Annotated in this window: 112 protein-coding genes, 3 tRNA genes, 3 pseudogenes and 1 other annotated feature (2 of these 119 only partly in view); of the genes and pseudogenes, 53 read left to right on the top strand and 65 right to left on the bottom strand. The window is 57.2% G+C overall.

The genetic code is table 11. From position 1 onward, the window contains the following. The 10 genes from NWP14_RS25230 to NWP14_RS25185 form a co-directional block, all read right to left on the bottom strand. Positions 1 to 20 carry the 5' portion of a 1-propanol dehydrogenase PduQ gene (locus tag NWP14_RS25230; RefSeq protein ID WP_375216159.1) on the bottom strand. Its footprint begins 1,135 nt before the window's first position, so 20 of the gene's 1,155 nt are visible here — the first part of the coding sequence; it begins with the start codon at positions 18 to 20; its stop codon lies off the left edge, out of view. A 15-nt stretch (positions 21 to 35) separates the two neighbouring features. Continuing rightward, positions 36 to 293 carry a EutN/CcmL family microcompartment protein gene (locus tag NWP14_RS25225; protein ID WP_095104067.1) on the bottom strand — a complete coding sequence of 86 codons (258 nt, stop codon included), beginning with the start codon at positions 291 to 293 and terminating at the stop codon, positions 36 to 38. Between the two features lie 26 nt (positions 294 to 319). After that, positions 320 to 1,921 carry an acetaldehyde dehydrogenase (acetylating) gene (locus NWP14_RS25220; RefSeq protein WP_095104065.1) on the bottom strand — a complete coding sequence of 534 codons (1,602 nt, stop codon included), beginning with the start codon at positions 1,919 to 1,921 and terminating at the stop codon, positions 320 to 322. A 52-nt stretch (positions 1,922 to 1,973) separates the two neighbouring features. Continuing rightward, positions 1,974 to 2,252: a BMC domain-containing protein gene (locus NWP14_RS25215; RefSeq protein WP_015585230.1), complete on the bottom strand. Its 279-nt coding sequence runs from the start codon at positions 2,250 to 2,252 to the stop codon at positions 1,974 to 1,976. Between the two features lie 14 nt (positions 2,253 to 2,266). Further along, positions 2,267 to 2,551, bottom strand: a complete 285-nt coding sequence (locus NWP14_RS25210) for a BMC domain-containing protein (protein WP_041143877.1) — start codon at positions 2,549 to 2,551, stop codon at positions 2,267 to 2,269. Positions 2,552 to 2,567: 16 nt separating this feature from the next. Further along, positions 2,568 to 2,846, bottom strand: a complete 279-nt coding sequence (locus NWP14_RS25205) for a BMC domain-containing protein (RefSeq protein ID WP_010634659.1) — start codon at positions 2,844 to 2,846, stop codon at positions 2,568 to 2,570. A gap of 425 nt (positions 2,847 to 3,271) precedes the next feature. Further along, positions 3,272 to 3,790: a FidL-like protein gene (locus NWP14_RS25200; RefSeq protein WP_095104063.1), complete on the bottom strand. Its 519-nt coding sequence runs from the start codon at positions 3,788 to 3,790 to the stop codon at positions 3,272 to 3,274. After that, positions 3,790 to 4,587: a transcriptional regulator gene (locus tag NWP14_RS25195; RefSeq protein ID WP_375216158.1), complete on the bottom strand. Its 798-nt coding sequence runs from the start codon at positions 4,585 to 4,587 to the stop codon at positions 3,790 to 3,792. The genes NWP14_RS25200 and NWP14_RS25195 overlap by 1 nt, the downstream gene beginning before the upstream one ends. A gap of 44 nt (positions 4,588 to 4,631) precedes the next feature. Continuing rightward, complete coding sequence (locus NWP14_RS25190) at positions 4,632 to 5,210, bottom strand: TetR/AcrR family transcriptional regulator (RefSeq protein ID WP_095104059.1); 579 nt, start codon at positions 5,208 to 5,210, stop codon at positions 4,632 to 4,634. Positions 5,211 to 5,356: 146 nt separating this feature from the next. Further along, complete coding sequence (locus NWP14_RS25185) at positions 5,357 to 6,139, bottom strand: NAD(P)H-dependent oxidoreductase (protein WP_375216157.1); 783 nt, start codon at positions 6,137 to 6,139, stop codon at positions 5,357 to 5,359. Positions 6,140 to 6,226: 87 nt separating this feature from the next. Here NWP14_RS25185 and NWP14_RS25180 point away from each other — a divergent pair, with 87 nt between their 5' ends. From NWP14_RS25180 to NWP14_RS25165, 4 genes and pseudogenes are all read left to right on the top strand, one after another. Further along, complete coding sequence (locus tag NWP14_RS25180) at positions 6,227 to 7,126, top strand: LysR family transcriptional regulator (RefSeq protein ID WP_375216156.1); 900 nt, start codon at positions 6,227 to 6,229, stop codon at positions 7,124 to 7,126. A gap of 3 nt (positions 7,127 to 7,129) precedes the next feature. Continuing rightward, positions 7,130 to 7,549 carry a FosA family fosfomycin resistance glutathione transferase gene (locus NWP14_RS25175; protein WP_331834483.1) on the top strand — a complete coding sequence of 140 codons (420 nt, stop codon included), beginning with the start codon at positions 7,130 to 7,132 and terminating at the stop codon, positions 7,547 to 7,549. 116 nt (positions 7,550 to 7,665) lie between these two features. Then, a pseudogene (locus NWP14_RS25170) lies at positions 7,666 to 7,954 on the top strand (BrnT family toxin). Beyond that, positions 7,941 to 8,243: a BrnA antitoxin family protein gene (locus NWP14_RS25165; protein ID WP_375216155.1), complete on the top strand. Its 303-nt coding sequence runs from the start codon at positions 7,941 to 7,943 to the stop codon at positions 8,241 to 8,243. The pseudogene NWP14_RS25170 and the gene NWP14_RS25165 overlap by 14 nt, the downstream one beginning before the upstream one ends. Positions 8,244 to 8,338: 95 nt before the next feature. On the opposite strand, the gene NWP14_RS25160 is transcribed toward NWP14_RS25165, so the two are convergent. From NWP14_RS25160 to NWP14_RS25130, 7 genes are all read right to left on the bottom strand, one after another. Then, complete coding sequence (locus NWP14_RS25160) at positions 8,339 to 9,661, bottom strand: McrC family protein (protein ID WP_375216154.1); 1,323 nt, start codon at positions 9,659 to 9,661, stop codon at positions 8,339 to 8,341. Next, entirely contained in the window at positions 9,661 to 11,733 is a 2,073-nt protein-coding gene (locus NWP14_RS25155) for an McrB family protein (RefSeq protein WP_375216153.1), read from the bottom strand. The genes NWP14_RS25160 and NWP14_RS25155 overlap by 1 nt, the downstream gene beginning before the upstream one ends. A 231-nt stretch (positions 11,734 to 11,964) precedes the next feature. Further along, positions 11,965 to 12,300, bottom strand: a complete 336-nt coding sequence (symE, locus tag NWP14_RS25150) for an endoribonuclease SymE (protein ID WP_375216152.1) — start codon at positions 12,298 to 12,300, stop codon at positions 11,965 to 11,967. 341 nt (positions 12,301 to 12,641) lie between these two features. Next, positions 12,642 to 14,405 (bottom strand): restriction endonuclease subunit S, encoded by a 1,764-nt coding sequence (locus NWP14_RS25145; protein ID WP_375216151.1) that lies wholly within the window; start codon positions 14,403 to 14,405, stop codon positions 12,642 to 12,644. After that, positions 14,405 to 15,874 (bottom strand): N-6 DNA methylase, encoded by a 1,470-nt coding sequence (locus NWP14_RS25140; protein ID WP_375216150.1) that lies wholly within the window; start codon positions 15,872 to 15,874, stop codon positions 14,405 to 14,407. The genes NWP14_RS25145 and NWP14_RS25140 overlap by 1 nt, the downstream gene beginning before the upstream one ends. Positions 15,875 to 15,948: 74 nt before the next feature. Further along, entirely contained in the window at positions 15,949 to 18,378 is a 2,430-nt protein-coding gene (gene hsdR / locus NWP14_RS25135; protein ID WP_375216149.1) for an EcoAI/FtnUII family type I restriction enzme subunit R, read from the bottom strand. 862 nt (positions 18,379 to 19,240) lie between these two features. Then, positions 19,241 to 20,653, bottom strand: coding sequence for a PLP-dependent aminotransferase family protein (locus tag NWP14_RS25130; RefSeq protein WP_095104049.1), 1,413 nt, complete (start codon positions 20,651 to 20,653; stop codon positions 19,241 to 19,243). Between the two features lie 177 nt (positions 20,654 to 20,830). Here NWP14_RS25130 and NWP14_RS25125 point away from each other — a divergent pair, with 177 nt between their 5' ends. The 4 genes from NWP14_RS25125 to NWP14_RS25110 all read left to right on the top strand — a co-directional run bounded on the left by NWP14_RS25125 (position 20,831) and on the right by NWP14_RS25110 (position 24,034). Then, positions 20,831 to 20,995, top strand: a complete 165-nt coding sequence (locus NWP14_RS25125) for a DUF1127 domain-containing protein (protein WP_095104047.1) — start codon at positions 20,831 to 20,833, stop codon at positions 20,993 to 20,995. A gap of 446 nt (positions 20,996 to 21,441) precedes the next feature. After that, entirely contained in the window at positions 21,442 to 21,906 is a 465-nt protein-coding gene (locus tag NWP14_RS25120; protein WP_331834486.1) for a MarR family transcriptional regulator, read from the top strand. 6 nt (positions 21,907 to 21,912) lie between these two features. After that, positions 21,913 to 22,980, top strand: a complete 1,068-nt coding sequence (locus NWP14_RS25115; RefSeq protein ID WP_375216148.1) for an HlyD family secretion protein — start codon at positions 21,913 to 21,915, stop codon at positions 22,978 to 22,980. Then, positions 22,970 to 24,034, top strand: a complete 1,065-nt coding sequence (locus tag NWP14_RS25110) for a DUF2955 domain-containing protein (protein WP_346430455.1) — start codon at positions 22,970 to 22,972, stop codon at positions 24,032 to 24,034. The genes NWP14_RS25115 and NWP14_RS25110 overlap by 11 nt, the downstream gene beginning before the upstream one ends. 2 nt (positions 24,035 to 24,036) lie before the next feature. On the opposite strand, the gene NWP14_RS25105 is transcribed toward NWP14_RS25110, so the two are convergent. The 5 genes from NWP14_RS25105 to NWP14_RS25085 form a co-directional block, all read right to left on the bottom strand. Next, positions 24,037 to 24,285, bottom strand: coding sequence for a DUF3343 domain-containing protein (locus NWP14_RS25105; RefSeq protein WP_375216147.1), 249 nt, complete (start codon positions 24,283 to 24,285; stop codon positions 24,037 to 24,039). Next, positions 24,282 to 25,049, bottom strand: a complete 768-nt coding sequence (yjiL, locus tag NWP14_RS25100) for a putative 2-hydroxyacyl-CoA dehydratase activator YjiL (protein ID WP_331834488.1) — start codon at positions 25,047 to 25,049, stop codon at positions 24,282 to 24,284. Before yjiL ends, NWP14_RS25105 begins: the two co-directional genes overlap by 4 nt. Positions 25,050 to 25,058: 9 nt before the next feature. After that, positions 25,059 to 26,210, bottom strand: coding sequence for a double-cubane-cluster-containing anaerobic reductase (locus tag NWP14_RS25095; protein ID WP_375216146.1), 1,152 nt, complete (start codon positions 26,208 to 26,210; stop codon positions 25,059 to 25,061). Positions 26,211 to 26,319: 109 nt separating this feature from the next. After that, complete coding sequence (locus NWP14_RS25090; protein WP_095104033.1) at positions 26,320 to 26,559, bottom strand: DUF2164 domain-containing protein; 240 nt, start codon at positions 26,557 to 26,559, stop codon at positions 26,320 to 26,322. Between the two features lie 38 nt (positions 26,560 to 26,597). Next, positions 26,598 to 27,524, bottom strand: a complete 927-nt coding sequence (locus NWP14_RS25085; RefSeq protein WP_331834490.1) for a LysR family transcriptional regulator — start codon at positions 27,522 to 27,524, stop codon at positions 26,598 to 26,600. 223 nt (positions 27,525 to 27,747) lie between these two features. On the opposite strand from NWP14_RS25085, the gene NWP14_RS25080 reads away from it, so the two are divergent. Together NWP14_RS25080 and metC are read left to right on the top strand one after the other, a co-directional pair. After that, the gene (locus NWP14_RS25080) at positions 27,748 to 28,980 is read left to right on the top strand and encodes a dicarboxylate/amino acid:cation symporter (RefSeq protein ID WP_331834491.1); all 1,233 of its coding nucleotides are present in this window, start codon (positions 27,748 to 27,750) and stop codon (positions 28,978 to 28,980) included. A 37-nt stretch (positions 28,981 to 29,017) separates the two neighbouring features. Next, positions 29,018 to 30,208 (top strand): cystathionine beta-lyase, encoded by a 1,191-nt coding sequence (gene metC / locus NWP14_RS25075; protein WP_346430452.1) that lies wholly within the window; start codon positions 29,018 to 29,020, stop codon positions 30,206 to 30,208. Between the two features lie 41 nt (positions 30,209 to 30,249). Here the strand turns inward: metC and NWP14_RS25070 are convergent, their stop codons facing one another. The 3 genes from NWP14_RS25070 to NWP14_RS25060 are packed head-to-tail and all read right to left on the bottom strand — an operon-like array spanning position 30,250 to position 33,050. Further along, positions 30,250 to 31,533 carry a DUF445 domain-containing protein gene (locus tag NWP14_RS25070; protein ID WP_095104025.1) on the bottom strand — a complete coding sequence of 428 codons (1,284 nt, stop codon included), beginning with the start codon at positions 31,531 to 31,533 and terminating at the stop codon, positions 30,250 to 30,252. Continuing rightward, positions 31,526 to 32,188 (bottom strand): LysE family translocator, encoded by a 663-nt coding sequence (locus tag NWP14_RS25065; protein WP_095104023.1) that lies wholly within the window; start codon positions 32,186 to 32,188, stop codon positions 31,526 to 31,528. Before NWP14_RS25065 ends, NWP14_RS25070 begins: the two co-directional genes overlap by 8 nt. Positions 32,189 to 32,234: 46 nt before the next feature. Beyond that, the gene (locus tag NWP14_RS25060; RefSeq protein WP_375216145.1) at positions 32,235 to 33,050 is read right to left on the bottom strand and encodes an AraC family transcriptional regulator; all 816 of its coding nucleotides are present in this window, start codon (positions 33,048 to 33,050) and stop codon (positions 32,235 to 32,237) included. A 216-nt stretch (positions 33,051 to 33,266) separates the two neighbouring features. Here NWP14_RS25060 and NWP14_RS25055 point away from each other — a divergent pair, with 216 nt between their 5' ends. Together NWP14_RS25055 and NWP14_RS25050 are read left to right on the top strand one after the other, a co-directional pair. Then, positions 33,267 to 34,196, top strand: coding sequence for an Rpn family recombination-promoting nuclease/putative transposase (locus tag NWP14_RS25055; RefSeq protein ID WP_346430451.1), 930 nt, complete (start codon positions 33,267 to 33,269; stop codon positions 34,194 to 34,196). Between the two features lie 212 nt (positions 34,197 to 34,408). Next, entirely contained in the window at positions 34,409 to 35,779 is a 1,371-nt protein-coding gene (locus NWP14_RS25050; protein WP_095104017.1) for an NAD-dependent succinate-semialdehyde dehydrogenase, read from the top strand. 62 nt (positions 35,780 to 35,841) lie between these two features. Here the strand turns inward: NWP14_RS25050 and NWP14_RS25045 are convergent, their stop codons facing one another. Then, positions 35,842 to 36,387 carry a YfaZ family outer membrane protein gene (locus NWP14_RS25045; protein WP_032689621.1) on the bottom strand — a complete coding sequence of 182 codons (546 nt, stop codon included), beginning with the start codon at positions 36,385 to 36,387 and terminating at the stop codon, positions 35,842 to 35,844. Positions 36,388 to 36,708: 321 nt separating this feature from the next. Here NWP14_RS25045 and NWP14_RS25040 point away from each other — a divergent pair. Then, positions 36,709 to 36,819: pseudogene (locus tag NWP14_RS25040) on the top strand (type VI secretion system tube protein Hcp); the annotation flags it as partial. 48 nt (positions 36,820 to 36,867) lie between these two features. On the opposite strand, the gene yjiA reads toward NWP14_RS25040, so the two are convergent. The 14 genes from yjiA to NWP14_RS24970 all read right to left on the bottom strand — a co-directional run bounded on the left by yjiA (position 36,868) and on the right by NWP14_RS24970 (position 51,089). Next, a complete protein-coding gene (gene yjiA / locus NWP14_RS25035) occupies positions 36,868 to 37,824 on the bottom strand; it encodes a GTPase (RefSeq protein WP_159237574.1) in 957 nt (318 codons plus the stop codon). Between the two features lie 11 nt (positions 37,825 to 37,835). Further along, positions 37,836 to 38,039, bottom strand: coding sequence for a YbdD/YjiX family protein (locus tag NWP14_RS25030; protein WP_095104015.1), 204 nt, complete (start codon positions 38,037 to 38,039; stop codon positions 37,836 to 37,838). Positions 38,040 to 38,143: 104 nt separating this feature from the next. Next, positions 38,144 to 40,294 (bottom strand): carbon starvation CstA family protein, encoded by a 2,151-nt coding sequence (locus NWP14_RS25025; RefSeq protein WP_095104013.1) that lies wholly within the window; start codon positions 40,292 to 40,294, stop codon positions 38,144 to 38,146. Positions 40,295 to 40,557: 263 nt separating this feature from the next. Then, the gene (locus NWP14_RS25020; RefSeq protein WP_331834498.1) at positions 40,558 to 41,070 is read right to left on the bottom strand and encodes a 4-hydroxyphenylacetate 3-monooxygenase reductase subunit; all 513 of its coding nucleotides are present in this window, start codon (positions 41,068 to 41,070) and stop codon (positions 40,558 to 40,560) included. Between the two features lie 19 nt (positions 41,071 to 41,089). Beyond that, positions 41,090 to 42,652: a 4-hydroxyphenylacetate 3-monooxygenase, oxygenase component gene (gene hpaB, locus NWP14_RS25015; RefSeq protein WP_095104121.1), complete on the bottom strand. Its 1,563-nt coding sequence runs from the start codon at positions 42,650 to 42,652 to the stop codon at positions 41,090 to 41,092. 299 nt (positions 42,653 to 42,951) lie between these two features. Next, the gene (gene hpaA / locus NWP14_RS25010) at positions 42,952 to 43,842 is read right to left on the bottom strand and encodes a 4-hydroxyphenylacetate catabolism regulatory protein HpaA (RefSeq protein ID WP_095104009.1); all 891 of its coding nucleotides are present in this window, start codon (positions 43,840 to 43,842) and stop codon (positions 42,952 to 42,954) included. 9 nt (positions 43,843 to 43,851) lie between these two features. Continuing rightward, complete coding sequence (hpaX, locus tag NWP14_RS25005) at positions 43,852 to 45,228, bottom strand: 4-hydroxyphenylacetate permease (protein ID WP_095104007.1); 1,377 nt, start codon at positions 45,226 to 45,228, stop codon at positions 43,852 to 43,854. 47 nt (positions 45,229 to 45,275) lie between these two features. Beyond that, a complete protein-coding gene (gene hpaI, locus NWP14_RS25000) occupies positions 45,276 to 46,064 on the bottom strand; it encodes a 4-hydroxy-2-oxoheptanedioate aldolase (protein ID WP_375216144.1) in 789 nt (262 codons plus the stop codon). Between the two features lie 13 nt (positions 46,065 to 46,077). Next, entirely contained in the window at positions 46,078 to 46,881 is an 804-nt protein-coding gene (gene hpaH / locus NWP14_RS24995; protein ID WP_346430446.1) for a 2-oxo-hept-4-ene-1,7-dioate hydratase, read from the bottom strand. Between the two features lie 92 nt (positions 46,882 to 46,973). Beyond that, complete coding sequence (locus tag NWP14_RS24990; protein ID WP_095104001.1) at positions 46,974 to 47,354, bottom strand: 5-carboxymethyl-2-hydroxymuconate Delta-isomerase; 381 nt, start codon at positions 47,352 to 47,354, stop codon at positions 46,974 to 46,976. A gap of 10 nt (positions 47,355 to 47,364) precedes the next feature. Then, positions 47,365 to 48,222 carry a 3,4-dihydroxyphenylacetate 2,3-dioxygenase gene (hpaD, locus tag NWP14_RS24985; protein WP_095103999.1) on the bottom strand — a complete coding sequence of 286 codons (858 nt, stop codon included), beginning with the start codon at positions 48,220 to 48,222 and terminating at the stop codon, positions 47,365 to 47,367. A 10-nt stretch (positions 48,223 to 48,232) separates the two neighbouring features. Then, on the bottom strand, positions 48,233 to 49,699 hold the full coding sequence (gene hpaE, locus NWP14_RS24980; protein WP_095103997.1) for a 5-carboxymethyl-2-hydroxymuconate semialdehyde dehydrogenase: 1,467 nt from the start codon (positions 49,697 to 49,699) through the stop codon (positions 48,233 to 48,235). Beyond that, a complete protein-coding gene (locus NWP14_RS24975) occupies positions 49,696 to 50,460 on the bottom strand; it encodes a fumarylacetoacetate hydrolase family protein (RefSeq protein ID WP_331834500.1) in 765 nt (254 codons plus the stop codon). The genes hpaE and NWP14_RS24975 overlap by 4 nt, the downstream gene beginning before the upstream one ends. Beyond that, positions 50,457 to 51,089, bottom strand: a complete 633-nt coding sequence (locus NWP14_RS24970; protein ID WP_331834501.1) for a fumarylacetoacetate hydrolase family protein — start codon at positions 51,087 to 51,089, stop codon at positions 50,457 to 50,459. Before NWP14_RS24970 ends, NWP14_RS24975 begins: the two co-directional genes overlap by 4 nt. A gap of 288 nt (positions 51,090 to 51,377) precedes the next feature. Between NWP14_RS24970 and hpaR the strand changes: the two genes are divergently transcribed. Continuing rightward, positions 51,378 to 51,827, top strand: coding sequence for a homoprotocatechuate degradation operon regulator HpaR (hpaR, locus tag NWP14_RS24965; protein WP_331834502.1), 450 nt, complete (start codon positions 51,378 to 51,380; stop codon positions 51,825 to 51,827). A 79-nt stretch (positions 51,828 to 51,906) separates the two neighbouring features. Next, positions 51,907 to 52,917, top strand: a complete 1,011-nt coding sequence (locus NWP14_RS24960) for an Ldh family oxidoreductase (RefSeq protein WP_346430445.1) — start codon at positions 51,907 to 51,909, stop codon at positions 52,915 to 52,917. A gap of 79 nt (positions 52,918 to 52,996) precedes the next feature. On the opposite strand, the gene NWP14_RS24955 is transcribed toward NWP14_RS24960, so the two are convergent. Further along, positions 52,997 to 54,217, bottom strand: coding sequence for an amino acid deaminase (locus tag NWP14_RS24955; RefSeq protein ID WP_375216143.1), 1,221 nt, complete (start codon positions 54,215 to 54,217; stop codon positions 52,997 to 52,999). 79 nt (positions 54,218 to 54,296) lie between these two features. After that, positions 54,297 to 54,450, bottom strand: a pseudogene (locus tag NWP14_RS24950) (hypothetical protein). On the opposite strand from NWP14_RS24950, the gene NWP14_RS24945 reads away from it, so the two are divergent. From NWP14_RS24945 to NWP14_RS24925, 5 genes are all read left to right on the top strand, one after another. After that, positions 54,419 to 55,879, top strand: a complete 1,461-nt coding sequence (locus NWP14_RS24945; RefSeq protein ID WP_346430443.1) for a D-aminoacylase — start codon at positions 54,419 to 54,421, stop codon at positions 55,877 to 55,879. The pseudogene NWP14_RS24950 and the gene NWP14_RS24945 overlap by 32 nt on opposite strands. After that, positions 55,869 to 56,261 (top strand): RidA family protein, encoded by a 393-nt coding sequence (locus NWP14_RS24940; RefSeq protein WP_095103985.1) that lies wholly within the window; start codon positions 55,869 to 55,871, stop codon positions 56,259 to 56,261. The genes NWP14_RS24945 and NWP14_RS24940 overlap by 11 nt, the downstream gene beginning before the upstream one ends. A gap of 173 nt (positions 56,262 to 56,434) precedes the next feature. Continuing rightward, complete coding sequence (locus tag NWP14_RS24935; RefSeq protein ID WP_375216142.1) at positions 56,435 to 57,922, top strand: sodium:solute symporter family protein; 1,488 nt, start codon at positions 56,435 to 56,437, stop codon at positions 57,920 to 57,922. A gap of 10 nt (positions 57,923 to 57,932) precedes the next feature. Then, on the top strand, positions 57,933 to 58,802 hold the full coding sequence (locus tag NWP14_RS24930; RefSeq protein ID WP_346430441.1) for a 2-dehydro-3-deoxygalactonokinase: 870 nt from the start codon (positions 57,933 to 57,935) through the stop codon (positions 58,800 to 58,802). Continuing rightward, on the top strand, positions 58,789 to 59,397 hold the full coding sequence (locus tag NWP14_RS24925) for a 2-dehydro-3-deoxy-6-phosphogalactonate aldolase (RefSeq protein WP_095103979.1): 609 nt from the start codon (positions 58,789 to 58,791) through the stop codon (positions 59,395 to 59,397). The genes NWP14_RS24930 and NWP14_RS24925 overlap by 14 nt, the downstream gene beginning before the upstream one ends. Here NWP14_RS24925 and NWP14_RS24920 read toward each other — a convergent pair. Both NWP14_RS24920 and NWP14_RS24915 read right to left on the bottom strand, forming a co-directional pair. Then, complete coding sequence (locus NWP14_RS24920; RefSeq protein ID WP_045860118.1) at positions 59,386 to 60,249, bottom strand: MurR/RpiR family transcriptional regulator; 864 nt, start codon at positions 60,247 to 60,249, stop codon at positions 59,386 to 59,388. The two genes, NWP14_RS24925 and NWP14_RS24920, sit on opposite strands and share 12 nt — an antisense overlap. 82 nt (positions 60,250 to 60,331) lie before the next feature. Continuing rightward, complete coding sequence (locus tag NWP14_RS24915; RefSeq protein ID WP_095103977.1) at positions 60,332 to 60,865, bottom strand: GNAT family N-acetyltransferase; 534 nt, start codon at positions 60,863 to 60,865, stop codon at positions 60,332 to 60,334. 31 nt (positions 60,866 to 60,896) lie between these two features. On the opposite strand from NWP14_RS24915, the gene NWP14_RS24910 reads away from it, so the two are divergent. Beyond that, positions 60,897 to 61,733, top strand: coding sequence for a GNAT family N-acetyltransferase (locus NWP14_RS24910; RefSeq protein WP_331834509.1), 837 nt, complete (start codon positions 60,897 to 60,899; stop codon positions 61,731 to 61,733). Positions 61,734 to 61,795: 62 nt separating this feature from the next. Here NWP14_RS24910 and opgB read toward each other — a convergent pair whose 3' ends face one another. The 6 genes from opgB to NWP14_RS24880 form a co-directional block, all read right to left on the bottom strand. Continuing rightward, positions 61,796 to 64,087, bottom strand: a complete 2,292-nt coding sequence (opgB, locus tag NWP14_RS24905; RefSeq protein ID WP_346430439.1) for a phosphatidylglycerol--membrane-oligosaccharide glycerophosphotransferase — start codon at positions 64,085 to 64,087, stop codon at positions 61,796 to 61,798. A gap of 257 nt (positions 64,088 to 64,344) precedes the next feature. Further along, a complete protein-coding gene (locus NWP14_RS24900; protein ID WP_346430438.1) occupies positions 64,345 to 64,839 on the bottom strand; it encodes a DUF2501 domain-containing protein in 495 nt (164 codons plus the stop codon). A 65-nt stretch (positions 64,840 to 64,904) separates the two neighbouring features. Further along, a complete protein-coding gene (dnaC, locus tag NWP14_RS24895) occupies positions 64,905 to 65,642 on the bottom strand; it encodes a DNA replication protein DnaC (protein ID WP_095103971.1) in 738 nt (245 codons plus the stop codon). Between the two features lie 2 nt (positions 65,643 to 65,644). Next, positions 65,645 to 66,184 carry a primosomal protein DnaT gene (gene dnaT, locus NWP14_RS24890; RefSeq protein WP_346430437.1) on the bottom strand — a complete coding sequence of 180 codons (540 nt, stop codon included), beginning with the start codon at positions 66,182 to 66,184 and terminating at the stop codon, positions 65,645 to 65,647. Between the two features lie 106 nt (positions 66,185 to 66,290). Next, positions 66,291 to 66,764, bottom strand: coding sequence for a threonine/serine exporter (locus NWP14_RS24885; RefSeq protein ID WP_095103967.1), 474 nt, complete (start codon positions 66,762 to 66,764; stop codon positions 66,291 to 66,293). Further along, entirely contained in the window at positions 66,755 to 67,531 is a 777-nt protein-coding gene (locus tag NWP14_RS24880; RefSeq protein WP_095103965.1) for a threonine/serine exporter ThrE family protein, read from the bottom strand. Before NWP14_RS24880 ends, NWP14_RS24885 begins: the two co-directional genes overlap by 10 nt. A gap of 288 nt (positions 67,532 to 67,819) precedes the next feature. On the opposite strand from NWP14_RS24880, the gene pobA reads away from it, so the two are divergent. The 4 genes from pobA (at position 67,820) to bglJ (ending at position 71,483) form a co-directional block, all read left to right on the top strand. Then, positions 67,820 to 69,004, top strand: coding sequence for a 4-hydroxybenzoate 3-monooxygenase (gene pobA, locus NWP14_RS24875; RefSeq protein WP_346430436.1), 1,185 nt, complete (start codon positions 67,820 to 67,822; stop codon positions 69,002 to 69,004). Between the two features lie 23 nt (positions 69,005 to 69,027). Continuing rightward, positions 69,028 to 69,897 (top strand): helix-turn-helix domain-containing protein, encoded by an 870-nt coding sequence (locus NWP14_RS24870; RefSeq protein WP_095103961.1) that lies wholly within the window; start codon positions 69,028 to 69,030, stop codon positions 69,895 to 69,897. A gap of 225 nt (positions 69,898 to 70,122) precedes the next feature. Next, positions 70,123 to 70,845, top strand: coding sequence for a helix-turn-helix domain-containing protein (locus NWP14_RS24865; RefSeq protein ID WP_375216141.1), 723 nt, complete (start codon positions 70,123 to 70,125; stop codon positions 70,843 to 70,845). After that, on the top strand, positions 70,806 to 71,483 hold the full coding sequence (gene bglJ / locus NWP14_RS24860; RefSeq protein WP_346430435.1) for a DNA-binding transcriptional activator BglJ: 678 nt from the start codon (positions 70,806 to 70,808) through the stop codon (positions 71,481 to 71,483). The genes NWP14_RS24865 and bglJ overlap by 40 nt, the downstream gene beginning before the upstream one ends. 15 nt (positions 71,484 to 71,498) lie before the next feature. Here the strand turns inward: bglJ and NWP14_RS24855 are convergent, their stop codons facing one another. After that, positions 71,499 to 71,957 carry a YbaK/EbsC family protein gene (locus tag NWP14_RS24855; RefSeq protein WP_095103957.1) on the bottom strand — a complete coding sequence of 153 codons (459 nt, stop codon included), beginning with the start codon at positions 71,955 to 71,957 and terminating at the stop codon, positions 71,499 to 71,501. 339 nt (positions 71,958 to 72,296) lie between these two features. Here NWP14_RS24855 and NWP14_RS24850 point away from each other — a divergent pair, with 339 nt between their 5' ends. Next, positions 72,297 to 73,640 (top strand): PTS sugar transporter subunit IIC, encoded by a 1,344-nt coding sequence (locus NWP14_RS24850; RefSeq protein ID WP_045860100.1) that lies wholly within the window; start codon positions 72,297 to 72,299, stop codon positions 73,638 to 73,640. Positions 73,641 to 73,683: 43 nt separating this feature from the next. Here the strand turns inward: NWP14_RS24850 and fhuF are convergent, their stop codons facing one another. After that, positions 73,684 to 74,472, bottom strand: coding sequence for a siderophore-iron reductase FhuF (gene fhuF / locus NWP14_RS24845; RefSeq protein ID WP_095103955.1), 789 nt, complete (start codon positions 74,470 to 74,472; stop codon positions 73,684 to 73,686). A 112-nt stretch (positions 74,473 to 74,584) separates the two neighbouring features. Next, positions 74,585 to 75,631, bottom strand: a complete 1,047-nt coding sequence (locus tag NWP14_RS24840) for a GGDEF domain-containing protein (RefSeq protein ID WP_095103953.1) — start codon at positions 75,629 to 75,631, stop codon at positions 74,585 to 74,587. Between the two features lie 262 nt (positions 75,632 to 75,893). Between NWP14_RS24840 and NWP14_RS24835 the strand changes: the two genes are divergently transcribed. Further along, positions 75,894 to 76,133, top strand: coding sequence for a DUF1435 domain-containing protein (locus tag NWP14_RS24835; protein WP_041147516.1), 240 nt, complete (start codon positions 75,894 to 75,896; stop codon positions 76,131 to 76,133). 22 nt (positions 76,134 to 76,155) lie between these two features. Here the strand turns inward: NWP14_RS24835 and NWP14_RS24830 are convergent. The 4 genes from NWP14_RS24830 to rsmC all read right to left on the bottom strand — a co-directional run bounded on the left by NWP14_RS24830 (position 76,156) and on the right by rsmC (position 77,673). Next, positions 76,156 to 76,242 (bottom strand) — tRNA-Leu (locus tag NWP14_RS24830). A 30-nt stretch (positions 76,243 to 76,272) separates the two neighbouring features. Then, a tRNA-Leu gene (locus tag NWP14_RS24825) sits at positions 76,273 to 76,359 on the bottom strand. 28 nt (positions 76,360 to 76,387) lie between these two features. After that, a tRNA-Leu gene (locus NWP14_RS24820) sits at positions 76,388 to 76,474 on the bottom strand. A 170-nt stretch (positions 76,475 to 76,644) separates the two neighbouring features. After that, a complete protein-coding gene (gene rsmC, locus NWP14_RS24815) occupies positions 76,645 to 77,673 on the bottom strand; it encodes a 16S rRNA (guanine(1207)-N(2))-methyltransferase RsmC (RefSeq protein ID WP_095103951.1) in 1,029 nt (342 codons plus the stop codon). A gap of 175 nt (positions 77,674 to 77,848) precedes the next feature. Between rsmC and NWP14_RS24810 the strand changes: the two genes are divergently transcribed. The 12 genes from NWP14_RS24810 (at position 77,849) to deoD (ending at position 88,905) form a co-directional block, all read left to right on the top strand. Continuing rightward, on the top strand, positions 77,849 to 78,262 hold the full coding sequence (locus NWP14_RS24810) for a DNA polymerase III subunit psi (RefSeq protein WP_095103949.1): 414 nt from the start codon (positions 77,849 to 77,851) through the stop codon (positions 78,260 to 78,262). Next, positions 78,231 to 78,677 (top strand): ribosomal protein S18-alanine N-acetyltransferase, encoded by a 447-nt coding sequence (rimI, locus tag NWP14_RS24805; protein ID WP_095103947.1) that lies wholly within the window; start codon positions 78,231 to 78,233, stop codon positions 78,675 to 78,677. Before NWP14_RS24810 ends, rimI begins: the two co-directional genes overlap by 32 nt. 14 nt (positions 78,678 to 78,691) lie before the next feature. After that, positions 78,692 to 79,369 (top strand): pyrimidine 5'-nucleotidase, encoded by a 678-nt coding sequence (gene yjjG, locus NWP14_RS24800; protein WP_095103945.1) that lies wholly within the window; start codon positions 78,692 to 78,694, stop codon positions 79,367 to 79,369. 91 nt (positions 79,370 to 79,460) lie between these two features. Next, positions 79,461 to 81,050: a peptide chain release factor 3 gene (gene prfC, locus NWP14_RS24795; RefSeq protein WP_095103943.1), complete on the top strand. Its 1,590-nt coding sequence runs from the start codon at positions 79,461 to 79,463 to the stop codon at positions 81,048 to 81,050. 218 nt (positions 81,051 to 81,268) lie between these two features. Next, on the top strand, positions 81,269 to 81,880 hold the full coding sequence (gene osmY, locus NWP14_RS24790; RefSeq protein WP_346430434.1) for a molecular chaperone OsmY: 612 nt from the start codon (positions 81,269 to 81,271) through the stop codon (positions 81,878 to 81,880). 122 nt (positions 81,881 to 82,002) lie between these two features. After that, positions 82,003 to 82,164: a DUF1328 domain-containing protein gene (locus NWP14_RS24785; RefSeq protein WP_004857650.1), complete on the top strand. Its 162-nt coding sequence runs from the start codon at positions 82,003 to 82,005 to the stop codon at positions 82,162 to 82,164. Positions 82,165 to 82,306: 142 nt separating this feature from the next. Next, positions 82,307 to 83,380, top strand: coding sequence for a patatin family protein (locus tag NWP14_RS24780; RefSeq protein ID WP_095103939.1), 1,074 nt, complete (start codon positions 82,307 to 82,309; stop codon positions 83,378 to 83,380). Beyond that, positions 83,377 to 84,156, top strand: a complete 780-nt coding sequence (locus tag NWP14_RS24775) for a TatD family hydrolase (protein ID WP_331834516.1) — start codon at positions 83,377 to 83,379, stop codon at positions 84,154 to 84,156. The genes NWP14_RS24780 and NWP14_RS24775 overlap by 4 nt, the downstream gene beginning before the upstream one ends. A 437-nt stretch (positions 84,157 to 84,593) precedes the next feature. Then, a complete protein-coding gene (gene deoC / locus NWP14_RS24770) occupies positions 84,594 to 85,373 on the top strand; it encodes a deoxyribose-phosphate aldolase (protein ID WP_159237547.1) in 780 nt (259 codons plus the stop codon). 156 nt (positions 85,374 to 85,529) lie between these two features. Further along, on the top strand, positions 85,530 to 86,852 hold the full coding sequence (gene deoA, locus NWP14_RS24765; RefSeq protein WP_095103935.1) for a thymidine phosphorylase: 1,323 nt from the start codon (positions 85,530 to 85,532) through the stop codon (positions 86,850 to 86,852). Positions 86,853 to 86,904: 52 nt separating this feature from the next. After that, on the top strand, positions 86,905 to 88,128 hold the full coding sequence (deoB, locus tag NWP14_RS24760; protein WP_375216140.1) for a phosphopentomutase: 1,224 nt from the start codon (positions 86,905 to 86,907) through the stop codon (positions 88,126 to 88,128). 57 nt (positions 88,129 to 88,185) lie between these two features. Then, positions 88,186 to 88,905 (top strand): purine-nucleoside phosphorylase, encoded by a 720-nt coding sequence (gene deoD / locus NWP14_RS24755; protein WP_041143950.1) that lies wholly within the window; start codon positions 88,186 to 88,188, stop codon positions 88,903 to 88,905. 85 nt (positions 88,906 to 88,990) lie between these two features. Here deoD and lplA read toward each other — a convergent pair whose 3' ends face one another. Together lplA and NWP14_RS24745 are read right to left on the bottom strand one after the other, a co-directional pair. Then, entirely contained in the window at positions 88,991 to 90,007 is a 1,017-nt protein-coding gene (lplA, locus tag NWP14_RS24750) for a lipoate--protein ligase LplA (RefSeq protein WP_331834518.1), read from the bottom strand. Beyond that, complete coding sequence (locus NWP14_RS24745) at positions 90,007 to 90,654, bottom strand: YtjB family periplasmic protein (protein ID WP_095103929.1); 648 nt, start codon at positions 90,652 to 90,654, stop codon at positions 90,007 to 90,009. Before NWP14_RS24745 ends, lplA begins: the two co-directional genes overlap by 1 nt. A 103-nt stretch (positions 90,655 to 90,757) precedes the next feature. Here NWP14_RS24745 and serB point away from each other — a divergent pair, with 103 nt between their 5' ends. The 3 genes from serB to nadR all read left to right on the top strand — a co-directional run bounded on the left by serB (position 90,758) and on the right by nadR (position 94,469). Beyond that, positions 90,758 to 91,729, top strand: coding sequence for a phosphoserine phosphatase (gene serB / locus NWP14_RS24740; RefSeq protein ID WP_095103927.1), 972 nt, complete (start codon positions 90,758 to 90,760; stop codon positions 91,727 to 91,729). Between the two features lie 9 nt (positions 91,730 to 91,738). Continuing rightward, positions 91,739 to 93,121 carry a DNA repair protein RadA gene (gene radA / locus NWP14_RS24735; RefSeq protein WP_159871278.1) on the top strand — a complete coding sequence of 461 codons (1,383 nt, stop codon included), beginning with the start codon at positions 91,739 to 91,741 and terminating at the stop codon, positions 93,119 to 93,121. Between the two features lie 115 nt (positions 93,122 to 93,236). After that, positions 93,237 to 94,469 carry a multifunctional transcriptional regulator/nicotinamide-nucleotide adenylyltransferase/ribosylnicotinamide kinase NadR gene (gene nadR, locus NWP14_RS24730; protein WP_095103923.1) on the top strand — a complete coding sequence of 411 codons (1,233 nt, stop codon included), beginning with the start codon at positions 93,237 to 93,239 and terminating at the stop codon, positions 94,467 to 94,469. A 66-nt stretch (positions 94,470 to 94,535) separates the two neighbouring features. Here the strand turns inward: nadR and ettA are convergent, their stop codons facing one another. Further along, positions 94,536 to 96,203 (bottom strand): energy-dependent translational throttle protein EttA, encoded by a 1,668-nt coding sequence (ettA, locus tag NWP14_RS24725; RefSeq protein ID WP_041143956.1) that lies wholly within the window; start codon positions 96,201 to 96,203, stop codon positions 94,536 to 94,538. Positions 96,204 to 96,472: 269 nt separating this feature from the next. On the opposite strand from ettA, the gene sltY reads away from it, so the two are divergent. Together sltY and trpR are read left to right on the top strand one after the other, a co-directional pair. After that, a complete protein-coding gene (gene sltY, locus NWP14_RS24720; protein ID WP_095103921.1) occupies positions 96,473 to 98,410 on the top strand; it encodes a murein transglycosylase in 1,938 nt (645 codons plus the stop codon). A 145-nt stretch (positions 98,411 to 98,555) separates the two neighbouring features. Next, positions 98,556 to 98,888, top strand: coding sequence for a trp operon repressor (gene trpR / locus NWP14_RS24715; protein WP_095103919.1), 333 nt, complete (start codon positions 98,556 to 98,558; stop codon positions 98,886 to 98,888). Here trpR and yjjX read toward each other — a convergent pair. Further along, entirely contained in the window at positions 98,875 to 99,390 is a 516-nt protein-coding gene (gene yjjX, locus NWP14_RS24710) for an inosine/xanthosine triphosphatase (protein WP_095103917.1), read from the bottom strand. The genes trpR and yjjX overlap by 14 nt on opposite strands. A gap of 113 nt (positions 99,391 to 99,503) precedes the next feature. Between yjjX and gpmB the strand changes: the two genes are divergently transcribed. Further along, positions 99,504 to 100,151, top strand: a complete 648-nt coding sequence (gene gpmB, locus NWP14_RS24705; RefSeq protein ID WP_095103915.1) for a 2,3-diphosphoglycerate-dependent phosphoglycerate mutase GpmB — start codon at positions 99,504 to 99,506, stop codon at positions 100,149 to 100,151. On the opposite strand, the gene robA is transcribed toward gpmB, so the two are convergent. Further along, on the bottom strand, positions 100,148 to 101,017 hold the full coding sequence (robA, locus tag NWP14_RS24700) for an MDR efflux pump AcrAB transcriptional activator RobA (RefSeq protein WP_095103913.1): 870 nt from the start codon (positions 101,015 to 101,017) through the stop codon (positions 100,148 to 100,150). The two genes, gpmB and robA, sit on opposite strands and share 4 nt — an antisense overlap. A 208-nt stretch (positions 101,018 to 101,225) precedes the next feature. Here robA and creA point away from each other — a divergent pair, with 208 nt between their 5' ends. Then, positions 101,226 to 101,699: a protein CreA gene (gene creA, locus NWP14_RS24695; RefSeq protein WP_095103911.1), complete on the top strand. Its 474-nt coding sequence runs from the start codon at positions 101,226 to 101,228 to the stop codon at positions 101,697 to 101,699. 283 nt (positions 101,700 to 101,982) lie between these two features. Here creA and arcA read toward each other — a convergent pair whose 3' ends face one another. Then, positions 101,983 to 102,699: a two-component system response regulator ArcA gene (arcA, locus tag NWP14_RS24690; RefSeq protein WP_002887843.1), complete on the bottom strand. Its 717-nt coding sequence runs from the start codon at positions 102,697 to 102,699 to the stop codon at positions 101,983 to 101,985. 95 nt (positions 102,700 to 102,794) lie between these two features. On the opposite strand from arcA, the gene yjjY reads away from it, so the two are divergent. From yjjY to NWP14_RS24655, 7 genes are all read left to right on the top strand, one after another. Further along, positions 102,795 to 102,935 (top strand): protein YjjY, encoded by a 141-nt coding sequence (gene yjjY / locus NWP14_RS24685; RefSeq protein ID WP_049268126.1) that lies wholly within the window; start codon positions 102,795 to 102,797, stop codon positions 102,933 to 102,935. A 397-nt stretch (positions 102,936 to 103,332) separates the two neighbouring features. Further along, the gene (locus NWP14_RS24680; protein ID WP_095103909.1) at positions 103,333 to 104,019 is read left to right on the top strand and encodes a tRNA/rRNA methyltransferase; all 687 of its coding nucleotides are present in this window, start codon (positions 103,333 to 103,335) and stop codon (positions 104,017 to 104,019) included. Positions 104,020 to 104,231: 212 nt separating this feature from the next. Next, the gene (gene thrL / locus NWP14_RS24675; RefSeq protein WP_071845000.1) at positions 104,232 to 104,300 is read left to right on the top strand and encodes a thr operon leader peptide; all 69 of its coding nucleotides are present in this window, start codon (positions 104,232 to 104,234) and stop codon (positions 104,298 to 104,300) included. Then, positions 104,239 to 104,356, top strand: a sequence feature (Thr leader region). (Overlaps the previous gene by 62 nt.) 25 nt (positions 104,357 to 104,381) lie before the next feature. Further along, complete coding sequence (gene thrA / locus NWP14_RS24670) at positions 104,382 to 106,844, top strand: bifunctional aspartate kinase/homoserine dehydrogenase I (RefSeq protein ID WP_095103907.1); 2,463 nt, start codon at positions 104,382 to 104,384, stop codon at positions 106,842 to 106,844. Position 106,845: 1 nt separating this feature from the next. Beyond that, the gene (gene thrB, locus NWP14_RS24665) at positions 106,846 to 107,775 is read left to right on the top strand and encodes a homoserine kinase (protein WP_041143968.1); all 930 of its coding nucleotides are present in this window, start codon (positions 106,846 to 106,848) and stop codon (positions 107,773 to 107,775) included. A gap of 3 nt (positions 107,776 to 107,778) precedes the next feature. Further along, the gene (thrC, locus tag NWP14_RS24660) at positions 107,779 to 109,065 is read left to right on the top strand and encodes a threonine synthase (protein ID WP_375216139.1); all 1,287 of its coding nucleotides are present in this window, start codon (positions 107,779 to 107,781) and stop codon (positions 109,063 to 109,065) included. Between the two features lie 203 nt (positions 109,066 to 109,268). Next, positions 109,269 to 109,562, top strand: a complete 294-nt coding sequence (locus tag NWP14_RS24655) for a DUF2502 domain-containing protein (RefSeq protein ID WP_095103903.1) — start codon at positions 109,269 to 109,271, stop codon at positions 109,560 to 109,562. 40 nt (positions 109,563 to 109,602) lie between these two features. On the opposite strand, the gene yaaA is transcribed toward NWP14_RS24655, so the two are convergent. Further along, positions 109,603 to 110,376: a peroxide stress protein YaaA gene (gene yaaA / locus NWP14_RS24650; RefSeq protein ID WP_095103901.1), complete on the bottom strand. Its 774-nt coding sequence runs from the start codon at positions 110,374 to 110,376 to the stop codon at positions 109,603 to 109,605. Between the two features lie 77 nt (positions 110,377 to 110,453). Next, on the bottom strand, positions 110,454 to 110,652 hold the 3' end of the coding sequence (locus NWP14_RS24645) for a sodium:alanine symporter family protein (RefSeq protein ID WP_095103899.1). It continues 1,232 nt past the right edge of the window; the window shows 199 of its 1,431 coding nt (coding positions 1,233-1,431); its start codon lies beyond the right edge, outside the window; the stop codon is at positions 110,454 to 110,456.

The following is a 110,652-nucleotide window of genomic DNA, read 5'->3' as shown; positions in this document are numbered from 1 at the left end:
TTCAGCAAAAATTCACTCATTGGACTATTCACTCCTTAAGCGTCCCGAAACACGTTCTCGACAATGGCAACCACCGACATGGCCTTGTAGCGGTCCCGGTTGAGCGCGAAATACTCTTCGGCCAGCACGATGTCGTGCATGCCTGCACCGACGCTATCGACGGCGACCCAGGTCTGGTCCTTCATTGGCCGCTGCTCATCGTCTAATTTGGTGATTAACAGCAGGTTGCTGCCGCGTAGCTCAGCGCATTTCTGCGTGGCGACCACATGTCCGACTACCTTTGCGAGAATCATCGTTTTTATCGCCTTATCTCAATGCATTACTTACCGAGGCGCTCCAGCACCTGGCGAATAATGCGCTCCACGTTTTGCTCGTTGATGTCGCCTTCCGCCTCGACGGCCGCGCGGACCGCAAAACGATCGTCCGCCGTCGCGCTGTGGGTCACAGCAGCAGCGGCAGGCGCGGTGAAGCGCTGGTCGTCAAAAATGCTGCGGTGCGGGTTATCGACCGGGGCGACGATGGTGGGCTGCGGTTCAGGGCGGCTGCCCGGAGCGCGCAGTTCATCAATGGAGCGCACGCCGTAGCCCACTCTGCGGATGTTGAGCAGGTTCATTGGCCCGACGTTATCGGAGCTGGAACCGCCGCCGACGGCGCCGCAGCCAAGGGTTAATGCCGGGGTGATATTGGTGGTCGCCCCGATGCCGCCCAGCGCCGCCGGGGTGTTGATCAGAATGCGGTTAACCGGTTTTTCGAGGCAGAACTGGCGAATGACGTCCTGGTTACGGGTGTGGATCACCAGGGTGTGGCCGAGGCCTTCATTGGTCAGCAGCTCCATCACCCGGTTGCAGGCCGCCTTCCAGTCCTCTTCCACGTACAGGCCGAGTACCGGACACAGCTTTTCGCGAGAATAGGGGTTTTTGTGCGAGACGGTGGTTTGCTCGGCGATCAGCACCCGGGTGCTGGCCGGGACGCTGAAGCCGGCCATCTGGCTCAGATACAGCGCGGTTTTGCCAACCACTTTCGGGTTGATGGTGCCGTTGGCGCGCAGCAGCAGGGCCGCCATTTTCGCCGCTTCGCCCTCGTTCATAAAGTACGCGCCCTGGGCTTCCAGCTCGCGATGTACTTCGTCGTAAATGCAGCGTTCGACGATGATCGACTGCTCGGAGGCGCAGATCACCCCGTTATCGAAGGTTTTGCTGGTGATGATATCTTTCACCGCGTGGTGGATATCGGCGCTGCGTTCGATAAACGCCGGGCCGTTACCCGGGCCGCCGCTGATGGTCGGGGTGCCGGAGGCATACGCCGCGCGCACCATCCCTTCGCCGCCGGTGGCGAGGATCAGCGAGACCTCTTTGCTGTGCATCAGTTCGGAGGTGGCTTCAAGGGTCAGTTGGGTGATAGCGCTGACGCTGCCTGCCGGGGCGCCTGCGGCTTCGGCGGCGCGCTTAACGATCTCTATCGCTTTCCAGCTGCACTCGCGTGCGCCGGGATGCGGCGAAAAGATAATCGCGTTGCCGGCCTTCAGGGCAATCAGCGTTTTATAGATAACGGTCGAGGTCGGGTTGGTTGACGGCACCAGCGCGCAAATCACCCCCAGCGGCACGCCCACGTCCATCACTTTTTTTAGCGGATCGTCATGAATGATGCCGACGGTCTTCATATCTTTGATGGCGTCGTAGACGCGCAGCGAGGCAAAACGGTTCTTCAGCACCTTGTCCTGCCAGTTGCCAAATCCGGTCTCTTCCGAGGCCATTTTCGCCAGCGCTTCGGCGTGGTGCGCCGCTTCCTGGGCCACGTTTTTCACGATGGCGTCGATTTGCTGCTGCGAAAAGGTGGCCAGAATCGCCTGGGCCTTTTTGGCGCTGCGCACCAGTTCCCGCGCGTTCTGGCGGGACTGCAAATCGTTATCCAGTTCAATCATGAGTCTATCCTTCATCAGACTAAAAGAGTGGAGACGGGGCGACCCTGTCAGGTCATGCTTTGTGCTGCGACGCGATTTTCTCGATATCGTTATGCGGTCGCGCAATGACGCGAGAGGTGACGACTTCGCCGATGCGTTTCGCCGCTTCAACGCCGGAGTCCACCGCCGCGTTCACCGCGCCGACGTCGCCTTTCACCATCGCGGTGACCAGCCCGGAGCCGACGTTTTCATAGCCAATCAGCTCGACGTTGGCGGCTTTACACATCGCATCGGCGGCTTCAATACAGGCCACCAGACCTTTGGTTTCGATCAGACCAAGCGCTTCTTTCATCATGTTGTCTCCCGTTATTCCGCGACTTTGTAATGTGCGACGATTTTGTTGATGTCGTTATGCGGACGCGCGATAACCAGCGAGGTCACCACTTCCCCGATGCGCTGCGCCGATTCCACGCCGGAATCCACCGCCGCTTTTACCGCGCCGACGTCGCCTTTCACCATCGCGGTGACCAGCCCGGAGCCGACGTTTTCATAGCCAATCAGCTCGACGTTGGCGGCTTTACACATCGCGTCCGCCGCTTCAATGCAGGCCACCAGACCTTTGGTTTCGATCAGACCTAATGCATCACCCATTTGCGTTCTCCTGGCCTTAAGCCTTGTGTTTAATAACAATTTTGTTGATGTCGTTATGCGGACGAGCGATAACCAACGAGGTCACCACCTCGCCGATGCGCTGCGCTGATTCCACGCCGGAATCCACCGCCGCTTTTACTGCCCCGACGTCGCCTTTCACCATCACGGTGACCAGCCCGGAGCCGATGTTTTCATAGCTAATCAGCTCGACGTTGGCGGATTTGCACATCGCATCCGCTGCTTCAATGCAGGCCACCAGGCCTTTGGTTTCAATAAGCCCCAATGCATCACCCATGGTTTTTCCTCCAGACAGGTTTGTGATTCGGGAAAACCGTCCGCGTAACGGCGTCAACACGCGGTAGCGGCGTTCGAGGTTCACTATAGGGAATGGCGAGTTAAGTGAAATTTAAATCCGCGTGAGTTATGTTTTTAGTTTTTTGCTCTGTGATTTAGCGTTTTAAGGGCCTGTATTTATCTCTTTATGCTGATCGGGGGCGATGGAATTGGCTGTGGATGCGGCGAGTTTTACGCCACCCGGACGGGCGGCAGTGAATGTTAATGAGTTGCTAATTTATTGCTGGGGCAGGGTAATATATCCATCTATTAAGTGTGGTTATGGTCATGTTTTTAGTCGGGAGCTAAACGCAAAAAGTGCGCTTTTAGGGTATGAGGCGGAGCGGGAAAAACGCGGGGTAAGGCTGAAGCCGGTGGGGCCGGCCGTTAGTCAAGCTTGCTGCCGGACTTCAGGGTGCAAACGTAGAGCGGCGAGTTGATCGAGCTGAGCAGAATCGCCTTCTCGTTGAGCTTCTGGGCGTTGAGAAACAGCCCGTCGTGGCTGTCGGACATCTCGCGCATAAAGTAGGCGAAGATGACGTCCGGGGATTCGTCAATCGATGAGGCGCTGGATTCCCACCGGCTGATGCGGTAGTGGCGCTCGGTTGAGGAGATGCGTTTACTGGTGTAGCTGAATTTGACGTAGCGCTGCAGGTAGAGCCAGCCGGCCGCGGAGTCGGTATAGCCTTCGACGACCATCGAGCCTTTGCCGCGGGCGGCGAAATTGAAGTGAATATTGCCGTTGACGTTCTCTTTATCCATGTTTTCAAAGCGCATGATGGCTTTGGTCGAGCAGCTCATCGCCCCGTCGTTTTCAGCCGGCAGCAGCTTCCAGGCGCTGAGCCCGGCCGCGGTGATGAACGCCAGGACGGAGAGGGCGAAAAAAGGCCGGGGTGCGAGTCTCATTACGGTTTCCAGGAGTAGTAGAAATAGTTATCGCAATAGCTGAAAGGATTGTCTTCATGCATCGCGCAGTGGGCGAGGAAGACGCGGCCCAGGCCGTTAGTCTCCAGCCGATCGCCATAGAAGAAGACAAAACGTTCGCCGGGTTTGCACTCCAGCTTCAGCCGCTGGCGCACGGCGTCAAAGTTGTTGCCGTAGGCGGTTCCGGCCACGGAGCGCAGCATCTCGTCGCTGGCCAGCAGTTCGCACTGGCTGTGGGTCATCTGCGTCAGGGTAATGGGGCGTGATTCGCCGCTGCCGAAAAAGCTGAAAAGCACCAGCAGCAGGGCGATGGTCAGCAGGCAGACGCCGGCGATATACCAGCAGGTGCCGCGGGCGTGCCGGGTTGGTTTCGGACTCTGCGCCGCGGCCGGCGGCACGGCGTCCGGTTCTGCGGGCGGCAGCGACGGCGGTTCCGACGGCACGGGAGCGTCCAGCTGATGAACGGTGATTTCGGGGTTCAGCTGCAGCAGTCCGCGCGAGACGGTGACGATAATATTGTCGATCTCATAGTGGCGGAAGGTTTTGCGCAGCATGCTAAGATACTGATTCAGGTTGCTGTTCGAGGAGGTTAAGCCGTTGTCATCCCAGACCTTTTTGAGCACCTCATCGCGGCTGACAATCTCCGGGTTACGCAGAAAAAACCACAGCAGCGCGCTGGCGGTGATCGACAGCTGGCTGTCCGCCTCATCGCTTCCCGGTAGGATTAGTGTGCCGTCCGTTGCATCATAAATGAGACGGCCATTGATGTTGTAGCGCATCGCGGCCTCAATCTAATCGCCTGACCTGTCAGGCTCAACGTGCTTCACGCGGGAAGCGTCATTCTCGTCAGATCGCTGACCAGCGACCGCCGGTGTTCGGCGCTCATGGTGCGCCCCTCGGTTAACTCTGATAGCCAGATGCCGTCCGCCGCGTAGCGTACCAGGGTGCCGGTGTGGCCGTTATCCAGCGCATCGCCCTGCGCGAGGTGATCCAGCATCCAGTCGCGCCAGCATTTTCGCAGCACCGGCTCATCCGGCATCGCCAGCGACAGCACCATCAGCTGCCGACTTTCATGGGTATCGGTCAGGTCGGATAAATAGTGCAGGTAGGCGCGGGTAAAGCGGCCATAAGAGACATTGTCGGCGGCCATCAGCGCCGAAATCGCGTCCTCCATAATCGCCAGCAGGCGGGCGAACAGGGCAAAAATCAGCGCCTGCTTGTTGGGGAAGTGGTGCAAAAGACCCCCTTTGCTCACCCCGGCTTCGCGCGCCACGGCATTCAGCGACAGCGAGGCGATACCGTCTCTGCCGGCGATCATCGCCGCGGATTCCAGCAGCTGCTGATGTAAACGGACGGGGTCTTTTTTTCGGTGTTGGGCTTCCATGTTCATGGCCTGAATCATACCGACCAGACGGTATGATTATTCTTGATCGCTATCAATGTGAGGGGGAGTGTGCGGCGGTGGAATGCCGTTATTGCGCGGAGGCTCACAATTCGTCATAGAAATGATGGCGATATACCCTTTGCCAGAGCTATCGCCACCGCAGATTATGCATCGTGCCGGTGTACCGCAAAGCCACTCTGTCCCGGTGCCAGATCCGGGCGCAGCGTCAGGGAGGGGATCAGATAGTCACCGTGATTTTGCCGGCGGAACGGGATTGGCGCGGTGCTTGCCAGCGTATCCAGCCGCTGCCCCAGCTCGCGGCAGTGCTGCGCAAAGCGCTGCTCGTCCGTTTTCTCCGTGCGGTAGAACACCAGCGGCGGCAGCACCGCAAAGCCGGGATAAAACAGCATTCCGTGCTGGATCGGAAACAGGATATCGTTAATCGGTCCGTTAATTCCGCGCGGGGCGTAATGCTCCTCCCAGCCGCCGGTGGTGACAACCAGCATCGCCCGTTTGCCCGCCAGGGTGCCTTCGCCGTAGCGGTCGCCCCAGTGGCGGTCGCTGTGCTCGCCGACGCCGTAGGCAAAACCATAGGCGTAAACCCGGTCGATCCAGCCCTTCATAATAGCGGGCATGGAGAACCACCACAGCGGAAACTGGAAAATCACCGTATCCGCCCACAGCAGCTTCTCCTGTTCCGCAACGATATCCGCGCCTTGGGTTCCCTGTTCAAAAGCCTGCTTTGAATCGAGCGTTGAGCGCCAGAACTCGCCGACCGGCGGGGCGCTGCTGTCGTCGGCATCAAAACCTGCTTTCCAGCGCATGGCGTAGAGATCGGAAACCTGCACCTCATGGCCGGCGTTTTGCAGATGCCGGACGGCAAAATCTTTTAGCGCGCCGTTCAGGGAGCGCGGTTCCGGATGGGCGTAAATCAGCAGTACTTTCATGGAAATCACCTCTGAGTCATGGAGAGCTGCAGAGTAGGCTGCTGGCCGCTATAGTAGAAATTAATTACTTAAATCCCAGGTATAGCCGTGATTAATTTACATCGTCTGGATCTCAACCTGTTGCGCACCCTCGACGTGTTGCTGAGCGAGAATAACGTCACGCGAGCGGCGCAGCGGCTCAACCTGTCGCAGCCGTCGGTCAGCATCCAGCTGGCGCGCCTGCGGGAAATTTTTGCCGACCCGCTGCTGCTGCCCGGGCCGCGCGGGATGTTGCCCACCGCCCGCGCCGATGCGCTGCGCGGGCCATTGCGTGATGCCCTGCAGGCGCTGGAGCTGGCGGTCGCCCCCGCCGACGACTTCGATCCGCTGACGGCGGCGCAGACCTGGCGCATAGCGGCGACGGACTATATGGCCTCGGCGATCCTGCTGCCGGCGCTGAATATCCTGCGCCGCGCGTCCCCGTCGAGCCGGCTGGCGGTCTTCGAGCTCCAGCCTTCGTGCCTGGTGCAGCAGGCGGAGCGCGACGAGGTCGATCTGTTCTTTCATACCCGCGACGGCGCTCCGCCGGAGCTGCATCAGCGGCTGCTGTTCAGCGAGCGCTACGTGCTGGCGGGCAGAGCGGGGCATCCGGCGCTGCAGACGTCGTTGAGTCTGGCGCAGTTTTGCCAGCTGGATCAGGTTATTGTCTCCCCGGACGGCGGCGGTTTCAGCGCCGCGACCGATACTGCGCTGGCCAACCTTGGGCTTTCGCGGCGGGTTGTCCTCTCAGTGCCACATTTCCTGTTTATGCTGGAAACGCTGCGTAGCAGCGATTTGGTCGCCATGCTGCCGGAGCGACTGCTGCGCGGGATGAGCGGACTGACGGTTATCGAGCCGCCGCTGGCGATTGCCGGGTTTGATATGCTGATGCTGTGGCACGAGCGCTGGCACCGCGACCCGGCGCACCGCTGGCTGCGCCAGCAAATTGTGAGTTCACTGGAGGATTAAGCCATGTTAAGCGGATTGAATCACCTGACCCTGGCGGTCAGCAGCCTGGCGCCGAGCGTGGCGTTTTATCAGCAGCTGCTGGGAATGACGCTGCACGCGCGCTGGGATAACGGCGCCTATCTCTCCTGCGGCGATCTGTGGCTGTGCCTGTCCCTCGATCCGCAGCGGCGCATTACCCCGCCGGAGGAGAGTGACTACACCCACTACGCTTTTAGCGTCGCCGAAGCCGATTTCGCCGGGCTCAGCGCGCGGCTGGAAACGGCCGGCGTGGCGGTGTGGAAGGTGAACCGCAGCGAAGGGGCGTCGTATTATTTCCTCGACCCGGACGGCCACAAGCTGGAGCTGCACGTCGGCAGCCTCGCCCGGCGCCTGGCGGCATGTCGCGAGCAGCCGTATAAGGGGATGGTGTTTTATGACGAGTGAATGGGCATAACCTTTACAAATTAGCCTCTGGAAATGTGAGGTTTTTTCCAACATTGATAGTATACTTGCCTGATAATTGTCTATACTTTTTTGTATATGCAATCGGAATGAATGCTATGCCAATGGAGTTTGAATGGGATGCAAACAAGGCAGCAAGCAATCTAAGAAAACATGGGATTCGGTTCGAGGAGGCGGTACTGGTTTTTTGACGATCCGCAGCACCTTTCCCGCCAGGATCGTCATGAAAATGGTGAGTATCGATGGCAAACCATCGGCCTCGTTCATGGAATTATCGTTATTCTTGTGGCGCATTCGATCCGTTTTGAAAGTGGAACGGAGGTCATTCGTATTATCAGCGCCCGGAAGGCGGACAAAAAAGAGAGGAGTCGTTATGAGCATGGTTAAACATAAACGCGATAACCCGACAGCGCTTACCGCTCAGCGTGAAGACGAACTCAAAGCGCTGGCGAAAAAATCAGATGATGACATTGATTACAGCGATATCCCCTCTTCGGACGATGGGCTGTGGTCAGATGCGGTTCGCGGTAAATTTTATCGGCCATTAAAAACGCAGGCCTCTGTGCGCATCGATGCAGATGTGATGGAGTGGCTTAAACGCCCGGGAAAAGGCTATCAAACGCGGCTGAATGCGATTTTAAGAGAAGCGATGATTCGCGATCTGAGCGAGAAATAAGCTTCTATCTGCCAGGCCTCTGCGTTCCCGAAGGCGGCGACGCGCCTTGCCCGGAAGACCAACCCGCAGCCTCGGTCAGCGCAGAGCCACCGGGGTTAGTTTATGCCCGCAAGTGCAAGATTTTCAGGCATATGCAGCGTTGAGGTATTCAGGCTGGTTCCTGTTTCAAAGGGAACGACCCACAGCCGTAGCGTTTTACTCTCGGAATGGCGGAACTCATACGGATGAATCGGCGGCGCCGTGAAGCCTTCATGGTGCGGATAGATCAGCAACATATCCCCCTCACCTCGTAGATGATTTATTCCGTATGCCAGCATCTGGTACAAATCGCTTTGCGCGAGGTTAAGCTTATCTTGCGTGGCATCCACTATTTTCCATTTCATATCGCAAATGACGGCAGAGCCCTCCGGGCCGTTACGCGGGATAAGCCATACATCTGGCCGGAGCTGAAATCTGGGCGTTTCGCCCTGGTGGACAAGATAATATGACTTTGATTGCGGCTTCACCTGCCAGTGAGCATGGCAACGATAACGCAGCCAGGCAGTGACAAAGGATTCAAACACTGCCTCCATAGGAAAGAGAAGTGAAATGGCTTGAGAGTGCCCCTGCATGCAACGTGGGGAATGACCTTTTAGAATAAGCCTTGCCCACTCCAGCGCCGGAGAATAATGTTGCATGTGGCGATCCAGGTGAACCTGCCGGAAAGCCATATCAATATTGCCGATCCCGGGGATGGGCTCAAATAGCGCTTGTAGACGATTCAATTTCTGCAGTAGCGCGGGGCTACTGGTGTAGCCATACACCTTATCAATCGCGGTTTTCAGCAATCTGTTTTCAAGCCGCTCGACGCGGTATTCATCATATTCGACATAAAAACGATCGCGGCGGACGCTGTTTTTTTTCAACTGCTCGCTGACCAGGAGTTTTCCCTTCAGCCACGGCAAATTGTTCTGCTGACGAAGATAATCGTGTTTGAGACCTTTGCGGACGATAGCTTCAAGACTGGTCACAAATTGCTGAACGAAGATATCCATTAAGGTCATCTTCGACGTCATGATGCTCGCTGCTGTTGTCTCGATATGACGAAAATTTTGTAATGTCGACAGCATCATCAGCAGTCGAGAACGCGCGTGCGATGTGTTTTTCTGTCTCTTATCCGCCTTCGGCAGAACTTCAATCATTCTCTGCTGGGGGAGTGCAATGACGCCAACATAATTCTTCACCTGGATGACTTTGATGCCGTTCAGGGCGCGTAAGGACAGCAAGCGCCGATCCTCACTGTCTTCATCGTTCAGGCAGCGTTGTTCCAACCAATGAAACGCCGATGCGGGTAAAGATACCGAATCGGTTAATTTGCCGCTGTCCTCTTCATTAACCAGGTAGCCGTATTCGAAAACTGAGTACGAGATGCCTGCCATTAGCGTTGCTCCGCATCTTTAGTTTGCGGGTGGTAAATCTGCTGGTAAGCCTGCGGGTTATCCCATACCGGGTCATTATCTTTGCATAGCTGATAGCTCACGCCGGCTTCTTCAAGGTCCTCAATTGCCGTCTGGCCAAACAGCGTTGACACGTCGTTTTGATTAGCGACGGAACGGATGAAGCGCAGCGTCTGGTCCGCTTTTTGATTATCGCCAAGGACCAGACGGATTTTCTGCCAGTCGTTGTAGAAATACTCTTCCAGTAACGGAAGAACCTTATTTTTCATTACGCGTTTTAATCTTTTTAGCGCCTCGACGGGATTATCTTTTGCCTGCACCACCGGAATGAAAAAGGCATGCCCTAGCGTATGTTCACTGTCGTAGAGGGCCTGGATACGTGCGTTCAGGGTAATCAGCAGCGCTTTGAGGTCGATACCATGAATATGAGTATCATTCAGCACCGAGGCATCGGGCATCAGCGCTTCAAATTCAAAGCGTCGACGCAGCGCTGTATCCAAAGCGGTTAGAGAACGGTCTGCGGTATTCATGGTGCCAACAATGAAGAGATTGCCAGGCACAGAAAACGGTTTAGCGGAGTAGGGGAGACTTACGCTCAGCGCTTCGGTTTCTCCCGCTCGTTTTGATGTTTCAATCAGCGTAATGAGTTCGCCGAAAATCTTAGAAATATTCCCGCGGTTTATTTCATCAATAATGAGGACGTAGTTTTGTTTTTTCTTTTCTGTTATTGCCCGCGGCGTGGCGGGAATGTTGAAATGATGAATGAGATAATTAAGAATGCCGCGAACGTAGGAGATGTTGTAAACATTTTCGGTCTCGCCATGATATAAGCGACGAATATTCTCGATAGACGCCGGGTAGCCGCTTTCAAGTCGGTCGTTCTTCGATTGTGAAGGGAAGATACGGAAGGTGCTGTTATTGGCGTAGGTCACTTTGAACATACTGCCATTTGTCGTTTTGAGCGTCACGCCATTTTGCTCGGCGCATTGCTCTTTAAGCTTTTCTACGGCTTCGTCCAGCGCGAGCTGCATTCCAGAGTCACCGAAAGAGGCGTCTTCACAGATCTGCTTAAACACGCCCGGTTTAATATCATAGCGCACGCTGCCATCGTCGCTGGTTTCCGCTCTTAATCCTTCAATAAATTCTTCATAACCAAAGCTTTGATGGAATGTGATAAAGCGAATTCGCTTCTCTTCAACCAGCGCATCGTAGAGTTTTTTGAGCTCTACCCGACGTTCGGTTCTTTCTTTACCATCGAGACGGGAGAATGCCTGAGGTTCGCAGGCACGTACCGCGATCTCAATGGTTTTGTAGGTTTTACCGGTACCCGGAGGGCCGTAAAGAATTAGGTTTTTTGGCGGTAAAATATCGATGGGTTCATCATCTTGCTCTGCCGTCGTCGATTCTGTAATATTTGCTTCGATTGCAACATTGCTCTCTTCGGCAATTTCCAGGTTATACAGATGCCAGAGAGACATATTTAACTCAATATCATCCTGCTCATCATGGAGCTGCTGCTGAAGCTCTTTTTTTAGTAACAGGTTTAACCTGAACCAGGTTGCCGTATCCCAGTTATAGTCTTCCGGGAGTCCGAGACTGAATTTATTGTTGCAGTAATTATAAACCCGGAAGAAAACATCTTCCTTAATGATACTGGTTAGCTGGTCAGGATAAAATGCGGAAAAGGTACGGCAAAGAAGCGCACGATAAAACTTCTTTATGACGCCATTCTCTTTTAACTGTTGTAAAAACTGATAGGCACGATCAAAATTTTCCGCTGTACAGCCCGAGGCAATAATTTTTGTTAATTCGCGAAGCTGGTCCTGTGCTTGAGTAAATTCTTCATAAGACATACCACCCTGTTTTAGGCTGGCCACTCTGTTGTCGCGGGTGTACCACAAATCCTGGATGGTCCGGTGGCTAAAATCTGGATTTTCACGCCGCACCCGGGAGGTCATGTCCCGGTATCCGGCCCCCCATTCGGGGTCAAACTCACTATTTTTCTGAGTCAGTGATTTAAAAAATAGTGCCAAAGTCTGCTGATGTGACTCCATTCCGTTCTCCCCGAGTGATATCCGTTTTACAAATGGTTTTTATCATACGAAGCATACCCTTTAGGAAAAAAAGAAAAAGCGCTCGTTGTGTCAGCGGAGGGATAAACGAGCGTGGGCCTGAGGGAACCTGGCTTCCTCGAGGCGAGGGTTGCGCACCTGTCAGGGATTCCGAACCTGCAGATAGTGGTAAACTTGTAGCCCCGGTAAGCAAAGCGCCACCGGGGATTGAGCTTATGCCAGCTTAGGTTTTTGCCCGGCGATCGCGTCGATTAACACCTGCACCTGTTTCTGCTTGCGCGTCGACAGCTTGCTGACCCGGCGCAGAGAGGCGGTGAGTTCAGGCTCCGACTGCCTGGCGGTAATGACGATACAGCCGTTCATCACCTTAAGATCCACTTCGGTGCCGGTGGCAAAACCCGCCGCCTCCAGCCACTGACCCTTCATGGTCAACGCCGGAATACGCTGGTAATCAGGATGACGCGTCGCATAGCTCACGGTTAAATGACGGTTATTCGTTGGAGAGACTTCTGGATCGCACGGATCTGAAATAGAATGCTCGATAGTCATAATTGCTATTCCTTGTAAATAGTGATTGTGATGAGCAGGATGCCCGTGTTGCTGCACGGGCGTCTTGCGTTATACCTAAAATAATTCGAGTTGTATGAAGGCGGCCAGGGAGTGAATCCCCAGGAGCGTACATGAGTACGTAACTGGGGTGAACGAGCGCAGCCAACGCACAGGCAACTTGAAGTATGACGGGTATAAATACCTGTATATATCATCAGGGAATAGAAGAAAAGTCCAGCTGAAAATGAATGAAAATAATGGCGTGGATGCGAGGATGGATTATTTCTGGTTATGGGAATAAAGCGGCTATTTAGCCGCTTTATTGGTTTCTGGGGGGCGGGTTAATTTATGGCGGCGTCGGTGAGGGCGTCGGCCAGGTGGAGCTGGGTTTGTTTGGCGGATTGGGAACTAATTTTTAAGCTGTCGCATAGCGATATTAAATTATCCACTTTTTTTAATATCCTTTCTTGTTGTTTTTGAGGAGGGAAAGGAATGAGTAAATCGTTTATGTTTTTCAAATTAAGTCCGGGTTTTGCACCATAACTTAAATCAAGCAGATGTTTTCGGCCACCATGTTCACAAGTTAACCAGACATGTAGATAGCGGTTTATTGTTTTATTAATTAATCTAATTAATGCAACATGTTGACTGACATAAGCATCATCCAGATTAATTTCAATAATTGCTACCTTTGCAACATTACCTCCAGTAATGGTCATTAACAAATCGCCGAATTCAACTCGTGTTCGCGTTCCTTCTGCATTTGATGGTAATGAAACGTAAGCTCGATTATCAAACTCTAAACGGTCGAATTTAATATCTTGCGACCTTATAAATATTGAGCCGGCATCGGAATAAAATTGATTCCAACCTCTTGAACCACTTGTAACTAATTCACATAAATCACCCATTCTTACCCATTCCCATCCAGTGGGTAACGTAAACGTTTTTTCTTCATCACTAATCGGTGGCAACGGTTTTTGCTTTTTAATTTTCCCGTCTTTCATCAATTGCGCCTTTTCCTGCGCAATACGTTTGAGCAGTTCAGAGGCCGGTTCATCGTTCGGATCCTGCGGCACCAGTTTGCCCATCACCGCCAGCTGTAGAATGGTCTGTTTTAAAGCATCAATGCTGGCTTCGGTGGTAAACAGGGTGTCGAAATGCTCGCTGATACGCGCCCAGTTTACGGCCAGTTCATCGGCGTTCTGGCTGTCGGTTAGCGTGGTTAGCAGTGTTTCAACCAGCTGTTGATGGGCGTCCAGGCTGGTCAGGGAGTGCTGTTCCAGTTGGTCGCAGAGGATCATTAATTGAGTAAAGTTGTTTACTATTCGTTCTTGTTCTTGTAACGGAGGAAATGGTAGTGGGTAGTTTTCGAAGAAATTTTTAGGCACACGCTTCTGACCGGCAGAGCCAGTCATCTGAGACTCACCGGCTTTAAGAAAACCTGGTGATTTAAAGTTTAAAAGAAGGTATTGCTGATTAACTGTCTGGCTGTATGGGCGAGCAACATGCAATTCTGTTGTTCCAACACCAACATTATTTTTCAATCCAGAAAATATGGCTGCTTTGCTATTTTCAAAGCAGGGTGTAATTTTTGCAATGGCTATATCGCCATTGGAAAAGTGGGTATAACCTTTTTTTACCTCTTTCCATTTTCTGACTTCAAAATTATGAGACCCGTCAAATTTTGTTGATATGAGAGGCATCGGAACAAAAGATACGTCTTGCTCATCATCAGACACATCTATTTTGGGATTTATTTCTGCAAGAGTATTAAGTGTTGTCCACTCCCACCCCACAGGCAGATCAAACGGCTTCTCTTCCTCGCTAATCTCCGGCAGCGGCTTGGGCTTTTTAATTTTCCCCAGCTTCATCAGCTCGGCTTTTTCCGCTGCAATGCGTTTCAGCAACTCTGACGCCGGTTCGTCGTTCGGATCCTGCGGCACCAGCTTGCCGCGCACTGCCAGTTCCAGAATCAGCTCGCGCAGCTTCTTAATCCCATACAGATCGATCTTGCCCGAGCTGCCGCGCCCGGCCGTAGAGCGGGTTTGCAGCGCTGTGGTCCAGGTATCTATATGCTCGACAATCAGTTTTTCCACCGCCATCAGTTGGCCTCCTTGCCGGAGAGTGCCTTGCCGAGAATATTGCGCAGCTGGTGGCGCAGGGTCTGGATCTCTTCCTGCTGCTTCGCATACTGCGCCAGCAGTTCGTCCGGATCGTGGCTGACGGTTTCCGCCTGATGCGGGTTCTTGATATCGAGGTTAAAGTTGCGGGCAATCACCTCGTCGATGCTGACCCTCCACGCCTGCTCGTTTTCGACGCGGCTGGCGAAGCCGTCGGCCTCGTTGCCCCACCAGTCGATCTCGGCCTGGAACTCCTCAAACTTCATCGGCTTGGTTTTGCTGTAGTTCTTCACGCCCGCCGGGTACGGATGTTCGTAGAACCAGATCTCTTTGGTCGGCTGACCTTTGGTAAAGAACAGCAGGTTGGTTTTAATCCCGGTGTACGGGTTAAACACGCCGTTCGGCAGACGCACGATGGTGTGCAGGTTGCACTCCTCGGTGAGTAGCTTTTTGATCTTGGTTTTCACACCTTCGCCAAACAGCGTGCCGTCCGGCAGCACCACCGCCGCGCGGCCGTTTTTCGCCAGCACTTCAATGATCAACTGCAGAAACAGATCCGCCGTTTCACGGGTCTGCATTTCTGCCGGGAAGTTCTTCTCGATGCCGTCTTCTTCGGTGCCGCCGAACGGCGGGTTGGTGACGATGACATCCAGCTGTTCATCCCACGAAGACAGCGGCTTGTTGAGGGTGTTGTCGTGACGAATTTGCACCGGCACTTCAATGCCGTGCAGCAGCATATTGGTGGTCGCCAGCAGGTGCGGGAGCTGTTTTTTCTCCACGCCGTGGATCTGCTGTTGCAGCGTCTGGTGATCGGCCACGCTCTGCACGTAGTTATTTTTTACGTGATCGAACGCGCAGGCGAGGAAGCCGCCGGTGCCGCAGGCCGGATCCATAATCGACTCACCGAGCTTCGGATCGACGCGATCGACCATAAAGCGGGTGACGGCGCGCGGGGTATAAAATTCACCGGCATTGCCTGCCGATTGCAGATCTTTCAGGATCTGTTCGTAAATATCGCCGAACAGGTGGCGCTCGCTGGCGCTGGTAAAGTCGATTTCGTTCAGCTTGTTAATCACCTGACGCAGCAGGGTGCCGTTTTTCATGTAGTTATAGGCATCGCTGAACGCCTGCCTGACCACAAAGCCGCGCGGGTTCTTATCAATCGGCGCGGTGAGGTTTTTCAGCGTCGGGAACAGGTCATCGTTGACGAACTCCAGCAGGGAATCGCCGGTAATGCCCTCGGCATTTGCCGCCCAGGTGCGCCACAGGTAGCGCTGCGGGATCGGATACTGGTAGTTATCTTGTTCCAGCTCCAGCGCCTCTTCCTGGGCGTCAAAGATTTTCAGAAACAGCAGCCAGGAGAGCTGGCCGAGGCGCTGCGCATCGCCGTCCACGCCGGCGTCTTTGCGCATAATGTCCTGTAATGATTTGATAACTGAACTGATCGACATGATGTGTTCCATGTTTCATTAACAATAAGGCCTTCTGCTACGCGGTGGCAGCAGAAGGCACAAAAGGGGAGTGGTTACGCGGAGCGGGGCGGTAAGTGGTAGATTTCGCTCTCCAGCTCGCTGATGGCCTGATTATACCCGTTACGGTCGCCGAAACCGCTTTTAATGATCTCCGGCAGCGTACCCATGCTGTCGAACGGCTTGAGCTTCAGCACCTGAATACTCTCTATTTCCTGCACGCCCGCGTCGGCGTATTTATCCAGCAGCGTATTCAGCACCGCCTGCGCGGCGTCGGAGTATTTGGTGAAGTAGTTGCGCTTACGCACGTTCTCCGCCCGCTCTTTGCGGGTTAACGGTGGCTGACCATACACCACGTGGCACAGCATGTCGAACGGGTCGAGCTCTTTACCGACCTCTTCCGCCAGCACTTCCCAGATAATTCCCTGCTGTTCCAGTTCCTTGATGATGGCCTGTTTGCGCTCGGCGCCCTGCCATTTGCGGGTGAAATCATCCAGCGAGGCGTACTCTTTGAGCAGCGTTTTACGGGTGTAGTCTTTGAAGGATTCGGTGACCAGCTTGCCGTCGGCGTCGTAATACTGCACGCGCTGGGCGATAACGCCGACGGCCACGCCGTTGACGTGGAACTTACGCACCTTGTTCTCGTCCTCTTCCGGCAACGGACCGACATCGTCTGAACCGGTGACGGTATACGGCGCGGGATCTTCATCGGCACCGATAACATCGTCTTCGGCCTCTTCATCATGCTCTTCTAACTGTTCTTCGAAATCAGAATCCGGGTCGGCGATATCCTCCGGCGTGGTCTCCATCACCTTTTCCGGGATGCCGTCAAAGCGCTCATCGGCGAACAGTTCGGTGGCCTTTTTGAAATCGAGGATGGTGAACCACAGCTTGCCATAGCGTTCATCGATTCGGGTGCCACGGCCGATGATCTGCTTGAATTTGGTCATCGACTGAATGTTTTGGTCCAGCACTACCAGTTTGCAGGTTTTGGCATCCACGCCGGTGGTCATCAGCTCGGAGGTGGTGGCGATAACCGGATAGGCCTTTTTAGGGTTAATAAAGTTATCCAACTGGGCTTTGCCGATGTCGTCATCGCCGGTGATTTTCATCACGTACTTGTCGTTCTTTTTCACCTGTTCCGGGTTGAGATTGACCAGCGCACGGCGCATCCGCTCCGCGTGATCGATGTCGTTACAGAAGATGATGGTTTTATCCATCTGGTTGGTTCGCCTGAGGTAATCCGTGATGGTTTTCGCCACCAGTTCGGTGCGCTCATCAATCACCATCGTGCGGTCAAAATCTTTCTGGTTGTAGATACGGTCGTCGATCAGCTCGCCGTTTTTATCCGCCTGGCCTTTGGTCGGACGCCAGCCCTGAAGATCGACGTCGATATCGACGCGCACCACTTTATACGGGGCGAGGAAGCCGTCTTCGATACCTTCTTTAAGCGAATAGATATACACCGGATCACCGAAATAATCGGTGCTGGATACTTCATGAGTCTCTTTCGGCGTGGCGGTTAAACCAACCTGCGTGGCGGCGCTGAAGTAGTCGAGGATTTCGCGCCAGGCGCTGTCTTCCGAGGCGCTGCCGCGATGGCATTCGTCGATCACAATCAGATCAAAGAAATCCGGCGCCACTTGTTTAAAGGCTTTTTGATCTTCTTCCGGGCCGGTGATGGCCTGGTATAGTGCGAGGTGGATTTCAAATGCCGGATCGATAGTGCGCCCGGTGACTTTGGTCATCGCCGCGCCAAACGGCAGGAAGTCGTTATTTTTGGTCTGATCGACCAGAATGTTGCGATCGGCGAGGAACAGGATCCGCTTCTTACTTTTGGCTTTCCATAAGCGCCAGATAATCTGGAAAGCGGTGTAGGTTTTCCCCGTCCCGGTAGCCATCACCAGCAGAACGCGGTTTTGCCCGGCAGAGACGGCTTCAATGGTTTTATTGACGGCCTGTAGCTGGTAATAACGCGGCGATTTACCGCTGCCGTCGTCGTAGTAGTCCTGGGTAATCACCGGGAGTTGGGCTGCGGTGTAGCCTTTCCAGACGCAGAGCTTGTGCCAGAGTTCATCTGGCGACGGAAACTCGTCCAGGGTAATGTGTTTTTCGAGCAGCTCGCCTTCGGCTGCCGTGGCATCGCGGAAAATAAAACCGTCGCCGTTGGTGGCGAAGACGAAAGGAACGTCCAGCAGGCGCGCGTACTCGATGCCCTGCTGCATCCCCTTGCCGATTTCGTGCTTGTTGGCTTTGGCTTCAATGACTGCCAGCGGAATGCCCGGCTTGTGATACAAAACGATATCGGCGGATTTCACCGTTCTACGCGCAGCAACCTTACCGCGCACGATGACTTTGCCGTCCCGGAGTTTGACTTCTTGTCTGATTTGCGTTGTGTCGTTCCAGCCAGCATCGAGGATGGCGGGCATAACGCGTTTGGTGATGATGTCTGCTTCCGTCAGGGTACTCAGGTTCAGGTCGGCCATAGTGCTCTCTTTACGTGAACAGGAACTTTCTGATTTTACATAATTATCAATACCGGGAGAAGGTATTTATACACGCGTTCAAGAATAAGTTTTTGTTGATTTCATTAATGTGTAATGGATTGGTTTTTAAATGATAAGATAATTCGCAAAATTCTTTTTTGTTTACTATTTCATTTCCGTCTACTAATCTTATTTGACTGGATGAATAATAAGAAATGCTTATTGATAAAAGTAGGATGACTGCACTGACTGGTTTTTTGTAGTATATCGATAAGTAATGAAATGATGGGGCTATTAATAATCTGTATGTAAGTATAAGAGCAAGCGCTGCCAGTATAAAGCCTATGGTTAGATCAATATTTCCAGATGGTTTGTTAAAATCTCCGGTAAGGAAAATCCTGTTGATTGCGATGCAAAATAAGAAGAAAACTAATATATTGATAACCGCGTAGGTTTGAACTACTTGAAAGAAATAAACACTATGCCACACTTTTTTTTAATCTGGTTACTGTAGACATACACAGCCAGAAAAAAATACCAAATTTTATTGGTTGAATTAATAAAAGAACATACCAGTAAAGTTGATTAAATATTAATTTAAAGCTAGCTATGGGGGATACTTTTATTGAAAGGAAACTGAATGCTGTTATCAAGGAGCCTACAATTAGTATCGACTTGAAAAGATTAGCGCCAGAGTTTACCAGTGGAGAATATTCATGAGTGCCATCATATATCTCCGGGTGTTTAATGAATATATACATTTCTGAGAGGAAATCATATCCTGGTATAATACTTAATGCATTTATCAGGAATGACTTTAGGTTATTGGGCATATATTTTTCCAATTAGTTGAAATAAAAACTCACTCCATCGCCACCTTCACCGCATCCCCCAGCTTCACCATCACCTCCCGGTGCTTGTCGATCGGCGGCAGGGCGCAGTTGATCCTTAAGCAGTTGCGGTATTTCCCCGAGGCTGAAAACAGCGAGCCCGGCGCGACCTGGATTTTCAGGCGGCACAGCTGCTTCGCGACGCAGACCATATCGACGTGCTCGGGGAGCTCGACCCACAGCATATAGCCGCCCTTCGGCCGGGTAACGCAGATGCCGCAGGGGAAGTATTCCCGCAGCCAGCAGGTGTAAATTTCCATATTGCGCTGGTAGATCTGCCGCATCCGCCGCACGTGGCGGTGGTAGTGGCCTTCGCGAATAAATACCGACGCCGCCAGCTGCGTGGAGGGAACGTTGGTCCCGCTGGCGGCATATTTCATCTGCAGCAGGCGGTCGTAGTAGCGGCCTGGCGCGATCCAGCCGATGCGCAGGCCCGGCGCGATAGTTTTGGTAAACGAGCTGCAGAGCATCACCCGGCCGTCGATATCCCACGAATGAATGGTGCGCGGGCGCGGGTAGTCGGTGGCCAGCTCGCCGTAAATATCATCTTCGAAAATGACGATATCGTGGCGCTGGGCAAGAGTCAGCACCGCGCGTTTGCGGGCGTCAGGCATGATAAAGCCCTGCGGATTGTTGCAGTTCGGCACCAGGATAACGCCCTTGATCGGCCACTGCTCCAGCGCCAGCTCCAGGGCTTCTACGCTGATCCCGCTGTCCGGATCGGTGGGGATCTCGATGGCCTTCAGCCCCAAACCGCGCAGCAGCTGCATGGTGCCATAATAGGACGGGGATTCGACGGCGACGATATCGCCGGGTTGGCACACCGACAGCAGCGCCAGCGATAGAGCGCTGTGGCAGCCGCTGGTGATGATCAGGTCATCGGCGGTGACCACCGAGCCGCCGTCGAGCATCAGGCGGGCGATTTGTTCACGCAGCTCGCGGCGCCCGGCCAGCTCGTCGTAGTTCAGCACCTCGCTGAGATTATGCTGGATCACCCGGCTCAGCTCGCGCCAGATGGGCTTCAGGCTCGGCTGGGTGACGTCAGGCGAGCCGCCGCCGAAGGGGATAATGCTTTTATCATTGCGCGCGTCGAGCATGGTCAGCACCTGATCCCACTGGGTGATTTCCACCGGGCGCTGCACCGGGCGCGACATCGGCGGTACCGGCGGCTGGGCTTTACGCGGGGCGACAAAGTAGCCGGAACGCGGCTGGGGGACGATCATCTGCTGCTGTTCCAGCGTCTGATAGGCCTGCTGCACGGTGCTGATGCTTACTCCGTGCTCCTGACTCAGGCTGCGAACCGAAGGCAGCTTCTCCCCGTGGCGATACAGCCCTTGCTCAATACGCTCCGCCAGCAGGCTGGCCAGATGTTGGTAACGCGTCATGCTGTATCCCTTATTGTCGCCATACAGATGGATAAACCAGTACAGATGGGCGGGGAAAATCCCACGCAGATACTGTTTTAGCCAATCTGTATGTTAAAGAAAAGGGTTTTTTGAATCTGTATTGTTCACCCTCGGATCCGCGAAGATAAAGCCTCTGGCAAGGTGAGGAGGTGGAGTATGGAATTTCATGAGAACCGGGTTAGGCAGCCGTTTATTGGTTTCGTATTGGCAGGCAGAGCGTTCAAAAAATGGTGGCTGCGGAGGCAAACGCGGCGGGTTTTGCAGCGAATGAGCGACGAACAGCTGAAAGATGTCGGGCTGCGGCGGGATCAGATAAATTAAAAAATGCGCTTTTCCCCGGACTGCGGCATAAACGTTCTGTTCGGGCTCCCGGCCTGCACCTCCGCAGGCTGCGAGTCGTGCCCGTTCGGGCCAGCAGTTCGCCAGGCCCGGCGCGACCGGGTAGCTGGCGTCCCTCGGGATTATTACATTCACCGTATTTATCAATTAATGCTTCTTCATCCTTCGTTTCTTGATAGTTATCATGATAAGTATTATTTTCCTCACAGCCAGGCCACCAGGGCTATTTTGCCTGTCATTTTGAACCTGGGCAGCGCTCGACAAAATACGAAAGTCTTTTGAACGCCCTTCAGCGCGGCCCGGAGGGTGAGCGTAGCGAGTCAATCCTCACGTACTATCTGTACGTTCCGGTTTCTCCGCGCTGTCCGCGTTCAAACTGCCCGCGCCGATAACGCCTGGTGGGATAGGTTCTACATGAGGAAAGAAAGATGACCGAAGACGAACTGTTTGCCCGCCGTCCGATGGGGATGCGGATGGCGATGGTGGTACGCCAGTGGCGCGCGACGATCGACGCCGCCATCAACGATACCGGTATGACCCAGTCAAGCTGGACGGTGCTGATGCAGCTGCATCAGCTGGGGGACAACGTCTCGGTTAGCGAACTGGCGGAGGTGCAGGGTATTGAACTGCCGCCGCTGATGCGCACCCTCACTCAGCTGGAAAAGCAGGGCTATCTGCTGCGTTCCACATCGCCATATGACAAACGCATACGCCTGCTGACGCTGACGGCGGAAGGCCTGTCGAAACTGGAGGAGCTGAACCGCGTGATTGAAACTTATCAAACCCGCGTCACCCGGACCATCCCGGAAGCAGAGCTCGCCACCTTCAGCGCCACCTTAAATCAAATCGCCTGCAATTTGCGGACAATCCGCGAAGAAGATAACAAGATCTAAAAAACTATGATGACGCCAGAACAAAAATTTGCCCGCTGGGTAAGGGTGAGTATTGCCGCTTTCCTGGCGATCTTCGCCTGGTTTATCGTTGCCGATATCTGGATCCCGCTCACGCCGGACTCCACGGTGATGCGCGTGGTGACGCCGGTATCGCCGCGCGTTTCCGGCTATGTCGCACAGGTCTATGTGCACAACAACAGCCAGGTGAAGAAAGGGGATCTGCTCTACGAGCTGGACCCGACGCCGTTTACCAATAAAGTGCAGGCGGCGCAAATCGCCTTTGAGCAGGCGAAGCTGAGCAACCAGCAGCTGGACGCGCAGATCGCCGCCGCTCGCGCTAACCTGCGCACGGCGCAGTTCACCGCCCGTAACGACAAAGTCACTCTCGATCGCTATCAGCGCCTGAGCGCGATGCAGAACGTCTCGCAGTCGGATCTGGATAAGGTGCGCACCACCTGGCAGACCAGCGAGCAGTCGGTCAGCGCGCTCAACGCCAGCATCCAGAATCTGCTGATCCAGCGCGGGGAGCGCGATGATGCGCGTAACGTCACGCTGCAAAAATACCGCAACGCCCTGGAAGAGGCGCAGCTGAACCTCGCCTGGAGCCGGATCTATGCCGAAACCGACGGCATGGTCAGCAACCTCCAGCTTAGCCCCGGCCTGTATGCCACCGCCGCCACGCCGCTGCTGGCGCTGGTGAGCAACCATACGGATATCGTTGCCGATTTTCGCGAAAAGAGCCTGCGCCATACCGGCGTGAACACCGACGCCGCGGTGGTCTTTGATGCGCTGCCGGGTAAAGTTTATCCGGCGCACGTCACCAGCAGCGACGCCGGGATTTTGGCCGGCCAGGAGCAGGTAAACGGCCAGCTGTCGCAGCCGGAGCAGTCCACGCGCTGGGTGCGTGACGCCCAGCGGATGCGCATTCACGTCGCGCTTGATGAGCCGCTGGACAGACCGCTGCCGACCGGCGCCCGCGCCACGGTACAGCTGTACAACAGCGACGGTCCGTTTGCCCGCACCTTTGCCGGCGTGCAGATCCATCTGGTGAGCCTGCTGCACTATGTCTATTAATACGCTGGCCCGGGTTTTTACGCCGCACGACAATATTGTCTATACGGCGAATGATTTTCGCCAGACGCTGCGCATCGCCGTCGCCGGGACTATCGCCCTGAGCATTTCGACCTTCTACGACGTGCAGTACGGGGTCTTCTTTGTGGTCTATCCGCTGATGCTGCTGTCGCTGGTGCCGGTGTTTAACCGCCACGTCGCGCGGCAGTTTCTGTTCAGTGCGGCGGTAAACTGCGTTGAAATGGTGCTGATCGTCGGCTATCTGTCGCAGTGGCCGGTGATTATGACGCTGGTGGTCTTCGGCCTCTACGTGATGCGTTTTCGCTTTATGAGTCAGGGGCCGCTGTTTCTGCTGGGCTCGATGGGGGTGGTCTGTCAAAGCACGATGCTCAACTTTATGAGCTATCCCACCAGCAACTGGCATACGCTGATGTTTTCCAATCTCGAAGCCTGCGTGATGGCGGTGGCCCTCAGCGCGCTGCTGAACTATCTGATCCCGGACGTTGAGCCGCGCCGGCCGCCGCCGCGGATTGAGAAGGATGCCGCCCGCATTCGCCATGAATCGCTGCTTTCCGGCACCGTCGCGACAATGATTTTCGTGGTTTTCCAGATCTGCGATCTGAGCGATTCCCTGTCAGCGCTGATGGCCGGGATCCTGATCCTCTTCCCGATGCACTACCGCGGCGCGGTGATCAGCTCCATCTGGCGCGTGGTGGGCGTGGTGCTGGCCTGTCTCTATATTCTGGTGGTGCAGCTGCTTATTTATGATTTCAGCAACCATATGGTGCTGATGATGCCGCTGATTGCGCTCGGCCTGGCCTTTAGCGCGCGCCTCCACGTGATGGAGAAAGTGGGGGCCGGCGTGGGCTTCGCCAGCATCACCACCATCGGCATTATGTTTGGTCAGAACCTGCATCCGGATCAGGATCTGATCTTCAGCGATCTGTACCGTATTAGCTCGGTCACCATCGCGCTTATCGTCACGCTGACGCTGGTGTTTCTCGTCCACCGCATCCTGAACTGCTTTGCGCCGACGCGGTTCGTTATTACAGAATAGGATCAGGCCGGAAAGGTGGCGATACAGCGCCACTCTTCGGCAACGTAGCGATAAATCGCCTCCGTGGCGCCGGGAATAACCCACCGCTGCTCCTCTCCCGGCAGGCAGCTGAGATAGATGCACAGGCCGCAGCCGCCGCGCAGCTGGCGCGGAATATCTTTCACCTGGCAGGCGATCCCCGCCGCCTGCAGGGCCTTGCGGGTACGCACGACGCCCGGCGTCGAGTGAAATAAAAACAGATACTCCGTCATTCGCGGCGCCTCTGGCGCAGGCCAATCAGCGCCGCGCCAACCGCGCCGGCAAACTGGGCATCAGGATGGGTGTGCACCGCGATCCCTGCGTGGCCTTCGAGCATGCGCGCAAAGGCCGTACAGCGGCTGACGCCGCCGGTAAACAGCAGCGGCCCCTGGGCTGAAAGGCGGGCGATAAAGTTGGCGCTGCGGCGGGCCATGGCGTTGATCACGCCGGCCAGAATCGCTTCCGGCGCGACGCCCGCCGAGCGCAGGCTAATCACTTCGGATTCGGCAAATACCGTGCACATACTGGTGATTGCATGCGGTTCGACGCCTTCGGTGATGCTATCCAGCTCCCCGACGCTGGCGCCGAGGGTGCGCGAGATAACCTCCAGAAAGCGCCCGGTTCCCGCCGCGCATTTATCGTTCATCAGGAAGTCGGTGAGATTGCCGTCGTCGTCGAGCTGGATAACCTTGCTATCCTGACCGCCAATATCGATAACCATGCGGGTGGCGGGCGCCAGAAGACGCGCGCCGAGACCGTGGCAGGAGATCTCCGTCACCTGCTTATCGGCAAAATCCACCAGCTGGCGGCCGTAGCCGGTTAAGGTTAAAAATGGCCGCTCGGCAAGGCCGGCGCTGAGGGTTTGCCACGCCTCGTTGATGGCGTCGGCGGGGCGAAAGGGCGTCGGGCAGAGAAAACGTCGCTGGATAACGCCCTCTTTCAGCAGGATGCCTTTCGTGGCGGTGGAGCCGGAATCAATGCCTACCGTAAAAGTCACGCGCGCTCCTTACAGCATTTCAATAAAGGCCGCGACGCGGGTGCTGAGCTGGCCGATGTCCGCCGTCGAATAGTCGGTCTCAATCGCGATATAGGGGAGGTTATGCCGCTGGCGAACATGGCGCTTAATCGCCATTGATTCAACCGCATAGGTATGACAGGCCTGCAGGATGACATCCACCACGCCGTCGGCCTGATACTCGTCAACCATCTGGCTAAGCAGGACTAAGCGCTGGTCGTTTGGCGAGATGCACGAGCAGCCGATGGCGAGATACTTATCGGTCAGCGCATCGTAGACGTCGCCCGTCTCCTCCACGCAGCGCTCGGTCGCCTTGGCGCCGGTGCAGTTTTCAAAGCCCACCACCCAGCCGCCGTTCTCTTCAATGGCGCGCACGACTTTTTCCGCCGCGCCGCCAATCGGGCAGCCGGTGATCAGAATGCGCGGGCGAGCCGCCAGCCGCTGGCCATCCTGCCACTGCTGGCGCACGCGATCGGCCATCGCGTTGAGCTCGTCGCTTAGCGCGGCTTTATCAAAGCGGAAGGTCGCGCCGTACACCACTTTCAGGATATCGCTGCCGCTGAGCGCGGGAGGATTGAGCTGCCCGACGCGATAGAAGTTCGCCAGCGCCCGCCGCTCGCGGTTCTTGAGGCGAACGGCGTCGCGCAGCGCGGCTTCGGTGATTTTGTGGCCAAAGCGGGCTTCGATCACCCGCTGCAGGCGCAGGATCTCGGTTTTCCACAGCGCGCGGGAAGCATCGTCGCTGGCGCTGTTCGGCAGCTGCATCACGTGAACCGGCTTGAATTCGGCCATGTATTCATACATTTTCTTTTTGCCGTCGCAGGTGGTTTCACCCACCACCAGGTCGGAAAAATAGAAGTAGGGGCATTTATCCGTTTTGCCAAACCCGTAGCTGCTTTTAATGAGCGGGCAGAGGTTGCGCGGCAGGTCTTTTTCCGCCTCTTCGATGGTTTCATCGGAGGTTGAACACAGCGAGACGACCACCGCGCCTGCCGCCATCGGGATCTCCTGCGGCATAAAGGTGCAGTAGGTTCCGACCAGGGGGATATTTTGCTCTTTCAGGTCCATCACCGTGAGAAAGCCCTTCTGGCGGGCCTCGGAGAACTGGTCAAAAATGGCGGGTAGATCGGTAATCAGCGACATGGTTTTCCTTCCCCGTACACGGGAGATAATGAAAGAGCCCGCATTATAACCATGTTAATAGTGTGTGTTTATTGATCTCCCGCCGATAGCGACATATTGCGGGGCGCAATCAGAACACTTTCTTCGCATCCATCTCTTCCTGGATCCGCTCGCTGTAGGCCACGTGGGTGCGAATAGCTTCCTCAATCCCGGCGTTATAAAACAGGGGCCCCAGCTGTTCGGCGATAAAATCAACGAAGAACTCGGCATCGAACTGCTCAAGCTCAAGGTCAAAATTTCTTTCGCAGTAGGTACATAGCTTTTCGCGAAGCTGCTCGCGCTCGCCGGGGGTCAGGTTAATTTCAGCCATTTTTACTCCTTAAAAAGTGCTCTGGATTGACGGCAAACTCAGCTGGGGATCCAGCTATCCCAGGCCGGTAACGGGCCTAACTCTGCCACCAGAAAGTCGATAAACGATCGTACCTTAGGATTGCTGTATTTGCTGGGAAAATAGAGCGCATATAGCGCATGCGTTTCACAGGCGATCGTGCCGTCGAGGATCAGCGGCGTGATCTCTTCTTTGCGAATATGATCGCCGATTAAATAGGTGGGCAGATAGGCCACGCCCTGATCCTCTAATACCGATTTCAACAGCACCAGGCTGCTGTTGGCCTGGATGGGCATATGCAGCTTCAGCTGATGCAGACGGTCCTGCTCGTCTGCGACCCTGATCGCCGGCGTCAGACCGGGATAGACCAGGCAGTCGTGATTCACCAGATCGCTGCGCCGCACGGGCATGCCCTTTTTAGCGAGATATCCCGGTGAAGCGCAGTATGCCCAGCGAATCGATACCAGTTTGCGCATCGCGTAGTTTTGCGGCGGCGCGGCGGAAATACGCAGCGCGATATCGAAATCGGTTTCATTCAGGTTAACGAAATTATCGTTTAAATCGATATAAAGATTCACGTCCGGGTACTGATTGCGATATTTATCCACCAGGTTGACCAATCGGGAGTAGCCAAAGGCAATTGAGCAGGTAATGCGTAATTCACCCTGCGGGCTGTGATAATAGCCTGAGGTGGTATTTAGGGTGTCATCAAACTCTTTTAGTAATTTATTGGCGCGATTAAATAGATATTGCCCGGCATCGGTCAGGGTAATACTGCGGGTGGTGCGCTTAATTAAGGTTGTACCCAGCGTATCCTCCATCGCGGCGAGGCTTTTACTGACCGCTGAGGGTGAGACGTTGAGCTGGGCTGCGGCTTCCGATAATCCCCCGCAGTCGACGATTTTGATAAAAAACTCCAGATGTTTTAATGAAACTGGCGCGCTCATTGTTTCCTTTAATTCACAAGTGATTTGCAAAAACGGTACGAATGGGCCGTTACATTCGCATTTGAAACATGCAACTATTGAATCACAGGAAATTACTTGCTGGCAAAATGAAATAATAACAACTTAGTGAGTTGCGTCACAAAATAAAATGAGACGCGGCCAGAAGTCATCGAATTGTGAATTTTATCTCATTTAATATAATTTTAATTAAAAGGTACCCATTATGTGGTCACGACTCGAACCCTACAAATCCTCTCTTGTTTTATTAAGCGCGCTGGCGATTGGCGGCCTGGCCGGTATTTATGCCCCGGGCTTCGCCAGTACGCTGCAGCCAATCGGACAGATATTTCTCAACCTGTTATTTATGATTATCGTTCCGCTGGTGGGAATCAGCGTGATGTCGTCTATCGCCAGAATGACTGACCTGAAAAGGCTGGGGCGTATTATGGCGATTATCTTTATTGTTTCGATCGCTATGGCCTTTATTCCGGCCGCCGGCATCGTCGCCCTCGCATTATGGTTCAATCCGGCGCAGGGCGTGACTATCGATCTCTCGCAGTCGGTGCAGGCGGGCAGCGGCAAGATGGATTTTGTCAGCATGATCACCACCAGCGATTTTATCGGGCTGTTCTCTAAGTCCAATATTCTGGCGCTGATCGTGATGGCCATTATCGCCGGGATCGCCATTGGGCAATCGGAACTGGCGGGCAAACGCATAGCCTCGCTGCTGGAAGATGCCAATACCGTGATCATGAAGATCGTCTCGATCGTGATGAAAGTCGCCCCGCTTGGCCTTGGCTGCTACTTCGCCGCAACGATGGCCAGCCAGGACTCCGCGCTGCTGCTGACTTTTGCCCGCGCCATTGGCCTGTTTATGGTCGCCACGCTGGTCTACTTCATCTTCGGCTCCATTCTCTATTCCTGGATCGGCGGCGGCATGCCGGCGGTGAAGGCCTTCTGGCGCCATGCGGTAGAGCCGTCGGCCACCGCGCTGGGGACCTGCTCCTCGCTCGGGACGCTGCCGGTGACGCTGCGGGCGGGTAAGGCGATGGGGATTAACCCGGAAATCGTCGATGTTTCCATTCCGCTGCTGGTCAACCTGAATAAAGGCGGCGTGGCGATGATTGCCGCGCTGAAGATCGTTTTTATCTATTCGGTGCTGGGTATGGAGTTCACCACCGAGACCTTTTTCCTGACGATGCTGATCGCCGTGCTCTCCGCCATCATCGTTGGCGGCGTACCGGGCGGCGCGTTCCTTGGGGAAATCTTTATCGTCACCACCCTCGGTCTGCCGATGGAGGCGATCCCGATGCTGGTGGTGCTGGGCACCATCACCGACGCCCCGGCCACGCTGATAAACGTGATTCATGACTTGAACGCGGCGCAGATTGTGGAGCGATTCGCCGGAAAAAAGCAGGGGCATGCTGAACTGAAGCCTGGGGCCGCAACCGTATAAATTTTCGCATCGATAAAAGGATGTTACAGGAGAGGTTATGAAAAATTCACTCAAGCTCGAAACGCAGTTAATCATCGCCGGACGTGACAAATGCTACACCCAGGGGGCGGTCAACCCGGTGATCCAGCGCGCTTCGTCGCTGGTGTTTGAGACGGTGAAGGATAAAAAATTCGCCACCGCCAATCGCGCCAACGGCGAGCTGTTCTACGGTCGTCGCGGGACCTACACCCATTTTGCTTTTCAGCAGGCGATGAGCGAACTGGAGGGTGGAGCGGGCTGTGCGCTCTATCCTTGCGGCGCGGCGGCGGTAACCAACGCGATTCTGGCCTTTGTCGAAAGCGGGGACCATATCCTGATGACCGGCGCGGCCTATGAGCCGACGCAGGATTTTTGCAATAAGATCCTCAGCAAATTCAAGGTAGAGACCACGTATTACGATCCGCTGATTGGCGCCGGTATTGTCGGGCTGCTTCGCCCGGAAACCAAAGTGGTATTCCTCGAATCCCCCAGCTCGATCACTATGGAAGTGCAGGACGTTCCCGGGATGGTGAAGGCGATCCGCGCCGTGAATCCGCAGATCGTCATCATGATCGACAACACCTGGGCGGCGGGCGTGCTGTTTAAGGCGCTGGATTACGGGGTGGATATCTCCGTTCAGGCGGGGACTAAATACACCATCGGCCATTCGGACGCCATGCTGGGCACGGCGGTGTCTAACGCCCGCTGCTGGGATCGTCTGCGGGAGAACTCCTATCTGATGGGGCAGACGCTGGATGCCGATACCGCTTATAACGGCAGCCGCGGGCTGCGTACGCTGGCGGTTCGTCTGAAACAGCACGAAGAGAGCAGTATTCACATTGCCCGCTGGCTGTCGGCAAGGCCGGAGGTGGCGCGGGTGAACCATCCGGCCTTAGCGGAATGCCCGGGGCATGAGTATTTTCAGCGCGATTTTTCGGGCAGCTCCGGTCTGTTCTCCTTCGTGCTGAAAAAGCGCCTGACGGATGAGCTGCTGGCGGCATTTCTCGATAACTTCTCGTTGTTCCACATGGCCTACTCGTGGGGCGGGTTTGAGTCGCTGATTCTGGCGAATCAGCCCGAGGAGCTGAACGGCATTCGCCCCGCCGGCAAGGTTGATTTCAGCGGGACGCTGGTCAGGGTGCATATCGGGCTGGAAGATGTCGGCGATTTAATTGCCGATCTGGAGGCCGGCTTTACCCGGATAGGCTAACCGCAGGGCCCCGCCGCAAGCGCGGGGCCGCTGTCTGCGGCCTAATGTAAAAACAGCGACGGGATCTGCGAGAGCAGCCACAGCAGCAGGCCGATAGTGCCCCCGACCAGCGTACCGTTAATACGGATAAACTGCAGATCCTTACCGATATTCAGCTCGATCTGCCGCGACATATCGCGGGAGTCCCAGCTCTTCACCGTATCGCTAATATGACGGGTCAGGAAGTTGGCAAACTCCGGAGCCACCCGGTGCGCCGCCTGCTCCAGATGCTCATTCAGCGACTCGCGAAGGGCTTCATCGTGGACCAGCGTTTCCCCAAACCACTGCCCGGCCTCGGCGATCCGCTGCTTAATCCGAGAATCGTCGCTGTTAACGTCATTTTTAATCCATCCGCGCAGGTCAGCCCACACCTCGCCAAGATAGCGGTTAAACGTCTCGTCGTTTTTCAGATATGCCTTCATGTTGTCCGCTTTTTCCGCCATCAGCGGATCGGTTTTCAGGCTATCGATCAGCTTTTGCGCCGCGCGATCGAAGGCCTGGCGGATCTGATGGGTGCGATCCTGGCTCACCTCGTCAAGAAGCGTATTGACCGCATCGGTGACCATTTCGGCGCTGTGTTCGCCCAGCCATTCGGTGGGGAGAATTTTGGCCTTGAGCGGATGCTCGGTCTCCAGCCAGCGGATGATGCCGCGGGCAATAAAGGCGCGGGAACTGTCGCGCTGCAGCAGGGCGATAAGCTGGCTGATAAGAGAATCCAGCAGCTTTTGGTGTCGGTTATCGCGGGTTAATCCTTCGAGCATCATGGCGCTGGTTTGCGTCAGGTCGACCTTATCGATGGCTTTGTGCACCGCGCGGCGCAGCAGGCGCTGAATGCGCGCATCGTCGGTGAGTTCGAGGAAGCCGCTCATCACCTGCAGCAGATGCTGGCCCACCCGCCGGGCGTTCGCCGGCTGGCTAAACCAGTTGCCGAGCATCAGCGCCGGTTCGTAGCGGCGGATCAGCGCGACCAGCGAGGGGGTATCGAGAAATTTTTCCTGCACGAAATAGCCGAGATTGTCGGCAATTCGATCCTTATTACGCGGGATAATCGCCGTATGCCGGGAGACAAACGGCAGCGGTATGCGGCGAAACAGCGCCACCACCGCAAACCAATCCGCCAGCGCGCCGACCATCGCCGCTTCGGAGATAGCCTTCAGCGCGCTGACCCACGGCGTCGGTGGCAGCAGCAGGGTAGTGACAAAAATCGCGGCCGCCACGAGCAGCAGCGACAGGGCCAGCAGTTTGGCCCGTTTTAGTTCAGCAAGTTTTTCCATAGCCTTAAGCATATAACCTGACGGCTAACTCATGCAAAAACTGCCAGATAATCCAGCCGCCAAAGCCCATCAGTATCGCGCCCGCCGCCCGTTCAACCCGCCAGATGACGGCGCCGAGGCGGCGCTGCACCTGCGGCAGGGCGATCAGCGATACCAGCAGTAAATCCCACAGCAGCACGACGCTGGTCATCCAGACTCCGCAGGTTATCTGCTGGGCGAGGGTCACCTGCGGGCCAAGCAGGGTGGTCATCAGCGCGAGATAAAACAGGGCATTTTTGGGATTAAGCAGCGCCGAAGCCAGCCCCAGCAGCAGCTGTCTGGCAAGCGAAGGCCGCCGGGCCGCAGCCGCCTCCAGGGTGAACGTGCCGGGCCGGCTCCGCCACAGCTGGCTGCCGAGCCACAGCAGCCAGGCCGCTCCCAGCAGCGCGATCGCGCTAAACAGCAGCGGGGCGTGGCGCACCATGCTCCAGCCGACGATGGCGATCGCAATATACAGCCCGTTGCCCAGCGCAATGCCAACGCACAGGCCGGCGCTACCGCGCAGGCGATAGCGAATGGCGTAACCCATCAGGAGAAAGAAATCTGGCCCGGGACTGAGCAGGGCAACGAAGTGGGAGAGCGCCAGCGCGGGAAACGCGGCCGGGAAAAGCGCAGTAAACATGTCCATAGTGACCTCGGAATTAATCTGAGATCACCCTACGTCAGGCCGGGCGCTAATTATTGTCTGATATTGATCGACCAAGGGCGTACTGGCGCGGCGTGGCGGCGGTGTAGCTGACGAAGGTTTTATGGAAGTGGCTCTGATCGGCAAACCCGGCCTGATAGCCGACGTCGGCTATCTCATCCCCGGCGCGCAGGCGGCGCCTGGCGTACTCGATCCGCGCCATGTTGATAAAGCTGGTCGGCGTCAGGCCGGTGTCCTGCTTAAAGGTGCGAATCAGGGTCTCTTTGCGCAGCGCAAATTCGTCGGCCAGCGTATCCAGAGAAAGCGGTACCGGCAGGCTCGCCGTCACTCTGTCGAGCAGCCGTGCGCTGCTGCTATGAAGGATTTCCGGCGGCGTCGGGCATAGCGGCAGCTCCCGCAGCAGCCGCGCGATTGCCGTGGGCAGCTCGGCGATCCGCTGCTGCTGCGTAAGCTGAACAATATGCTGATATTGAAGGAAAAGATCGGCGCTGCGAAGCATCGGCTGCGGCGCGGCAAGCCGCACGGCGCCGGAAAGGGCAGGAAGCTGCGCCAGGCACCAGTCAACGTCGAGATAGAGCATATGATAGCTGCGCGGCCGTCCCGAGAGGGGATTACAGCTGTGCGGCGCGCCGGGCGGGATCGCTATCAGGTCGCCGGGGCGCAGCAGGTACTCCCGTCCGTTGCAGATGCAGCGCGTTTCACCTGCAATAATTGCCCCCAGAGAAAGCTGCGGGTGGCTGTGGCGCTTATACGCCTGGCGGCTGCGCCAGGTGCTGCGCAGCTCCAGCCAGGGGAGCGTTGCGTCGCGCCAGAAGGTTTGTGGGATATCGCGCGTGTGGTTCACGAAAGCTCCTGCGGCGAAGGGATTAAGAATTTATAGCACGCCCGCTGACGCCTGTCTCCGGGGGCGTTCTGCGAGCGGGCAGGCAAAAAATTGTCGTTATTACCGCCGGATAAAAATATCTTCCGTCCCGGCGCGCAAAGAGATAAGCGGCGGCGTGTGCGCTGGGCTACCGGCGGGTAGAGTCGTTTTAGTGTCCCTCCGCGCAGGCCATTTACCATGCATAAAGGCTCAACGTCGACGCCGCATGATGCGGTTTTCAAAAAGTTTCTCCGGCATACGGATACCGCGCGAGATTTTTTGGATATCCATCTGCCGTCCTCGCTACGCCAGCTTTGCGACCTGGAGACGCTACGGCTTGAATCCGCAAGTTTTATTGAGGAGGACCTACGCGCCTGCTACTCCGATGTGCTTTGGTCGCTAAAAACCACCGCCGGCGAGGGCTATATTTACGTCGTTATTGAGCACCAAAGCTCGCCGGATGCCCATATGGCCTTCAGGCTGATGCGCTATGCCATTGCGGCGATGCAGCGTCATCTGGATGCCGGACATAAACGCCTGCCGCTGGTGGTACCCATGCTGTTCTATCACGGTATCGCCACGCCTTACCCTTATTCGTTGTGCTGGCTGGATGGCTTTACCCACCCGGCTCATGCCCGCGGATTATATGCGACCGCTTTTCCGCTGGTGGATATTACGGCGATCCCGGATGATGAGATCGTCCAGCACCGGCGCGTAGCGTTGCTGGAGTTCATGCAAAAGCATATCCGCCAGCGCGATTTGACGGGGCTGGTTGAGCAGCTAATTGTCATTTTGGTTAAGGAATATACTAATGACGGCCAGCTAAAAACGTTGTTTAATTACCTGGTATATTCCGGCGATGCCCCCCGTTTTGGCAGGTTTATTCGTGAGCTTGCCCGGCGGGCGCCGCAGCATCATAAGGAGGGGCTGATGACTATTGCGGAAAGACTCCAGGAAGTTGGGCGTAGAAAAGGTAAGCTTGAAGGGCGCCGCGAAGGCCAGATTGCGGGCCAGCGAGCCGAAGGGCTGCGTATTGCCCGTACGATGCTGGCGGACGGCATCGCTCTGGAGACGGTGCTGCGAATTACCGGTCTGTCAGAAGAGGATATTACCGCCGCTAAGCGTTGATTGTGTCGCCACATGGCCTTATCAGGCGGCCTGGCCGCTATTATTTATTTCCTCGTTAAGCCTGTTCCCCGCCGGATATCGTCTGACGATCTCCGGCCGGAATCCTCCGTAAATACCTAACTTTACCTTCATGTCCAGCCAGCTCTACTAACCTTAATGTCCTGAGCGGTATTTATGACTGCATTAATGACGATACTAAGGAGACATGCGACATGGCCTATCAGACGGTGAATCCTGCAAATAATCGGCTTATTAAAGAGTACGCCCCGCACAGCGATGCCGACGTGGAGGCGGCGCTGCAGCAGGCGGATGCGCTTTACCACTCCGCATGGTCGAAGGGCGATATTGCCCGGCGCCTGCCGATCCTGCACAAGCTGGCGGATCTTATCGATAGCCGGACTGAGGAGCTGGCGAAAATTGCCAGCCAGGAGATGGGTAAGCTTATTGCGCAAAGCCGCGGTGAGGTGAAGCTCTGCGCGCAGATCGCCCGCTATTACGCCGATAACGCCGAGCGGTTCCTGGCTCCGGTGAAGTATCCGTCCGAGCTCGGCGAGGCGTGGGTTGAACACCATCCGATCGGCGTGCTGATGGCGGTGGAGCCGTGGAACTTCCCCTATTACCAGCTGATGCGCGTTCTGGCGCCAAACCTGGCGGCGGGGAATCCGGTGCTTGCCAAGCATGCCAGCATCGTTCCGCACTGCGCGGAAACCTTTGCCCATCTGGTGCGTGAGGCCGGCGCGCCGGAGGGGGCGTGGACCAATCTGTTTATCTCCCAGGATCAGGTGGCGAAGATTATTGCCGACGATCGCGTGCGGGGAGTGGCGCTGACCGGCTCGGAAAAAGCGGGGGGCGTCGTCGCAGCGCAGGCGGCGAAGCACATCAAGAAATCGACCCTCGAGCTGGGCGGCAACGATGTCTTTGTGGTGCTGGATGATGCCAGCCTCGACAAGGCGGTGAAGACTGGCGTGCAGGCGCGGCTCAACAACGCCGGTCAGGTTTGTACCGCGGCGAAGCGTTTTATCCTGCATGAGAAAATCGCCGAGCGCTTCCTGAGCCTGTTTACCGAGGCGTTCCGTCAGGTGAAGATCGGCGATCCGCTGGATGAGAGCACCACGCTGGGGCCGCTCTCCTCCAAAGATGCGCTCGGGACGCTGACTAAACAGGTCGATGAGGCGGTGAAGCATGGCGCCAGGCTGCATCTTGGCGGCAAGCCGGCGCAGTGCGAGGGCAACTATTTTGCCCCGACCATTCTGACCGGCATCACCCGCGATAACCCGGCGTACTTTGAAGAGTTCTTCGGCCCGGTGGCGCAAATTTATGTGGTCAAGGACGACGATGAAGCTGTCAGCCTGGCGAACGATTCGCACTATGGGCTCGGCGGGGCGATATTCAGCCAGGATACCGAGCGGGCGAAACGGATGGCATCAAGAATTGAGACCGGGATGGTCTATATTAACTGGCTGACCGATACCGCACCGGAGCTGCCGTTTGGCGGCGTGAAGCGTTCCGGTTTTGGCCGCGAGCTGGCGGATCTGGGGATTAGAGAATTTGTGAACCAGAAGCTGGTGGTGATTCGCCGGTAAGCTCAGAACGCTAAAAGAAAAAACCTGCCGCCCGGCAGGTTTTTTTACTGTTATCGACGTTGTCAGAAGGTGACCCCACCGCCAATATAGGCGCCGTCAATCAGGGTGTGGTTCGGACGACCGTCTTTCCCGTCGACGCTCACGTGACGGTAACCTACTTTCAGCGTCACCGGAGTAATCGGAGTCCAGCTCACGCCGCCGTTGGCTTCAACGTAGTTTTTCACGCTATTGTTCAGGCCTTCGGGCGCGGCATAACCTTCGCCGAATACGTGGATGCTGTCGGTCAGCGCAACGTTAACGCCGCCGCCGATTGGGAACGCCACGCCGTTATCGCCTTTTTTCGGCCCAAGGTAGATGGCTTTCGCGCCGGCATTCAGCATCACCGGGCCAACTTCCAGGTTATAACCCGCGCCAACGCCGCCGGTCTGGGTGCCGTCGTCGGTATTTTTGAGCCAGTTGCTTTCGGCATAAAGACCGGAGGAGGATTTACCCAGTTCCATATTGAGGTTGGTAAAGTTTTTCCCCTGCTCGACGGTAAAGCCCATCGCCATTGCGGAGCCGGAAACCGCGGTCAGCGCAGAAAGGATAAGGATATTGAGCTTTTTCATGTTTTATGCCTCGTCATCAAATTAATCTGAGGACACCCTAACAGGTGATATTTACGACTGCAAATTTGATATGGGTCGAGGTTTTATGCCGGAACTGTTATTAAAACGCTCTTTTGATGTTGTGAATTGGTTACCTTGTCGCAGCGTCAATGATTAACGTTTTGCCGTTTAGGGTAAGTTTAATTTTTTGCCTAAACAGCAATTGAACGGGGCGGGAGATATCGATTGGGGCTGAACTAATTCGCTTTCTAATAATTTCCGAAAATGTTTCTACAGTAACAAGCAAAAACTTAAATTTACATTTTTGTGATTAAAAATGACTCTAATACCTTAAGAGAAACGCTCGAACTGCGCTATGAGGCGATCGTCTGGAAGTACACCGAAGGAAACGTTATCTATCGTGATACATGGAATGAACGATATAGCGCCTGATGCCTTCGCTTTATCCCTCTTCCACGGGAAGAGGGCTCCTGCGAACCGTTACTTCCGCAATCCGGCAAACGCCGCCCGAATCTCCTCTTCCGGCAGGTTAATGCCGATAAACACCAGCGTGCTGTGCGGCTGGTCGTCGCCCCACGGGCGGTCCCAGTCGGCGCTGTACAGGCGCTGGACGCCCTGGAACAGCAGGCGGTTAGGCTCGCCGTCAATCCACAGCATCCCTTTGTAGCGCATCAGCTGCTCGGCGAATGAGAGCAGCAGGTTTTCCATAACCCGCGACACCTCGCTGATATCGACCGGGTAGTCCAGCTCCACCACAATCGACGAAACGTCGTTTTGCTGGTCGGCAATAAAATGGAAGCGCGGCTTAGCACTTACCACCCGCTCCTCCAGCATAAAGCCGCCGGTATTAAACAGCTGGCTCAGGTCGATATCGCCGTGGGTGACGGCGTAAATCGGCGCCCGGGCGTTGATGCGCACCAGCCGTTCGCGCAGCGCCTCGCTGCTGCCCGCGACGTCAGTTTTGGTCAGCAGAATACGGTCGGCGTAACCCACCTGCGACTGGGCGATGGTGAACTGGTTCATCTGCTGGTCGGCGTGGACCGCATCAACCAGCGCAATCACCCCATCCAGCAGGTAGCGTTCGCAGAGGATCTCATGGGAGAAAAAGGTCTGAATAATCGGACCGGGATCGGCCATGCCGGTGCACTCAATCACCAGCCGGTCGAAGGCAATCTCACCGCGATCGCGGCTGTCGAGCAGGTCGAGCAGAGCATCTTCCAGCTCGTTGGAACGGGTGCAGCAGATGCAGCCGTTGGTCAGGGTTTTGATCTGGGTGGCGCGATCGCCAATCAGCTGGTCATCAACGGAGACTTCACCAAATTCGTTTTCGATCACCGCGATTTTAAAGCCGTGCTGCGCATTGAGAATGTGCCGCAGCAGGGTGGTTTTGCCTGCGCCAAGAAAACCGGTCAGCAGGGTAACTGCAATCGGTGTCATGCGTGCCTCCATTAACAGCAGCGTACGCCGCCTTCGCCGCTCCCGCCGTAGCGCGCTTCCTGGCGCTCGCGGAAGAATTCGTTGTAGGTCATATACGGTTTATCCGGATGGTTGGTCTGCATATGTTCGACGTAATTGTCGTAGTCCGGAATGCCAATCAGCATCTTCGCCGCCTGACCCAGGTACTTTTTAGCCTGACCTAAGTTACCAAACATTGCTCGTTCCAGATATGTGTTGAGCCCGTCGAGCGGGCTATTTTAATGCCGGGTTGCGTCATTTACGGAAAAGCCCCGCCGAAGCGGGGCTGAACGGAGCTGGATTAGTGGTGCGAAGAGGTCTTCACGCCGCCTTCCGGCACCGGCACATACGGGGTCTCTTTGTCGGTACGTACCTTATTGTTACGCACGTTGAGCCACGTTTTGATGCCGTAGAAGATGATGCTGTAGACCACCACCAGGAACAGAATGCTTAAACCGGCGTTGGTGTAGTTGTTCACCACGATATGGTTCATGTTGGCAATCTGCTGCGCGCTAAGCTCACCGCCGGCGGCAATCTTCTCTTTGTACTGCTGGGCCATAAAGAAGAAGCCTTCCATCTGCGGGTTGGTGCTGAACAGTTTCAGACCCAGCGCCCAGGTGGTGCACAGCAGCAGCCATGCGGCCGGGATCACGGTGACCCAGATGTATTTGGTACGCTGCATTTTGACCAGCACCACGGTGCCAAGAACCAGCGCCACGGCGGCCAGCATCTGGTTAGAGATGCCGAACAGCGGCCACAGGCTCTTCACGCCGCCCAGCGGGTCGACCACGCCCTGATACAGCAGGTAGCCCCACAGGCCTACGCAGCCCGCGGTCCCCACGATACCGGCAACCAGCGAATCGGTTTTCTTCAGGAACGGCACAAAGTTGCCCAGCAGATCCTGGAGCATAAAGCGGCCTGCGCGGGTACCGGCATCGAGGGCGGTAAGGATAAACAGCGCCTCAAACAGAATACCGAAGTGGTACCAGAAGCCCATATCCGCCATCGGGATGATTTTGTGGAACACGTGCGCGATACCGACGGCCAGGGTCGGCGCGCCGCCCGCTCGGTTCAGCACCGACGGTTCACCGATGTCTTTCGCCGTTTGCAGGATCTGCTCAGGCGAAATTACGAAGCCCCAGGAGCTGACGGTAGCCGCCGCGTGTACGGTGACTTCTTTCAGCTGCGCGGCAATCATCGCGGCGTTTTCGCCGCCCATTTCATGCAGGTTCGGCATCACGATACCGAGGCCGGCCGGCGGGGTGTTCATCGCAAAATAGAGGCCCGGTTCGATGATAGACGCCGCTACCAGCGCCATGACCGCCACGAAGGACTCCATCAGCATTGCGCCATAGCCGATAAAGCGCGCGTCGGTTTCGTTAGCCAGCAGCTTCGGCGTGGTGCCGGAAGCGATCAGCGCATGGAAGCCGGACACCGCGCCGCAGGCGATGGTGATAAACAGGAACGGGAACAGGGCGCCTTTCCACAGCGGGCCGGTACCGTCGATGTACTGGGTGACCGCCGGCATTTTCAGATCCGGATTAAGGATAACGATGCCCAGCGCCAGGCCGACGATAACGCCGATTTTCAGGAACGTCGCCAGGTAGTCGCGCGGCGCCAGAATCAGCCATACCGGCAGCAGCGCGGAGATAAACGCGTAGCCGATCAGGGTGAAGGTGATGGTGGTGTCTTTAAAGGTCAGCGCCGGGCCCCAGTACGGGTCGTGGGCAATCACGCCGCCGAAGTAGATGGAAGCCACCAGCAGCACGATACCGATAACCGAAATTTCGCCCACGCGTCCCGGGCGCAGGAAGCGCATGTAGATCCCCATAAACAGCGCGATCGGTACGGTTGAACAGACGGTAAAGACGCCCCACGGGCTTTCCGCCAGCGCCTTCACGACGATCAGCGCCAGCACCGCAAGGATGATTATCATAATCAGGAAGCAGCCGAACAGGGCGATCGACCCAGGAATCGGGCCCATCTCTTCTTTGATCATTTCACCCAGCGATGAACCGTTACGGCGCGAGGAGATAAACAGCACCATAAAGTCCTGCACCGCCCCCGCCAGAACCACGCCTGCCAGCAGCCACAGCGTACCGGGCAGGTAGCCCATCTGCGCGGCCAGTACCGGGCCGACCAGCGGGCCCGCGCCGGCAATAGCGGCAAAGTGGTGGCCGAACAGCACGTAGCGGTTGGTCGGCACGTAGTTCAGGCCATCGTTGTTAATGACCGCCGGCGTCGCGCGGGTTGGGTCGAGCTTCATCACCTTTTGGGCGATGTACAGGCTGTAGTAGCGGTAGGCCACCAGATAGACCGATACCGATGCGACGACAATCCACAGGGCGCTGACGTGCTCCCCGCGACGCAGGGCGACGACCGAGAGGCAAAATGCCCCGATGATTCCAAGAATCACCCAGGGTATGTGCTTGAATAGTTTTTTAGTATCCATAGTAAAACCTGGCGTTATGAGTTGAATAATTGGCCGAAGCCGTCTGAACGTAATTTTGAGGAGGTATTGAGTCACTATGCTGGGGACGATCTTGCCAGAACTTTGCGCGCGTAAAGTTGGGTAAATCAACGAGTGGTTGTATGGCGGGTTAAGCGGTCACGTGCCGGGCTAAGCGGTTGGGCAGGAAATGAACAGTGGGGTAATATGTGATTGAGATCACAAGAATTTCTCCCCCCTGGCGGCAGGGAGGAGAATGAGCCTGGCTAGACCGCGGCTTCCATCTCCATCATCACCGGATGGAAGCGACGTTTAAAGTAAATCAGCCCGTGGCCTTCCTGGCTGAGGGTGATGTTCTTGATCTCGACCAGATAGACTAGGTGGCTGCCGATGGTCTGCACCTGGCTGATATCGCCTTCGAGGCTGGCCAGCGAATCCTTCAGCACCGGCTGCCCCAGCACGCCTTTTTGCCAGCACGAGAGGCTGAAGCGCTCCTCCATCGTCACCCCGGTCATTCCGGCGAAGTGGCGCGCCATCACCTCCTGCTCATGGTTCAGGACGTTAATGCACAGCCTGCCGTTGCCCTGGAATACCGGGTTCATCGCGCTGTTGGCGTTGATACACACCATCACCGACGGCGGCGTATCGGTTACCGAGCACACCGCGGTGGCGGTGATGCCGCAGCGGCCGGCATCGCCTTCGGTGGTGATAACGTTCACCGCAGCCGACAGGCTGGACATGGCATCGCGAAAGCGCAGGCGTTGTTCATCTAATTGCATTGTGACCTCCCGCTGTGAATTACTTCAGCAGCTTATCCAACATATTGATATCAGAGTTATTGTGCAGATGCGGCACCGTCCAGCCGTGCTGGTCGTACTCAGAAAGGCAGCGATCGACCATCGCCATCATTTTGTCCATGTTGCCGGAGCTCTGCGCCTGGCGCAGACACTGCAGGCGGATTTCATCCTGGCTACCGGAGTAGTTGATTTCATACAGCTCGTGACGGCCGCCGAATTCGCTGCCGATCGCGTCCCACATCAGCTTGAGGATCTTGATGCGTTCGACGTGATCCATCCCGTTCGATCCGCGCACGTATTTCGCCAGATACTGGTCGATCTGCGGATTATTGAGATCGCGCGCGCTGGACGGCAGGTAGATCAGGCCGCTGGTGACGTTACGCTCGATGATGTTTTTGATTTTGGCGTAGGCCATCGGCGCCATCACGCGGTAGGTTTGCAGCGCAGCGTGATCCGGCAGGTACGCGCCGTTAACCCACGGCGTCGCCTCGGAGCACATCGAATCGCTCAGCGCCCAGAACATATTGCGCCAGGCCACCACCTCGCCGAGATCCGCCTGCACGCCGCGGAACTCCAGGGTGCCGGTACACTCCAGCGAGCGCTTGAGCAGGGCGGTGATAAAGTCGAGCTTAACCGCCAGACGCACGCAGGCCTGCAGCGGGTACATGCGGGCGAAGCCGCCTTCCATCGTCCAGCGGCGACAGCGATCGAAATCGCGATAGATCAGCACGTTTTCCCACGGGATCAGCACCTTATCCATCACCAGGATCGCGTCGTTCTCGTCGAAGCGGCTGGAGAGCGGGTAGTCATACGGCGATCCGGTCACTCCGGCGACCATTTCATAGGAGGCGCGGGAGATAAGCTTTACCCCTTCGGCATCCATCGGGGCCACGAACATCAGCGCGAAGTCCGGGTTTTCTCCCATCACCTGCGCGGAGCCGAAGCCAATCATGTTGTAGTGGGTCAGCGCCGAGTTGGTGGCGACGACTTTCGCCCCGCTGACGATGATCCCGGCGTCGGTCTCTTTTTCCAGCTTGATGTAGACGTCTTTCACCTCATCGGCCGGCTTATGGCGGTCGATCGGCGGGTTGACGATGGCGTGGTTAAAGTACAGGCCGGTTTCCTGAATGCGGGTGTACCAGCTGCGGGCGTTCTGTTCGAACTGGCCGTAAAACGCCGGATTGGCGCCCAGCGCGCAGCCGAAGGCGGCTTTGTAGTCCGGGGTGCGGCCCATCCAGCCGTAGCTCAGGCGCGACCACTCGGCGATGGCGTCGCGCTGCTGGCGCAGATCGTCGGCGCTTTTCGCCACGCGGAAGAATTTATGCGTATAGCCGCCGCTGCCGGTATCGGTGTTCCAGCACAGGGCGTCCTGCAGCGCCGGTTTGTGCAGCGCATCGTACAGCTGGCCGACGGAGGCGGCGGCGTTGCGGAACGCCGGGTGGGTGGTGACGTCTTTGACGCGCTCGCCGTAGATATAAATTTCGCGGCCGTCCTGCAGGCTCTTCAGGTACTCTTCCCCGGTTAACGGGCGTTTAGCGTCTGCGCGGAAATCTTCAGGTTTCATCGGGACCTCTTCAGTATTAATTGGCATATCCCGTCATGCTTCGGGCGGCGTCCATCCGGCTGCGGCTCGAATTATTTAGGGTACAAAGGTTAAATTTATGTTTTCTTTTTGTTGTTTAATTGAAGCGGTTCAGGCGGGTTCCGTGAAGAGACTTTTAGGTCAACGGCGGGTACTTTTCAGGCAGGATGGCGTTCTGTGATCCGGGTCGGTTTTTCGTTTTTTGCCGCCGCGCGCCGGGCATCACGGCAGCGGATTTCCCCGGCCGCGCCTGGCGCCCGCGCGCCGCTGCCGGGAAAAACTCAGGATACCGGTACTTTTTGCGTTCTGAAGGCGCTGGGCGAGCAGCCGACCAGGCGATGAAAAAAACGGGCAAAATAGGCCGGGTCCTTAAACCCCAGCTGCCAGGCGATTTCATTGACCGCGCTATCGGAAAACAGCAGCAGCCGCTTGGCCTCGCGCAGCTGCCGGTCGAAAATCAGGCGCTTCGGCGGCCGGTTGGCAAAGCGCCGGCAGATGTCGGTCAGCCTTGATTCGGTAATGTGCAGCTCATTGGCGTAATCCGGCACCGTCCAGTGCTGGTGGTAGTGGCCGTCGATAGTCTGGTTAAAGCGCTGGAACAGCTTGAGCTCGCCGCGGATGCCGCTGGCGGCGTGGTCGTCGAGCCTGGCGTTGCGCAACAGCAGGGTGAACACCGCCTGCGCCAGCAGCATCAGCGTATGCTCGCGCCCCGCCAGCTGCGAGGTCGATTCGCGCTCAATCAGCCGCCAGTAGTGGGCCAGCGCCGCGAGCTCGTCCGGCTTATCGGCCAGCGACAGGCACATCCCCGGCAGGCCAAAGGCCTCCCGGGTGCCGGGATAGAGCGCCTCCAGCAGCGGCCAGATCAGATCCTCCCGCACGGTCAGCACGTGGCCATCGCTCTCGGAGCCGGTGATAAACGCGTGCGGCACCGACGGCGGCGTCAGGACGAACAGCGGCGCCTGCACCGAGTAGCGGTGATCGTCGAGCTGCAGCTCAATCTGCCCGGTATCGAGAAAGTGCATCTGAAAATACTGGTCGTGGCGATGGGCCTGCATGTCGCGGCCAAAAAAGGCCGCCATGCGGGCAAACGACTGGTAGTGCACGTCTTCCGTGCCCAGGCTTTCATCGTACTCTTTATTGATATCGATATTGGCGATCGAACGCTGGGGCATAGCCGCTCCTTAAGGCGTGGCGCGCGGGCGCGAGGCTTTCATCGGAATAGCCCAGATAATCACGGCGCCAATCACCAGCAGGCTGGCGACAAACCACAGGCCGCTGTTAAAGCTGCCGGTCAGATCCTTCAGCCAGCCGATCATAAACGGGCTTAGCGCCGATCCAATATTGCCGGTGGCGTTGATCACGGCGATACCGATCGCCCTGGCGCGCAGGCTGATCGACTGATCCGGCGTGGTCCAGAAAATGGCCATTGCGCTGAACGATCCGGTGGAGGCCATGACGATCCCCAGCATCTGGATCAGGCTGTGATCGGTCGCCGAGGCCAGCAGCCAGCCGGCGGCGGCAAACAGATACGGCAGGGCGGTATGGTGCCTGCGCTCCTGGCATTTATCCGAGTGTCGGCTCCAGTAAATCATCCCCAGGATGGTGCAGATCTGCGGGATCGCCGCCAGCAGGCCGATGGTGATATTGCTGCTTCCCTCGTTAAAGCTTTTAAGGATCTGCGGCGTCCAGATGCTGATCGCGCTGAGCGTATTGGTCAGGCAAAAATAGGCCAGGGTGTACATCAGCACGATCGGCGTGAAGACTTCGCGCCACAGGCTGCGCTGCTGCATCGCGCGGTGGCTGACGGCGCCTTCCGGCTGTACCAGCGTCAGCCGGTCGTTATCCATCATCTCCTGCAGACACTTTTTGTCCTCTGCGGTCAGCCATTTGGCTTTTGCCGGGGAGTCATCCAGCCAGTACCACACCATGATGCCCAGCAGCACCGACGGGAACCCTTCGAGCAAAAACAGCCACTGCCAGCCGTGCAGGTTGAAGAGGCCGTCCAGCGACAGAATATAGCCGGAAACAATCGAACCGATGGCGGTGGTCACCGGCATGGCAATCATAAACAGGGCGTTGGCGCGGGCGCGGAAAAATGCCGGAAACCAGTAGGTTAAATAGAGCAGAATGCCGGGCAGAAAGCCGGCCTCGGTGATCCCGACCAGCATACGCAGCACGTACAGGCTTTTGGGGCCGGTGGCGAACATCGTGGCGGTGGAGGCGATCCCCCACAGCACCATGATGGTGGCTATCCAGCGGCGGGCGCCGACGATGCTGAGCATGATATTGCTCGGAATACCGAAGATAACGTAGGTGGCGTAAAACAGCGTGGTGGCAAGGCCGAACATAGTGGCGTTCAGCCCCAGATCCTGTCCCATCGTTAGTCCGGCAAAGCCGATATTGATGCGGTCGAGAAATGAAAAGATAAACAGCACGAACAAAAATACGATCAGGCGGCGAAACAGCTTATTGATAACCGACTGCTGCTGCGCCGTCAGCTGCTTGTGCTGATTGGCGGGATCGCGCGTCTCCGGAATGGCTGATGATGTGTCGCTCATGGTCTTTCCTCTAATGGGAATTTTTGTAGGGTTGCGATGTGGCGTTCTTAATAGACGCCGGGCTGGGCTGTCGTTCCGCCGGCGCCAAAGCGCCCGGCTAAGGCTTCGGCGGCGCGGGCGAGCAGGGTAGTGTCGACGCCGACGGCGACAAACAGCGCGCCGAGCTCAAGGTAGCGTTTTGCCAGCTGCTCATTGGCCATCAGAATGCCCGGCGCTTTGCCCGCCCGCCGGATTTGCACGATGGCGCTTTCGATCGCCGCCTGCACTTCCGAATGCTGCGGATTGCCGCCGAAGCCCATATCGGCGCTGAGATCCGCCGGGCCGATAAACACGCCGTCCACCCCCTCAACCTCGAGGATCTGCGGCAGGTTTTTCAGCGCCTCGCGGGTCTCAATCTGCACCAGCACGCACATGGCATCGTTGGCCTGGTGGAGATAATCCGGGATGCGGTTCCAGCGCGAAGCGCGGGCCAGGGCGCTGCCGACGCCGCGAATGCCGGCCGGCGGATAGCGCGTGGCTTTCACCGCCAGCCGCGCTTCGTCGGCGTTCTGCACCATCGGCACCAGCAGGGTTTGCGCCCCGACGTCCAGCAGCTGTTTAATCTGCACCGGGTCGTTCCACGAAGGGCGCACGACCGGCTGGCTGGCGTAAGGCGCTACCGCCTGCAGCTGGGTCAGCACCGTCTGCACGCTGTTCGGCGCGTGTTCACCGTCAATCAGCAGCCAGTCGAATCCGGCGCCGGCCAGCAGCTCGGCGCTGTAGCTGCTGCAGAGTCCCAGCCACAGGCCGATTTGCGGGCGCCCGGCCTGCAGCGCATCTTTAAAGGCATTATTCATCTTCTTCTTTCCCCTAGACAAAGCGGCAGCTAATCGCGCCCATGTTGCCGTAATCGACGTGGAAGGTATCGCCTTTGCGCGCCGCGACCGGACGGGTAAACGAGCCGCCGAGGATAATTTGCCCGGCCTCCAGCTGCACATCGTGCGCCGCCAGCTTGTTCGCCAGCCAGGCAACGCCGTTGGCCGGGTGATTCAGCACGCCGGCGGCGACGCCGGTCTCTTCGATGACCCCGTTGCGGTATAGCAGGGCGGAGATCCAGCGCAGATCCAGCTCATCAGGCTTAACCGGCCGGCCGCCGAGGATCACCCCGGCGTTGGCGGCGTTATCGGAGATGGTGTCGAACACCTTACGCGGACGCTGGGTTTCAGGATCGACGTTGTGGCAGCGGGCGTCGATCAGCTCCAGCGCCGGGCTCACGTAGTCGGTGGCGTTATAGACGTCGAACAGCGTACAGTTCGGGCCGCGCAGCGGTTTGGCCAGCACGAAGGCCAGCTCGACCTCGATGCGCGGAACGATAAAGCGGTCGGTGGGAATATCGCCGCCGTCGTGAAAAAACATATCGTCGAGCAGCGCGCCGTAGTCCGGTTCGCTAATCTGCGAGCTGGCCTGCATCGCCTTCGAGGTCAGGCCAATCTTATGGCCCTTCAGCACCCGGCCCTCGGCAATTTTCAGCTCGACCCACTCGCGCTGGACGGCGTAGGCGTCCTCGATGGTGATCGAGGGATAATCGAGAGAGATGGCGCGGATCTGTTCACGCTGCTTTTCGGCCTGGTTCAGCCGCCGGGCGATCAGGGTGCGGGTCTGTTTATCGAGCATAGGGATTCCTGTGACATTGCCTGCAATTGGTACCATCGGGTTGCCCGGACGAGAGCGCCGAGGTCGGGGAGCCCGCGTCCGGATAACGTCAATTATTTAAACAGCGCGTGGACGTTGTTCTGTTTGTAATTCAGGGTCGGGTGCAGCTCCGCAATCTCGAACGACAGCGCCAGGTAGCGGCTCTCCATCAGCGCGGCGAAATGCGCTTTGATCAGGGCAAAGAGCATCTCTCCCGTTTGCTGGCGGCTTTCCAGACTGCGCCCGCTGCCGATTTTCAGCGTCATATGCACGAAGGCGTAATCGTGCCTGCCGTCGGCCATCTGCCAGGTATCCAGCCAGATGGCGCGGCTGCGGATGCCGCCGATCGGGAAAATACCGGTGGCGGCCAGCGCCTGATTGACCTCGGCGAACAGGCCGGGCAGATCGGCCTGTTCGCGGATGTTGTTCGTGCACTCGGCGATAAAATGTGGCATCGCAGACCCCTTACGCCTGAGCCGGCAGCGGGAAGACGGCGTTGACCTGGCCGGTACCGGAGCTGGCGAACAGGTCGGTGATAAACTCGACCTTGCCGTCGTATTTATCCCAGCCGAGCACGCCGAGCAGCATCACCGTATCGTGCATATTGCCTTCGCCGTAGCAGTAGTCGGCATACTCCGGCAGCATGGTGCAGAACTCTTTGAATTTGCCTTCGCGCCACAGTTTTACCACCCGCTCATCCATCTGGTGGTCAAACTCGCGGGTGTAGCTGTTCATCCCCTCTTCGGCGCGCTGGTCGTCGATAAAGCGGTGCGACAGCGAGCCGCTGGCGAAGACCGCTACGGTACCGTCATATTTTTCAATGGCCTTGACGATAGCTTCCCCCAGCCTGCGGCTGTCGGCGAAGTCGTGAACGGTGCAAAAAGCGGAGATCGAGACCACTTTGAAATGCTTATCGCTGTTCATATAGCGCATCGGCACCAGGGTGCCGTACTCCAGCTTGAGGCTCGGGATGTTGTGCGCCTTGGCGCGGACGCCCAGCTTGACCGCTTCGTCGGCAATCAGCTGGCCCAGCTCCGGGTTACCGTCGTAGTCGTAGGTCATGTCGCGAATAAAGTGCGGCAGCTCGTTGCTGGTATAGATCCCCTTAAAATGCTCGGCGCAGTTAATGTGGTAGGCGCTGTTCACCAGCCAGTGGGTATCAAAGACGATAATCGTATCGACGCCCATCTCCCGGCACCGTTTACCGATCTCCTTATGACCGTCGATCGCCGACTGGCGGCAGCCGTGGTTTTTCCCCGGCAGCTCGGAGAGATACATGGACGGTACGTGAGTAATCTTGGCGGCTAACGCTAATTTGCCCATCTTGTGCTCCTTATAAACCCCATTTCGGGATCGGATGGTCACCCATGGAAATACAGACGTTTTTCATTTCGGCGAACACTTCGAAGCTGTACTCGCCGCCTTCGCGGCCGGTGCCGGAGGCTTTCACGCCGCCGAACGGCTGGCGCAGGTCGCGGACGTTCTGGGTATTGACGAAGACCATGCCGGCTTCAATACCGCGCGCGAGGCGCAGGACCTTGCTGATGTCCTGGGTCCAGATATAGGAGGCGAGGCCGTATTCGATATCGTTGGCGAGGCGCAGACCTTCGGCTTCGTCTTTAAACGGCAGCAGACAGGCGACCGGGCCAAAGATTTCTTCCTGGGCAACCCGCATGCGGTTATCGACGTCCGCCAGCACCGTCGGGCGCAGGAAGTTGCCGCCGCGAAGATGCGCCGGCAGGTCGGTGGGTTTATCCGGGCCGCCGGCCAGCAGCGTGGCGCCTTCCTCGATGCCGAGGCGGATATAGCCGGAGACTTTTTCCCAGTGCTGCTGGCTTATCAGCGCCCCGACCTGGGTGTTGGGATCGGTCGGGTCACCGACGCGCAGGCGGCTGGCGCGTTCAGCGAAGCGCTTGACGAACTCCGGGTAAATGCTCTGCTGAATGAAGATGCGCGAGCCGGCGGTGCAGCGTTCGCCGTTGATTGAGAAGATGGTGAACAGGGCGGCATCCAGCGCGCGCTCGATATCGGCATCTTCAAAAATCAGCACCGGCGATTTGCCCCCCAGCTCCATCGAGTACTTTTTCAGTCCGGCGTTTTTCATGATGTTACGTCCGGTGGCGGTGCCGCCGGTAAACGACACCGCGCGCACGTCATGATGGCGCACCAGCGCGTCACCGGCGTTCGCGCCGTAGCCCTGTACTACGTTCAGCACGCCCGGCGGAATACCGGCTTCCAGCGCCAGCTCGCCGAGACGGTCGGCGGTGAGCGGCGACAGCTCGGACATTTTCAGCACCGCGGTGTTGCCCAGCGCCAGGCACGGCGCCACCTTCCAGGTCGCGGTCATAAACGGCACGTTCCACGGCGACACCAGCGCGCAGACGCCGACCGGCTGCACGAGGGTGTAGTTGAGCATCTTGTCGTCAACCGGATAGGTTTTGCCGTTCATCTGCTGGCACACTTCGGCGAAGAATTCGAAGTTGTGCGAAGCGCGCGGGATCAGCACGTTTTTGGTCTGGTGGATCGGCAGGCCGGTATCGGCGGTCTCCATCGCCGCGATCTGCGGAACGTTCTGGTCTATCAGATCGCCCAGACGGCGCATCAGGCGCGCGCGCTCCTTCATCGGCAGGTTGGCCCATTTCGGGAACGCCGCTTTGGCTGCCGCTACCGCCTGATTCACTTCGGCTTCGCCGCCGGAGGCGACTTCCGCCAGCACTTCGCCGGTGGCCGGGTTGGTGGTGTGGAAATACTCCGCGCTTGCCACGCTTTCGCCGTTGATCCAGTGGTTAATTTTTTTCATGACAGCTTCTCCTCATACGCTTGCTGGCTGATGATGCGGTTGACCAGGCGGCCCACGCCTTCGACTTCGACGATCACTTCGTCACCCGGCACCACGTCAGACAGCCCCTTCGGCGTGCCGGTGGCGATCATGTCGCCCGGTTGCAGGGTCATAAAGTCGCTCAGCCAGGCAATCAGGTACGGGATGCTGAAGATCAGATCGGCGGTGGTGCCCTGCTGGCGCAGTTCGCCGTTGACCCAGGTGCTCAGGGTCAGGTTGTGCGGGTCCGGGACCGTCTCTTTGCTCACGATCCACGGCCCGATGGGGGTCAGGGTGTCGCGGCTTTTTACCCGCAGATTCGGCCGGTAGTAGTTTTCCAGATAGTCGCGAATGGCGTAGTCATTGCAGACGGTATAGCCGGCGACGTAGTCCAGGGCGTCGGCCTCGCTGACCTTGCGCGCGGTTTTGCCAATCACCACCACCAGTTCGGCTTCGTAATGCATATATTCGACGTTATCCGGACGCACCGACTCCTGGCGGTGGCCGATAAAGGTGTTCGGCGCTTTGATAAACACCAGCGGCTCTTCCGGCGGCTTGAATTCCAGCTCGCTGGCGTGGTCGGCGTAGTTCAGCCCCAGCGCGAACAGGGTGCCCTCGGCGGGCGGCAGCCAGCGGAATTCGCCCTCCTGCAGCCGCGTGCCGTCGTCGAGGATCGCCTGCTCACGATCGTCGACCTGCGCGTTGCGTACCTGACCCTGCCACTCGATACGTGCCTGTTTCATGCCGGCTCTCCTTCTGCGACTACCGGGTTTTCCAGCGCCGGGAAACCCTCGGCGAGAATGCGTACGCGATCGCCGGGGCGCAGCGTTACGCGGGCGTGCGGAGTGCCGATCAGAATGGCATCGCCGGGGTTGAGGGTGGCGAACTCGCTCAGGGCGCTTAGCAGCTCGGCGGCGCTGCGCTGCAGGTCGGCGGTGTTCCAGCTATCCGCTTCGCGACCGTTGATTTCGGTGATGATGGTCAGATTATCGACGTTCTGTACCGGGACGAGGTCGCCCAGCGGGCAGAAACCGTCGCGGCATTTCGCCTTAATCGCCGGGCGGTAAAAGCTCTCTTCCGGCAGACTGACGTCGTTGGCCAGCGCGTAGCCGGCGATGCAGGAGGCGGCCTCTTCGACGGAGACGCCGCGTGCGGTTTTACCGACGATCAGCGCCACGGTGGCGCCGCTCTGCACGGTTTCCCCCTGCGGGTAAGGGATCGCGTCGCCGCTGCCGATAACGGTATTGCGCGGTTTGATAAACCAGACCGCAGTTTGCGGCGGCGTTTTGTACGGGGCCTGTTGGAACGCTTCCCGCCAGGCGTCGAGCTGGCTGCCGTGGTTAAGCGCAACGGCGAAGATGGTACCTTTCATTCACCACTCCTCTGGTACTGATTTCTGAAGCTTAATGGATTTCATTAATATGTTAATGATTACCTTTTATTCCTTGCGGAAGGGTTTGGCAAACAGAAGTGAATGTTTTGTGATCGGATTAACAATAAATTTACATGAATGAAACTTAATTGTTTATAATCATATTGTTAGTTATTTTTCATGAAAAGACTGGTACTTTTCAGCAGCAGAAACCGGTTGCGTCATCGGCAAATAAACGCTAATTATTAACTTGTTAATAGATTCTGAAATACGATGTAGAGGTATGTGATGCATGATTCGTTAACCATTGCGCTGTTGCAGGCGCGGGAAGCGGCGATGGGCCACTTTCGGCCGATCGTCAAACGCCATAATCTCACCGAGCAGCAGTGGCGTATTGTGCGCATCCTTGCCGAAAACCCGTCGATGGATTTCCACGACCTGGCCTTCCGCGCCTGCATTTTGCGCCCGAGCCTGACCGGTATTTTGACCCGCATGGAACGTGACGGCCTGGTGCTGCGTCTGAAGCCGGTCAGCGATCAGCGCAAGCTGTACGTTTCGCTGACGGCGGAAGGAACAAAGCTGTATCAAAGCGCCCAGGCTCAGGTTGAAGAGGCCTATCGCCTGATCGAAGAAGAGTTTACCAGCGAAAAAATGCAGCAGCTGACCGCGCTGCTGGAGGAGTTTATCGCGCTCGGCAACCGTAACGGCGCCGCGCGCGACGATCGGCAAGAGGAGTAAATCAGCGCGCGCAGCTGCCTTCCTCAGGCTAACTTTAATGGCGATGAAGAAGAGTAGAAGAAGAGCAAAGGAGAAGATTATGGAGACGGTAACGCTGACGTTGCCCGAGGCTGAAGCGCTTTCCCGCCAGGTGCTCAGCGATAATGGTTTCAGCGAGAGCCATGCGGCGGCCGTGGCGCGTAACGTGACCGCCGGGGAGCGCGACGGCTGCGCTTCCCACGGCCTGTGGCGGCTGCTGGGGATAGTCGATACCCTGCGCAAAGGGAAGGTCTCGCCCGACGCCGAGCCGCAGATTGACGACCGGGCGCCGGCGGTTGTGCGGGTGGATGCTAACGGCGCCTTTTCGCTGCTGGCGCTTGAGCGAGCGCTGCCGCTCTTGTGCGCCAAGGCGCGCCACAGCGGTATTGCCGCGCTGGCGATTAACCGCTGCGTGCATTTCTCGGCCCTGTTTGCCGACGTTGAGCCGCTCACCGAGGCGGGGCTGGTGGGGCTGGCCTGCACGCCGGGCCACGCGTGGGTCGCGCCGGCGGGCGGCAGCCGTCCGCTCTTTGGCACCAACCCTATCGCCTTTGGCTGGCCGCGCGGCGACAGGCCGCCGTTTATTTTTGATATGGCAACCAGCGTGGCGGCGCGCGGCGAGATCCAGCTGCATCAGCGTGCCGGGAAGGCCTTGCCGGAAGGCTGGGGAATCGACGCCGAAGGAGAGCCCACCACCGACGCCGCCGCCGTTCTCGACGGAGCGATGCTGACCTTTGGCGGCCATAAGGGTTCGGCGCTGGCGGCGATGGTGGAGCTGCTCGCCGGGCCGCTGATTGGCGATATGACCAGTGCGGAGTCGCTGGCGTGGGATAAGGGCGCGGGCGGGCTACCGTACGGCGGCGAGCTGATTCTGGCGCTCGATCCGCAGCGTTTTCTCGGGCCGCAGGCGGACGAACACCTGGCGCGGGCGGAGACGCTGTTTGATGCCATGCGCTCGCAGGGGGCCCGTCTTCCCGGAGAGCGGCGCTTCGATTGTCGTCAGGTCAGCGAACGCCAGGGCGTGACGATCGGGCGTTCGCTGTATGAGGAGATTGTCGCCCTGCGGCGTTAGGCGATTTCTCCGGCGATCCGGCGCTTAGCGAGGCCGGACGCGGAGCCCGGAGACGGCGCGGGCCGTCATGCGGGATGAATCAGAACAGCGTATCCAGCTCTTCCAGCAGGTTGTACTCGTCGTCGACCAGCAGCAGCGTTTTCCATTTGTCGAAGGTCAGACACGGGTGCGAGGTGCCAAAGACCAGGATATCGCCGACCTGCACATCGCTGCCGGGCGCCAGGCGCAGCATGCAGTGCTGATCCATGATCCCGACGCTGACGATCTCCTCCGCGCGCAGCGGCAGCGGCTCTCCGCCGCGATAGTGGGCGATGGGCTGCGGCAGGCCGGCATCGAAAGCGCAGTCGCGCTTGCCGAAGTTGACCACCGCGCGATCCGCCTCCGGAACCGACTGCACCATCGCCATCAGCTCGAGGGCCGAGGTCAGATCGCCGGCCAGATCGCAGGCGATCGGATCCCGGGCGATCAGCTCCTGCTGGGCAACATCGTAGATCCCCATATCGTGCGTGATGTAGCAGCCGGGGCGGATCGCTATTCGGCAGCGCGCCGGCTTTTTGGCCGCCAGCCAGACGTTACACACCACGTCATACCACACGGTGCCGGCGCCGGTCAGGATAAACTCGCCGTCGACCAGCGGCTCCATTCGGCAGGCGAGGTCCGCGGCCTGGCGCAGCAGCGCTTCAACCTGCGGCTGCGGATCGTCGCCGTGCAGCACTCCTTCATACAGCTCCAGCCCGCGCAGCGTCAGGCCCGGTAGCTCGGCCGCGGTCTGTGCCAGCGCCAGCGCATCCTCCAGGCTGCGACAGCCGCAGCGCCCGCCGGGCACCCCAAGCTCAATCAGCACGTCCAGCGTTTGCCGGCGTTCGGCAAAAAAAGCCGACAGCGCGCGGGCGTTAGCGAGGCTATCTATGCAGCAGATGAAATCTACGCTGCGGTAGTGGGTTTTCAGCTGAGAAACGGCCTGCATGTTGGCCTTGCCCACCAGCTGATTGACCATCAATACGCGCTGGACGCCGCTGGCCATCGCCGCAGCCGCCTGCCAGGCGCTGCCGACCCCGATTCCCCAGGCGCCGGCCCGCTGCTGGGCCTGAAAAATCCACGGCGTCATCGTCGTTTTGCCGTGCGGCGCCAGCGAGACGCCGCGGGCGTCAGCGTAGCGCTGCATCCAGGCGATATTGTTTTCCAGCGCGCTTTTTTTCAGCAGCGCGGCGGGAAGGCAGACCTCTTCCGCCAGCAGGTTCGCCGGCGATGTCATCGGCGCTGATTTATGCGGGACAAGCGTTGCGTGGTGGTATTTCATAACACTATCCTTTCAGGTTTTACTTTCGGATTTTAAATGGGTATCAGTTATAACTATTTGATAAATATTATTTTAATACTTAAATATTATTCATTGTGAATAAAAGTATCACAAAACGATCTGGGTTTTGCGTAGTTTTCCACTGTTTTTCCGCCTTGTAAATGGTTAACTTGTCGGCATAGTCGAAAGGGAGTAATTGCTATGAAGGTTGACTGGCTTTTTAAGAACGTCACGGTTATTGACGGCAGCGGCGGGCCGCAGTATCGCGCCGACGTGGCGGTGAAGGGCGATCGCATTGTGGCTATCGCTCCGGCGCTGCAGGTGACGGCAGAGCGCGAAATTGAAGGCCAGGGGCGCGTGCTGGCGCCCGGCTTTATCGATGTGCATACCCATGACGATATCAACGTCATCCGGATGCCGGAATATTTACCCAAGCTCAGTCAGGGCGTGACGACGGTGATCGTCGGTAACTGCGGGATCAGCGCGGCAATGGCGACCATGCGCGGCGCGGTGCCCGATCCGATGAACCTGCTGGGCGAGCAGGAGCAGTTTATCTATCCCACCGTGCAGGCCTATGCCCACGCGGTGGAAGCGGCCCGGCCGTCGCTCAACGTCGGCACGCTGATTGGCCATACTGCGCTGCGTAATAACCATATGGACGATCTGTTCCGCCCGGCGACGGAGACGGAGATTGCCGGAATGCGCGTCCAGCTGCGCGATGCGCTACGCCAGGGGGCGCTGGGCCTGAGCACCGGCCTGGCCTACGCCAGCGCGTTCCACTCCACCACCGAAGAGGTGATGGCGCTGGCGGAAGAGCTGGCGGCGGAGCAGGGGATCTACACCACCCATCTGCGGTCTGAATTTGAGCCTATCCTTGAGGCTCTCGACGAAGCGTTTCGTATCGGTCGTCACGGCAACGTGCCGGTGGTGGTTTCTCATCATAAATGCGCCGGGGCAAAGAACTGGGGGCGCACGCGCGAGACGCTGGCCTTCTTCGATGAGATGCGCCAGCGCCAGGAAATCGCCTGCGACTGCTATCCCTATTCCGCCAGCTCCTCCACGCTGGATATGAAGCAGGTGACCGATGAATTCGACATCGTGATCACCTGGTCCGAGTCCCGGCCGGAGCAGGCGGGAAAAACGCTCCGGCAGATCGCCGACGAGTGGCAGGTGAGCCTGCACGACGCCGCGGCGCAGCTGATGCCGGCCGGCGCTATCTACTACAACATGGATGAGCAGGACGTGCGGCGGGTGATGCGCTATCCGGTCACCATGATCGGCTCCGATGGCCTGCCGAACGATCCGATGCCGCATCCGCGGCTGTGGGGCGCTTTCCCACGGGTGCTGGGGCACTACAGCCGCGACGAGCAGCTTTTTCCGCTGACCACCGCTATTCACAAAATGACCGGGCTGTCGGCGGCGCGCTTCCAGCTATCGGAACGTGGGCTGGTTAAAATCGGTTACTTTGCCGATCTGGTACTGTTTGACCCACAGACGGTGCGCGACGTTGCCAGCTTCTCCGACCCGAAGCGGCCGGCGGACGGCATTGAGGCGGTGATGGTGAACGGCGTCATGAGCTACGGCAGCGATAAAAAAATTACCGGGCGCGCGGGGCGTTTCCTGCGCCGCCGGATGGACGAAGGAGTTGAGTATGAGCATTAAACGTTACGGCGTGGAAGGTGGAACCGGCACCGGCGGGCAGCATCTGCCGTTTGCCCGCGCGGTGGAAGCGGGCGGCTGGCTGTATGTTTCCGGCCAGACGCCGATGAAAAACGGCGAAGTGGTGGAGGGGGGCATTGTCGATCAGTCGCGGCTGGCGATTCAGAACTGCGTCGATATCATGAATGAAGCAGGCTATACCCTTGCCGACGTGGTGCACGTGAAGGTGATCCTCACCGACTCGCGCTATTTCCAGTCTTTCAACAAAGTGTTCCGCGAGTTCTTTGGCGATAATCCGCCGGCGCGGATCTGCTGCGTGGCCGATCTGGTGGTGGACTGCAAAGTTGAAGTGGATGTGACCTGTTATAACGCTGCCCGCGTCTAAATAATAGCTCCCCGCCGCTGGCCGGGGAGCGACCCATAACAATGTGAGAGTAGCGTCAGGCCGAATAAGTCGGCCGGCGCGACCAGGATTGCTGTGCCTTTTTTCGGCATCGTTACTATTAACTCATAATATTCAGCGGTACGAATATTATTTATTACGCCTGGATGTGAGCAATGAATAATATGTCATTCCTGATTTGGTTTTCCGTTTATGCCTGCGCGATGATCGCTTTAGGCTGGTACGTTTCACGCAAGCAAAAGAACGGCGATGATTTCCTGCTGGGCGGGCGCTCCCTGCCGATGTTCCTGACGCTAGGGTCGACGGTCGGCACCATGGTTGGCACCGGCTCCAGCGTAGGCGCCGTGGGCTTTGGCTACAGCAACGGCTGGGCGGGGATGCTGTACGGCCTCGGCGGCGCGGTCGGTATTTTACTGGTGGCGTGGCTCTTCGCCCCGGTGCGTAAATTTCGCTTTATGACCATGAGCGAAGAGATGTCGTATTATACCGGCGGCAGTAAAATTATTAAAAACCTGGTAGCGATCCTTATTTTTATTGCCTCGATCGGCTGGCTCGGCGCCCATATATTAGGCGGCGGGCTATATCTGGCGTGGGCCAGCGGAATTGATATCAACGTCGCCAAAATTATTATTGCGCTGGCTTTTGTGGTTTACGTCGGCATCGGCGGCTACTCCGCGGTGGTCTGGATCGACACCATTCAATCGATTGTCCTGTTCGTCGGCTTTATTTTAATGGCGATCCTCGCGGTCCATCACGTCGGCGGCTGGAGCCATATTCAGCAGGCGGTTGACCCGGCGGCCCAGAGTCTGTTTGCCGTCGATAAGCTCGGCGTGCTTCCCGCGCTCTCTCTGGCGGTGGTGATTGGCGTGGGGGTTCTGGCAACGCCGTCCTACCGCCAGCGTATTTACTCGGCAAAAACCGTCTCCTCCGTGCGCCAGTCGTTCACCATCACCGGCCTGCTCTATCTCGGCTTTTCGTTCCTGCCGGCGATTATCGGCATGGCGGTGTGGACGATGAACGCCAATCTCGAAAACAGCGGCTTTGCCTTCCTGTTTGCCACCCAGGTCCTGCCGCCGGTGCTGGCGATGGCGATTCTGATCGCCGGGATGTCGGCCAACATGTCCTCCGGCAGCTCCGACGCCATCGCCGCCGTCTCGATTATGCTGCGCGACCTTTACACCCTGGTGACCGGCCATATGCCCGCGCCGGAGAGGGCGATTCGCCTGTCGCGGATGTTCCTCGTGCTGGTTATCGCCCTGGCGCTGATATTTGCCCTGACCTCCAACGACATCATTAGCTACATCACCAAAATGATCTCGATGATTATGTCCGGGATGTTTATCTGCACCATGCTCGGCCGCTTCTGGACGCGCTTTAACTGGCAGGGGGCGGTGGCCGCTCTGGCCGGCGGCGCCGGCGCATCGGTCGCCGTGCTGATGGACAGCGACTGGCTGGCGTTCTGGGGCAATCCGTGTATCCCGTCGGTGCTCACCAGCCTGGCGGCCTCGGTGATCGTCACGCTGCTGACGCCGGCGAGCAGCATGAGCCGTGAAGAGGCGCTGGAGATGATTACCCGCGAGCGGGAAAGCACCCCGGCGGCACCGCCGCTGGCCATCGGTAAACGCAATACGTCGCAGGGCTAAGGAGACGCAGATGCAGGACTATATTGCCGTCGACTGGGGCTCCACGCAGCTGCGCGGCTGGCTGATACGCGACGGGGAGTGCGTTGAAACGAAACAGCTGCCGTTGGGGATTTCCCGGCTTAACGGGCAGGCGCCGGCGGATATATTCCGCCAGCATCTGGCGCCCTGGCGCGGCGATCGGGCGCTGCCGGTGGTGATGGCCGGGATGATCGGCAGCGACGCCGGCTGGTACCCGGTGCCGTATCTGGCCTGCCCCGCCGCCATCGACGCGCCGGGCCGCCAGCTGTTCAGCGTCGCTGAAAACGTGTGGATTGTGCCCGGTCTCAAGGTCGAACAGGCCGGGGACTACGGCGTGATGCGCGGTGAAGAGACCCAGCTGCTGGGCGCCGGGCAAATCGCCCCCGCCGATTGCTACATCATGCCGGGCACCCACAGTAAGTGGGTGCGGGTAGAGCGCGGAGTCGTACGCCATTTCTCCACCGCCATGACCGGCGAGCTGCATCACCTGCTGCTTAGCCAGTCGCTGATTGGCAGGCATCTTCCTGAACAGCGACCGGACGACGCCGCTTTTGAGCTGGGCCTGGAAAAAGGCATGACGTCGCCGTTGGCAGCCGAGCTGTTCGGCGCCCGCGCAGCACGGCTGCTGGGGGCGCTGGCGCCGGCTTCGGTCAGCGACTATCTCTCCGGGCTGCTGATTGGCGCGGAGGCTGCGGCCTTTTGCGATCGCTATCGTACCGCCGCCGTCACCCTGGTGGGGGACCCGGCGCTGACTGCCCGCTACCGACGCGCGATGTCGGCGCAAGGTCGGGTGGTGCAGAGCTGTGGCGGCGATGAGGCATTTTTGAGCGGTATGGCGAGGATAATAGATGAACGCAGTTAAGCTGATCGCGATTTTGCGCGGTATTGGCCCCGCAGAGGCGGCGGAACACGTTGAGACGCTGATTGGCGCCGGTTTTCGCTATATTGAAATCCCGCTAAATTCACCGGACTGGCGGCACAGTATTCCGCAGATGGTCAGCCGCTTTGCCGATCGGGCGGTGATTGGCGCAGGGACGGTACTTAACGTCGAACAGGTGGATTTTCTTGCCGCGTCGGGGGCGAAGCTGGTGGTGACGCCCAATACCCAGCCGGCGGTGATCCGCCGGGCGGTGGCGCAGGGGATGCTGGTCTGCGCCGGATGCGCCACCGCGACGGAGGCGTTTAACGCCCTGGAGGCCGGCGCGCAGTGGCTGAAAATCTTTCCCTCCTCCGCTTTTGGCCCGGACTACATTCGGGCTCTGAAGGCGGTGCTGCCCCCGGAGGTGCCGGTGCTGGCGGTGGGGGGCGTCACGCCGGATAACCTCGCCGTCTGGGTGCGGGCCGGATGCGCCGGCGCGGGGCTGGGGAGCGATCTGTACCGCGCCGGGCAGACGCCGACGCGCACCCGCGAACAGGCGGAGCGCTTTATTGCCGCCGGCCGGGAGCTAGTCGCCTAGCGGCTGGCGGTCGACGCCGCCGCGGTGGCTGTCGAGCGCCAGCTTGATGCGCCGCAGGCGGTCTTTCGCCTGCGGCTTGTTGGCCATCGCCAGTTCGGTGGCCAGCACATCGACCATCGCCAGCATGGCGTAACGCGAGGTGCTGGGTTTGAAAATATAGTCGTTTTCGCGCACCAGCAGTGGCAGCAGCAGATCCGCCTGCTCCGCCAGCGGCGTACCCGCCGGAGCGATGGCAATTACCTTCGCCCCGTACTGCCTGGCGATAGCCGCGCTTTCAATGATCTCTTTGGTATATCCCCCCAGCGACAGCACGATGACCACGTCCTTCGGCGTTACGGCCGAGCTCATCATGCGCACCAGCAGGCCGTCGTTCTGGCTGACGACCGGCAGGCCGAGGCGGAACAGGCGATACTGAATCTCCTGCGCGCAGATGGTCGAGCCGCCGCCCATGCCGAGCGCCAGTATTTGCCGGGCATCGCTAAGCCAGGAGACGGCGCGCTTCAGCGCGTTAATATCCAGCGCCCGGCGGTTGGTCTCCAGGACGCCAATAATTGACTCGTAGATCCCCTGTACGCCCTCCAGATCCGGGACATCCAGAATAAAGCGCTGCCCGACGGCCAGCGACTGCGCGAGCTTCATTTTCAGTTCGCGGACGTCTTTGCACCCCAGCGCCCGCGCAAAGCGGGTGACGGAGGCCTGGCTGGTGCTGGTCAGGCGGGCAATTTCGGCGATCGGCAGCTCGGCCGCTGCGGCGACATCGTCGAGAATAAACTGGGCTATCCGCTTTTCGGTAACGGTCAGCTCGAGGAAGCGATCGGTGATGCAGGAGATGATATCAATCGAGTAGGCCATACGGGTATCAGTCGCTAAATGTGTAATGATACTTTGTACCATATTCAGGGCAGAAAAAGCAGCGCCGAAGCGGCGATGTGGGCTACAGCGCGAGGCGCATGGCGCAGCGGGTCTCCGGCAGCAGGCCGTGGCTTGTTTCCCGCTCCCTTTTAGCCGCCAGCCCGGATGGCAGGCGCTGTTCATCGAGCATGCAGAATCCCAGGCGGGTGTAGAACGGGGCGTTCCACGGAACTTCGCGGAAGGTGGTGAGGGTCAGCGCCGGATAGCCCATGCTGCGGGCGGTGTCGGTAACCTGCGCCAGCATCATCCGGCCAATTCCGCGCCCTTGCCACTCCTGACGGACGGCGATTTCCACGATAAACAGCGCATCATCGAGCGGTTCGCTCAGCAGGAAGCCAACGGGCTCTCCGCCGCCGATGGCCAGCAGGCTGTGGTCCGTTTCGAGATACTGATAATGCTCCCGGGCGCTGATGACGGCGCTATCTGCCAGCCAGGCGAGAGCGGGGATCTGACGAAAAGCCTGCGCTGCCGAGCGCTCAACGGCGGGCAGACGAGGGATATCGCTCTCCTCGGTCAGGCGCAATGTCACTTCGGCAGTTATAGTGTTATTTTTCATCGCTTCAGCATAGCACCTTTGGGAGAAACATATGGAATTGACCGCCGTCCCCGCCACCTGCTTTAGCAGCGAACAGCTGACGACAATCCTCAGCGACTGCTTCGAAGATTACCTGGTGCCCGTTGCGCTGTCGGTAGAGGTGTTTGTGCATCGCTTCAGCTCTGAAGGGCTGAGCCTGCTGGATTCTTGCGTCTGGCTGGCGGGGGACACGCCGGCGGCAATCGCCATTATCACCCGTCGCGGCGATGCGGCCAGGCTGGCGGCGTTTGCCGTGCGGCCGGCCTGGCGGGGAAAAGGAACCGGCCGCTCGCTGATGGTATCGCTGATGGCCTCGCTACAGGCCCAGGGCGTGCGGCGGATGTGGCTGGAGGTGATTCGCGATAATCATGCCGCGGTTGCGCTGTATCAATCGCTGGGCTTTAGCGTTCGTCACGGGCTTTGCGGCTATCTGAGCTCGCGGCCGGAGGGCGAGAGCGCGCCGGTGCTGGAGCAGTGCGATGTGCTGGCGCTGACGCGCAGGGCGGGGGCGGAAATCAACGGTCGGCTGCCGTGGCTGATGGACCCAATGACCTTCAATACGCTGCCGTGCCGCGCGTTGACGCTTAATCAGCAGGCGTTCGCGGTGCTGGCGACGCTCACCGCAAAGCCGCAGCTCCAGCTGCTGTGGGTCGAACCTGCCGCCCGCGGCCGCGGCCTGGCGCGCGAGCTGCTTATTGCCCTTGCCCGGCAGTTCCCCGGTCTTGGCACCTCGGTCACCGTTCCGGAGTCGTTTACGCCGCTGTTCAGCGCGGCGGGGTATGCGGCCCTGGCGCTGCAGCAGTATGAAATGAGCGTGGAGTTCCCTGCTGCGGCTTCTGCCGGGCGGTAAGATAGGGGATCAGGCGGTTTTGCGTCGCGCCGTCCGGCCCGCAGAGAGCCGGACGGGCGGGTTTAGCCTTCGCGTTTGACGATTTTTATATCCACCATGCCAATTCCCAGCTGGCGCGGCGCGTGGCCGAGAATATTGCCTTCGTTGGTGGACTGCGGGTCCGGCGGAACGATAATCAGCGTATCGCTGCGCGACGGGTTGTCGAAATGCAGCGTGGTGGTGGAGACGTCATTCGCCAGCGTCAGCGTCTGTTCGCTATCCCCAACGCGAACCGGGATCGGCTTATTGGCGTTGGGCCCGTAGGCTTTGGCGGTGATCACCAGATCGAATTTCTCCGGCAGCGGGTTCTTAAACTCGATTTTGACTTCGCTCCCCAGCTGCGCGTTGGACCAGCGGCCCCAGGATTCCGGCCGGGAGATGCCGCTAAACTGCCTGACCTCCTCCGGCGCGCCGGCGACGTTAAACACGAAGCTGTCGGCCTTGTAGCGAATATCGTTATCGACAATTTTCAGCGTGTCGACGTTGCCTTTGTAGCGCTCCATATCGATGAGGGTATCTTTAAACGCCGTTTTCCCCTGCCACAGGGCCTTATCTACGCGCTGGACGGTCTGCTCGCCGCCGAGCTGGCCCTGCGATACGCACCAGTCGGTGGAGAGCGCCAGCTCGCTGGACCACAGCTGGCCCATCTTGTAGCAGCGGTCGATCCAGACAAAGTTATCGCGCGGGGCAAAATCGGCCAGCTGGTAGCGCAGCGGCGCGGAGTATTCGCTCTCCGGCAGCGGCTCGACGCGTTTATCGGAGACCCGTAGCAGTAGCGGCAGACGGAAGTGGCTGCCGGAGAAGGAGACCATGCTTTTCTGCGCGTCCACGGTGAAGTTTTTCATCTCTTTCGGGAAGTTCCACAGGCGGATGACGTCAGGCTTCCAGGCCAGCACCTTATCTTTCATATTGAGGAAGATGCCGGAAAGCGACTGCCCGGAGAGGCTGCTGCGGCCGAGGCCGATGTAGTTATCGCCGCCGAGGATATCCAGCACCGTGGCGCCGTTGTCCATAGTATTACGCTTCACCGCCAGCGTATCCTGCTGCGGCTGGTCGCCGCGCAGCACAAAGAACAGGTTGCTGCGATCCTGCTTGTTCAGGTATTCCCAGGCGGTGTTTTTCATCGCCAGGTGATCGGAAGAGACCACGATCACCGTGTTTTTGAAATAGGGCGAGGCTTTGATCTTCTCGATAAGCGCCGCGATATGCTCCTGGCTGCAGCTTACCGCGCTAAAGGAGAGGTTCTTTTTACCGCCCATTTCATAGCTTTTTCGCTGGCAGGTGCGGGAAATAAAGCCGTCAGGATGGTGGGTATCCACCGTCAGCGCAAAGAGCGAGAAGCGTTTACCGGATTGCGAAAGCTGTTCGAATTTTTTCCAGGTTTCATCCAGCACGGTATCGTCGTAGAAGCCCCAGTCGTTGCGATAGGCGGGGTCGGCCACCGTGGTTTTCAGCTCTTCAGCGCCGTACAGATGATCGAAGCCGTGGGACTTCAGGAACACGTCTTTCCCGGCGAAACGCAGGTTGGCGCCCTGTACAAAATAGTTTTCGTAGCCGGAGTTTTTCAGAATGTCGCCGAGGCAGATATTCTGCGGGAAGAAGCTGGACACCGAGGCCGAGGCGTTGCCTTCAAACGGTGCAAACAGGGGAATACCGCACTGCGAGGCGACCATCCCGGCGATGGTGTAGTCGGTACCCGGCAGCTGCGCGGTGTTGCTGAAATCGAGGCCTTCGTTTTTCAGTTTGCCAAGCTCGGGCGCCAGATCGGGAAACGCGTCGTTATCAAAATAGGTGCGTTCAAGGCTTTCGCCGTAGATATAGACCAGGTTGAGCTGAGGGTTGGCGATGCTTTTCGACGGCTCTTTATAGTAGGCGACAAAATCTGGATCGCCGTCGCGGGACTGCGATTTCACCAGCTCGCTAATTTGGCGGAACGCCGGACTGGCGTCAACGGAGGCCAGCGCGAGAACCAGCGCCAGCAGGCTGTAGCCAAAGTGGTGTGGATGATGACGGCGTCGGCGCAGTATCCAGCCAAGGGCGCTGAAAACGCTCACCAGCGCCACGATAATTCCGGCGCCGGGCAGGATATATTTGCCGACGCCCGCGCCGGTCAGGCTGTTGGTCAGGGTATAAAGCACCGCGTCATTAATGCCGTCGCCGGTGAAATAATCGCTGGCGTAGAGGGTGATGTTCAGGACGACAAACAGGCCCAGTACCGTCAGCGTAGCGGCAAACCACCAGGTATTGCGACCGGCTTTCAAGGCATAAATCACCACCGAGGTGAGAAACAGGGCGATGGATAACAACTCTGACACAGCTTACCCTCATTAGCGCCAGCTGACCGCTGGCAAAATAGATCGGTTTCCACGATATACTGTAATGGCAGCGCCATATTGCTGCAATTGTAGAGTCATGAAACTGTGCTGTGGTTCAGAATTGGTTTATAAGTCGCCATTTTTGATCAACGTCTCATCCTTCCCGGCGGGGAAAAATGAGACCATCAATGTTAAAAAACGGCGTTGCGGCCGCGTTGTCCAGGCTAAGGCGCCAAACGCGGCATCTGGGGAGAGCCTCAGGAGAGGAATTTCGCGCCCTGCTTGAGGACCAGATCGCAGGCTTTGGTTTTCACTTTTTCCGCCAGCGGGCTGCTGCCGAGGGTGCTCAGGTTCAGCTGCTGGCCGTTATTGCTGTTCAGCAGGCCCTGTAAACCTTCAAGATAGCCGGTATCCTCTTTCTGTTTTTCCGCGGTGCCGAGGCCGAGTTTATCCAGAACCTGGTTTTTGATGTTTTCGGTATTGGTCACCGAGGAGAGCTTTTGTTTCGCGCAGTAGGACATAATGCCGGCGGCATTGTTCATGCTGCTGGAGGTTAGCGACTGGCTCCCTCCGTTCAGCAGGCCGGTCAGCGAGGAGAGCGACAGCGCGCCGCTTTGCTGCGAACCGCTTTGGCTGCTGAGCTCGCTGGCGGCGCTGGAGAGGGAGTCCTGCCAGGAGGCGGCCTGTGCGCCGGCTGCGAAAAAGGCGCCGGCAATCATCAGAGTGCGGAACAAGGATTGTGCAGATTTCATAAGTTTACTCATCGTGGTTACTGAAGTATTTCCGCAGTATAACCCCGCCTGAGTTCGGAAATGTCTTAATACTCTTTGCCGGTGACCCGGTGACGATAGCTATCCCAGTTGAAAATCACCCACAGGCTATTGCCGAGGCGCATACGATCCATCACGCGCTCGCCGAGCAGCTTGTTCATCTCGTCCATGTTGCTGTTGGTTAACATTCCGGTCGGGCGCTTTGATGAGGAGCGGCGATCGACGATCTGATTGATGATCACTTTTTCATAGCGGGATTCGGTTTGCATACCGATCTCATCGATCACCAGCAGATCGACCCTGCTGAGATCGTTCAGCAGCTGCTCTTCGCTGATTTCCCGGTTGCCGAAGGTGTCTTTCATTGCCGACATGATGTCGGCGACGGTAATGATCAGCACCGATTTACCGCGCAGCAGCAGCTCGTTACAAATGGCGGCCGCAAGGTGGTTTTTACCGGTGCCGGGCTTGCCGGAAAAGATAAAGCTGGCGATGTTGCCGTCGAACTCTTCAACGTACTGGCGCGCTCTGGACAGCGCGTTCATCTGGCCTTCGCACTCAACCCGGTAGTTCTCAAACGAGCAGTTCTGGTGCAGCGGGCGGATGCCGGAGCGGTTAAACGTCCGCTGCATTTTCATCGCCCGGTTCTCCCGCTCAAGGGCTTCAGAACGCAGCTTGCCCTGCTCTTTCTGCCATGCCAGCAGCTCTTCACCGGTTTTAAACGCCGGTTCGATATGAGCAGGCATCATTTTTTGCAGGCGCTTCATCAGCTCGCCAACGTTTTTCATGCTCATCCTCTGAACCCTCGTGGAATATGGTTATCCGGCTCGCTGACCGTATTCACATCACGACGCGGCTGGCCGCCGTTGCCGGCGCGACCGATTTGCACGCTACGCGCCAGCTTTTGCTGCCACTGCACGTGATGAAAGACTTTGCCTTCCGCCTGCCAGTAGGCAACGAATGCCGCCAGCTCTTCCGGCGTGACCGCCTGGCTCAGGGCGATACCCCACAGCGCCGCGAGGCGCTGAAAATCCGCGTCCGGCTGCCAGTCGGCGTACATGGCGAATTTTCCCATAGGGATCGCGGCTGGCGCGGCGGCCGGCTCGTCAAAGAACTGCGTATCAAGCGCGATGTCGCTGCCGGGGCGTGCCAGTTTACTCTCCAGCTCAAGCAGCTGGGCCAGACGTTCCGGCGTCAGCGCATAGAAGGCAGGAGTATTGTTGGCAAAAACGGCAACGGCACCGTTGGCCGATTTTGCGAGAATGGCCGCAGGATCCTGAATGAAATCATCCAGGCCGCTAAAATCGGTAGTTAAAATTCGCGAAGACATAACACTATCTCAACTCTGAACAACGATAGAGTGGGGGAATAGCACACATAGTAGCACAGCGCCCGGCCGGGATGGAGCGACTGACCGATCCCGGCGGCGCGGCTCGCTATACCCGCGGACGCTTGCGGTACAGCCACAGGCCAGGAATAGAAAGACCGATAGATAGCGCACCAACGATAGACGATGCCTTTAAAAAGTTGCTTAACAGCATAATCATCATCTCTTCAGAATAACCAAAATGACTGATTTTTACCGCCGAGATCATCGCCGTATAGGCGGAGATGCCCGGGAACATGGGGATCACTGCGGCAACGGTAAAGATCTTCGGGTGGGCCAGGTACCAGCGGGACCACTGAATGCCGATACTGCCAATCAGCAGGGCGGCAAGGAAGGTTGCCCACTCGATATTAAAGCCCGCCGTCATCATCACCATACGTGAACCGTGGCCAATGGCGCCCAGCAGCGCGCACCAGCGCAGCGCCCGCTGCGGGACGTTAAATACCATCGCGAACCCAACGGCAGGGATGGCCGCCAGCGCCATGTCCTGAGCCAGAGCAAACAGATACGTGATTATGCCCATCCGCGCAGCCCCCACATGGTCATCGCCATCACCACGCCAATGCAGGTGGCAAGGGTCAGCAGGCTGGCGAGCGCCCAGCGCGCAAGGCCGGTGTTAATATGTCCTTTGAACATATCCGCCACGGCGTTTATCAGCGGAAAACCGGGTACCAGCAGCAGCACGCTGGCGGCCATCGCGACGGTTGGCGTGCTGGCAAACGCCGGTAAACGTAGCATCAGCCCGGAGATGGTGGTGGCGACAAAGGCGGTAATGCAAAAGTTGATCTGCGGATGCATCGAGCGGTGAGTCAGCAGCTGGCGGATATACATTGCGATGGTGCTGGCGCAGAAGGTGACCAGCGCGCCGTCCCAGCCGCCGTTGTTTAATTTGCAAAAGCAGGCGCAGGAGAGCCCAACCATCAGCACCAGCAGCCAGCGCGGGTAGCGCAGCGGCTTAATCTGGGTAAAGCGCTTTTCCACATCTTTATAATCCAGCAGCTTATGCTCGGCAAGGATCACTATATGCTGCACTTCGGTCACCACATGCATATTAATTCCGCGATCGATATTCTTACGCGTGGAGGTCAGGCATTCGCCGTCTTTGATGGTGGTGAGGACAATCGCATTCGATGAAATGGCGCTTTCCACGCTGTCCATGCCTAACGCCCGCCCCAGGCGAGTAGAAAGCTCCTCAACCAGCGCGCTTTCCGCCCCGTGTTGCAGTAAGAAAAGACCACACTGAATGCACAATCGCGTAATTGTGCGCTGAACTGTCCGATCTGCTTGCATAAATACCTGCTGTCAGTAACGCCCGATGCCGTAGTGTCCGTCGCTACTTTAACCTGAACTCTCGATTTGCCTGAGGGGGTCGGGATCAAATAATGTGCAAAAAGCCGCCTCCGGGCCGGATGGATAAATTTTGAACCGCACCACACTTTTATAAAACTGTTGAAAAGTGCAGTTTTTGCCGCCGTTATTGCCTTCTTTTTCCCACCTGACTTATCAAAAATGCACCTGAGAACTTTTAATAAACAAAAAACAAACAAATAATTAACCATTCGAGAGCGAGATAGCCCTATGAAAACTCAGGTCGCGATAATCGGTGCTGGTCCCTCAGGGCTGCTGCTGGGGCAGCTGTTGCATAATGCGGGGATTCGGACCGTTATCCTCGAACGACAGACGCCTGAATACGTCCTCGGGCGCATCCGGGCAGGTATTCTTGAAAGCGGCACCGTCGATCTGCTCCGTGAGGCGGGCGTGGCGCAGCGGATGGACGCAGAGGGGCTGGTGCATCACGGCGTTGAGTTTTTGTTTGAGGGGCAGCGCGTCCCGGTCGCCCTTACGGAGCTTAGCGGGGGGAAAAGCGTGATGGTGTACGGCCAGACCGAGGTGACCCGGGATTTAATGGTGGCCCGCGCCAGCTGCGGGGCGCCGATCGTTTACGGCGTCAGCGACGTGGTGATTCACGATGCAAAAAGCGATCGGCCGGCAATCACCTTCGTCAGCGGCGGGGAAACGCACCGCCTCAGCTGTGATTTCATCGCCGGCTGCGATGGCTTTCACGGCGTGTCGCGGCAAAGCATTCCGCGTGAGCTCCTTAAAGAGTATGAAAGCGTCTGGCCGTTTGGCTGGTTGGGGATGCTGGCCGATACGCCGCCGGTTAATCCCGAGCTGATTTATGCCCATCATGAACGCGGATTTGTTCTCTGTAGTCAGCGCTCACTAACTCGTAGCCGCTACTATTTACAGGTACCGCTTAGCGATAAGGTGGAGCAGTGGTCGGATGCGCGCTTCTGGGAAGAGCTGAAGAACCGCCTGCCGGATGAGCTATCTACAAAGTTAGTGACTGGTCACTCACTTGAGAAAAGCATCGCACCTCTGCGCAGCTACGTGGTGGAGCCGATGCAGTACGGAAGGCTTTTCCTGGTCGGGGACGCGGCGCATATCGTGCCGCCAACCGGGGCGAAAGGGCTGAACCTGGCCGCCTCTGACGTGAACTATTTATGGCGGATCCTGCGCGAATATTATCACCATAATCGCGCCGACCTGCTGGCGAGCTACTCGCGTTTCGCGCTGGATCGGGTGTGGAAAGGCGAACGATTCAGCTGGTTTATGACCCGCCTGCTGCATGATTTCCCGCAGCAGAGCGAGTTTGATAAAAAAATGCAGGCGGCCGATCGCCGCTATTATCTTGGCTCACGTGCCGGGCTGACCACCATTGCGGAAAACTATGTCGGTCTGCCAATGGAGCGCGTGGCGTAGCGTTGAAAACGGCAGGAGTCGTCATGCAGGCAGCGAATAGCGTTCCCGTGTTTAAGCTATATGGGGAAGAACGAGACTGGCCGACGCCGGATCTCCTGCACTGCGAGTCGATTTTGCAGCGCAGCAGCCTGTACGAGTGGCATATCCGCATGCATCAGCACGCCGAGCTGGTGCAGCTGCTGTATCTCCATAAGGGAAGAGCTGAGATCGAGATTGAGGGCGTGACGACCGTGATGACGGAAGCCTGCATCCAGGTGGTACCGGCGCTGTGCGTTCACGGATTTCGCTTTTCACCGGGCACTCAAGGGTACGTGCTCTCGCTGGCGCTACCGCTGCTCAGCCGTTTTGAAAACCAGTTTGGTCGCCAGCTCGATGTGCTCAGCCAGCCGCAGTGCGTGCCGGTCAGGCGCTCCCGAGGCCATGTTCGGGCGCTGTTTACGGCGTTGCGCGAGGAGTACTGCGAAGAGCTTGATGCGCGCGAAATGATGCTCCATTCGCTGCTTGGCGCGCTGCTGGTATGGCTGAACCGACGCTGTCTTCCGGCACCGGTAACGGCAGACAGAGCGGAAAGGAAGCGCAGCGCTATGCGTCACTTTTCTCGTCTTATTGAGAGCCACTATCGCGAACATATCCCGCTGGCGGAGTACGCCAGGCGGGTGGGTATTTCGGCTACGCACCTTAACTATTTGTGTCGTGAATTCCACGGCCGCAGCGCGTTAGGGGTTTTGCACCACCGGCTGATGCTTGAAGCGCGGCGGAATCTGCAGTATACCCGGATGACGGTAGCCCAACTGTCTGATTATTTGGGTTTTTCCGATTCCACCTACTTCTCCCGATTTTTCCGGCGCTATAGCGGCGTGTCGCCAAAGGCATTCAGGAACAGCATCAAATGAGATACCGTTATTCTGTCCCGCAATAAATTATTTTTCCTAAATTTCATTTTAAATTTTTCTAACTTATTGAGCGTTATTGCCTGTGTTAGCGTTCATGGTTGGCAAGGTCAGGCTAAATTCCTCGCCAGACCAATAAAGATTTATCTGGCACAGTAATATAGCTACCGCCAAATTATTCATCTTTATTATTAAAGGCGCGAGTCTTCGATGGGAAGCGGAGGGTTTATGTTACCGGGACAGGGTAAATACGGCATTATTATCAGTAAAATACCGGTTATGCAGCATGGACTGAAGGCGATAGCCGAGGAGCATCTCCCCGAATATGCCTTCTGCGTCTGCGGCTCTCTGGAGGAGCTGACTCTGCTTCAGCTGCGGCAGGCGGTGCTGGTGGTCGCTGATTTATCAGACGAAATCCATCAGCCCCGTGAGGTGTGTGAGGACTATCACTCGTTGATGATCCAATATAGAGACATTCATTGGGTCTATATGATTGGCCATTCCTGCGATCTCCAGACTATGGAGATATTAGTCTGTGCGGAAAGCACGCTCATTTCCAGCCATGAGTCGCTAAAACACCTGGTTGAGGTTATCCACGCGGACGCTACGGCGCGGGAGAGAATAAGCCAGACGCTATTATCCTCCGCGTTAGGGAATAGCGAAGAGAATCAGCCAACGGTGATTTTTCTGACGCTATCTGAACGTAAAGTTTTACGTTTGCTGGCGAAAGGCTGGGGAATTAACCAAATTGCCGCGCTGTTGAAAAAGAGTAATAAAACAATTAGCGCGCAGAAAAATAGCGCTATGCGTCGCCTCTCTTTGCGCAGCAATGCGGAAATGTACGCCTGGATTAATAGCGCTCAGGGAATGAAGGAGCTGAATATCTACGCCGCTTTTGGAGAACAAAAGCAATGGAAAAAAACAACTCACCTCGATATGTCGCTGTCGTAGAAAAATGCATGCTGACCGAGCTGGCGCTGCGTCATATATTAACCAGCGCGGGAGCGGGTAATTATATTGTGCGGTTTTTTAAAGATACCCAAGCGCTGCGCCGGATGCTGCAGTCTAAAAAAGTGATTGCCGTTATTTTTTCACTTTTTAGCAATCGCCTCTTTCGCATGGAAAGCCTGCTTTTTCTTCATGAAATCGCCTGTTCCAGTCCTGAGATACGGCGCATCGTTTTAGCGAATAATAGCGCTGAAGCGTGTTTGGTCAGCCAGCTGACGCCGTCCAACCTGCACGGCGTGCTGAATAAATCGATCTGCCGCGTACGGTTGCAGGAACAGCTCATTCAGCTGGTTAACCAGACGCTGCAGGCGGACGAGGCGCCGCTCAACCCAAATTCTGGCCTCGGCAGCCAAATTCTGAGCCCAACGGAACAGCATATTCTTCGCTATATGACCTACGGCTATTCGTTACCAGAAATAGCCGCTCAGCTGGATCGTAATATCAAAACCATCCGCGCCCATAAATTCAACGCCATGACTAAACTCGGCGTCAGTTCAGATATCGGCCTGCTGAGCGCGGCCGATATCCTGATGCATTTATCGGCCCTCGACGAAGATGCGGCGGAGGAGTGCCTTGAGTAACCCTGCTGCAAGTTTTTACAGGCAAACGTCAACCCAGGTTGCATCGGTGAGCTGGGCCATCCGGTCAGGAGAAATGCGAACCGCGCTGTGGATGGCGCCGGCCGCAGGCAGGACTTCCTGATACTGCTTCAGTGAAATATCGCAATAGACCGTCAGCGGGTTTTCCAGGCCGAAAGGGCATACGCCGCCAACGGGATGCCCGGTTAGCGTGACGACCTCATCGCTGCTTAGCATACGGGCCTTCGCCCCAAACGCTTCCTTCAGCTTTTTATTATCCAGACGCACATCGCCACGAGAGACGACGAGTATCACCCGGTCTTTTACCTTTAACGACAGGGTTCTGGCGATTTGTCCCGGTTCAACGTGATGCGCCGCGGCGGCGAGAGCCACGGTTGCGGTGCTTTGAGCGAGCTCGATGATTTCGATATCGGGGGCGTGTTCGGCAAAAAACTGCCGTACGGACTGCAGACTCATTAGGATCTCCTGATTAATGCCCGTTTTAATCTGGCATAAGCCTGGCGGAGTGTAAATATTGCCGGCTGATAATCGAGAATTTTTCCAATTTCTGGATCTTCTTCACAATCACCGCAACCGGTTACTGTAACCGGTTGCGGTTACGGTCGCTCAGATGAATACTGAATGGGTAACTTCCCTGCGTCACTTATAACAAAGAGCCGTGTATGAATCGTGCTGACTTGAGCAGTATAGCTGGGCGAATGGCTGATGTGGTTTTTCGCTCACAGAACATGTTTCATCACAACGGCAAGATAATCGTTGTTGGGCCTGTTTCTATAGCCTGTCAGGAGGGCTGCTATGTCTGCTAACCATGCTGCGTTTAATCTGATATTCCGCTTTGTAGAAAATTATATTAGCCCTGTCGCCGGGCGAATCTCGTCGCAGCGCCACGTTATGGCTATTCGTGACGGCTTTATCTCGGCCATGCCGTTTATGATCGTCGGTTCATTTCTTCTGGTTTTTGCCTACCCGCCGTTTTCCCCGGATACCACCTGGGGGTTCGCGCGTACCTGGCTGGATTTAGCAAAAGAGTTTGAAGGGCGAATTCTGACGCCGTTCGATATGACGATGGGCATCATGTCTATCTATATCTGTGCCGCGATTTCTTATAACCTCGGCAAGCATTACGTAAAATCCCACCAGCTCGATCCCTTTATGTGCAGCATGCTGTCAATTATGGCTTTTCTGCTGGTGGCGGCCCCGAAAACTAGCGGGACTTTACCGGTGGATAGCCTGGGCGGGACGGGGATCTTCACCGCGATCCTGGTCGCGATCTATTGCGTTGAGATGATGCGCTTTCTGAAGGCGCATAACATCGGGATCCGCCTGCCGGATCAGGTTCCACCGATGATTAAAAACTCGTTTGACCTGCTGATCCCGGTGCTGGTGGTGGTGCTGACGCTCTATCCGCTCAGCCTGTTCATTCAGCATCAGTTTGACATGCTTATTCCGCAGGCCATTATGTCCGTCTTTAAACCGTTGGTTTCCGCCGCTGATTCATTGCCGGCAATTTTACTGGCGGTACTGATTGGCCATCTGCTGTGGTTCGCAGGGATCCACGGGGCGGCAATCGTCTCCGGTATGCTGCAGATGTTCTGGCTGACCAACCTGGGCATGAACCAGCAGGCTCTGGCACAGGGCGCACCGTTACCGCACATCTTTATGGAGGCGTTCTGGACGTTCTTCATTGTGATAGGCGGGTCTGGCGCCACGATGGGGCTGGTTATCTGCTACCTGCGCAGCCGCTCAGCCCACCTGCGGTCTATTGGCCGTCTGAGCGTGGTACCGAGCCTGTTTAACATTAACGAACCGGTCATTTTCGGCACGCCAATCGTTATGAACCCGGTATTCTTTATTCCGTTCCTGCTGTCACCGATGGTGAACGCCGTGCTCGCCTGGGCGGCAATGAAGCTGGATCTGATTGGCCGGGTAATCTCAGTGGTACCCTGGACGGCTCCGGCGCCAATTGGTGCCGCATGGGCGCTGGGCTGGGATTTCCGGGCGGCGATCCTGGTGATTCTTCTGGCCTGCGTTTCAGCCATCATCTATTTCCCGTTCTTTAAGGTATACGAGAAACAGCTGTTAGAGCAGGAGGCGGAAGAGGCCCAGCGCGTGGCTGAAGAGAGCCAGCAAACGGCATAAAAGCACGCGGGCGGCGTTAGGGCCGCCCGCGTGAAAAAGCGGATTATTTTAGCGTGCAGTCTCCGCACTGCTGGACATCCGGCAGGCGGTAGCGCTGGCAGCAGGTACGCCGCACCAGCGCTCCTTCACGTACAACGACCGTACGCCACAGCGGGTTATCCCGGCCATCGGCAAACTGCTTTTCAAAGAAACAGTGCTGGCGCAGAGCCGCCGCCCGTTCCTCTCCCAGCAGCGTCTTCATCTCACCCAGATACCAGTTAATCAAATAGCCGGTATTGCTCCAGATAAGCTTCGCGTTGATATCGCCGGTCGCTTCCAGCGCCTGAATCACCGGCTGCAGGGCATCATTGACCAGCGTTTCGATCCGCGACTGCGGCGACTGCCCACTGCTGGCGGCGGCAGAGTGGACGTCGATCCAAAAGCAGGCCGCGCGGCCGGTTTCATGGAACTCTACGCGGAAATGTTCCGGCGCCAGGCTGATGGTTTGCTCTTCGCTTAACAGGGCCAGCATCAGAGGCGGTACAAGCAGGCCGATATACCATTGTGCCCACAGCGAGAGCAGCGGTTTTTGCTCGCGCGGCAGCGTTGGCTGATTGCGGTAGATATGATCGGAGTAGGTAGCCAGCAGGGAGCTCAGCGTAACCGGCGAGGACCACTCGGCAAGCGTCAGCGCGCAGGACGGGGCTTCTTCATCCAGACGAAGAAAATCCAGCAGATGCGGACGCAAGGCGGTGATTTTTTCCCGTATTGCATCCGCCAGCGCATGCTTAGCCGGCTGAAACGGGGCCTGCCAGATAACGTCATTGCTGAATGGGATTGAACGGTAAGCCATCAGAGCGCCAGATACAAATCTAAATGATAATGATTTCTGATACTAGTTGCTTGCGTAAAGGATGGCAAGATTTTTGTCCGCGCAGCGCTTCCCTGGCGGCGCGGCGATGGGATTAGCTGGCGAGAATAATATTACGGCCGAGGTTTTTCGCTTCGTAGAGCGCGCTGTCGGCTCGTTTCAGGGCTCCGTCGATATCGGCATCGATCAGCGGCGTCATCCCGATGCTGATCGTGACGTTGGTGGCGACGCTTTCATTAAACATATGGGCGATTTTCAAATCGTAGACCCGCTGGCGGATACGTTCTGCTGCCTGTTGAGCGGTCTCCGCCGTGCTGTTGGTCAGCAGCACCATAAACTCCTCTCCGCCAAAACGGGCCACAATATCGCGTGAGCGAACGGCGTTGCGGATCGCGGCGGAAACCTGAATCAGCGCCTGGTCACCCATCATATGCCCGTAGTGATCGTTGTAGGCTTTGAAGTGATCGATATCCAGCAGCAGCACATGATGGCCATTACTATCCAAAGCCAGCAGGGTATCCAGCCGGTTTTGCAATCCGCGGCGATTGTACAGCCCGGTAAGAGGGTCGAGCATACTCAGGTCATTGAGCGTATTTCGCTCCTTCAACAGCTTATCCATCAGGCCTTGGGTAAAGGTATCGCTGCGTTTCTGAATCAGGTTTTGTATCGTGATGCCCACAATGGGAAGCACAAAGCAGTAGAGCATACGCAGCCACTGCTCGCCTTCAGCAAGGATCAGGCAGGCAGCAAAAGTGGGGAAGGAGTGCAGGGTAAAGGCAATGATATTATTGGAAAAAGCGATCGCGCCAATAAACAGCACGCTTAACAGGGCGATCACCAGAAAGTTAAAATGCGGTGGCGGCATCATTAATGATTTTTCGCAAACGTGCCACGCCCACAGAAGGCCAAATATCAGAGAAATAAAGGAAATATTTATTATGCGATGCGAGAATCTCCAGTGCCATAGCAATAAAACGGTGCTGCCGGCGAAGATCAGGGCGCAGGGCAGGGTAAAGCTCACGATAGCAAAGAGTGGGCTAACCAGGGATAAGAATGCTGAAATCAAATTAAGGACTAAAAAAAGCCGTAAGGAATACTGATATTTTTTTTCGTAATGAGCTCGCCAGGATTGTGCAGTCATATGGGGGATATCATTATTAGTCGTTAAATTTCAAAATGATGGCTGCCAAAAATGAACAATAAAAAGCAATGCGCAATATAAGGTTTTTGCGAAATAATCAAATGTTTTAATATATAAGCGTTTCGCGCTTAATTTATCACCTTCATGAATGTATGTCATTACCGCAAACGTAAAGAATAAAGTTACCGCTATGGTTAACATGACAAATGATAAAAGCTATCATATGATATTGGTTATCATTATCGTTATGAGAGGTGAAAACATGTTGCAGCGGACTTTAGGCAGCGGGTGGGGCGTACTGCTTCCTGGCGCAGTCATTGCTGCTCTTGGGTTTGCTGATTTGTCGCTGGATGCCTGGCGCGGGTTGGTGACCCTGGGGCTGCTGATGTCTGCGGTGATGATCTGGCACCGACAGCTGCGTCATTTTGTTTTACTACCGTCATGCGTGGCATTGGTCAGCGGGATTATGCTGATGACTTTGAATTTAAGGCTGATGGGGTGATTCAGGGAGGAGTTAAGAATATTGGTGCGAGGGGGGGGACTTGAACCCCCACGTCCGTAAGGACACTAACACCTGAAGCTAGCGCGTCTACCAATTCCGCCACCTTCGCACAGTATTCTTAATTTTGATATCGCCTCGTTGGTGCGAGGGGGGGGACTTGAACCCCCACGTCCGTAAGAACACTAACACCTGAAGCTAGCGCGTCTACCAATTCCGCCACCTTCGCACAGTGCGAGCGATATCTGCGTGGTTTATGGTGCGAGGGGGGGGACTTGAACCCCCACGTCCGTAAGGACACTAACACCTGAAGCTAGCGCGTCTACCAATTCCGCCACCTTCGCATACCATCGACACTATGAAAGTATCGTTACCACGGAGGCGCATTCTAGTGGTTTTCAGCTATTCGTCAATAGTTAATTGTCCGGGCTGAATTGATTGTTGCAAAAATGCGCGCCGGGCAGCGGTAAAACGCCGGCGATGCGCGGTTTCGTCGCCGGACGGTAGCGAGGAGCTATTTCTTCGCCTGACGGGTCATCACGGTGCGGTAGACCTTAAAGCGACCGGTCTGAGCGAGGACTTCGTGGAAGCCGAAGACTTCGTCAAGCACGTCCGGATAGGGCAGGAAGGCGTTAGCGACAATGCGCAGCTCGCCGCCGCTGCCGAGGTGACGTACCGCCCCGCGAATCAGAGTTTGCGCCGCTTCCTGGCTGGTCTGCAGGCCGTCATGGAACGGCGGGTTGGAAATGATCATGTCAAACCGGCCGTTAACTTCGGAGAAGACGTTGCTGGCGAACACTTCACCTTCGATGCCGTTGGCGGCGAGGGTTGCGCGGCTGGCTTCTACCGCCGGGGCGCTGACGTCACAGAGGGTTAAGCGCACCTTCGGCGAGTGGCTTGCCAGTACGGTCGCCAGCACGCCCGCGCCGCAGCCGACGTCGAGCACTTTGCCCTTGGTATGCGGCGTCAGTGTTGAGAGCAGCAGCTGGCTACCGACGTCAAGCCCATCGCGGCTGAATACGCCAGGCAGGGTTTTAATCGTCAGATTTTCCAGCGGATATTCGCCCCAGTACTGCTCTGGATCGAAGGTTGGCTGTTTTTCCAGACGGCCGTGATACAGCCCACAGCGGCGGGCGCTGTCGACTTTGTTCAGCGGCGCGTAGTCGGCCAGCATCTGCTCGGCGCTGCGTACGCCGCTGCGGTTTTCACCGACCACGAAAATATCGATACCGGTCGGCAGCAGCGAAAGCAGGTTCATCAGCTGGAACTGGGCTTCCGGCTTGTTCTTTGGCCAGTAGTAAATCAGCGTATCGCAATCGGCGACGTCGCTGGCCTGCGCCACCAGGCCAAAGCTGGCATTATCGCCCATCTGGCGGCTCAGCACCTGCCAGTGGTGAAACTGCTGGGTGTGGACGCGGCTGGATGCGGTCTCCAGGCGTGCGGGCAGGTCATCCTGCAGGTCACCGGCAAACAGAACGCGGGCGGACTCGAAATCATCACTGTGGCGCAGCAAGACTTCACTTGCCGGGGTAAAAGCAGACATGAAACACTCCTTCATTAAGACTGGCGCCGATTATACACGTTATCCTTAGCGCTGCCTCTTTGTTGGCTTCCCCTACGCGCATCGCCGTATTCTGCCGTCGACGGGGGCGGAGTTTGTTGGCGCAAATACGACGGATTTGCTATATTGCGCGCTTGATTAACAGGAGTGTTTCGCTATGACATCCCGACGAGACTGGCAATTACAGCAGCTGGGCATTACCCAGTGGTCGCTGCGTCGCCCCGGGGCGTTGCAGGGCGAAATCGCTATCTCACTGGCCGGGCATATTCGTCTGGTGATGGTGGCGGAGAATCTGCCGCCGCTCAGCGAACCGCTAATCGGCGATGTTCTACGCGCGCTGGCGCTGACGCCGGATCAGGTGCTGCAGCTGACCCCAGACCGCGTGGCCATGCTGCCGCCGAACAGCCGCTGTAACAGCTGGCGGTTAGGCACAGACGCACCGTTGCTGCTGGCGGGCGCACAGGTAACTTCGCCCGCTTTCGATGAACTCCAGACCAGCGCGCCTGCCCGTATGGCGCTCTGGCAACAAATCTGCGCACATGAACACGATTTCTACCCTCAACGCGGCTGATTTGCCCCGAGCCTGGCAAATAGAAACTCTCGCCCACGCTTTTCCGTGGAGTGAGCAAACCTTCGCCAGCAATCAGGGCGAACGCTACCTGAATCTCCAGCTGGCGGTCGATGGTAAAATGGCGGCCTTTGCCATTACGCAAATTGTGCTGGACGAGGCGACCCTGTTTAACATCGCCGTCGATCCGGCTTTCCAGCGGCGCGGCCTCGGGCGAGAGCTGCTGGAGCGGGTTATTGACGAGGTCGAACAACGCGGCGTCGTCACGCTGTGGCTGGAGGTTCGCGCGTCTAACGCTGCGGCCATTGCGCTGTATGAAAGCTTAGGCTTTAACGAGGCGACCATCCGCCGCAACTACTACCCCACGGCCGACGGTCGTGAGGATGCAATCATTATGGCTCTACCGCTAAGCATGTAAGACAAGGTGATACGATGAAGTGGGACTGGATTTTCTTTGATGCCGATGAAACGCTGTTTACGTTTGACTCCTTCACCGGTTTACAGCGGATGTTCCTCGACTATAGCGTGACGTTTACCGCTGAAGATTTTCAGGACTATCAGGCCGTGAATAAACCGCTGTGGGTGGATTATCAAAACGGCGCTATCACCTCGCTTCAGCTGCAGCACCAGCGTTTTGATAGCTGGGCCAGCCGCCTGAGCGTGCCGCCGGGCGAGCTTAACGATGCGTTCATGAACGCGATGGCCGAGATTTGTTCGCCGCTTCCTGGTGCGGTATCGCTGCTGAATGCGCTGCAGGGCAAGGTGAAGATGGGGATTATTACCAACGGCTTCACTTCGCTGCAGCAGATCCGTCTGGAACGAACCGGTTTGCGCGATCACTTTGATTTATTGATTATTTCTGAAGAAGTGGGCGTCGCAAAACCGGATGCGCGGATCTTTGATTACGCGCTGGCGCAGGCGGGCGTTGCGGATCGTTCCCGCGTGCTGATGGTGGGGGACACCGCGGAGTCTGATATCCGCGGCGGCGTCAACGCCGGCCTCGCGACCTGCTGGCTCAACGCCCATCAGCGCGAGCTGCCTGCGGATCTCCGGCCGGACTGGACGGTAACCTCGTTAAGCGAACTGGAGCAGCTCCTGTGTAAACACTGATTGCCTCCCCCCCGTTGATGGGTAAAATAGCCGCAATTTTTCGTATTTAACATGCGTGGCCGGTTGCCGCGTTTACTAAGAAGATTCAATTATGACGTTGTCTCCTTATCTGCAAGAGGTGGCGAAGCGCCGCACTTTTGCCATTATTTCTCACCCGGATGCCGGTAAAACTACCATCACCGAAAAGGTGCTGCTGTTCGGACAGGCGATTCAAACCGCCGGTACCGTTAAAGGCCGCGGCTCCAACCAGCACGCCAAATCGGACTGGATGGAGATGGAAAAGCAGCGTGGTATCTCTATTACCACGTCGGTGATGCAGTTCCCGTATCACGGTAGCCTGGTTAACCTGCTGGATACCCCGGGCCACGAAGACTTCTCTGAAGATACCTATCGTACGCTGACGGCGGTGGACTGCTGCCTGATGGTTATCGATGCGGCCAAAGGCGTCGAAGATCGTACCCGTAAGCTGATGGAAGTTACCCGTCTGCGCGACACGCCGATCCTGACGTTTATGAACAAGCTCGACCGCGATATTCGCGATCCGATGGAGCTGCTGGACGAAGTTGAAAACGAGCTGCGCATCGCCTGCGCGCCGATCACCTGGCCGATTGGCTGCGGGAAGCTGTTTAAGGGCGTGTATCATCTCTATAAAGATGAGACGTATCTCTATCAGACCGGTAAGGGCCACACCATTCAGGAAGTCCGCATTATTAAGGGCCTGAATAACCCGGATCTCGACAGCGCGGTCGGTGAAGACCTCGCGCAGCAGCTGCGCGATGAGCTGGAGCTGGTGCAGGGCGCTTCTAACGAATTCGATAAAGATCTGTTCCTGGCAGGGGAAATTACCCCGGTCTTCTTCGGAACGGCTTTAGGTAACTTCGGCGTCGATCATATGCTGGATGGTCTGGTGGAGTGGGCGCCAGCGCCGATGCCGCGTAAGACCGATACGCGCGAAGTTCGCGCGGAAGAAGAGAAGTTCACCGGCTTTGTGTTTAAAATTCAGGCCAACATGGACCCGAAACACCGCGACCGCGTCGCCTTTATGCGCGTGGTTTCCGGGCAGTACGAAAAGGGCATGAAGCTGCGCCAGGTGCGGATTGGCAAAGACGTGGTGATTTCCGACGCGCTAACCTTTATGGCGGGCGACCGTTCACACGTTGAAGAAGCCTATCCCGGCGATATTATCGGTTTACATAACCACGGTACCATTCAGATTGGCGATACCTTTACCCAGGGCGAGATGATGAAGTTCACCGGCATTCCGAACTTCGCGCCGGAGCTGTTCCGTCGTATCCGCCTGAAGGATCCGCTGAAGCAGAAACAGCTGCTTAAAGGGCTGGTTCAGCTCTCTGAAGAGGGCGCGGTACAGGTCTTCCGTCCGATCGCCAATAACGATCTGATCGTTGGGGCCGTTGGGGTGCTGCAGTTTGACGTGGTGGTTGCGCGCCTGAAGAGCGAATATAACGTGGAAGCGATTTACGAATCGGTAAACGTGGCGACCGCCCGCTGGGTCGAGTCGACCGACGTGAAGAAATTCGAAGAGTTTAAGCGTAAAAACGAAATTCAGCTGGCCCTCGACGGTGGTGATAATTTGACCTATATCGCCCCGACGATGGTAAACCTCAACCTGACTCAGGAGCGTTATCCTGAGGTCATGTTCCGTAAAACACGCGAGCACTAATTCCTTCTGGAGCGCGGCTTTAGCCGCGCTCTACTCAATTTTCCCGCCGTTCCCGCCGCTAAAGAAAGTTCTTAAATTTTTCTGTTGTCCCGTTTTTTTATGCATATTTCCCGCCCTCCTTGCGACCTTCTACTATATTTAATAAGCAATTTTCAAAACGCTGGCTTAATAAACTACTTATTTTGCTTTACCGATATAGAAATAACGAGGAGATCACCATGACAAGACTAAAGAATACCAGCACGCTGCTGGCGCTCTTCTTAGGCTCGGCCATGATCAGCGCCTCGGCATATGCGGATAACTCAACGACGGACAGCGCAAAGTCCGTTGCTAACAGCGCCGGGCAGGCTGTCGATAGCTCGATGAATAAAGTCGGCGACTTTATGGACGACAGCACGATTACTGCCAGAGTTAAGGCGGCGCTAATCGATGATAAAAGCATCCGCAGTACGGATATCTCGGTGAAAACCGAGAATAAAACGGTCACCCTGAGCGGCTCGGTGGAGAGCTCCGGGCAGAAAGAGCAGGCGGTCAGGATAGCGAAAGAGATTAAGGGCGTCTCGGCGGTTAACGATGAGCTGAGCGTGGCCAATCAGCAGCCTGCAAGCCTGAAGGGCTACGCTGGCGATACGGCAATTACCAGCGAAATTAAAGCCAAGCTGCTGGCCGATGATATTGTCCCTTCGCGGAAGGTGACGGTTGAAACCAGCTCCGGCACCGTGCGTCTGTCCGGGACGGTTGGGTCTCGTCAGCAGGCGGATCGCGCCGCCGGGATCGCTAAAGCCGTGACTGGCGTAAAAACCGTAAAAAACGACCTCAAAGTTCAATAACACCGTTCACTAAACATATTTTTTCGGCTACTGCCGTTGAATCAGAGCACGACAGGGTTGGTGCCTGCGCGACCTGAGCGCGTAGAAAAGCGACCGTTATCCACTATGGTAAGGAGAGCATTATGTTTCGATGGGGCATTATTTTTCTGGTCATCGCCTTAATTGCCGCCGCTTTAGGATTCGGTAGCCTGGCGGGTACGGCAGCCTGGGCGGCGAAAATTGTCTTTGTCGTCGGTATTATTCTGTTCCTGGTCAGTCTGTTTACCGGGCGTCGACGCCCATAGATGCAAAGGCCAGAACGGCTTTAAGCGCATTGATGAAATAGTGTTTTACATAAAGCCAGTCTATATGACTGGCTTTTGCTGTATCAGGGGTATAAAACTTGCGTTACTTTGTTGTTATAGAATAAGCAAACAGGAAAGCAGAGTGGGGCATCGAATTCCCGTAACGCTTGGCAATATTGCGCCGTTATCGGTTAAACCTTTTCAGCCGGGCAAGCTTGGTCTGGTGTGCGAGGGGGGTGGACAAAGGGGGATCTTTACCGCCGGGGTGCTGGATGAGTTTATGCGCGCCGGATTCAACCCTTTTGACATTATGCTCGGTACCTCCGCCGGGGCGCAAAATCTGTCAGCCTATATGTGCAACCAGCAGGGCTACGCGCGTAAGGTCATCACGCGTTATACCACCTCCCGCGAGTTTTTTGACCCGATGCGTTTCGTGCGCGGCGGGAATCTTATCGATCTCGACTGGCTGGTGGGAACCACGGCGCAAAAAATGCCTCTGGCGATGAGCTATGCCGAAGAGCGATTTTCACAGGGCAAAGAGCTGTGGATGTGCGCCTGCCGCGGCGATGACTATACGCCAAACTACTTTTCCCCGACGCAGTCCACGTGGCTCGATCAGATCCGCGCCTCCAGCGCGATCCCCGGTTTTTATCGCAGCGGCGTGATGCTTGACGGCATCAGCTATCTCGACGGCGGCGTCAGCGATGCGATTCCGGTGCAGGAGGCGGCAAAACGCGGCGCGCAGACGATTGTGGTGATCCGCACGGTCCCGTCGCAGATGTACTATACCCCGCAGTGGTTCAAACGTATGGAGCGCTGGCTCGGTGAAAGCAGCCTGCAGCCGTTTGTGAATCTGGTCCAGCACCATGAGGCCACCTACCGCGCGACCCAGCAGTTTATTGAGAAGCCGCCGGGTAAGCTGCGGATCCTCGAAATTTTCCCGCAGAAGCCGTTAAAAAGTATGGCCCTGGGGAGCCGGCTGCCGGCGCTGCTGGAGGACTATAAAACCGGGCGCCAGTGCGGCCGCTATTTTCTGGCAACGGTGGGCAGGCTGCTGGCCGATCGTCCGCCGCTGCTGCGCCATATGCCGCGTCTCGCGGTGCCTGCGCCGGTGGTGGTGCCGCCGGCTTCCGTTGCCAACGATGCGCATCAGGCAACCCTGATCGACGCCGCCCAGGCCAACGATGCCAGCTTCGATAATGAGGACCTGGCGTGATGCTGCAATTTATTGATACCCACTGTCATTTCGATTTTCCACCGTTTGCGCATGATGAAGTGGAGAGCATTGCCCGGGCCGCGCGTGAAGGCGTGACGCAGATTATTGTCCCCGCCACCGAGGCGGATAATTTTCCCCGCGTGCTGGCCCTGGCCTCGCAGCATGATGCGCTGTATGCCGCGCTGGGCTTGCATCCGATAGTTATTGAGCGTCATGACGAGAGCAGCCTTCAGCGGCTTGAAGCCTGCCTGCAGCAGCGCAACGCGAAGGTGGTGGCAATTGGTGAAATTGGCCTCGATCTCTATCGCGAGGACCCGCAGTTTGATCGGCAGCAGGCGCTGCTTGAGGCGCAGCTGCGGCTGGCAAAACGTTATGATTTGCCGGTGATCCTCCATTCGCGACGCACGCATGATAAGCTGGCGATGCTGCTGAAAAAGCATGCTCTGGCGCGTACCGGTGTGGTGCATGGTTTTGCCGGCAGCCTGCAGCAGGCGGAGCGTTTCGTGCAGTCAGGATACAAAATTGGCGTTGGCGGAACCATCACCTATCCCCGCGCCAGCAAAACGCGCGAGGTCATGTCGCGTCTGCCGCTATCGGCGCTGCTGCTGGAAACGGATGCCCCGGATATGCCGCTAAACGGTTTTCAGGGACAGCCAAATCGCCCGGAGCAGGCGGCTCGGGTTTTTGCCACGCTGTGCGAGCTGCGCCAGGAGCCGGCTGATGTTATCGCGCACGCTCTTCTGAGCAACACCAAAGCGTTGTTCGGCACGCTGTAAATCCTCGCTAAACAGCCTAAACCTGTCCTCTCCGCCGCCGCCGTGGCAAAACGTACGCTACCGCCCCTTTTTTGTGAAAATTCCATCATCCCCTAACGTTAAATAAAGTATCTATTTTTCAATGAATAACTATAAGTTCACCTTTCTTGAGCACAATATGTGCGCGCTGCTGTCGAGTTATTCAGCGCTGGCATGTTATAATAATAACATTATCGCACGATGAGGAATTCTGATTATGCTTAAAGAAAACTTGTCGCTGAGATGGTGAGTACTGGCATTTTTATGTGATTTACATCTCATTATGGTTATGCAAGTTAGTAATTAGTTTTCATTAACTGTGATGGATGTCGAAGTGTAGCGGCGAGGTGATGTTACAATAGTAACAGACTCGCAAGGTGACAAACTATTCAACCGGCAATAAGCCGTCGGAGTATGAAATGACTGATTTATCTGCAAGCAGCCTGCGCGCATTGAAACTGATGGACCTGACCACCCTGAATGACGACGACACCAATGAGAAGGTGATTGCGCTGTGTCATCAGGCAAAAACGCCGGTAGGTAACACGGCCGCTATCTGCATCTACCCTCGCTTTATTCCGATTGCTCGTAAAACCTTGAATGAGCAAGGTACTCCGGATATCCATATCGCCACGGTGACCAACTTCCCGCACGGTAATGACGATATCGATATCGCCCTGGCGGAAACCCGCGCCGCGATCGCCTACGGCGCCGATGAAGTTGACGTGGTATTCCCGTACCGGGCGCTGATTGCCGGCAATGAGCAGGTTGGATTCGACCTGGTTAAAGCCTGCAAAGAGGCCTGTGCGGCGGCTAACGTTCTGCTCAAAGTGATCATCGAAACCGGCGAGCTGAAAGAAGAAGCGCTGATCCGCAAAGCCTCCGAAATTTCCATCAAAGCGGGCGCGGATTTCATCAAAACCTCGACGGGGAAAGTGCCGGTAAACGCCACGCCTGAAAGCGCGCGCATCATGCTGGAAGTTATCCGCGATATGGGCGTACAGGAAACCGTAGGCTTTAAGCCAGCGGGCGGCGTACGCAGCGCGGAAGACGCACAGCAGTTCCTGGCGATTGCCGATGAGCTGTTCGGCGCACAGTGGGCTGACTCACGTCACTACCGTTTTGGCGCGTCAAGCCTGCTGGCTAGCCTGCTGAAAGCGCTGGGTCACGGCGACGGTAAGAGCGCTAGCAGCTACTAAGACGTAACGGTGACATAACCGTATCCCGGACGAGGCGCGGCAGCGCCGACGCCGGGAGATCCCCGGCGCCGCGAGGTGCGGCCGGGCTTCAGGATTTTAGCACGGGCGCAGACAACGCCGCCCGTCGTGTTTGACCTTATTCCTCAGGGGGTTACCTTGTTTCTCGCACAAGAAATTATTCGTAAAAAACGTGATGGTCACGCGCTGAGCGATGATGAAATTCGCTTTTTCATCAACGGTATTCGCGATAATACCGTTTCCGAAGGGCAGATAGCCGCGCTGGCGATGACCATTTTTTTCCACGATATGACTATGCCAGAACGCGTTTCGCTGACGATGGCGATGCGGGATTCAGGAACCGTACTGAACTGGAAAAGCCTCAATCTTAACGGGCCGATCGTGGATAAGCACTCCACCGGCGGCGTGGGCGACGTCACGTCGCTGATGCTTGGCCCGATGGTCGCCGCATGCGGAGGCTATGTGCCGATGATCTCCGGTCGTGGACTGGGGCATACCGGCGGAACGCTCGACAAGCTGGAAGCGATCCCAGGCTTCGATATTTTCCCGGATGACGGCCGTTTCCGCGACATCATTAAGGATGTCGGCGTGGCTATCATCGGACAGACCAGCTCGCTGGCGCCTGCCGACAAGCGCTTCTACGCCACCCGCGATATTACCGCTACGGTGGACTCGATTCCGCTGATCACCGCCTCTATTCTGGCGAAAAAGCTGGCTGAAGGCCTGGATGCGCTGGTGATGGACGTGAAAGTCGGCAGCGGCGCCTTTATGCCGACCTACGAACTCTCTGCGGCGCTGGCCGAAGCGATCGTTGGCGTCTCCAACGGCGCGGGCGTGCGCACCACCGCGCTGCTGACCGATATGAATCAGGTGCTGGCTTCCAGCGCCGGTAACGCCGTGGAGGTCCGCGAAGCGGTGCAGTTCCTGACCGGCGAATACCGCAATCCGCGTCTGTTTGACGTGACGATGGCGCTGTGCGTCGAAATGCTGATTTCCGGCAAGCTGGCCCAGGACGACGCCGACGCGCGGGCGAAGCTGCAGGCGGTGCTGGATAACGGTAAAGCGGCCGAGGTCTTTGGCCGAATGGTAGCGGCGCAGAAAGGCCCGAACGATTTCGTTGAAAACTATGATAAATATCTGCCGACTGCGATGTTGAGCAAAGCGGTCTACGCTGATGGTGAAGGCTTTGTCGCTGAAATGGACACCCGGGCGCTGGGTATGGCGGTGGTGTCGATGGGCGGCGGCCGTCGCCAGGCATCCGACCCGATTGACTATAGCGTCGGCTTTACCGATATGGCTCGCCTGGGCGATAGCGTTGACGGGCAGCGGCCGCTGGCGGTGATTCATGCGAAAGATGAATCCAGCTGGCAGGACGCCGCCAAAGCCGTGAAAGCGGCAATTAAACTGGACGATACCGCACCGAAAGAAACGCCGACGGTCTATCGTCGCATTACTGAATAGCTGTATACTGATCTGATCGCTTTTTTGCAGCGCAAAAGGTACGGAGAATAATATGAAACGTGCATTTATTATGGTGCTGGACTCCTTCGGCATCGGTGCGACTGAAGATGCTGCTCGCTTTGGCGACGTTGGCGCAGACACCCTCGGACATATTGCGCAAGCGTGCGCAAACGGGGAAGCCGACACCGGCCGCAAAGGCCCGCTGAATTTGCCAAACCTGACCCGTCTCGGTCTGGTAAAAGCGCATGAAGGTTCTACGGGTTCCATCGCGGCAGGAATGGATGGCAATGCGGAAGTTGTCGGCGCCTATGCGTGGGCGCACGAACTCTCTTCCGGTAAAGATACGCCGTCAGGCCACTGGGAAATCGCCGGCGTGCCGGTGCTGTTCGACTGGGGCTACTTCCCGGAACACGAGAACAGCTTCCCGCAGGAACTGCTGGACAAGCTGGTTAAACGCGCAAACCTGCCGGGCTACCTCGGCAACTGCCACTCTTCCGGTACCGTCATTCTGGATCAGCTCGGCGAAGAGCATATGAAAACCGGCAAGCCGATTTTCTATACCTCCGCTGACTCGGTGTTCCAGATTGCCTGTCATGAAGAAACCTATTGTCTCGATAAGCTGTATGAGCTGTGCGAAATCGCGCGCGAAGAGCTGACTGAAGGCGGTTACAACATCGGCCGCGTGATTGCGCGTCCGTTTATCGGCGACAAGGCGGGTAGCTTCCAGCGCACCGGTAACCGTCATGACCTCGCCGTTGAGCCGCCTGCCGCCACCGTGTTGCAGAAGCTGGTGGATGAGAAAGACGGCCACGTGGTGTCGGTGGGTAAAATCGCCGACATCTATGCGAACTGCGGGATCACTAAAAAAGTGAAGGCGACCGGCCTGGACGCGCTGTTTGACGCGACCATCAAAGAGATGAAAGAAGCGGGCGACAAGACAATCGTCTTCACCAACTTCGTCGATTTCGACTCTTCATGGGGCCACCGTCGCGATATAGCCGGCTACGCCGCGGGTCTGGAGCTGTTCGACCGCCGTCTGCCTGAACTGATGGCGCTGGTCGGGGAAGATGACATTCTGATCCTGACCGCCGACCACGGCTGTGACCCAAGCTGGCAGGGTACCGACCATACCCGGGAACATATTCCGGTACTGGTTTACGGTCCGAAGGTTAAACCAGGTTCGCTTGGCCACCGCGAAACCTTCGCGGATATCGGCCAAACGCTGGCGAGCTACTTCGGTACTTCCGCGATGGACTACGGCAAAGCTATGTTCTGATGGATTTGGGCGGGAACTTCCCGCCCTTCATGCATTTAAATATAAAAGGATAAAACGATGGCAACTCCACATATTAACGCCGAGATGGGTGATTTCGCTGATGTTGTTCTGATGCCGGGCGACCCGCTGCGCGCGAAGCACATTGCGGAAACCTTCCTTGAAGATGTGCGTGAAGTTAACAACGTGCGCGGCATGCTGGGCTTCACCGGGACCTACAAAGGCCGCAAAATCTCCGTTATGGGCCACGGTATGGGTATCCCATCCTGCTCCATCTATACCAAAGAGCTGATCACCGATTTCGGCGTGAAGAAAATCATTCGCGTCGGTTCCTGCGGCGCGGTACGCGCTGACGTGAAGCTGCGTGACGTGGTTATCGGTATGGGCGCCTGCACCGATTCCAAAGTGAACCGTCTGCGTTTTAAAGACCATGACTTTGCCGCTATTGCTGACTTCGGCATGGTGCGCAACGCCGTTGATGCCGCGAAAGCGCTGGGCGTTGACGCGCGCGTCGGTAACATCTTCTCCGCCGATCTGTTCTATACGCCGGACCCGTCCATGTTTGACGTGATGGAAAAATACGGCATTCTGGGCGTGGAAATGGAAGCGGCCGGTATCTACGGCGTGGCGGCGGAGTTCGGTGCAAAAGCGCTGACCATCTGTACCGTGTCCGATCATATCCGTACGCACGAGCAGACCACCGCTGCCGAGCGTCAGACCACCTTCAACGATATGATCAAAATCGCGCTGGAATCCGTTCTGCTGGGCGATCAAGAGTAAGATGAGCGGCTCTCCCCCGATGCGGGGAGGGCCTCAGTTTCCGGCTAAGGCACGAACGCCGCGGCCGGATGCCAACCTCCGGCCATTAGCGCACCGCACCCGCTATCCATGCGGACAGCTCACCTAGCTCCTGTTCCTGCTCGGGGAAATCGACCCGTAACGCCTCGCACGCCTGCTGCAGCGCCTCGGCGCGATACGCACAGCCCTGTAACCGCGCGGCCAGCGCTTCCAGCGGCGCCGGGTTCAGGCTGTCGGTAAACACCTGCGTGCGGGTGATATGCCCCTTCTCGACGTCGAAATGCAGCTCGACGCCTCCCCAGCGAAAGCGCTCATCCAGCAGATGAGAGAAGGCCGGCGCCTGGCCAAAATTCCACTCCCAGCTGCTCTGGCGAGCGAAGGTTTCGGCAAAATTCGGCAGGTCCGGCGTGTTATCCGGCGAAATGACTTCGGCTTCCACGCGCTCGCCGTAATGTTTGAAAAAAGCCTCTTCAATGGCGGCGCAAACCTGACGGTGCGTAATGCCAGGCAGCAGCTCCACCAGATTGGCAACCCGGCCGCGTACCGAGGTTATCCCCTTGGCCTGCAGCTTTTTTTGGTCCGGATTGAGGTAGTTGGCGAGACGGCTTAAATCGGCGTTCAGCAGCAGCGTGCCGTGATGAAAGCCGCGATCCATCGTTTCACGGTAGGCGGAGCCGGAGACCTTGCGATCGCCTTCGGCGGTTTTCACCACCAGATCGTTGCGCCCGGAGGCTTCCGCCGCGACGCCCAGCGCGTTGAGCGCCTCGAGGACGATACGCGTGGAGACGGTTTTATCGTACTCGGGCTTGCCCGCCATAAAGGTAAAGCAGGTGTTGCCCAGATCGTGAAAAACGGCGCCGCCGCCGCTGCTGCGGCGCGCCAGACGCACGTTGTCCTCCTCCATCCGGCGGGTGTTGCACTCTTTCCACGGGTTTTGCGCCCGGCCAATAACCACCGTATCGGCGTTGCGCCACAGAAACAGCACTCTCTGGGTTGCCGGCATCTGGCGGAAAATAGACTCCTCAACCGCGAGGTTGAACCACGGATCGTAGGAGTCGGAGAGCAGCAGGCGTAGCGTCGGCATCAGGGGGTTCCTTTTTTATCTTCTTCTTCATCTTCCACCGGCTTATTGGCGGTAAGCAGGAATGGCGACTGCTGCCAGCGGGTGCGTTTACCCTGCAGCAGGGTGCGGGTCAGCACGACGCCAATAGCCAGCGACAGCAGCAGCATCAGGCGGAGAATATTGGTGGTATTATCCACCTGTTTTGCCTCGGTCGCTAACGTATGGGTATCCAGCGTCAGGCGCAGGTAGCCGAGCGGACCGTTTTTCCCCTGGATAGGTTCGACGATTTGCTGATTAAAGTAGCCGCCGGCCTTTTTACCGTCGAGAGCGAGCCTGTCGCGGACGTTGACGCCTTCACCAGAGCGCGCCACCAGGTCGCCCTGGTCGTCATAGACGCCGGCATCCAGGATGCGGCTGCGTTGCGTAAGCTGCTCCAGCAGCTGACTGATGCGCTTCTCATCGGGCGTTTCGCTGCGCATCATCGGCGCAAGATTTAGCGAAACCTGCTGGGCAAGCGTGCGTGCCAGTTCTTCCAGCTGCGGGTTACGCTGTTTTTGGCTGTTCTGGCTGAACCACGAGGCTCCCTGCATCAGAGCGACGAGAAGCGCCAGACAGATCAGAACGATGACGGCGCGATGCAGTCGGAATTTCAGTTTTGCGCGTACCATATTCCACCTTTAATATTTGCAGCTTAATGTTGCCAGAAGCGCTGGTTACAAGGTAGCCTCATGCGTTATTTTCCTCGCCTGAATGAAGAAATCTGGAGCCGTAATGCCAAACAGTTTGACCTGGTGCGATCTGCCCGAAGATGTTTCCCTGTGGCCTGGATTACCGCTTTCGCTGAGCGGTGATGAGGTCATGCCGCTGGATTATCATGCCGGACGCAGCGGCTGGCTGCTCTACGGCCGGGGCCTTGATAAGCGCCGTTTAACGGACTGGCAGCGTGAGCTGGGCGCGGCGCTGGTTATCGTCGCCTCCTGGGTCGTTGAAGACTATCAGGTTATTCGTCTGGCCGGCTCTCTGACCCTGCGCGCGACCCGACTGGCGCACGAAGCCGGGCTGGACGTCGCGCCGCTGGGTAAGATCCCGCACCTGCGCTCGCCGGGGCTGCTGGTGATGGATATGGACTCCACCGCCATTCAGATTGAGTGTATCGATGAAATTGCGAAGCTCGCGGGAACCGGCGAGCTGGTATCGGAAGTGACCGAACGCGCGATGCGCGGTGAGCTGGACTTTACCGCCAGCCTGCGCCAGCGGGTGGCGACGCTGAAAGATGCCGATGCCAATATTTTGCTGCAGGTGCGTGAAGCGCTGCCGCTGATGCCGGGGCTGACTCAGCTGGTGCTGAAGCTGGAAGCGCTGGGCTGGAAGGTGGCTATCGCCTCCGGCGGCTTCACGTTCTTTGCGGAATACCTGCGCGACAAGCTGCATCTTGACGCCGTGTTCGCTAATGAGCTGGAAATCATGGACGGCAGGCTAACCGGCAACGTGATTGGTGATATCGTTGATGCTAAATACAAAGCCGCGACGCTGCGCAAGCTGGCGGAAAAATATGAAATTCCGCCGGCGCAAACCGTGGCGATCGGCGACGGCGCCAACGATCTGCCGATGATCAAGGCCGCGGGCCTCGGTATCGCCTATCATGCGAAACCGAAAGTGAACGAGCTGGCGGAAGTAACGATCCGCCACGCTGACCTGATGGGGGTATTCTGTATTCTCTCGGGCAGCATGAATCAAAAGTAAGAGGTTAACGTGGCGAAAGCTCCAAAACGCGCATTTGTCTGTAATGAATGTGGTGCGGATTACCCCCGCTGGCAGGGGCAGTGCAGCGCCTGTCATGCCTGGAATACCATCACCGAGGTGCGTATTGCCGCTTCGCCGCAGGTGGCGAGAAACGAACGCCTGACGGGCTATGCCGGTAATGCCGGCGTGTCGAAGGTGCAAAAGCTGTCGGAGATCAGCCTTGAGGCGCTGCCGCGCTTTTCCACCGGCTTTAAAGAGTTTGATCGCGTGCTTGGCGGCGGCGTGGTGCCGGGGAGCGCGATTCTGATTGGCGGCAGCCCGGGGGCGGGGAAATCGACGCTGCTGCTCCAGACGCTGTGCCGGCTGGCGGAAGGAATGAAAACGCTGTACGTCACCGGGGAAGAGTCGCTGCAGCAGGTGGCGATGCGCGCGCATCGTCTGGGGCTGCCAACGGCCAATCTCAACATGCTCTCCGAAACCAGCATTGAGCAAATTTGCCAGATCGCCGACGAAGAAAAGCCGCAGCTGATGGTTATCGACTCCATCCAGGTGATGCATATGGCCGACGTGCAGTCCTCGCCGGGCAGCGTGGCCCAGGTGCGTGAGACCGCCGCTTACCTGACGCGGTTTGCGAAAACCCGCGACGTGGCGATTATTATGGTGGGTCACGTCACCAAAGACGGCTCGCTGGCCGGGCCGAAGGTGCTCGAACACTGTATTGACTGCTCGGTACTGCTGGATGGCGACGCCGATTCCCGCTTTCGCACCCTGCGCAGCCATAAAAACCGCTTCGGTGCGGTGAATGAGCTGGGGGTCTTCGCGATGACCGAGCAGGGGCTGCGCGAAATCAGCAACCCTTCGGCTATTTTCCTCAGCCGCGGCGATGAGGTCACTTCCGGTAGTTCGGTGATGGTGGTCTGGGAAGGCACCCGTCCGCTGCTGGTGGAGATTCAGGCGCTGGTCGATCACTCGATGATGTCCAACCCGCGCCGGGTGGCCGTGGGGCTGGAGCAGAACCGGCTGGCGATACTGCTGGCGGTGCTGCACCGTCACGGCGGCCTGCAGATGTCCGACCAGGACGTCTTCGTCAACGTCGTTGGCGGGGTGAAGGTGGCGGAAACCAGCGCGGACCTCGCGCTGCTGCTGGCGATGGTGTCGAGCCTGCGGGATCGTCCGCTGCCGCACGATCTGGTGGTGTTTGGCGAAGTGGGCCTGTCCGGCGAGATCCGCCCGGTGCCCAGCGGCCAGGAGCGCATCTCCGAGGCGGCCAAGCACGGGTTCCGCCGCGCCATCGTCCCGGCCGCCAACGTGCCGAAAAAAGTACCGGAAGGGATGCAAATCTTTGGCGTGAAAAAGCTTGCGGATGCGCTAAGCGTTTTTGACGACTTATAATTAAATATCCGTCGTCTTTCCGGCGGCAGGTGTGTTGGCGGCGTTCGCTTGCCGCCTTCCTGCCACCAGAAACCCACAGGATATTTTTTCAGTATTGCTAAAGCAGGAGGCTCTTGTGTCATCGTTCGACTATCTCAAAACCGCGATTAAGCAAAAAGGCTGCACGCTGCAGCAGGTGGCTGAAGCCAGCGGGATGACCAAAGGCTATCTGAGCCAGTTGCTGAATGCGAAAATTAAAAGCCCAAGCGCGCAGAAGCTGGAAGCTCTGCACCGCTTTCTCGGCCTTGAGTTCCCGCGTCGGCAGAAAAGCGTCGGCGTGGTGTTTGGTAAGTTTTACCCGCTGCATACCGGCCATATCTATTTGATCCAGCGCGCCTGCAGTCAGGTAGACGAGCTGCATATCATCATGGGCTATGACGATACCCGCGACCGCCAGCTGTTTGAAGAGAGCGCCATGTCGCAGCAGCCGACGGTGCCCGACCGTCTGCGCTGGCTGCTGCAAACGTTCAAGTATCAGAAAAACATCCGCATTCACGCCTTTAATGAAGAGGGGATGGAGCCTTATCCGCACGGCTGGGACGTCTGGAGCCGAGGGATCCGCGCCTTTATGGACGAGAAGGGCATTCAGCCAAACTGGATCTATTCCTCAGAAGAGTCCGACGCGCCGCAGTATCTGGAGCAGCTGGGGATCGAAACGGTACTGATCGATCCTAAGCGAACCTTTATGAACATCAGCGGCGGGCAGATTCGTGAAAACCCGTTCCGCTACTGGGAATATATCCCCACCGAAGTGAAGCCGTTCTTCGTGCGCACGGTGGCGATCCTCGGCGGCGAATCGAGCGGTAAATCGACGCTGGTCAATAAGCTGGCCAACATCTTCAATACCACCAGCGCCTGGGAGTACGGTCGGGACTACGTCTTCTCGCATCTGGGCGGCGACGAGATGGCGCTGCAGTATTCTGACTATGATAAAATTGCGCTCGGACACGCTCAGTACATTGATTTCGCTGTGAAATATGCCAATAAAGTGGCGTTCATCGATACCGATTTCGTCAGTACCCAGGCATTTTGTCTGAAGTATGAAGGCCGCGAGCATCCCTTCGTCCAGGCGCTGATCGACGAGTACCGTTTCGACCTGGTTATCCTGCTGGAGAACAATACGCCGTGGGTGGCCGACGGTTTACGCAGTCTGGGAAGCTCGGTGGATCGTACGGAGTTCCAGACCCTGCTGGTGTCGTTGCTTAAAGAGAACGAAATAAACTTCGTGCACGTGAAAGAGGCGGACTACGATACGCGCTTTCTGCGCTGCGTCGAGCTGGTGAAACAGCTGATGGGCGAGCCGGGCTAACGACCGCGATGGCGTGGGATAGAAAAACGGGTGGCCTGGCCACCCGTTTTTTATTACCTGTTCTTATTACTTGGCGATACGTTTGTACTTGATGCGCTTCGGTTCCAGCGCATCGGCGCCGAGGGTGCGCTTCTTGTACTCTTCGTATTCGGTAAAGTTACCTTCGAAGAACTCCACCTTACCTTCATCCTGGTAGTCCAGAATGTGGGTCGCTACGCGGTCAAGGAACCAGCGGTCGTGCGAGATAACCATCGCGCAGCCCGGGAACTCCAGCAGGGCGTTTTCTAACGCGCGCAGGGTTTCGATATCCAGGTCGTTGGTTGGTTCATCGAGCAGCAGAACGTTACCGCCAACCTGCAGCAGTTTCGCCAGGTGCAGACGACCGCGCTCACCGCCGGACAGCTCGCCGACGCGTTTGCCCTGATCGACACCTTTGAAGTTAAAGCGGCCAACGTAGGCGCGGCTCGGCATCTCGGTGTTGCCGATCTTCATGATATCCAGCCCGCCGGAAACCTCTTCCCAAACGGTTTTGCTGTTATCCATAGCGTCACGGAACTGATCGACGGAGGCCAGCTTAACGGTATCACCCAGGGTGATAGAACCGGCATCAGGCTGTTCCTGACCCGACATCATGCGGAACAGGGTGGATTTACCCGCGCCGTTTGGCCCGATGATCCCGACGATGGCTCCTTTCGGTACTGAGAAGTTCAGGTCGTCAATCAGCAGGCGATCGCCGTAGGATTTACGCAGGTTGGTGACTTCAACGACTTTATCCCCCAGACGTGCTCCAGGCGGAATAAACAGTTCGTTAGTTTCGTTACGTTTCTGGTATTCAACGCTGTTAAGCTCTTCGAAGCGCGCCAGACGGGCTTTGCCCTTAGACTGACGGCCTTTCGCGCCCTGGCGGACCCACTCCAGCTCTTTCTCAATGGACTTGCGGCGCGCCGCTTCCTGAGAGGCTTCCTGGGCCAGGCGCTGATCTTTCTGCTCCAGCCAGGAGGAGTAGTTGCCTTCCCACGGAATGCCTTCACCGCGGTCGAGCTCGAGGATCCAGCCGGCGACGTTATCAAGGAAGTAACGGTCGTGGGTAATGGCCACAACGGTTCCTTCGAAGTCGTGCAGGAAGCGTTCCAGCCAGGCCACGGATTCGGCATCCAGGTGGTTGGTCGGTTCGTCGAGCAGCAGCATGTCCGGCTTTTCCAGCAGCAGGCGGCACAGAGCCACGCGGCGGCGTTCACCACCGGACAGGTTAGCGATTTTGGCATCCCAGTCCGGCAGGCGCAGGGCGTCGGCCGCACGCTCGAGCTGCACGTTCAGGTTGTGGCCGTCGTGCGCCTGGATAATCTCCTCAAACTTGCCCTGCTGGGCGGCGAGTTTATCGAAGTCGGCATCCGGCTCAGCGTACTTAGCGTACACCTCATCGAGGCCTTTCAGCGCGTTAACCACTTCGGCAACCGCTTCTTCCACGGACTCGCGAACGGTCTGCTCCGGGTTAAGCTTCGGCTCCTGCGGCAGGTAGCCAATCTTAAGGCCCGGCTGCGGGCGGGCTTCGCCTTCGATATCGGTATCGATACCGGCCATAATGCGCAGCAGGGTGGACTTACCGGCGCCGTTCAGGCCGAGAACGCCGATCTTCGCCCCAGGGAAGAAGCTCAGGGAGATATTTTTCAAAATATGACGTTTCGGCGGAACCACTTTGCCGACACGATGCATGGTATAAACGAATTGAGCCACGTTGGACTTCGCCTCTTTTATATACTCTTCACCCTTCAGGCTGCCTCAGCCGGAATGATTTTGAGTAGGGTAGTGAATAGTTTTCAAAGGCGAAGTGTAGCCTTTTTCGCGCTTTAATCCCAGAGAGGCGATGGGATTCACAGAAGAGTAAAAAAATGTTCAGGACGTGGCGCGTTTGGCGTTGTCTGGTTAGCATATCTAAAGCGATACCGGAATATTTTAAAAGCGGCACGATGCTGCTCTGATGGACTTAAATAGGGGAATAGCTTGTGGAAAAGGCCAAAACTACGGCGTGGCGCCTTCTGGCTGCCGGCGTAAGTCTGCTGACGCTTAGCCAGCTGGCGCATGCGGATTCACTGGATGAACAGCGCAGCCGCTATGCCCAAATTAAGCAGGCGTGGGACGGCCGGCAGATGTCGGTCGTCGATGAGCTGATGCCCACGCTGTCGACCTATCCGTTATACCCGTACCTCCAGTACCGGCAGATAACCGATGATCTGATGAACCAGCCGGCGCTGGTGGTGAAAAATTTTATTGAGGCTAACCCCACGCTTCCGCCCGCCCGCTCCCTGAAATCGCGCTTCGTCAATGAACTGGCCCGTCGCAGCGACTGGCAAGGGCTGCTGGCGTTTAGCCCCGACAAGCCGACCAGCACCGAAGCGCAGTGTAATTATTACTATGCGAAGCTGAGCGTGGGTCAGGCGCAGGAGGCCTGGGACGGCGCAAAAACGCTGTGGCTCACCGGTAAAAGTCAGCCCAACGCGTGCGATGCGCTGTTTAGCGCCTGGCGCGCTTCCGGCCAGCAGGACCCGCTGGCCTGGCTCGAACGCATCCGTCTGGCGATGAAGGCGGGCAACACCAGCCTGGTGCGATCGCTGGCGCAGCAGATGCCGCCTGAGTATCAGACCATCTCTTCCGCGATTGTGGCGCTGGCCAACGATCCGAATACCGTGATGAATTTTGCCCGCACCACCGGAGCCACCGATTTCACCCGTCAGATGGCGGCGGTGGCCTTTGAGAGCGTGGCGCGCCAGGACGTCGAAAACGCCCGGCTGATGATCCCGTCGTTGGTCCAGGCACAGCAGCTCAATGACGATCAAACCCAGGCGCTGCGGGATATCGTGGCCTGGCGCCTGATGGGCACCGACGTTACCGACGAGCAGGCGGTCTGGCGTGATGACGCAATTATGCGTTCTCAGTCCACGCCGCTGGTGGAGCGACGCGTGCGCATGGCGCTGGGAACCGGCGATCGCCATGGCCTGAACACCTGGCTGGCGCGCCTGCCGATGGAGGCCAAAGAGAAAGACGAGTGGCGCTACTGGCAGGCGGATTTGCTGCTGGAGCGCGGGCGTGATGATGAAGCGAAAGCCATCCTCCGTTCGCTGATGCAGCAGCGCGGTTTCTACCCGATGATTGCCGCCCAGCGGCTGGGCGAAGAGTTCACCTTCCGGATCGATAAGGCGCCCGCAACCCTCGATTCGGCGCTGACCTCGGGGCCGGAAATGGCCAGGGTACGCGAGCTGATGTACTGGAATATGGACAACACCGCGCGCAGCGAGTGGGCCAACCTGGTGACCAGCCGGACCAAAGATCAGCAGGCCCAGCTGGCGCGCTATGCCTTCAACCAGCACTGGTGGGATCTTAGCGTTCAGGCGACGATCGCCGGGAAGCTGTGGGATCAGCTGGAAGAGCGCTTCCCGTTGGCCTACAACGATCTTTTCTCCCGCTATATCAGCGGCAAGGATATTACGCAAAGCTACGCCATGGCGATTGCCCGTCAGGAGAGCGCCTGGAACCCGAAGGTCCGCTCGCCGGTTGGCGCCAGCGGCCTGATGCAGATTATGCCGGGCACCGCCACCCATACGGTTGGGATGTTTAATATTGCCGGCTACGGCGGCCCATCGCAGCTGCTGGATCCGGAAACCAATATCAATATTGGCACCAGCTATCTGCAGTACGTTTATCAGCAGTTCGGCAATAACCGTATTTACGCTTCCGCCGCCTATAACGCCGGGCCTGGACGGGTGCGCACCTGGCGGAGCAATAGCGCCGGGCGGATCGACGCGGTGGCGTTTATCGAGAGCATCCCGTTCTCGGAAACGCGCGGCTACGTGAAGAACGTGCTCTCCTATGACGCTTACTATCGCTACTTCATGGGAGAGAAAGCGGGAATGCTCAGCGATGCTGAGTGGCAGCAGCGTTACTAACGCGAGCGGTCTGCGGGCGACATAGCATTTTGCTATGCCGCCCGAAATCCATAGAGTATTGACCGGAGTATGCTATGCTTTGTACTCGTTAATGAGTACAAACGATCGGCGGCTCGGGCCGCCGGCCTTAACATGGCGGCGCAACATGACCCAACAATCCCCTTATTCAGCGGCGGTGGCCGAACAACGTCATCAGGAGTGGCTTCGCTTCGTGGCCTTACTTCAGCAGGCGTACGCCGACGATCTGCACCTGCCGCTGCTGCAGCTGATGCTGACGCCCGACGAGCGCGAAGCGCTGGGTACCCGCGTGCGGATTATTGAAGAGCTTTTGCGCGGGGAGATGAGCCAGCGCGAGCTGAAAAGCGAGCTCGGCGCCGGGATTGCCACCATCACCCGCGGCTCTAACAGCCTGAAATCTGCGCCCGCCGAGCTGCGACAGTGGCTGGAACAGGCGCTGCTGAACGTTAACGATAAATAGCGTTATGAAACGGACTAAGCGCCAGCACTACCGCCTGATGATAAACGCTGCTGCGCGTAAGCTTACCGGCGGTAAAGATGCCGATAGCCCCCTCCTTGCGGCCAATTTCATCGATGCCGGTATGCTGTGACATCACCGGCCCTAAGGCTGCGCCGGCGCGGACCTGTTCGAGGATCGCCGCCGGCAGCGGCAGAGTGGCCGATCGCGCTTCACCGCGCTGCAGGCTATTTTCGATGACGACCCAGCTAAACGTACTGCCGTCATCGATTCCAGCCTCGATGGCGACCCAGAAATCGGCATCCGGGCGCGCAGCCCGCGCATTCGTGACCCGATTTCGTGCGCCAGCGCGCGTTTCGTCGTTACCAAACGGCTGTTCCGGCACGCCGCTCTCGACGGAGACGGACTCAATGTGGCAGGATCCTTCGCCGAAGATCTCGTTAAAAGCCTGCAGAATTGCCTGAATTTTGGCGGGATTAGTGGTAGCTGAGACAACATGGTGCATAATCAAACAACTCAGAATAAATTAACGTCATCGCAGTATACTCCAAATCGTTTTCGCTGCAGGGCACCGGCCCGGTAGCCGAAATTGTGAAGAGCACAGAACGGATAAAAAGCATGTTACAGGTACACCTTGTTCGCCACGGTGAAACGCAGTGGAACGCCGAGCGACGTATTCAGGGCCAGTCCGACAGTCCGCTAACCGCCCACGGTGAGCGTCAGGCCTGGCAGGTTGGCGAACGCGCCAGAACGCTGGACATTACGCATATTATTGCCAGCGATTTAGGGCGTACGCGCCGAACGGCAGAAATTATCGCGGAAGCCTGCGGCTGTAGCGTCATCCTTGATTCGCGCCTGCGCGAGCTGGATATGGGGGTTCTTGAGAAACGCCATATCGATTCGCTGAGCGCGGAGGAGGAGGACTGGCGTCGTCAGCTGGTTAACGGCACCCCGGACGGGCGTATTCCGCAAGGCGAGTCGATGGAGGAGCTTAGCCAGCGTATGCACGCGGCCCTGGCATCCTGCCTGGAGCTGCCTGAAGGGAGCCGTCCGCTGCTGGTGAGTCACGGCATGGCGTTGGGCTGTCTGGTCAGCACGATTCTTGGCCTGCCTGCGCACGCCGAGCGGCGGCTGCGCCTGCGTAACTGTTCAATTTCGCGCGTTGATTATCAGCAAAGCCCGTGGCTGGCTTCAGGCTGGGTGGTTGAAACCGCGGGGGATATTTCGCATCTTGATGCCCCCGCGATGGATGAGCTGCAGCGCTAGCGGCGGATTGGGATCAGGTACTCGCAGCGTAGCTGAATCGGCGTATCCTGATCCCGGCTTTCATCCTCAGGGAAGAAGCGTTCGATATCCAGGCCCTTGCGGCGGGTGAGGTTCAGCATCGGCATGCAGGTGCCGTAAACCGTCAGGATAAACTCCTGCAGCCCGGTCCCTAATCCTTCATAGGTGAACATCACATATTCACCGCCTTCCAGGGCGATTGGATGCGAATTATGCAGGTGACCGTTGGCCATCTCCGGCGTCACGGCGGTGGTATAGAAGACCTCCTGCTCGTCATCTTTCTCAAGACTTGGACGCGGTTCATGCAGGCCGTAGAGCGTGGGCGGAATCGACGGCGAGTTGCCGAGGAAGTCTCGCCAGAACTGCACGCGCATCTGGTTACGGAAGTCAGAGATCTCCTCCAGCTTACAGGTATAGCTCTGGGTCACGCCAATCAGCGGCGTATTGCTCAGGGTGATAAACTCATGCTGCGGCATGGTGAATTCGCCCAGACGCAGCGGAGGACGCATACCGTAAGCGCTCCAGTCAGGGGAGCGGCGGTAGAGCGCAGGCGTCACAGAGAACTGTTTTTTAAACGCTCGGGTAAACGTCTGCTGGGAGTCGAAGCGGTACTGTAGCGCGATGTCGAGGATCGGACGCGCGGTCAGGCGCAGCGCCACCGCCGATTTTGATAAACGGCGCGCGCGGATATAGGCACCTATAGCATGGCCGGTCACGTCTTTGAACATTCTTTGCAAATGCCACTTGGAATAACCGGCCTTCGCAGCCACATTGTCCAATGACAGCGGCTGATCCAGGTGACCTTCCAGCCAGCTAAGGAGATCGCGAATAATCCCTGCTTGATCCATAAAATGTCCTCATCCTTAAACTTAGGTGCCTGCTACTAAGGTAGCGGATAATAGCATTTTTTGATGTTTTAGCATTCAGTGTTTTTTTTGCCTTTAAATGCGATGTGTCAGCGAACACTCCTGCTATTTTTGTAAAGCTGTGATCTATAAACCTTTTCCATTGAGCCAATAATCATCGCTCGGGGAAAATCTAAAAAATGGTAACAATATGAAATACAAGAAGTTAATGATCGGACTGCTTTTACTGGCCGGCTGCCAGGCGGCTCAGGCGGAACAGATTGGCTCGGTGGATACCGTCTTCAAATTCTTTGGCCCGGACCATAAGATCGTCGTTGAAGCCTTCGACGATCCGGACGTGCAGAACGTCACCTGCTATATCAGCCGGGCGAAAACCGGCGGCATTAAGGGCGGTCTGGGGCTTGCTGAAGACACCTCTGACGCGGCGATCTCCTGCCAGCAGGTCGGGCCGATTGAACTGACCGATAAAATCAAAAACGGCAAGTCTCAGGGCGAAGTCGTGTTCCAGAAACGCACCTCGCTGGTGTTTAAAAAACTGCAGGTTGTCCGTTTTTACGATAGCAAGCGCAATGCCCTGATCTACATGAGCTATTCGGATAAGGTCGTCGACGGATCGCCGAAGAATGCGCTCAGCGCCGTGCCGATCATGCCGTGGAATAAATAGCAGGGAAGGCGCTGGCTACATGGCGCCGTTAGCACTCGCGATGAATCAACACGCTGCTGCGCTAGCCTGGACGCGTATTTCGCTGATGGAAGATGCAGCATTGCTGCTGGCGTGAAGTGCGTTGATGCTCCTGGCCCGCCGCCTTGACCGGTAGGCGCGATCGTCTCAGAAGCCGAAAAAAGCGGAGCAACCGGACGGTGAGAGTGACGATAATCTCAGGATCTGGAAATAAAAAAACGGCGCCTTGAGCGCCGTTTTACGTTATTGCTGCGGGAATACTTAATTATTCCTGCAGATCGCCACAGAAGCGGTAACCTTCACCGTGAATGGTAGCGATGATTTCCGGCGTATCCGGAGTAGATTCAAAGTGCTTACGAATGCGACGGATGGTCACGTCTACGGTACGGTCGTGCGGCTTAAGCTCACGGCCGGTCATTTTCTTCAGCAGTTCAGCACGTGACTGGATTTTGCCCGGGTTTTCGCAGAAGTGCAGCATTGCGCGGAATTCACTGCGCGGCAGCTTGTACTGCTCACCGTTCGGGCTAACCAGAGAACGGCTGTTGATATCCAGTTCCCAGCCGTTGAACTTGTAGCTTTCTACGCTGCGACGTTCTTCGCTTACGGTACCCAGATTCATGGTACGGGAGAGCAGGTTGCGCGCGCGAATAGTCAGTTCACGTGGGTTGAATGGCTTGGTGATATAGTCATCTGCGCCAATTTCGAGGCCCAAAATCTTATCAACTTCATTATCGCGGCCGGTAAGGAACATCAGCGCGACGTCCGCCTGTTCGCGCAGTTCACGCGCCAGCAGGAGACCATTTTTACCCGGCAGGTTAATATCCATGATTACCAGGTTGATATCATTTTCAGACAGGATCTGATGCATTTCCGCGCCATCGGTCGCTTCGAACACATCATAACCTTCTGCTTCGAAAATACTTTTTAACGTGTTGCGTGTTACCAACTCGTCTTCAACGATAAGAATGTGCGGGGTCTGCATGTTTGCTACCTAAATTGCCAACTAAATCGAAACAGGAAGTACCAAAGTCCCTGACCTGCCTGGTACATGTCGCAAATTAACATGTCCGGCGTAACATGACTAAAGTACGTAATTGCGTTCTTGATGCACTTTCCATCAACGTCAACAACATCATTAGCTTGGTCGTGGGTACTTTCCCTCTGGACCCGACGGTGTCAAAAACGGCTGTCATCCTAACCATTTTAACAGCAATATAACAGGCTAAGAGAGGCTGAACACCCAATAAAACTACGCTTCGTTGACATATATCAAGTTCAATTGTAGCACGTTAACAGTCTTGTGAAATCATCGTATTGAAATGCTATTTATAGTTACAAATCTTACACAGCTCAAATGGTTGCGTGGAGAAACTGATAAATATGCTGAATCCAATGCCTGAAACGGTATCCGACGCGAAATATCATTGGCAAACATATGGATAAAAGCGTTCTGTTAACATACCTCGTGTCGCGGTTGGTTGGAAATAGTTTAGTTTTTTTTATGGGTGATCGAACGCAATTTTAGTGATATTTGTTGCAAATTTGTAAATTTTCGCCGCGTAAAATGAAGGGTAGCTTTCATTTTCGCCCCCTGAGAGAGTAGAAGAGAAGCACAATGCGCGTATCTATTGTATTAGTATCCCCGGCTCGGGCAGAGAACGTTGGCGCGGCCGCGCGAGCGATGAAAACGATGGGTTTTAGCGATATGCGGATCGTTGAAAGCGATGCCCATTTGCAGCCTGCGGCGCGCTGGGTCGCCCATGGTTCAGGAGATATTCTCGATAATATAAGCACTTATTCAACGCTGGAGCAGGCGCTGCACGATGTCGATTTTACGGTCGCCACCACGGCCCGCAGCCGGGCGCGCTTCCATTACTACGCCACTCCGCAGCAGCTCCTGCCGCTGATGGAGGAAAAGGCGCAGTGGATGAACCACGCGGCGCTGGTGTTTGGCCGGGAAGATTCCGGCTTGACCAACGAGGAGCTGGCCCTTGCCGACGTTTTGACCGGCGTGCCGATGGTCGCCGACTACCCGTCGCTCAATCTCGGCCAGTCGGTGATGGTCTACTGCTATCAGCTGACCTCCCTGGTTCAGCAGGCGTCCGCCGTTTGCGCGAGCGTCGATGAAAACCAGCTGCAGGCGCTGCGATTGCGGACCCTGGATCTGTTGACCCGACTTGGCGTTGCAGAAGACGTAAAACTCACCGATTGGCTACAGCAGCGGATTGGACTTTTGCAGCAGCGTGATACGGCGATGCTCCATCGTTTGCTGCACGATATTGAAAAAAACCTTCCGGAGTAAAGTTCTGTCATAAGTTTTAGGTATGGTTTTTTCTGCTGATTGAAGGCGCGAGACTGTGCGAACAGGGATGAATGACCGGTGCATTTTGGCGCATTGTCCAGGTGCGTCAAAACCGGCGAAAAGCAGAAATTCATTGACTTAAGCCGGCAGATACTTTAACCAATATAGGCACAGGACACAGACAGATAAAAATTACAGAGTACACAACATCCATGAAACGCATCGGCATGATTACAACGATTATCACCACCACTATTACCACAGGTAACGGTGCGGGCTGACGCGTACAGGAAACACAGAAAAAAGCCCGCACCTGAACAGTGCGGGCTTTTTTTTCGACAAAAAATCTAGGGGTAACAACCATGCGCGTGTTGAAGTTCGGCGGTACATCAGTGGCAAATGCAGAACGTTTTCTGCGTGTTGCCGATATTCTGGAGAGCAATGCCAGGCAGGGGCAGGTAGCGACCGTACTGTCTGCCCCGGCGAAAATTACCAACCATCTGGTCGCGATGATTGAAAAAACCATCGGCGGTCAGGACGCGCTCACCAATATCGCTGATGCTGAACGCATTTTTGCCGAACTGCTGCAGGGTCTCGCCGATGCTCAGCCGGGTTTTGCGCTGGCGCAGCTGAAAACCTTCGTCGAGCAGGAGTTTGCCCAGATAAAGCACGTGCTGCACGGCATCAGCCTGCTTGGCCAGTGCCCGGATAGCGTCAACGCTGCGCTGATTTGCCGCGGAGAAAAGCTCTCCATCGCGATTATGGCCGGCCTTCTCGAAGCGCGTGGTCATAAGGTCAGCGTGATTAATCCCGTCGAAAAACTGCTGGCCGTGGGTCATTATCTGGAATCCACCGTCGATATCGCCGAATCTACCCGCCGCATTACCGCCAGCCAGATTCCTGCAGACCATATGGTGCTGATGGCCGGTTTTACTGCCGGTAACGAAAAGGGCGAGCTGGTGGTTCTCGGCCGTAACGGCTCCGACTATTCTGCCGCCGTACTCGCCGCCTGCCTGCGCGCCGACTGTTGTGAAATCTGGACCGACGTCGACGGCGTTTACACCTGCGATCCGCGCCAGGTACCGGATGCTCGCCTGCTGAAGTCGATGTCTTATCAGGAAGCGATGGAGCTCTCCTACTTCGGCGCCAAGGTTCTGCACCCGCGCACCATTGCGCCTATCGCTCAGTTCCAGATCCCCTGCCTGATTAAAAATACCGGCAATCCGCAGGCGCCGGGTACGCTTATCGGCGCCAGCCTTGATGAAGACGGCCTGCCGGTTAAGGGGATCTCTAACCTTAATAATATGGCGATGTTCAACGTCTCCGGTCCGGGGATGAAGGGGATGGTCGGCATGGCCGCCCGCGTCTTCGCCACCATGTCACGCGCCGGCATTTCTGTGGTCCTGATCACCCAGTCTTCTTCCGAGTACAGCATCAGCTTCTGCGTGCCGCAAAGCGACTGCGCCCGGGCAAAACGGGTGATGGAGGAGGAGTTTTATCTGGAGCTGAAAGAGGGGCAGCTGGAGCCGCTGTCGATCATGGATCGCCTGGCTATCATTTCCGTTGTCGGCGACGGTATGCGCACCCTGCGCGGTATTTCAGCCAAGTTCTTCGCGGCGCTGGCTCGCGCCAATATCAATATCGTGGCGATTGCCCAGGGCTCTTCCGAACGCTCCATTTCCGTGGTGGTCAGCAATGACGATGCCACCACCGGGGTTCGCGTAACCCACCAGATGCTGTTCAACACCGACCAGGTCATCGAGGTGTTCGTTATCGGCGTTGGCGGCGTTGGCGGCGCGCTGATCGAGCAAATCAAGCGTCAGCAGGGCTGGCTGAAGAACAAGCATATCGACCTGCGGGTGTGCGGCGTCGCAAATTCCCAGGCTCTGCTGACCAACGTGCACGGTCTGAATCTGGAAAACTGGCGCGCTGAGCTGGCCGAAGCGAAAGAGTCGCTTAACCTGGGCCGCCTGATCCGCCTGGTGAAAGAGTATCATCTGCTGAACCCGGTGATCGTTGACTGTACCTCCAGCCAGGCGGTCGCCGATCAGTATGCCGATTTCCTGCGCGAAGGTTTCCACGTGGTGACGCCGAATAAAAAGGCGAACACCTCGTCGCTGGATTACTATCACCAGCTGCGCCACGCGGCGAGCAGCTCAAGACGTAAATTCCTCTACGACACCAACGTCGGCGCCGGCCTGCCGGTTATCGAGAACCTGCAGAACCTGCTCAATGCCGGCGACGAACTGCTGCACTTCTCCGGCATCCTCTCCGGTTCGCTGTCGTTTATCTTCGGCAAGCTGGACGAGGGGATGACGCTCTCTGCGGCGACGACGCTGGCGCGGGATATGGGCTATACCGAACCGGATCCGCGCGACGATCTCTCCGGCGTCGACGTTGCCCGCAAGCTGCTGATCCTGGCCCGTGAGACCGGACGTGAGCTGGAGCTGTCGGACATTATCGTTGAGTCGGCTCTGCCTGAAGGGTTTGATGCCAGCGGCGACGTTGAGAGCTTTATGGCGCGTCTGCCAACGCTGGATAACGAATTTGCTTCCCGGGTGGCGAAAGCGCGCGATGAAGGTAAAGTCTTGCGTTACGTCGGCAATATCGAAGAGGATGGAACCTGCCGCGTGAAAATCGCCGCGGTTGACGGGAACGATCCGCTGTTTAAAGTGAAAAACGGTGAGAACGCGCTGGCTTTTTACAGCCACTATTATCAGCCGCTGCCGCTGGTGCTGCGCGGCTATGGCGCGGGTAACGATGTGACGGCTGCCGGCGTATTTGCCGACCTGCTGCGTACCCTGTCATGGAAGTTAGGAGTTTAAGATGGTCAAAGTATATGCCCCGGCTTCCAGTGCCAATATGAGCGTCGGGTTTGATGTCCTGGGCGCGGCGGTCACGCCGGTTGACGGTACGCTGCTGGGGGACAACGTCTCGGTTGAGGCGGCCGCAAGCTTCAGCCTGCAAAACGTGGGTCGCTTTGCCAGCAAGCTGCCGGCGGCGGCGCAGGAGAATATCGTTTATCAATGCTGGGAGCGTTTTTGCGAAGAGATTGGCAGAAAGGTTCCGGTGGCGATGGTGCTGGAAAAAAATATGCCGATTGGCTCCGGCCTCGGCTCCAGCGCCTGTTCAGTAGTAGCGGCGCTGGTGGCGATGAATGAATTCTGCGGCAAGCCGCTGAACGAAACCCGGATGCTGGCGCTGATGGGCGAGATGGAAGGGCGCATCTCCGGCAGTATCCACTACGACAACGTCGCCCCGTGCTATCTGGGCGGCATGCAGCTGATGATCGAAGAGAACGACATCATCAGCCAGCAGGTGCCCGGCTTTGACGAATGGCTGTGGGTGCTGGCGTACCCTGGAATTAAAGTTTCGACGGCGGAAGCGCGCGCCATCCTGCCGGCCCAGTATCGGCGGCAGGATTGTATTGCGCACGGCCGCCATCTGGCGGGCTTTATTCACGCCTGCTATACCCGCCAGCCGCAGCTGGCAGCGAAATTGATGAAAGATGTGATTGCCGAACCCTATCGCACCAAACTGCTGCCGGGCTTCAGCGAAGCGCGGCAGGCGGCGATGGAGATTGGCGCGCAGGCCTGTGGGATCTCCGGCTCTGGCCCGACGCTGTTTGCGCTGTGCGATAAGCCGGAAACCGCGCAGCGCGTCGCCGACTGGCTGGGGACGCATTATCTGCAGAATCACGAAGGCTTTGTTCATATTTGCCGGCTGGACACGGCGGGCGCACGAGTAGTGGGATAACCAATGAAACTCTATAACTTAAAAGATCATAACGAACAGGTCAGCTTTGCGCAGGCCGTCACGCAGGGGCTTGGCAAGCATCAGGGGCTGTTCTTCCCGCACGACCTGCCGGAATTTAGCCTGACGGAAATCGATGAGATGCTGGCGCTGGATTTTGTCACCCGCAGCGCTAAGATCCTGTCGGCATTTATTGCCGATGAGATCCCGCAGGCGGTCCTGCAGGGGCGTATCGGCGCGGCCTTCACCTTTCCGGCGCCGGTCAGCAAGGTGCAGGATGACATCGGCTGCCTTGAGCTGTTCCACGGCCCGACGCTGGCGTTTAAAGACTTCGGCGGCCGTTTCATGGCCCAGATGCTGACCCATATCGCAGGCGACAAACCGGTGACTATCCTGACGGCGACCTCCGGCGATACCGGCGCGGCGGTAGCCCACGCGTTCTACGGTCTGCCAAACGTGAAGGTGGTGATTCTCTATCCGCGCGGCAAGATTAGCCCGCTGCAGGAGAAGCTGTTCTGCACCCTGGGCGGCAACATTGAAACCGTGGCCATCGACGGCGACTTTGACGCCTGCCAGGCGCTGGTTAAACAGGCCTTTGACGACGAAGAGCTGAAAGCTGCGCTGGGCCTGAACTCCGCCAACTCGATTAACATCAGCCGTCTTCTGGCGCAGATTTGCTACTACTTCGAAGCGGTCGCGCAGCTGCCTCAGGAAGCGCGTAATCAGCTGGTGATTTCGGTCCCCAGCGGCAACTTCGGCGACCTGACCGCCGGCCTGCTGGCGAAGTCTTTGGGCCTGCCGGTTAAACGCTTTATCGCGGCCACCAACGCCAACGACACCGTTCCTCGCTTCCTGCAGGATGGCAACTGGGCGCCGAAGGTCACTCAGGCGACGCTGTCCAACGCTATGGACGTCAGCCAGCCTAACAACTGGCCGCGCGTCGAAGAGCTGTTCCGCCGCAAAACCTGGCGCCTGAACGAGCTGGGCTATGCGACCGTGGACGACGAGACGACCAAAGAGGCGATGCGTGAGCTGAAAGCCATCGGCTACACCTCGGAGCCGCATGCGGCAATCGCCTGGCGCGCGCTGCGCGACCAGCTGCAGCCGGGCGAATATGGCCTGTTCCTCGGTACCGCGCATCCGGCGAAGTTTAAGGAGAGCGTCGAAGAGATCCTGCAGGAGACGCTGCCACTGCCGAAAGAGCTGGCCGATCGCGCCGACCTGCCGCTGCTGTCGCATAACCTGCCTGCGGACTATGCGGCGCTGCGCGAGCTGATGATGGCGAAAGCGTAACGGCGGCTACAGACGTTGTTTATTTCTCAAACCGGGCCAGGGCGCCCGGTTTTTTTATGGCCAAAAAAGGAGAAATTATGCATGAATTATCAATAAATGCCGGGGGCTGAAGAATAGGATTGCGGAGAATAACAAGCGCCGTTGCGCAGGGTTAACCTTTGGCTATCGACCCATCACGGGCACTGTTAACAAAGGGGAAACCTATGTCAAAGCTGAAATCTGTGATCCTTGCGCTTTCGATGCTGCTGGTGGCTCCTGCGGCCGTCCACGCCGCTGAAATTACGCTGATTCCGGCCGTAAAACTGCAGATCGGCGATCGCGATAACTCCGGCAACTATTGGGACGGTGGCCACTGGCGCGATCGTGAGTGGTGGGGACGCCATTACGACTGGCGCGACGATCGCTGGCATCCGCATGACGATCGCCGTTATCACCAGCGCGAACGCGATCGCGACGATCGCGACCACGGTCCGGATCGCGACTGGCACCACCGCTAAGCGACGTTCCCGGCCGGCAGGCTGGCGGCCGGGAAGCGGGTTAGCGCTCGTGACGTTTAAAGACCATCTCGCCTTTATCGGAAGCGTCGGCGTCAAAGAAGTACCCGTCGCTGTCGAAACGCGCGAGCTGCTCCGGCTGGGTTAAGCGGTTCTCAATGATATAGCGGCTCATCAAGCCGCGCGCTTTCTTGGCGTAGAAGCTGATCACCTTAAACTGGCCGTTTTTCTCATCGAGGAACACCGGCTTAATAATCTGACCCTGCAGCCGTTTTGTTTTGACCGACCGGAAGTATTCGTCGGAGGCAAGGTTAATCACTACATCGTCACCCTGCGCCTTCAGCGCCTGATTCAGCGTATCGGTAATCGTCTCCCCCCAGAACTGATAGAGATCCTTGCCTTTGGCGTTTTCCAGCTTAATTCCCATCTCCAGACGATAGGGCTGCATCAGATCCAGCGGGCGCAGCACGCCGTACAGGCCGGAGAGCATGCGCAAATGCTGCTGAGCGAAATCGAAATCCGCCTCGCCGAAGGTTTCCGCCTGCAGCCCGGTGTAGACGTCACCCTTAAAGGCCAGAATTGCCTGGCGGGCATTTTTCGGCGTGAACTCGGGATGCCAGTCGTGAAAACGGGTTGCGTTCAGATCCGCCAGCTTATCGCTGATGCCCATCAGCTTGCCTATCTGCGGCGCCGAAAGCTGGCGCGCCACGCCGATAAGCTGTTGAGAATACTCCAGCAGCTCAGGCTGGGTGTAGCGCGTCGTCGCCAGCGGGCTTTGATAATCGAGCGTTTTAGCAGGTGAAATCAGAATCAGCATATCCAGTCCTTGCAGGAGATTTTCCGCGATTTTAGCAAAAAAAGACCGCGGAGGGATCGATGGCTGCGATTGCTGCGCTATTCGCGCGGCGGTCCGTCCCAGGTTCCCGGCGCCAGCTGCTGACGAATTTCCGGGTAGCGTGCGGCATCGAACGTGGGCTGCACTCCCAGCCGCCGCTGGTGGAGATAGTCGCTGGCAAGGATCCGCACAGTGGGCGACAGCAGGAGGATTGCCGTCAGGTTGGTAATGGCCATCAGCGCCATAATAATATCCGCC

The organism is Klebsiella sp. C349492 (genome assembly GCF_042055345.1).
Taxonomy (GTDB): domain Bacteria; phylum Pseudomonadota; class Gammaproteobacteria; order Enterobacterales; family Enterobacteriaceae; genus Klebsiella; species Klebsiella scottii.
Note: the sequence above shows the minus strand (reverse complement) of the source record. Positions and strands in the feature narration are given on the sequence as shown.

What these genes read in the sequence shown, in the direction of transcription:
- NWP14_RS25025 (WP_095104013.1), bottom strand. Translation starts at nt 40,294, where the DNA reads ATGGATACTAAAAAACTATTCAAGCACATACCCTGGGTGATTCTTGGA.
- NWP14_RS25095 (WP_375216146.1), bottom strand. Translation starts at nt 26,210, where the DNA reads ATGTCGCTGATTACCGATCTACCCGCCATTTTTGACCAGTTCTCCGAG.
- thrB (WP_041143968.1), top strand. Translation starts at nt 106,846, where the DNA reads ATGGTCAAAGTATATGCCCCGGCTTCCAGTGCCAATATGAGCGTCGGG.
- rsmC (WP_095103951.1), bottom strand. Translation starts at nt 77,673, where the DNA reads ATGTCTGCTTTTACCCCGGCAAGTGAAGTCTTGCTGCGCCACAGTGAT.
- bglJ (WP_346430435.1), top strand. Translation starts at nt 70,806, where the DNA reads ATGGAAAAAAACAACTCACCTCGATATGTCGCTGTCGTAGAAAAATGC.
- NWP14_RS25030 (WP_095104015.1), bottom strand. Translation starts at nt 38,039, where the DNA reads ATGTTTGGTAACTTAGGTCAGGCTAAAAAGTACCTGGGTCAGGCGGCG.
- rimI (WP_095103947.1), top strand. Translation starts at nt 78,231, where the DNA reads ATGAACACGATTTCTACCCTCAACGCGGCTGATTTGCCCCGAGCCTGG.
- yaaA (WP_095103901.1), bottom strand. Translation starts at nt 110,376, where the DNA reads ATGCTGATTCTGATTTCACCTGCTAAAACGCTCGATTATCAAAGCCCG.
- NWP14_RS24810 (WP_095103949.1), top strand. Translation starts at nt 77,849, where the DNA reads ATGACATCCCGACGAGACTGGCAATTACAGCAGCTGGGCATTACCCAG.
- NWP14_RS25225 (WP_095104067.1), bottom strand. Translation starts at nt 293, where the DNA reads ATGATTCTCGCAAAGGTAGTCGGACATGTGGTCGCCACGCAGAAATGC.
- NWP14_RS25125 (WP_095104047.1), top strand. Translation starts at nt 20,831, where the DNA reads ATGGAATTTCATGAGAACCGGGTTAGGCAGCCGTTTATTGGTTTCGTA.
- NWP14_RS25145 (WP_375216151.1), bottom strand. Translation starts at nt 14,405, where the DNA reads ATGGCGGTGGAAAAACTGATTGTCGAGCATATAGATACCTGGACCACA.
- hpaR (WP_331834502.1), top strand. Translation starts at nt 51,378, where the DNA reads ATGCATGATTCGTTAACCATTGCGCTGTTGCAGGCGCGGGAAGCGGCG.
- NWP14_RS25020 (WP_331834498.1), bottom strand. Translation starts at nt 41,070, where the DNA reads ATGCAATTAGATGAACAACGCCTGCGCTTTCGCGATGCCATGTCCAGC.
- serB (WP_095103927.1), top strand. Translation starts at nt 90,758, where the DNA reads ATGCCAAACAGTTTGACCTGGTGCGATCTGCCCGAAGATGTTTCCCTG.
- NWP14_RS24970 (WP_331834501.1), bottom strand. Translation starts at nt 51,089, where the DNA reads ATGAAAGGTACCATCTTCGCCGTTGCGCTTAACCACGGCAGCCAGCTC.
- deoB (WP_375216140.1), top strand. Translation starts at nt 86,905, where the DNA reads ATGAAACGTGCATTTATTATGGTGCTGGACTCCTTCGGCATCGGTGCG.
- NWP14_RS24745 (WP_095103929.1), bottom strand. Translation starts at nt 90,654, where the DNA reads ATGGTACGCGCAAAACTGAAATTCCGACTGCATCGCGCCGTCATCGTT.
- NWP14_RS25155 (WP_375216153.1), bottom strand. Translation starts at nt 11,733, where the DNA reads ATGGAGTCACATCAGCAGACTTTGGCACTATTTTTTAAATCACTGACT.
- NWP14_RS24785 (WP_004857650.1), top strand. Translation starts at nt 82,003, where the DNA reads ATGTTTCGATGGGGCATTATTTTTCTGGTCATCGCCTTAATTGCCGCC.
- NWP14_RS25165 (WP_375216155.1), top strand. Translation starts at nt 7,941, where the DNA reads ATGAGCATGGTTAAACATAAACGCGATAACCCGACAGCGCTTACCGCT.
- robA (WP_095103913.1), bottom strand. Translation starts at nt 101,017, where the DNA reads ATGGATCAAGCAGGGATTATTCGCGATCTCCTTAGCTGGCTGGAAGGT.
- NWP14_RS25090 (WP_095104033.1), bottom strand. Translation starts at nt 26,559, where the DNA reads ATGGCTGAAATTAACCTGACCCCCGGCGAGCGCGAGCAGCTTCGCGAA.
- NWP14_RS25080 (WP_331834491.1), top strand. Translation starts at nt 27,748, where the DNA reads ATGTGGTCACGACTCGAACCCTACAAATCCTCTCTTGTTTTATTAAGC.
- NWP14_RS25215 (WP_015585230.1), bottom strand. Translation starts at nt 2,252, where the DNA reads ATGAAAGAAGCGCTTGGTCTGATCGAAACCAAAGGTCTGGTGGCCTGT.
- symE (WP_375216152.1), bottom strand. Translation starts at nt 12,300, where the DNA reads ATGACTATCGAGCATTCTATTTCAGATCCGTGCGATCCAGAAGTCTCT.
- trpR (WP_095103919.1), top strand. Translation starts at nt 98,556, where the DNA reads ATGACCCAACAATCCCCTTATTCAGCGGCGGTGGCCGAACAACGTCAT.
- NWP14_RS25200 (WP_095104063.1), bottom strand. Translation starts at nt 3,790, where the DNA reads ATGAGACTCGCACCCCGGCCTTTTTTCGCCCTCTCCGTCCTGGCGTTC.
- NWP14_RS25190 (WP_095104059.1), bottom strand. Translation starts at nt 5,210, where the DNA reads ATGATTCAGGCCATGAACATGGAAGCCCAACACCGAAAAAAAGACCCC.
- NWP14_RS24885 (WP_095103967.1), bottom strand. Translation starts at nt 66,764, where the DNA reads ATGGGCATAATCACGTATCTGTTTGCTCTGGCTCAGGACATGGCGCTG.
- gpmB (WP_095103915.1), top strand. Translation starts at nt 99,504, where the DNA reads ATGTTACAGGTACACCTTGTTCGCCACGGTGAAACGCAGTGGAACGCC.
- NWP14_RS24900 (WP_346430438.1), bottom strand. Translation starts at nt 64,839, where the DNA reads ATGAAATCTGCACAATCCTTGTTCCGCACTCTGATGATTGCCGGCGCC.
- yjjX (WP_095103917.1), bottom strand. Translation starts at nt 99,390, where the DNA reads ATGCACCATGTTGTCTCAGCTACCACTAATCCCGCCAAAATTCAGGCA.
- NWP14_RS25205 (WP_010634659.1), bottom strand. Translation starts at nt 2,846, where the DNA reads ATGGGTGATGCATTGGGGCTTATTGAAACCAAAGGCCTGGTGGCCTGC.
- NWP14_RS24655 (WP_095103903.1), top strand. Translation starts at nt 109,269, where the DNA reads ATGTCAAAGCTGAAATCTGTGATCCTTGCGCTTTCGATGCTGCTGGTG.
- yjjY (WP_049268126.1), top strand. Translation starts at nt 102,795, where the DNA reads ATGACTAAAGTACGTAATTGCGTTCTTGATGCACTTTCCATCAACGTC.
- NWP14_RS25220 (WP_095104065.1), bottom strand. Translation starts at nt 1,921, where the DNA reads ATGATTGAACTGGATAACGATTTGCAGTCCCGCCAGAACGCGCGGGAA.
- yjjG (WP_095103945.1), top strand. Translation starts at nt 78,692, where the DNA reads ATGAAGTGGGACTGGATTTTCTTTGATGCCGATGAAACGCTGTTTACG.
- NWP14_RS25105 (WP_375216147.1), bottom strand. Translation starts at nt 24,285, where the DNA reads ATGACGGAGTATCTGTTTTTATTTCACTCGACGCCGGGCGTCGTGCGT.
- metC (WP_346430452.1), top strand. Translation starts at nt 29,018, where the DNA reads ATGAAAAATTCACTCAAGCTCGAAACGCAGTTAATCATCGCCGGACGT.
- deoC (WP_159237547.1), top strand. Translation starts at nt 84,594, where the DNA reads ATGACTGATTTATCTGCAAGCAGCCTGCGCGCATTGAAACTGATGGAC.
- arcA (WP_002887843.1), bottom strand. Translation starts at nt 102,699, where the DNA reads ATGCAGACCCCGCACATTCTTATCGTTGAAGACGAGTTGGTAACACGC.
- NWP14_RS24855 (WP_095103957.1), bottom strand. Translation starts at nt 71,957, where the DNA reads ATGAGTCTGCAGTCCGTACGGCAGTTTTTTGCCGAACACGCCCCCGAT.
- hpaD (WP_095103999.1), bottom strand. Translation starts at nt 48,222, where the DNA reads ATGGGCAAATTAGCGTTAGCCGCCAAGATTACTCACGTACCGTCCATG.
- osmY (WP_346430434.1), top strand. Translation starts at nt 81,269, where the DNA reads ATGACAAGACTAAAGAATACCAGCACGCTGCTGGCGCTCTTCTTAGGC.
- hpaB (WP_095104121.1), bottom strand. Translation starts at nt 42,652, where the DNA reads ATGAAACCTGAAGATTTCCGCGCAGACGCTAAACGCCCGTTAACCGGG.
- prfC (WP_095103943.1), top strand. Translation starts at nt 79,461, where the DNA reads ATGACGTTGTCTCCTTATCTGCAAGAGGTGGCGAAGCGCCGCACTTTT.
- hpaH (WP_346430446.1), bottom strand. Translation starts at nt 46,881, where the DNA reads ATGCTCGATAAACAGACCCGCACCCTGATCGCCCGGCGGCTGAACCAG.
- NWP14_RS24925 (WP_095103979.1), top strand. Translation starts at nt 58,789, where the DNA reads ATGAACGCAGTTAAGCTGATCGCGATTTTGCGCGGTATTGGCCCCGCA.
- NWP14_RS25055 (WP_346430451.1), top strand. Translation starts at nt 33,267, where the DNA reads ATGCATAAAGGCTCAACGTCGACGCCGCATGATGCGGTTTTCAAAAAG.
- yjiA (WP_159237574.1), bottom strand. Translation starts at nt 37,824, where the DNA reads ATGACACCGATTGCAGTTACCCTGCTGACCGGTTTTCTTGGCGCAGGC.
- NWP14_RS25050 (WP_095104017.1), top strand. Translation starts at nt 34,409, where the DNA reads ATGGCCTATCAGACGGTGAATCCTGCAAATAATCGGCTTATTAAAGAG.
- pobA (WP_346430436.1), top strand. Translation starts at nt 67,820, where the DNA reads ATGAAAACTCAGGTCGCGATAATCGGTGCTGGTCCCTCAGGGCTGCTG.
- NWP14_RS24840 (WP_095103953.1), bottom strand. Translation starts at nt 75,631, where the DNA reads ATGACTGCACAATCCTGGCGAGCTCATTACGAAAAAAAATATCAGTAT.
- fhuF (WP_095103955.1), bottom strand. Translation starts at nt 74,472, where the DNA reads ATGGCTTACCGTTCAATCCCATTCAGCAATGACGTTATCTGGCAGGCC.
- NWP14_RS25115 (WP_375216148.1), top strand. Translation starts at nt 21,913, where the DNA reads ATGATGACGCCAGAACAAAAATTTGCCCGCTGGGTAAGGGTGAGTATT.
- NWP14_RS25045 (WP_032689621.1), bottom strand. Translation starts at nt 36,387, where the DNA reads ATGAAAAAGCTCAATATCCTTATCCTTTCTGCGCTGACCGCGGTTTCC.
- NWP14_RS25070 (WP_095104025.1), bottom strand. Translation starts at nt 31,533, where the DNA reads ATGCTTAAGGCTATGGAAAAACTTGCTGAACTAAAACGGGCCAAACTG.
- hpaA (WP_095104009.1), bottom strand. Translation starts at nt 43,842, where the DNA reads ATGCCCCAGCGTTCGATCGCCAATATCGATATCAATAAAGAGTACGAT.
- NWP14_RS25085 (WP_331834490.1), bottom strand. Translation starts at nt 27,524, where the DNA reads ATGAGCGCGCCAGTTTCATTAAAACATCTGGAGTTTTTTATCAAAATC.
- NWP14_RS24680 (WP_095103909.1), top strand. Translation starts at nt 103,333, where the DNA reads ATGCGCGTATCTATTGTATTAGTATCCCCGGCTCGGGCAGAGAACGTT.
- NWP14_RS24960 (WP_346430445.1), top strand. Translation starts at nt 51,907, where the DNA reads ATGGAGACGGTAACGCTGACGTTGCCCGAGGCTGAAGCGCTTTCCCGC.
- hpaE (WP_095103997.1), bottom strand. Translation starts at nt 49,699, where the DNA reads ATGAAAAAAATTAACCACTGGATCAACGGCGAAAGCGTGGCAAGCGCG.
- NWP14_RS24835 (WP_041147516.1), top strand. Translation starts at nt 75,894, where the DNA reads ATGTTGCAGCGGACTTTAGGCAGCGGGTGGGGCGTACTGCTTCCTGGC.
- NWP14_RS25185 (WP_375216157.1), bottom strand. Translation starts at nt 6,139, where the DNA reads ATGAAAGTACTGCTGATTTACGCCCATCCGGAACCGCGCTCCCTGAAC.
- lplA (WP_331834518.1), bottom strand. Translation starts at nt 90,007, where the DNA reads ATGCCGACGCTACGCCTGCTGCTCTCCGACTCCTACGATCCGTGGTTC.
- NWP14_RS24910 (WP_331834509.1), top strand. Translation starts at nt 60,897, where the DNA reads ATGGAATTGACCGCCGTCCCCGCCACCTGCTTTAGCAGCGAACAGCTG.
- hsdR (WP_375216149.1), bottom strand. Translation starts at nt 18,378, where the DNA reads ATGGCCGACCTGAACCTGAGTACCCTGACGGAAGCAGACATCATCACC.
- hpaI (WP_375216144.1), bottom strand. Translation starts at nt 46,064, where the DNA reads ATGAATAATGCCTTTAAAGATGCGCTGCAGGCCGGGCGCCCGCAAATC.
- NWP14_RS24930 (WP_346430441.1), top strand. Translation starts at nt 57,933, where the DNA reads ATGCAGGACTATATTGCCGTCGACTGGGGCTCCACGCAGCTGCGCGGC.
- NWP14_RS25110 (WP_346430455.1), top strand. Translation starts at nt 22,970, where the DNA reads ATGTCTATTAATACGCTGGCCCGGGTTTTTACGCCGCACGACAATATT.
- NWP14_RS25210 (WP_041143877.1), bottom strand. Translation starts at nt 2,551, where the DNA reads ATGGGTGATGCATTAGGTCTGATCGAAACCAAAGGTCTGGTGGCCTGC.
- deoD (WP_041143950.1), top strand. Translation starts at nt 88,186, where the DNA reads ATGGCAACTCCACATATTAACGCCGAGATGGGTGATTTCGCTGATGTT.
- NWP14_RS25130 (WP_095104049.1), bottom strand. Translation starts at nt 20,653, where the DNA reads ATGACGCGTTACCAACATCTGGCCAGCCTGCTGGCGGAGCGTATTGAG.
- hpaX (WP_095104007.1), bottom strand. Translation starts at nt 45,228, where the DNA reads ATGAGCGACACATCATCAGCCATTCCGGAGACGCGCGATCCCGCCAAT.
- creA (WP_095103911.1), top strand. Translation starts at nt 101,226, where the DNA reads ATGAAATACAAGAAGTTAATGATCGGACTGCTTTTACTGGCCGGCTGC.
- NWP14_RS25120 (WP_331834486.1), top strand. Translation starts at nt 21,442, where the DNA reads ATGACCGAAGACGAACTGTTTGCCCGCCGTCCGATGGGGATGCGGATG.
- thrC (WP_375216139.1), top strand. Translation starts at nt 107,779, where the DNA reads ATGAAACTCTATAACTTAAAAGATCATAACGAACAGGTCAGCTTTGCG.
- NWP14_RS25140 (WP_375216150.1), bottom strand. Translation starts at nt 15,874, where the DNA reads ATGTCGATCAGTTCAGTTATCAAATCATTACAGGACATTATGCGCAAA.
- dnaT (WP_346430437.1), bottom strand. Translation starts at nt 66,184, where the DNA reads ATGTCTTCGCGAATTTTAACTACCGATTTTAGCGGCCTGGATGATTTC.
- NWP14_RS24990 (WP_095104001.1), bottom strand. Translation starts at nt 47,354, where the DNA reads ATGCCACATTTTATCGCCGAGTGCACGAACAACATCCGCGAACAGGCC.
- NWP14_RS24935 (WP_375216142.1), top strand. Translation starts at nt 56,435, where the DNA reads ATGAATAATATGTCATTCCTGATTTGGTTTTCCGTTTATGCCTGCGCG.
- NWP14_RS24850 (WP_045860100.1), top strand. Translation starts at nt 72,297, where the DNA reads ATGTCTGCTAACCATGCTGCGTTTAATCTGATATTCCGCTTTGTAGAA.
- NWP14_RS24870 (WP_095103961.1), top strand. Translation starts at nt 69,028, where the DNA reads ATGCAGGCAGCGAATAGCGTTCCCGTGTTTAAGCTATATGGGGAAGAA.
- NWP14_RS24955 (WP_375216143.1), bottom strand. Translation starts at nt 54,217, where the DNA reads ATGAAATACCACCACGCAACGCTTGTCCCGCATAAATCAGCGCCGATG.
- NWP14_RS24940 (WP_095103985.1), top strand. Translation starts at nt 55,869, where the DNA reads ATGAGCATTAAACGTTACGGCGTGGAAGGTGGAACCGGCACCGGCGGG.
- NWP14_RS25175 (WP_331834483.1), top strand. Translation starts at nt 7,130, where the DNA reads ATGTTAAGCGGATTGAATCACCTGACCCTGGCGGTCAGCAGCCTGGCG.
- dnaC (WP_095103971.1), bottom strand. Translation starts at nt 65,642, where the DNA reads ATGAAAAACGTTGGCGAGCTGATGAAGCGCCTGCAAAAAATGATGCCT.
- thrA (WP_095103907.1), top strand. Translation starts at nt 104,382, where the DNA reads ATGCGCGTGTTGAAGTTCGGCGGTACATCAGTGGCAAATGCAGAACGT.
- NWP14_RS25195 (WP_375216158.1), bottom strand. Translation starts at nt 4,587, where the DNA reads ATGCGCTACAACATCAATGGCCGTCTCATTTATGATGCAACGGACGGC.
- NWP14_RS24880 (WP_095103965.1), bottom strand. Translation starts at nt 67,531, where the DNA reads ATGCAAGCAGATCGGACAGTTCAGCGCACAATTACGCGATTGTGCATT.
- NWP14_RS24865 (WP_375216141.1), top strand. Translation starts at nt 70,123, where the DNA reads ATGTTACCGGGACAGGGTAAATACGGCATTATTATCAGTAAAATACCG.
- NWP14_RS24915 (WP_095103977.1), bottom strand. Translation starts at nt 60,865, where the DNA reads ATGAAAAATAACACTATAACTGCCGAAGTGACATTGCGCCTGACCGAG.
- NWP14_RS25065 (WP_095104023.1), bottom strand. Translation starts at nt 32,188, where the DNA reads ATGGACATGTTTACTGCGCTTTTCCCGGCCGCGTTTCCCGCGCTGGCG.
- NWP14_RS25160 (WP_375216154.1), bottom strand. Translation starts at nt 9,661, where the DNA reads ATGGCAGGCATCTCGTACTCAGTTTTCGAATACGGCTACCTGGTTAAT.
- NWP14_RS24920 (WP_045860118.1), bottom strand. Translation starts at nt 60,249, where the DNA reads ATGGCCTACTCGATTGATATCATCTCCTGCATCACCGATCGCTTCCTC.
- NWP14_RS24945 (WP_346430443.1), top strand. Translation starts at nt 54,419, where the DNA reads ATGAAGGTTGACTGGCTTTTTAAGAACGTCACGGTTATTGACGGCAGC.
- NWP14_RS24975 (WP_331834500.1), bottom strand. Translation starts at nt 50,460, where the DNA reads ATGAAACAGGCACGTATCGAGTGGCAGGGTCAGGTACGCAACGCGCAG.